Source organism: Mesorhizobium sp. B2-3-11 (assembly GCF_006442215.1).
Classification (GTDB): domain Bacteria; phylum Pseudomonadota; class Alphaproteobacteria; order Rhizobiales; family Rhizobiaceae; genus Mesorhizobium; species Mesorhizobium salmacidum.
On record NZ_VFVS01000003.1, the window covers coordinates 111,009 to 224,095 of the forward strand.

Below are 113,087 nucleotides of genomic sequence, written 5' to 3' on the forward strand. Positions count from 1 at the left end.
TGAGGTCAAGCGGAAAATCGAGAGATGGCACCAGCGTTGGAATTGACGGTCGGCCAGGTGGCTGCGCGCAGCGGTGTGGCGGTGTCGGCGCTGCATTTCTATGAAACCCGCGGGCTGATCCGCAGCCACCGCACGTCAGGCAACCAGCGCCGCTACGGCCGCGACGTGCTGCGCCGGGTGGCGATCATCAAGGTGGCGCAGGAGGTTGGCATCTCGCTGGCCGAGATCGGTGAGGCATTGGCATCCCTGCCCGAGGGCCGGACGCCGACACGCGACGACTGGAATCTTTTGTCGACAGCCTGGCGCGACGGGCTCGATCACAAGATCGCCCAGTTGAAGAAACTGCGCGACGGGCTGACCGACTGCATCGGCTGCGGCTGCATGTCGATCGACAAATGTCCGCTGCGCAATAAGGAGGATCGGCTGGCCCGGGAGGGAACTGGCGCGCGGCGGCTGGTTCTTCCTTCTTCCCGTGCACGGGGAGAAGGTGCCTGAAAGGCGGATGAGGGGCAGCGCCAGCACTCGAAGGTTCGCGCCGCCCCTCACCTGCCTACCGGCATCCTCTCCCCGCAAACGGGGCAAGGAAATCCTAATCCGCCGCCGGCAAGCGCCTGATCGTAAACTCGATCAAATCCCCCGGGCGCTCGAACCAGCTTTCGATCTCGGTCCAGTAGGCCTGCTTGGGGAAGCGTTCGAACCATTCCTTGGCCTTGAGGCGGGCATCCGAGCGCGGCAGGACGAAGGTCTCGCGCAGGAAACCGTCGCGCGGCATGCGCGCGCGCTCGGCCCGGCTTTGGTCGAGCCTTTTCTTCAGTCCATCCAGCGGCGGTCTTGCCGGGGTGCGCACGAAACAACTCCTTGCACCTGGCGCATGACCCCGAAATCGGAATCGAGGTTCGGAAAGGATCATGCGCGAAACCAAAGTGACTTGACCCTGTCCCTTAAGAGATTAGGGATCGCGCCCGGAAAAGACGAGTCTTTTGTCGACTCACCGCCCCGCAACCGGAGACGGCACTTGGAACGACCTGAAATACCGGCGGGGCTGCCCGCCGACATCGAAGAGAAGAAGATGAAGGCCCGGCTTTGGTTCGAGGCGCTACGCGAGCGCATCTGCGCCACCTTCGAGCAGATCGAGCAGGATCTCGGCGGGCCACTGGCTTCGTGGTCGCCGGGCCGTTTCGAAAAAACGCCGTGGGAGCGCGATCAAGGCACGGGCGGCGGCGGCACCATGTCGATGATGCATGGCCGTGTCTTCGAGAAGGTCGGCGTCCACACTTCGACCGTTTATGGCGAGTTCTCGCCCGAATTCAGGAAGCAGATGCCTGGCGCCGAGGAAGACCCGCGTTTCTGGGCATCGGGCATTTCGCTGATCGCGCACCCGTGGAACCCGAACGTTCCGGCCGTGCACATGAACACGCGCATGGTCGTCACATCCAGGCATTGGTTCGGCGGCGGCGCCGACCTGACGCCGGTGCTCGACCGCCGCCGCACGCAGGACGATCCCGACACGACAGCCTTCCACCGTGCCATGCAGTTCGCTTGCGAGAAAAACGCCGGCGTCGCCGACTATCCGAAATTCAAGGCCTGGTGCGACGAGTACTTCTTCCTGCCGCACCGCAACGAGCCGCGCGGCACTGGCGGCATCTTCTTCGACTGGCTGCATTCGGCGGAGGAGAAGGGCGGCTGGAACGCCGATTTCAATTTCGTCCAGGACGTCGGACGTTCGTTCCTCGTCGTCTACGGCCATTTGGTGCGCGCCAACTTCAACGAGAACTGGACCGATGGCGACCGCGACGAACAGCTCATCCGCCGCGGCCGCTATGTCGAATTCAACCTTCTTCACGATCGTGGCACCATCTTCGGGCTGAAGACCGGCGGCAATGTCGCCTCGATCCTGTCCAGCCTGCCGCCGGAGGTGCGCTGGCCGTAACAAGATGGTGAGCGCGACGTGAAGCCGCATTGATGTCCCATTTGTCGAAAATGGGCGCGGAATGTGACGCCAGGAATATCTTTTTCGTCTAATATCCAGCTGAAAAAATTGGGTTATTTGTCGCATTTGGGTCGGGAAGCGCCGGTGGTTTGCCTGAGGGCAATTCCAGGAAATGCAACCGCTTTCCCTTCGGAATTGCGTCGGAACGAGGCGGGCCGCGACTCGACGCGACCGGACGGCCCAAAGACGATGCGGATTATCCTCGTCAAAAAGGATGCCCGCTCTTCCAGGAGTATATCAGCATGAGAAAGATCATTGTTTCCGCTGCCGCCGCCGCTCTTCTTGCTTCCGGTTCGGTGGCGTTCGCCGCCGTCAAGCATACCACCGGAACGGTCAAGACCTTCGATACGGCGTCCAAGAGCCTGGTTCTCGACAATGGATCGTCTTTTACGCTTCCCGAGACTTTCAAGGATCCTGGCCTGAAGGTCGGCGAGAAGGTCAGAATTACGTGGGACATGAGCGGCAAGAACAAGGTTGCCGAGGCAGTCAAGATCGTGAAGTGATGGCCTGCCCGCAGGGCTAGCGTAAAGAGGGCGGAGCAGCGCTGCTCCGCCTTTTCACCGTTGACCGCAACCAATACCACCCCATCTGTGTTATGGTCTTCACCCTGCCCGTGGTCCGGTTCCGAGGCCGCACAGCGGGCCAAGAAGATGCGGAGCTCCGGCCTGTCCTGCAGGGCAGTCGATCCGGCTCCATGGAGGAAGAGGAGAAATCCCATGAAGCAGTTCCACTGCGGATCGCTGGTTCCCGGCTGCGACTGGCACACCCGTGCCGACGAGGAGGCCGAGATCATGCGCCGTGCCGTCGAGCATATGCGCGAAACGCATGGCGAGACGATCATCCGCGAGACGATGATCGAGGCTATCCGCTCCCGAATTGAGAAGGCCCGCGACGCGGCGTAGGGCGCGGCGGGGGCTGTCGGTATTAACAAAGGAACCGCGGTGGCGCTCGGGTAACGCGCGTCGCATCGGTTTCTTTCGACGTATCGCCTGCGCCTCCAAAAATCATATTTGCTCCAGCTAAAATAAACCGTGCGGTAACCGAACCCGTGCGATCGTTCAGACTGATGCCAGACTACAGGGGCTGCCAGAGGAGCCCGTCGCCGTCAGGCGCTGGTCCGGAATCGGTGGGGCGAGGTGTTTCGCGGATGCGCGAAAAGTTCGGCAATCGTGCGAGTTTGTGCGCAACGGCGCTCCTGCCGTGGGCGCTCCTCGGCGCGCCGCCGGCGGTTGCCCAGGAATGGGCGACATCGCTCATCGACATCCACCAGGGCTCGCCGCTCAGCGACAAGGCGAGAGGTCTGGGTGACGGCGGGTATGAGTTGCAGACCGGAAGCCGGATATCGTTCAATCAGTGGTACCAGACAAACTGGGTCGACATGCATGTGGACCTGATGACGCAGATCACGCAGGACACCGGTATTCTTTGGGGGTTTGGCACCGGGGAACAAGGCGAGAAATATCGGATCGAGCCCAGCCTCAAGCTTGGTTTCCTCACACAGCTGCATCCGAGTGCGAACAGCATACTGTCCCTGTCGTTCACCACGACCTTCGGCGGTAAGCTCACCGAAAAGCCCTGCCAGGCCGATTATGGGGATCTGGGCACCTACAGCGTCAATTGCCGGCTCGCCGCCGGCGAGATGGCGCCCGAGGAAACCTTGAAATATCTGGTTAACGCTAAACCGGAGAGCCAGCATCTCTGGCTGAATTACCGTGTTACTTTCTGATCGCGAGGGGCCGGGCACGAGATGTGGCGTAGCCGCCGGAGTTGCGGTCGTCCGTCCTAGCTTCCGTTTGAACCGAGGTAAGATCATGTCAAATGCGCGTTGGAAGTTCGGTGTCGCCACGGCCCTCGCCCTTCTGCCGGCTTCCATGGCGGCGGCTCAAGAAGCTGGCGGTCCGGATCCGCTATCCGCGCTCTGCCTGGGCGGTCGGACGAACGCTTCCATATGCCTGAGCGCAACCTTGCCGGCGGCCACATCGCAGACTTTGCAGGGCTGGATGAGCCCGGATGTCGGAGCCGCATGGAGTGCCGGTTACAAGGGCCAAGGCGTCACCATCACGATCGTCGACGATTTCTCCAGCACATCGAAGTTCAGCGGCAATTTCGGCATCGGCACGCAGACCCAGCGCCACGGCGAATGGACCCGCGAAGAAGTCAGCATGGTTGCGCCCTTGGCAACCATAAGGTCGAAAGACTTTTCCACCAGCTCATCGGTCGCGCTGTCGCCGGGCCTGAACGTGCTCAATCTGAGCTATGGCATGTACACCAATGCGGGTTACAGCCCCAGCCAGATCGGATGGAGCGCCGAGGAAGCCTCCATCATCTCCTATGCCACCAAGGGAACGGCCGTGGTTTCGAAGGCCGCGGGCAACGACGCGGTTGCCGTGGGCGGCGTCACCAGCGGCCAGCAGGATTATCTCGACCTCGCCCTGGTCGGAAAGGCATCCGCGATTTTCGTCGGCGCGCTCAACAGCAACGGCACGACGTCGAACAAGGCCAGCATGGCCTGGTACTCCAACATCGCCGGCTCCAACCAGGCTGTGCAGAGCCATTTCCTGGTCGTCGGTGTCACCGGGGACAAGACCGGCCTTTACGGCACATCTTTCGCCGCGCCGATCGTTGCCGGCTACGCTGCCATCGTGGGCAGCAAGTTCACCAAGGCAACGCCGACCCAGATCACCAACCAGTTGCTGAACACGGCCCGCACCGACACGCTGGCCAACTATAGCGCCTCCGTCTATGGCAAGGGCGAGGCAAGCCTTTCGCGTGCCCTCGCTCCGCTGTCGATCAGGTAGCGGCACGGAATCGCATGGTGGCACCGGCAGAGACCTTGCGGTTCTGGCCTACGTTTCAAGAGCCTGCGCGGCGCGTTCGAGCAGCGCGGCGCGATCAGGCGCAAATCCCGCTTCGATCCATTCCGCCTCGATGTTTTTCAGGATTTCGCCGAGCTTCGGCCCTGGCGTTGCGCCGAGCGCGGTCAGATCGGCCCCACGCAGCGGAAATTCGGGCCTTTCCCATTTGAGCGCAAAGGCAAGCAGGCGCGAAAAGCCGCCCGCTTGAAGCAATGCATTATTGTCCTCGACAGCGCGCACCCGCGCCGCGGCAAGCGCAAGCCGCAGGCGGTCGACAAACCCTTGCCGGTCGCCGCGATAGAGTTTTTTCGCCAGTTCGCCCTCGGTCGTCTTCGGCTCGATGGCCGTGGAGAGCGCCCAGTGGAGCATGCGGTCGGCTTCGGCGGTCGAGAACCTGAGCCTCTCGGCCAGCGTCTTCATGCGCGCCGCATCCGGCGGCACGATTGCCTCCAGCCGCAGCATCGGATCCACCGCCCAGCTCAGGTCCTTCTCGGCCTTGGTCAACCCGTGGATCGCGTCGATGCCCCATTTCTCGCTTTCCGACAGCGCGGCGGTCAGGACACCGGCCTGCCGCATCCAGAGCAGCGCCCGCGAAGGATCGGGGGCCGACAAGAGCTTCTTCAGTTCGGACCAGATGCGTTCCGCCGAGAGTTGGCCGAGGCCCTCCTTCAGCCGGGCGCAGGCCTTCAGTCCCTCGGCGTCCGGCCGGCCATCGCCATACCAGGCAAAGAAACGGAAGAAGCGCAGGATGCGCAGATAATCCTCGCGGATGCGGGCCTCCGGATCGCCGATGAAGCGCAGCCGGCGCGCCTCGATGTCGGCAATGCCGCCGACAAGGTCGACAACCCGTCCGTCGGCCCCCGCGTAGAGCGCGTTGATGGTGAAATCGCGCCGCTCGGCGTCGAGCTTCCAGTCGCGTCCGAACGACACCTTGGCGCGGCGGCCATCGGTCTCCACATCGGCGCGCAAGGTGGTGATTTCGTAGGGTTTGCCGCCGGCGACCACCGTGATGGTGCCGTGCTCGATACCGGTCGGCACCGCCTTGAAGCCTTCCGCCACGGCGCGACGAATGGTTTCCTGCGGCAGGCAAGAGGTGGCGATGTCGATGTCGGTGACAGGCTGGCCCATCAGCACGTTGCGCACGGCGCCGCCGGCGATGCGTGCCTCTTCACCGCCTTCGGTAAGCACACCCAGCAGGCGCTGCAAATGCTTGTCGGAGAGCCAGTCGGCCCTGCCCGCGATCGAAACACTCACGCATAGAGCCTTTCATAGAGCGTACGGATGATACCGGCGGTGACGCCCCAGATACGCCGGTCGCCATAGGGCATGTCATAGAAGAACCATTCGAGATCGTTCCACATGCGGCTGTCGCGCTTGTGATTGGCGGTGTCCATCAGGAAGCGCAGCGGCACTTCGAAGGCGGCATCGACCTCGTCGACGTTCAAAGCCAATTGGAAACCCGGCCGCACGATGCCGAGCACCGGCGCGATGCGATAGCCGCTGCCGGCGACGTAATCGGGCATGCGGCCGATGATCTCGATGCGATCCGGGGCAAGACCGATCTCCTCGAAGGTCTCGCGCAGCGCCGCCGCCTCCGGGCTCGCGTCGGTCGCATCGATCGTGCCGCCCGGGAAAGCCACTTGGCCGGAATGATTGCGCAGCTTCTCGGCCCGTTTGGTCAGGAGAACCGTCGCCTCGCCGTCATGGTCGACCACCGGGATCAGCACCGCCGCGTTGCGGAGCGGCTTGCCTGGGTTGAGGCGCGGGTGGCCGGGATTGAAGCGGTGATCGCCATAGTCGTCGCCGGCATGCGCGTCCGGCTGCGCGGCAAAGCGCGCGCGAAAATCCGCCGATGAGAACGGTGCCGGCGACACCTGGTCCATCATGCGCTCAACCGCTCCAACTGATCCGCCGGCATGATCGGAAACACGGCGTTCTTCGAGCGCACCGAAAACATCGCCCTGCCGTCGATCTCGATCTCCTCGCCGTGCCCGACCAGTTCGTACATGACCGGCCGCGCCACCAGCGCCTCCAGCCTGCCGCGCACCAGCAGATAGGGCTTCAAACCGCCGGTCTCGTTCTCGTCGACGAAGCGCAGCGGCCGCTCCGGTCCGGCCTCGACCACGTCGCCGACATTGGTGCGGAAGGTGATGACCTGATCCTCGCCTTCGCCCGAAACATCCATCTCGACGGCGATGAACGGTGCATCGGCGACGCGGATGCCGACCTTTTCCACCGGCGTCACCAGATAGGTCCTGCCGTCGGCGTCCTTGCGCAGCACGGAGGAGAAAAGCTGTACCAGCGGCATGCGGCCGATCGGCGTGCCCAGGTAGAACCAGGTCCCGTCGGCCCTGATCTCCATGTCGAGATCGCCGCAAAAGTCGGGATTCCAGCGCTCGACCGGCGCCGCGCCCTTGCCGGCACGGGCCGCGCGCGAGATCAGCGCCTCGAGGCCTCGAGCCTCGGTGGCCTGCGTAAGGCTTTGTTGGCGATGTTCGTGGTGTTCCGTCATCGTCACGAAATAGTCACTGTTGTTCCGCTTGTCAGCCTAAGTCTGTGATTTAAGTTCAACCATAGGCGCTCCGCGAGGCCGAATCGCGGCGGTCTATGGTATGGTGCGGACCAGTATTTCCAAACCATGACATTCCAACCAAAGGGATCGATGCGGCATGAGCGTGATGGTCAAGGAAAGCCCGATCAGCGAAACGGACATGATCGCCGAGGCCGAGAAGGCGCTTGCCGACATCTCCAGGATCCGCGACGGGGTTGGCCGGGTGATCTTCGGCCAGGAAAACGTCGTCGAGCGCACGCTGGTGGCGCTGCTGGCCGGCGGACATGCGCTGCTGGTCGGCGTGCCGGGCCTGGCCAAGACCAAGCTGGTCGAGACGCTGGGCGTCGTGCTCGGGCTTGATTCACGCCGCATCCAGTTCACGCCGGACCTGATGCCGTCCGACATTCTCGGCTCCGAGGTCATGGAGCAGGACGAAACCGGCAAGCGCTCCTTCCGCTTCATCTCCGGCCCGATCTTTGCCCAGCTGCTGATGGCCGACGAGATCAACCGAGCCTCGCCGCGTACGCAGTCGGCGCTGCTGCAGGCGATGCAGGAATATCATGTCACCATTGCCGGCGCGCGCTACGATCTGCCCTCGCCCTTCCATGTGCTGGCGACGCAGAACCCGCTGGAGCAGGAAGGCACCTACCCGCTGCCCGAAGCCCAGCTCGACCGCTTCCTGATGCAGGTCGACATCCTCTACCCCGAAATCGAGGCCGAGCGCCGCATCCTTCTGGAAACCACCGGCGTCGAGGACGCGAAAGCCCAGAACGTGCTGCAGCCGGCACGGCTGAAGGAGATCCAGACGCTGATCCGCCGCATGCCGGTGCCCGAAAGCGTCGTTGAGGCGATCCTCACCCTGGTGCGTTCGGCGCGTCCGGGCCAGGGCAATGCCGACACCGACAAGCATGTCGCCTGGGGCCCGGGTCCGCGCGCCAGCCAGGCGCTGATGCTGTGCACCAGGGCACGCGCGCTCTACGACGGACGGCTGGCGCCCTCGGTCGACGATGTCAGGGCACTGGCCGAGCCGGTGCTGCAGCATCGCATGGCGCTGACCTTCGCCGCCCGTGCCGAGGGCACCAGTGTGCGCGACGTCGTGGCGAAACTCGTGAAAGGCGTTTAGGGTCGGGACCCGCTAATATGATCGAAATGGCGCCTGAAATGGCAAAAAAATGCGAGGAGAACCGCGAAGGTCGGGGTCTTTCCCCCGGCCAAGCGGTTCGACGACGCAGCTTGCAGCCATTTCGGCGTCCGGAGGATGTGGTCCATCTGCCCGCCTACTTTGTCGCGAAGGACTTGAAAGCCGAATGGCTTCCTGCGCCTTCGCTCCGCGTATCCGAACAGATGACCTCACACCATTTAGATCATATTAGCGGGTCCAGACCCTAATGGCGCGTATCGGCGAAGTCCAGGCTCCGGCAGCGACGCGCGACGCGCTCGCCCGCGGCCGGTTGCGGGCTTCGCTTGTCCCCGACCTGCTGGTCGAGGCGCGCCGTATCGTCAACACCGTGATCGCCGGCTGGCATGGCCGTCGCAAGCGCGGCATCGGCGAGAATTTCTGGCAGTTCCGGCCCTATGTCGAAGGCGATTCCTCGCGCATCGACTGGCGCCGCTCGGCCCGCGACGATCACACCTATGTGCGGGATCGCGAGTGGGAAGCCGCTCATACAGTCTGGTTGTGGGCCGACCCCTCGCCGTCCATGCTCTACAAATCGACGGGTGCCGGCGTTTCCAAGCAATCGCGCGCGCTGGTGCTGACACTGGCCATGGCCGAGCTCCTGTCACGCAGCGGCGAGCGCATCGCCTGGCCGGGGCTGACCGATCCGTTCACTGCCCGCAACGGCGCCGAGCGCATCGCGGCCCAACTCATGCATGCCGGCGAGATGCCGGCAAAACCCGATCTGTCCGACATCAGGCGCTTCTGCGACATCGTCATCGCCAGCGATTTCCTCGATCCGGTCGAGGAAACCATGGCCTGGCTCGACGTGCTCGCCCGCCACGGTGTGCGCGCGCATCTGATCGAGGTCGCCGACCCGGCCGAGGAAACTTTCCCCTATGCCGGCCGCACCGAGTTCACCGATCCCGAGACCGGCGACAAGCTGACCGCCGGCCGCGCCGAGATGTTGGCCGACGAATACCGCCTGCTCTACACCGCCCGCCGCCAGGAACTGGCCAGTTGGTGCAAGCGGCTCGGCTGGAGCTTTACCGTCAACCACACCGACCGGCTGGCTTCCGACGCACTGGTGCGCCTGCACATGGCAATGACCGCCGATGGCGGTCATGCCGGGCTGACCTCCGGTCATGCCGGGCTGACCTCTGGTCATGCCGGGCTGACCGCTGGTCATGCCGGGCCGAGCGCCACTCCCGGCATGATTGCCGGTGACAATCAGCCTGACATTGCCGCCGGTGGCGGTAAGCCTGACATTACCGCCGGTGGCGGCAAGCCTGGGAAGACCGCCGCATGAGCTGGCTGCCGCTCTCCTTCGGCGCTCCCATGGTGCTGTGGGGCCTGCTGGCGCTGCCGGTGATCTGGTGGCTGCTGAGGTTGACGCCGCCCAAGCCGCGAACCGAGGTGTTCCCGCCACTGAAGATCCTGGCCCGTGTGCTGAGACGGGAGGAAACACCGCAGCGCAGCCCTTGGTGGCTGACGCTGCTCAGGCTGCTGATGGCGGCCCTCGTCGTCGCGGCATTGGCCGAACCTGTGTTCAACCCGCGCGAAAAGCTGCCGGCCGAGGGCGCCGCCCTTGCGCTGGTCATCGACAATGACTGGGCCAGCGCCGCCGACTGGAACAAGCGCATCGCCACCGCCGAGCGGCTGATCAACGACGCGGGCTCGAACGGCTTGCCTGTTATCATCGCCTTCACCGCCGAAAAGCCCAATGCGGAGATCGGCCCTTTTGACGCCGCCGCCGCGCTCGACCGGCTGCGCGCCGCCAAGCCGCGGCCGATCCCAACCGACCGGCCGGCCGTCTATGCCCGCGTCGCTGGTGTGCTGGAGAGCTTGCCCGGCGCCAGCGTCGCCGTGCTGGCGGATGGCCTGGCGGCCAAGGGCGACGAGGCCGCTTTCAACACGCTGTTGTCCAAAAATGCCGCCCGCGTTGTATGGGCGGTGGCCGACCGGCTTTCCCTGACCGGCCTGAGATCAGCTGAAAACCAGGTCGACGGCTTTGGTCTGACCGCCGTCCGCGCGCCCGGCGATCCCGCCCCGGCGCAGGTCACCGCCGGCGCCTTCGACGACAAGGGCCGCCGCATCGCCGATGCGACCCTGACCTTCGCGCCGGGCGAGGCCACGGCCACCGGCACCATGGCGGTGCCGTTCGAATTGCGCAACGACTTCGCCTCGATCGCGCTCGATGGCGAACGCCATGCGGGTGCGGTGCGCGTGCTCGACGAAAGCTCCAAACGCCGCCGCGTCGGGTTGCTGTCGCAAGCCGAGGCCGACCAGGCGCAGCCGCTTCTGTCGCCGCTCTACTACATCAGGCGCGCGTTACAGCCCTTCGCCGATCTGGTCGAGCCCTCCAGCGCCGATCTCGCCGACGCCATCCCGCAGATCCTCGACCAGAAGCCGGCGATGATCGTCATGGCCGATATCGGCACCATTCCCGCGCAGGTTCGGCAAAGGCTGGTCGACTGGGTCGACAATGGCGGCACGCTGGTGCGTTTCGCCGGCTCACGGCTGGCGGCCGCCGGCAATGACGACGATTTGCTGCCGGTCCGCCTGCGCACCGGCGAGCGCTCGCTCGGCGGCGCGCTGTCATGGACCTCGCCGCAGCCGGTCACCGAATTTCCCAAGGCCGGCCCCTTCGCTGACCTGGCGCCGCCGACCGAGGTCACGGTGACCAGGCAGGTGCTGGCCGAGCCGACACCCGACATCGTCGAGCGCACCTGGGCAGCCCTTGCCGACGGCACGCCGCTGGTCACCGGGCTGAAGAAGGGCAAGGGCACGCTGGTGCTGTTCCATGTCACGCCCGAGGCGACATGGTCGAACCTGCCGATCTCGGGCAGCTTCGTCGAGATGCTGCGCCGCATCGTGCAATTGTCCCGCAACCAGGGCGCGGCGATCGCCAATGCCGAAGCCGCCGCCACGTCGCTGGCACCCTATCGCATGATCGCGGCCGACGGCTCGCTGGTGCCGCCGACACCGGATGCGCGGCCGCTGGTGCCGGGCGCCGGGGCACTGCCGGTCACCTTCGAGAACCCGCCCGGCCTCTATGGCTCGGAGACCGGCGTCTACGCCCACAATCTGCTCGACGCCGCAAGCACGTTCGAGCCGCTGGCGCGCCCGCAAGTGTCGGTGCCGGTCAGCACGGTCCAGTATGCCTTTGATGAATCGCGCAACCTGAAGGGTGCGCTGGTGGCGGCGGCTCTGCTGCTGATGCTGCTCGACACGCTGGCGGTGTTGTGGATGGGCGGCCTGTTTTCGCGCCGGCCGCGCCGGGCCGGTGCCGCTGCAACCACCGCCGCTGTATTGATCGGGCTTGGCGCACTGTTCGGCCATGCCGATGTCGCGCGCGCCGACGATGCCAAGCCGGGTGACCAGGTCGCTATCGAGGCGATTTCAAAAACCCGCATCGCCTATGTGCTGACCGGCGTGCCGGGCGTCGATTCGATCAGCCGCGCCGGGCTCCAGGGCCTGACCCGTTTCCTGATCGAGAAGACGGCGCTCGAACCGGGCGCGCCGGCCGGCGTCGACATTTCGAAGGACGAGCTGTCCTTCTATCCGCTGATCTACTGGCCGATCGACCCATCGGCACCGATGCCGAGCCAGGCCGCGATCGCCCGCATCGACGCCTATATGCAGCAGGGCGGCACTGTGCTGTTCGACACGCGCGACCAGTTCGCCAACGGCATCGGCGCCGACTCCACCAGCCCGGCGACCGAGCGGCTGCGCGACATCCTCGGCAACCTCAACGTACCGCCGCTGGAGCCGGTGCCGTCGGACCATGTGCTGACCAAGTCCTTCTTCATCCTGCCCGAATTTCCCGGCCGTTTCGCCGGCAGCCCGCTCTGGGTCGAGGCATCCCTCGACGCCAGCAATGCCGACAACCGGCCGGTGCGCACCGGCGACGGCGTGTCGCCGATCATGATCACCGCCAATGATTTCGCCGGCGCCTGGGCGGTCGACGAGAATGGCGATCCGCTGCTGCCGACCGTGCCGGCCGACCCGATGCAGCGGGTCTACGCGCTGCGCGCCGGCGTCAACATCATGATGTACATGCTGACCGGCAACTACAAATCCGACCAGGTGCATGTTCCCATCCTGCTCGAACGGTTAGGGCAGTAGGATGATGCTCTTTCTTGCACCCACGCCGATCGACCCTGCCCTGATGCGGGAGGATAAGGCATGAACTGGTCGATCTCCTTCGAACCGCTTTTGTCCTGGCCGCTGTTGGCCCTTGTGCTGGTGCCCTTGGCGTTCCTCGCGCTTGTCGGCCTTGGGTTTCGCCAGCGCGGCGCGGTCCTGCGCTTCGTCGCCCTGCTGGCGCTCGCCGCCGCCCTCTTCAACCCGGTGTTCCTCAATGAGGAGCGCGAGCCACTAAAGAGCGTCGTCGCGCTGATCGTCGACCGTAGCCAGAGCCAGGACATTGGCGACCGCACCAAACAGACCGACGAGGCCGTGGCCGGGCTGCAGCAGCGTCTTGGCCGCTTCAAGCAGTTCGATGTCCGCGTCGTCGAGGCCGGCAAGTCCGACGCCGCCGAGGAGCGCACCGAAACGCGGCTGTTCGGCGCGCTGGAAGGCGCCTTCCGCGACGTGCCGCCCTCGCGTATCGGTGGCGCCATCATGATCACTGACGGCGAGGTGCATGACACGCCTTCGGGCACGCCCGATTTCAACGCCCCGCTGCATGCCCTCATCACCGGCAACGAGCATGAGAAGGACCGCCGCATACGTTTCGAGAACGCGCCGCGTTTCGGCCTTGTCGGCAAGCCGCTTGACATGACATACCGCGTTATCTCGACCGAAAACGAAACCGGGCCGGTCGATGTCCGCGTCTCCGTCAACGGCGAGCAGGTTTCGGTCGAGCATGCCACCGTCGGCCAGACCATGCCGCTGCAGGTGACCATCCCGAGTGCCGGCCGCAACATCATCGAACTCGCCATCGACCGCGAACCGGGCGAACTGACCGATGCCAACAACCGCGCCATCGCGCTGGTCGACGGCATCCGCGAAAACCTGCGCGTGCTGCTCGTATCGGGTGAACCGCATGCGGGCGAGCGCACGTGGCGCAATCTGCTGAAATCCGACGCCTCGGTCGATCTCGTCCATTTCACCATCCTGCGGCCGCCGGAGAAGCAGGACGGCACGCCGATCAATGAATTGTCGCTGATCGCCTTCCCCACCCGCGAGCTGTTCGTCGAGAAGATCAAGGATTTCGACCTCATCATCTTCGACCGCTACCAGCACCGCGACGTGCTGCCGATCCTCTATTACGATTACATCTCCGAGTATGTCGAAAAGGGCGGCGCGCTGCTGATCGCCGCCGGCCCCGAATATGCCGGCGAGGCTTCGATCGCGCGCACGCCGCTGATGTCGGCCCTGCCGGCCATGCCGACGGGCGAAGTGGTCGACAAGGCGTTCTACCCGCGCCTGACCGAACTCGGCCAGCGTCATCCGGTGACGCGCGGCCTCGAGGGTTCGGCCACCGAGCCACCGCACTGGAGCCGCTGGTTCCGCACCATCGGCGTGCAGAACCCGCAAGGCGAAGTGGTGATGAAAGGTGCCGACAACCGGCCGCTGCTGCTGCTCGACCGCAAGGGCGAAGGCCGCGTCGGCATGCTTCTGTCCGATCAGGGCTGGCTGTGGGCGCGCGGCTTCGAGGGCGGCGGTCCGCATGTCCAGCTCTACCGGCGCATTGCCCACTGGCTGATGAAGGAGCCCGAGCTCGAGGAAGAACGGCTGACCGCCGAGGGGCGCGGCATGGTGCTGGAGATCCGCCGCCAGACGATGGCCGACGATCCCGGCCCGGCGCAGATCATCACCCCGTCCGGCAAGACACTCGCCGTAAAGCTCGACAAATCCGAACCCGGCGTCTTCCTCGGCAGCGTCCAGACCAGCGAGATCGGCCTCTTCCAGGTTGCCAATGGCGATCTTACCGCGCTCGCCCATGTCGGACCGGTCAACGCGCCGGAATTCGCCGACGTCGTCTCCACGAAGGAGCGGCTGAAGGCGCCGGCGGAAGCCACCGGCGGCAGCGTGCGCCGGCTGGCCCCGTCCACGGCCAGCGACGTGACGCTGCCTTCCATCGTACCGGTGCGTTCGGCCGGCGAAGCGTCGGGCAGCGACTGGATCGGCCTGCGCACCACCGACGACAGCGTCCTGAAGGCCGTGTCGCGCGTACCGCTGTTCGGCGGCTTCCTCGGCCTCGGCCTGCTGCTTCTGGCAATGGGCTCGATGTGGTACCGCGAGGGACGGTAGCGGGGCGCTGTTCCCTTCCTTGTGGGAGAAGGAAAAAGCGCCCTGCTCCTGCCCTCCGCTATGGCTCCGGGCGTTCGTCGCTTTAGTCGACAAATCGTTGTCGACTAATCGCCCTCCGGGCGACCGCTCCTCACTCCTCCGGTTCCGTCGTGAACAACAGCGGATAGCCCTTGGCCTTGCCGGCGTCGGTGGCCCGTGTCGCCTTGGTCTCGGCGACATCCCTGGTGAAGACCGCGACCACGCAGACGCCGCGCTGGTGCGCGGTGATCATGACCCGGTGCGCCTGGTCCTCACTGAGCTTGAACTCGCCCTTCAGCACCGTCACCACGAATTCGCGCGGGGTGAAATCGTCATTGATGAGGATGACCTTGTAGAGCTTCGGCCGCTCTGTCTGCGGCTTCACCTTGACGCGCGGTTTTGTGGTGATTTCAGGCATTCGAACCGACTGTTTCGCGATCAAACTTGAGCCCGCATTTTGCCACGGGTGGCAGCGACCGTCCATTTGCGGACCGTCGGCGGGCACGCCCGGTCCTTCACGATCATGTGGGAAATGGTCTGTCGCGGTTCAACGGCCCTGACGGCCGAAGATCCGGCGACTTGCGTCGGCATCCGCCCGGCGTTCCAGCCATGCCGCGATCGGCCATCCGGCAACGCAGATCAGCGTCACGCCGGCGAGCACGATCAAAAGCCACGCCTGCACGGGCGTGATGTAATCCCAGTTGCTGGAAATCGCCGGCGCGAACAGCGAAGGCTCGGTGCGCCCGCTTGCAGGGTCCGGCACGGGGCTGGCGGTGAGCAGAATCAGCACTCTGGCGACGCCGGTGGCAACCAGGCCGCCGATCACCATGGAGCGAAAAATGGACGAAAGCCGCTTCTTCATGCGGATTGTCCTACAGGGCCGGCATTGCAAACGGGTTAAGCACGATCGAGATGCGTGGCTGGAAGCCGCCGGGTGTTCAGCTTATCGACCGTGCCCTTGGCAGAAGGCCGCCCCAGCCGGTTTGCGGCTGGGGCGGCCTTGGTTGAACTAACCTCGAAGCTGATCAGGGCTTCTTGGGAGCAGCCTTCGCAGGGGCCGCCTTCGCGGGAGCAGCCATCGCGGGAGCCTTCTTGACCGGGCACTTGTGCTTCTTGGTCACCTTGCAGACGGTCTTCTTGGCGACCTTCTTCGGAGCAGCCTTGGCCGGAGCGGTGGTCATCGCGGCAGCAGCCGGAGCGGTGGTCGTGGTGGCGGCAGCCGGGGCAGCGGTCGTGGTGGCGGCTGCGTTGCCCAGAACCGGCATCGAGAAGGCGAGAGCGACGGCGAGACCAAGGGCGGACAGGATGGACTTGTTCATGGCTTCATTTCCTTTTTTCTGCGGGTCGTTTTTGAGTGTCACTGGACCGGGTCGTTCGGTGTCACTCCAAGCAGCTTCAAAGCATTGGCGAGCATCCGGATGCCCTGCGCCTGTTTCTTGGCGGCGCAGTACCGGTTGCCCTTTCTCTGAAGTGCCTTTGCCGCGGTGACCTGCGTTGCCGTGGCATGGGTTTCGAGGGCTTCATCAAATTGGTGGCTGAGATTGGCGCACCGTTCGCTCCGGGTGAGCGGCGCCTTTGCATCCGATTGGTCGACAGCGGCAGTGAGCAGGCCAAGGCCCAGCAGAACTCCCAACAAACTGATCGACAATCTTGGCATTGGTTTATCCGTAAACCCGGAGACTAGCGTCGCAGCCGATGACCTGACCGCCACGGCACCGTTATGCCGGCCTACTTTTTCAGGAGTTTTTCCCGATTGTAGAATTTTGTTTCTGGATTGTGTCTGGCCAGGCCACGCCAAGCTGACCGTCGCTTTCCATGTGGGGAAGGCGGAATTAATTCTCCCTTGAAAAGCAAGGTACTGGCCAACATATGGCCCGAATTCTATCGTGTGGCTCACCAGCCAATCATGGCTTGGCCGGCAACCGGGACAGCGCACCTGTGAAATCCGAGACACACATACTGATCGTCGACGACGACAAGGGCATCCGCGACCTGCTTCAGGAGTTCTTCCAGAAGCGGGGCCTGCACACCTCGGTTGCCGCCGACGGCGCCGAGATGGAGGCCGTCCTGCGCCGTTGCCAGGTGGATCTCATCGTGCTCGACGTGATGCTGCCCGGCAGGAGCGGGCTGGAGCTGTGCCGCGACCTGCGCGCCCAGTATACGACGCCTATCATCATGCTGACCGCCGTCACCGAGACAACGGACCGTGTCGTCGGCCTCGAGATGGGCGCCGACGACTATGTGCCCAAGCCCTTCGACCCGCGCGAGTTGCTGGCGCGCATCCGCGCCGTGCTGCGGCGCAACGGCGCCGCCGAGCCGAAGCGCGCCACCACAAAGCAGATTTACCGTTTCGCCGGCTGGACCATGGATTGTTCGCGCCGCCGGCTGACCGCGCCCGACGACGTCAGGGTCGAACTGACCATGGCCGAGTTCAACCTCTTGCAGACCTTCGTCAAGAGCGCTCAGCGCGTGCTGACCCGCGACCAGCTCATCGAACTATCCGGCGGCGACAGCGACTATTCCTTCGACCGTAGCATCGACATCCTGGTCAGCCGGTTGCGGCGCAAGATGGAAGATGATCCCAAGACGCCCAAACTGATCCTCACCGTGCGCAGCGGCGGCTACCAGTTCCTGCCCGAGACGACCTCCGAATGAGACGTTTCCTGCCGCAGACCTTGCCTGTCTGGGTGCTGCTGATCGTCATTGCCGGCCTGCTGATCAGCCAGGTCGCGACGCTTTACATCGTGTCGCGCGACCGCGCCGCCGCCAATGACGTGGTCGACCTCTACCGTCTCAACGACCGCGCCTTCTCGCTCGTACAGTTGATGAGTGGCGCCTCGCCGGAGGAGCGCAAGGCGACCGCCGCAGGCCTGTTCAACTCGACATACGCGCTCACCGTCTCGGACACGCCCGCCGTCACCTCCTCGATCGCCGGCGACGATGAACTGGCCGAGCTCGAGGACATCCTCGTCGGCCGGCTGTCGAAGTTCGGCATCACCGACGCGCGCGTGCGCCGCGATCCGGCGACGCGCGAAGCCGACGATGCCAACGGCGCGGCGCCGGCGCCCGACATCGGCCAGGTCGAGCGGGACCTTCTGGTGCTGGCCGCCAATTTCGCCCAGAGCGACAAGCTGACGGCCTCGCTGCGCTTCGCCGACGGCCAATGGCTGAACTTCACCGAACCGATCACCCCCGTCGGCCCGATCCTGAGCGTCGACAGTCTGCCGCTCTATGCGCTGATCGCGGGGCTGGTGGTGATCATGTCGATCTGGTCGCTGCGCCGGCTGACCGCGCCCTACCGGATGATGGAAACCGCCGTCAACCGGATCGGCAAGGACCTGAAGAGCCCGCCGATCGCCGAAAGCGGCAGCCGTGAGGTGCGTGCTGCCGCCAGGGCGATCAACGCCATGCAGACCAGGCTGCGCGAATATGTCGAGGACCGTGAACATCTTGCCGCCGCACTCGCGCATGATCTGCGCACGCCGATGACGCGCATGCGGCTGCGCCTGGAACTGTTGCGCAAATCGGCGGTTCGCGAGGCGCTGGCGCATGATCTCGCCGATGTCGAGAGCATCGCCAGTTCGGTGATCGACTTCGCCACCTTCGAGGTGAACGAGGAAAAGAGCGAACGCATCGACTTCTGGTCGCTCGTGGAATCGATCGCCGATGCCTATCCGGACGTCTCGTTCGACAATGACGACACCCGCTCACGCGGCCTGATCTGCATGGCGCGACCGGTGGCGCTGAAGCGCTGCGTCACCAATCTGGTACAGAACGCCGTCACCTATGGCAAGAAGGCGCATCTCAGCCTGCGCCGCTCCGACGGCACGATCACGCTCGCCATCCGCGACGAAGGGCCGGGCATACCCCAGGCCCAGATCGACGCCGTGTTCGGCTCCTTCGTGCGCCTCGAACAGTCCCGCAACCGCCAGACCGGCGGCCTCGGGCTCGGGCTGACCATCGCCCGCAACATCGCGCGTGCCGCGGGCGGCGAAGTCCGCCTGTCCAACCATCCTGACGGCGGCCTGCTGACGGAGCTGCGCCTGCCGCTGGCGGTTTGAGACTGATCAGGCCGCATCGAACGTCAACTTGTCGCGATGATCTTCCAGGCCAACAGCGCGATGATGACCGCCGCCGCGAGCATTGTTGCCCAGCGATGCCGCCCGAACGCATGCAGAACGAGAACGGCCAGCGCCGCGATCGACGCGGCAAGTGCCCCTTCGACATAGAAGAGCTGTGCGCCGTCAATCGGCCCGCCGCTTGCGCTTCCGACACGGAAGAACTCCAGTATCGACCGGATCGCGATCACGATCAGCAAGCCGAGCGCCGCTTGCGCCGCGCGCGCCGTCGACAGCCAGTTCAATATCCGTTTCAAGGCGCCTCCCGACGCGACCCGAAAGCCTTTCGGTTGACGTTGCCGGCCTACCGCCGCAGCACCGCGCTCAGCACGTCGCGAATGCCGATGGCACCGACGAAGCGGGACTGATCGTCGAACAGCGCTACCGGTGCCGTCTGCGACCGGTGCATGGCCAGCATCACGGTCTTCAGCGACGTGCCGGGATTGGCCCAGAACACCTGCGCCAGCTCCTCGGGCTGGCCCTCGACATCGGCGCAGGACACCCATACTGCCGGCTTGCCGTCGCGCTCGGCCGCCGCCACCAGCCCGTGCTCGTCGATCTTGAAACGCGTCGTCTTGCGCCGGTCGAGCCACACCCAGCCATTGTCGCCATGCTCGAGGTCGCGACGGTCGCGCATGACGTTCCAGGCGGTGAGCACCGAGAGCGGGTTCACATTGGCGATGAAGTCGCGGACATAATCGTTGGCGGGGCGCAGCACGATGTCTTCCGGCGCGCCCGTCTGGACGATACGGCCGCCCTCCATGATGGTGATGTGGCTGCCGATCTTCAGTGCCTCCTCGAGGTCGTGGCTGACGAAGATGATGGTCTTCTTCAGCTCCGCCTGCAGCTGCAGAAGTTCATCCTGCAGCTTGGTGCGGATCAGCGGATCGAGGGCCGAGAACGGCTCGTCCATCAACAGGATAGGCGCCTCGGTGGCGAAGGCGCGCGCCAGGCCGACGCGCTGCTGCATGCCGCCCGAGAGCTCATGCGCGTATTTGTTCGACCATTGGTCGAGGTTGACCAGCTTGAGCTGCCTGTGCACCCGCTCCTTGCGCTCGGCATCCGGCACGCCAGCGAGTTCGAGGCCGAGGCCGACATTCTCCTCCACCGTGCGCCACGGCAACAGGCCGAACTGCTGGAAAACCATCGCCACCTGCTTCTGCCGCAGCCGCCGCAAGGTCGGCTCATCGCAAGTGACGACATCGACCGTGCGGTCGCCGTCCTTGACCAGCACCTGGCCGCGCGACACCACGTTGAGCCGGTTGACCGCCCGAAGCAGCGTCGACTTGCCCGAACCGGACAGGCCCATGAGGACGGAAATCTCGCCTTCATGCACGGTCAGGCTGGCTCCGGCGCAGCCGAGCACATTGCCGGTCTTCTCGAGTATCTCGGCCCGGGTAGCACCCTTGTCGATCATCGCCAGCGAACCGGCCTGGTCGGCGCCGAAGACGATATCGACATTCCTGAAATCGACGGCGACGGTCATTTCTTGCCTCCAACGCCAATGCGGGTCATCCGGTCGAGCACGATGGCGAGCACGACGATGGCAAGACCGGCCTCAAGGCCAAGGTCGATGCGGCGCGAACCGAGCGCCCGGTTGATCTCCGTGCCGAGACCGCCGGCGCCGATCAGGGCGGCGAACACCACCATCGACAGTGACAGCATGATCGACTGTGTCAGGCCCGCCATGATGGTGGGCAGCGCCGAGGGCAGCTCGACCTTCCACAACAGCTGGCTCTTGGTGGCGCCGAAGGCCTCGCCGGCCTCGATGATCGATTTCGGCACCGAGACGACGCCGAGATGGGTGAGCCTGACCGCGGTCGGGATGACGAAGATGATGGTGACGATAAGGCCGGGCGCGTTGCCGAGGCCGAACAGCGTCAGCACCGGGATCAGGTAGACGAAGGTCGGCAGCGTCTGCATCAAATCGAGCACCGGCAGCATGATGCGATAGACCTTCGGCTTGTGCGCCGCCCAGATGCCGAGCGGCACGCCGATGGCCATCGCCGCCGCAGCGGCCGCGACCACCAGCACCAGCGTCTGCACCGTCTGCTTCCAGAGGTTCTGGTTGATGATGAAGATCAGGCCGAGGAAAACCGCGATGGCGAGCGGCCGCGAGCGCTGCAGCAGCCAGGCAATGACGGCGATCACCAAAGCGAGCAGCACCGGCGGTACCATCAGCAGGATGTCGACCAGCCCGTCGAGCAGGAAATTGAGGCCGTTCGAGAAGGCCCTGAACACGGTGTCGAAATTGTCGGTGAGGAAGCCGAAGAACGCCTTTCCCCAGGCGCCGATCGGGATCTTGTGATCGACCATGAATTTGGAAATCGGATCCATCTCACCCCTCGTTTGCCAGAGCTCTGCCTTCGGCCCCGTATTGTCGCAACGTCATCTTGTCACAGGATACGAAAAAGGGCAGCCTTTCCACAATGGCTGCCCTCTGTTTCGGTCACGCCGAAATCAAAGTCGGCTCAGCTCCCGAGCGCGGTCTTGACCGCCGCCGCCGCGTCGCCGCCGTCGAAGGTGGTCACGCCGGCGATCCAGGGCTTGACCGCATCCGGATTTTTCTTCAGCCAGTCGGTTGCCACCGTGTTTGCATCGCTGCCCTTCAGGATCGCGTCCATCATCTGGCCTTCCATATCCAGATTGAATTTCAGGTTGGCGATGAACTTTCCGACATTCGGGCACTCGGTCATGTAGCCCTTGCGCACATTGGTCGAGACGGTGGCCGCGCCAAAACCGCTGTCGCCCATGCCATCGAGATAGGTGATCTTCATGGCGCCCATCACAGGATGCGGCGTCCAGCCGAGGAAGGCGATCCACTCATTGTTCTTCATCGACTGCTCGGCCTGCGTCAGCATGCCGGCCTCCGAGGATTCGACCAGTTCGAACCCGTCGAGATTGTCCTTCGGGTTCTTGATCATGTCGAGGATGATGCGATTGCCGTCATTGCCGGCCTCGATGCCGTAGATCTTGCCGTTGAACTTGTCCTTGAACTTGCCGAGATCGGTCAGCGACTTGACGCCGGCATCCGCGACATAGGTCGGCACGACGATGCCGTAACCGGCTCCGGCCAGGTTCTGGCTGACGGTCTCGACCGAACCGTCGGCCGTGTAATCCTTGATGTCGTTGGTCATCGACGGCATCCAGTTGCCGAGGAAGACATCGAGGTCCTTGTTCTTCAGCGACGCATAGGTCACCGGAACCGAGAGCTGGATCACCTGCGGCTCGTAGCCGAGCGCGGTAAGCAGCACGGAGGCCAGCCCGGTGGTAGCCTGGATGTCGGTCCAGCCGACGTCGGAGAGGCGAACCGCCTTGCAGCTTGCCGGATCGCCGGCGAAGGCAGCACCCGTGGACAGGAAAGCCGCCAAGCCTAGGCCGGCGACGAAGGAATTCATACGCGACATCTGTATTCTCCCATTTCGATTCTTTGGCGAAGCGAAGTTTCGGTCTTTGTGCCCGCCTTGTTTCGTCAGCCAAACACCATTCTGAAGTGGTTTCAAGCACTAAGACAATCACGATCAACGGCGCTGGCTGGCCAATCAGCGACACCGCTGACGCTTTCCGTGCCAGGCCCAAGCGCAATCTGCCTCGGCAGTGGCTGCTTTTTCAGGGGAATGCGGCCGCGGCCTCTCCCCGCGTGGCGGGAAGTCGGCTTAAAAGGGCGGCATGGCCAAGCTTTACTTCCACTACGCGACGATGAATGCCGGCAAGACGACCATGCTGTTGCAGGCATCGTACAATTACCGCGAACGCGGCATGACGACGATGCTGTTCGTCGCCGGTCACTACCGCATGGGCGACACCGGCCTGATTTCGTCGCGCATCGGGCTGGAGGCGGAAGCCGAGATGTTTCGCGATGGCGACGACCTGTTCGCCCGCGTCGCCGAGCATCACCAGCACACGGCGGTGCATTGCATCTTCGTCGATGAGGCGCAGTTCCTGGAGGAAGAACAGGTCTGGCAGCTTGCCCGCATCGCCGACCGGCTCAACATCCCCGTCATGTGCTACGGCCTGCGCACCGATTTCCAGGGCAAGCTGTTTCCCGGCTCGCGCGCGCTGCTGGCCATCGCCGACGATCTGCGCGAGGTGCGCACCATCTGCCGTTGCGGCCGCAAGGCCACGATGGTCGTGCGCCTCGGTCCCGACGGCAAGGTGGCCCGGCAGGGCGAACAGGTGGCGATCGGCAAGGATGTCTATGTCTCGCTCTGCCGCCGCCATTGGGAAGAGGAAATGGGCCGCGCGGCACCCGACGACTTCATCGGCTTTGTCAGCGGCTGAAACGAAGGCCCGCCGGACGCCGGCATCGGGCAGCCGGCTGCCATCTCTTGCAGCCGCGCCATTCAAATGGTGCCTTTGTTAAGGTCAGCGCCCTATTTCCCGTCTCAGCCAGAACTCCCCGGGGTCAGCCATGCTTCGAGCCGTCTTGTCCGCCAGCCTTCTTCTCCTGGCCATTTCCGTTGCCCCCGGCCGGGGGCGATCCTGTGCTGGGCAAACATGTTTTCAACCGGTGCGTGGCCTGCCATGAGGCGGCCACCGACCGCGGCAAGGTCGGCCCACATCTTATGGGCGTCGTCGGTCGCACGGCGGGAACCGCCGAAAGCTTCCTCGGCCATTATTCGGAGGCAATGAAGAGCGCGGGTGCTGCCGGTCTCGTCTGGGACGAGGCAAATCTTGCCGAATACCTCAAATCGCCCAAGCTGAAGGTGCCCGGCAACAGGATGGCCTTCAGCGGCCTGAGCAATGACGACGACATCGCCAACGTCATTGCCTATCTGAAGGCTGATCCCAAGCCCTGAACAGACGCCCTCGGGAGTGGGACGGACCGGCTTGCGCTGGCCTGTGGGGCTGCAAGGGTCAGTTGTTGTCAAGTTTCGGAGCCATCCGCTTCGGCGTGGACTGATTGCTTTGCCGACATGAAAGTTCAAAATCAGCTGAACCAGGCTTGGCCGACCAGTTGATCACGCCATGACCACGGCTCCATTGCCTTTCAAGGGTTCGGCCGAATATTTGTTTCGCGCAGCGCACTGTTTTCACGTCTTTCAATCCCCTGATACCCCACATATATTCGCCGCTGTTCGCAACCAGCGAGCGGAAGCCGAAGCGGGAGGCCCCTATGGCGACATTGCAGAATTTCGATGCCGAAATTGCCAAGACCAAGCAGGTCGTCCAGGATATGCGCACCAAGATCGAGCAATCCGGCACCGTGCTCGACACACTCGCAACCGCCGACAAGAAGATCGGCGACGCCAATTTCGACATCGAGAACGCCCGCATCGAGGATGTGCTGAAGCAGCAGAAGGTGATGGAAGGCAACATCGCCGACCTGATCATCGGCCTCGAGGACGCCACCAATGTCTTCGGCGCCGAGTTCGAGAGCATGAAAAACTATACCGGCTGGGAAAACTTCGTCGGCGTCTTTTCGGCGCAGCGCAAGCAGCGCATGCGCACCGACCGCGTGCGCAACATGTCGCTCGCCGGCAATCTGCAGGAACTGCTGGCCAAGTCCGACACCATCGTCGGCATATTGAAGGCGCAGAAGGAAGTTCTCGACCAGCGCTACAAGACCTCCGAAGCCAGCCTGTCGCAGGTTATCGAGCGCCGCAAGACCACGATGACGAACCTCGAAGCCGTGCAGAAGCGCATCGAGGAGCTCAATCCGATGCTGCTCGACATCGAAAACAAGATCGCCGCCTCGACCAGCCAGAAAGACCGCACGCAGCTCGAGGGCGAACGTTCCAAGCTCGCCACCGAATACAATGAAAAGCAGGCCAAGGAGCAGGAGCTGCTGGCCGAAAGCCAGACGCTGGAGCGCTACACCTCGATGTTCCAGACCTTCGTCGATTCGCTCAACAACCAGATCGCCGCGCAGTCGACGCTGATCAACAAACTGACCATCGATACCGAGCAGCGCATCGTGCTCTACAAGGCGCTGGAGGATTCACTGAAGACCGCCGCGCAGCAGGACGTCGCCCACAAGATCAACACGCTGGGCAGCCAGGTCGACAACACGGCCGAGGAAACCATGGCCGGCATTGGCGCAGCCTCGCAGAAGCACATCGGCGACCTCTTGGAGATGCACGAGAAGAACATGGTGGCCAGCGCCGACATCCAGCGCCGCAAGAAGCTGGCCGACGATGCCTTCGCCCGCCGCTTCGACGAGGTGCTGAAGAAGCACAATTCGGCCAACTACGTGCAGTCATAATTGCCGCGCGCACCGGTGCGACAATCGCAGGGCTGACAGCATGACACCCGAAAACGACGCGGCGGCGCGGTATTTCTCGGCAATCACGGCCGCGCTCGGCGGCCTTGAAGTGTTCATGCGCGACGACCGCTCGCCGCTTTACCGGCATGGCATTGTCGCCAGGATCGTTGCCGAATACATCGCCCGGCTCGACAAGTCCTTTTCCTGCTGGCGCAACCGGCTGGGCTTCATGGACACGTTCCGCATTTCGCGCGCCGAAAGCGGCTACCCGGTGTTCCAGAACCTGCTCGAACTGGAAAACGACCGCCGCCAGGCCGACGGCCGGCTCGCCAACATTCCCCAGGCCGGCGAGCTGCGCGAAGAGATGGCCGACTTCATCCTGCGCCACAAGCAGTTCCCCGACGCACTGCAGAAATCGATGGCCGAGCGGCTCTATCTCGAGGACGTCAAGAGCGAGCAGACCTTCGGTCCGTTCACGCTGGCGCAGACGGCCAAGGTGTCGGTCAATCCGAAGACGGCGCGGCCCTATTATCTCGTCCACTGGGCCACCTTCGACGGCAGCGCCAACCTGCCTTTGGTCTACATGGTGACGGTGGAGGATTCGTCGGACAGCATGGTCAGCCAGCTTGTCGACCGGAGCGGCAAGCTCAACGACAAGGTCGACATTCCGCTGCCGGTCGACGGCCTGCTCAACCCCGAACTTGCCCATCGTTTCGACGATTTCACCGAGAAGAATTCGGCCTATACGCTGTCGCCGGCGACCATCGCCGTCAACCTCGACAAGGACTTCGAGCCACTGCACCCCAAGCAGCTGAGGCGGGTGGTGCTCGGCCCCTTCTACTCAGCAGGCATCACCGACAACAATTCGACGGTGACGGAAGTGCTGGCCAAGGTGCGCAAGCCCGAAAACGCATGGCTTTTGACCTGGACCATCCAGGAAGTCTATTCCAAGGGCGAGAAGCCGGGCCGCAAGGGCCTGTTCTCAAGCGAGAAGACGACGCAGGAATTCTTCATCAACACCGATGACCTCGAGGCCGCTCGCCAGGGCGTGTCGAGCTACGAAAACCACGCGCTGATCCCGCACGAGGCCTACCAGGCGCTTTACGCCGCGGGCGAAGCACAAAAGATATTTGCCGGCTACAAGATTCACATCCTGTCGAATGGGCAGGTGATATCGGATGTCTGACCGTCACACCACGGAGCACCCTTCATGGACACCGGCCTGACCACCATCCCGGAAGCGGCTATCGAAAAGCACCGCGCCACCGCGCAAAACTTCATCACCCGCATCGTCGTGCTGGAGGATCCCTCGCGCGAATCCGGTACAGCGCTCGCCGGCACCAACCGGCGCTTCGTTTCCACCGTCTCGGTCGGTTCGGTGCGCCGCACGCGCGAGGTCGAGCTGTCGAAGACCGTCGGGGCCGTCCATCCCGACGACCAATTGCTCACCATCCCGCAGCACACGCTGCTCTTTCGCGCCCGGCGCGGCACGGCGATCGCGCTGGCGGTCTCGGACGTGTTCGCCGAAGGCTCCGATCTTGAAAGCCTGCAGGCCAGGAACACCCGCGCCCCGCTCGAAGGCGAGGAGGCGTCCACCTTCAAGAAACTGCTGTCGGCCTCGGCCTATATCTCGGCCTTCAGCCTTGCCTCCTACCTGTTCCAGCTCATCGACAGTGACGGCGAGGCGCCGAACGACATCCCCGAACCGGACTTCCTGTTCGACACACCGCAGGACGCGGTGAAATCGATCCTGGCCGGTCTCGACAAGGCTATATCGGGCTCGACAGACGATGCCGACCTGATGACCCGTGCCCGCGCCTTCGCCCGCGTCGCCATCGACGGGCTTCTGGCGCGCAAAGGCCGCTTCGACGGCATCGGTCCGTTCGAGAACGCCCATATCCGCATCGACGCCGACGACTTCACCCTCGACGGCTTCGATGTCGCGCCGGGCAAGCGCTCCAAGCCGCTGGTGATGACTTTCAAGACGCCGGAAGAGGTCGTCGGCAACCACATCGCCAAATACCAGTCGGTCAAACTGGCCAAGATGCTGATGGCTTACGACTTCGAGCGCGAGCTGAACCCGTTCGTCGAGCTTGGCGGCTTCCTGTTCACCTTCATCGGCGATGGCGCGCCCGGCACCGGCAAGACGACGCTGATCCAGATGATCGCCGGTCTCGTCAACGGCTATTGCCAGGTCGCCGGCTACCCCTTCGCCTACGAGAATTTCGGCGTCGACCAGATCTCGTCCTACCAGGGCAAATCAGGCCAGAACTGCCGCCAGTTCATCAACAATGTCTTGAACCCGCGCGTCATCGGCTTCGGCACCATCGACGACATCGACCAGGTGGCCGCTAGACGCTCCGACGACCGCGCCTCGGCCGGCCAGCAGGAGATCACCGGCGTGCTGATGGATGCCTTCGCCGGTGCCGCCACCGTGGTGCGCGGCAATTGCTCGTTCGGCATGTTTTCCAATTATCCGGAGAATGTCGACGATGCACTGCGCCAGCGCGCCGGCGCCCGCTGGCTGGTCGACGGGCCTCAGACCCGCGACGACTATATCGACATTTTCGTGCTGCTCGCCGGCAAGAACCACGAGATCCCCCTGGGCAAGCACGAGCTCTACGCCGCACAGGAAATCCAGCGCGCCGTGACCGAAGCTTATGAGGAGCATGAAAAGCCGCAGGAGGAGGGGCTGATGCGGGTCTATGAGCGCTACATGAAGGAAAACGGCGCGCCCAAGACCATGGCCGACATCGGCACCTACCTGCACCTGATCAAGGACGCCGAACCGCGCTTCACCGGCCGCGCCATCAAGAACGTCACCGACGCCATCAAGATGCGCGCCATGGACATCGAGCTTCCCGACGACTGGTTCGAAAAGCCGGAAGCCTTCATGCACAAGAGCTACGACGACAAGAAGGCGATGATCGAGGAACTGCGCGGCCCGTTCTCGATGGACATGGTCATGCAGGAGATCAACCGCTACGCCGATTCCGAATTCCGCTATTCCGACAAATCCGATGACGCCGCGGTCGAGAAGCTGCTGCGTGACGCAAGGCTGCGCGAACGCGCTGCGCGTGAGATGGAAGACATGAAGAAGAAGGGTCTGTGGAATGCGTGAGGCGCGCTCTTCTTCCTTCTCCCCGTTCACGGGGAGAAGGTGCCCGAAGGGCGGATGAGGGGCAGCGCCATGCGTGGTGGAAACGAGCCCAAGGTGCAAGAGCCCGCGAGCTTCGGAAGATCGAGAACGATGCCGAGGAAAAGCTCTGGCATGAACTGCGTGGGCGACGATTGAATGGCCACAAATTCATTCGCCAACTGCCGATCGGTCCCTATTTCGCCGACTTTGCCTGTCGTGAGGCTAATCTGGTCGTGGAGGTCGAAGGCAGCCAGCATGCAGGTCGATCCCGGGATCGCTACAGGGACGAAACGATGAACGCCAATGGTTGGTCGGTATTGAGGATTTGGCACGCTGATGTTTTGAGCGGCCGAAAGAGCGTATTGGAAACGATCGTTGCGGCCGTGGATGGTCGGCTGAACAAGAAGATGATATAATGAGCGTTTGCGCCGCCCCTCATCCGCCCTTCGGGCACCTTCTCCCCGTGAACGGGGAGAAGGAAGATTGACCCATGCCCGCAAACCCGACCTCCTTCGCGACAACGAGCTCATCTACGGCCGTTTGCTCACCGTCGACGAGGCGCATCTCATCCAGCGTTACAACAAGGCGCTGGCTGCTTTCGGCCTCAAGCCCACCAGGCTAAAGAGCTTCCAGATCGACCGCACCGGCTTTTCGCCCGAAGTGGCCGAGGAGTGTGGCGACTACGACTATCTCGATCCCAACGAGGTCAACCGCCGCTTCATCATCCTGACGCCGTCGCAGATCGACCTGCCGGTGGTGCACACCGCCTTCTCCAACACCTCGCAGCTGATGTTCGAGTTCATGTCCAGGAACCAGCGCGCCATCGACGCGCTCACCATCAAGGACGTCATCTACGGCGAGATCGAGGATTCCGTTCCCAAGGTCAACGACATCGAGGACCTGCTGTCGATCAGCCAGGTCGAATTCAAGGTGCTGTCGGCGGAAGACGTGCTGGGCAAGGCCGCCGAACTCGGCAAGCTCGTCGACCGGCTGAAGCAGGAGCCCGACGCCTGGCGCGACGATGCCATGCTGACCCGCATGGTCGAGCTCGCCAAGGTCTGCGGCGACATCCGCGAGAACGCGCTGGTGCCGGACCAGGTGATCTTCCGCCACAACGCCTACTGGACCAGCCATTTCGGCGGGCTCTATGTCTTTGTCGATCCCGACATGACGACGGTGATCAGCGATCCGGCCGCCCCCGGTTTTCGCCGCTCGCGGCCCTGGCAGGTGAGCTATCTCTCGATCAAGGACGCCGACAAGGTGTTCAAATTCCTGGCTGCCACCGGCCGCATCGAACTGCCGCGCGCTTCCTGGATCGAGGCCTCGGGCTATCTCGAGCACCGCGCCGAAATGGTGGTGCGCGCGCTGATCCGCGACGCCGAGCCGGACCGCAATTTGACCGATGTCGACAAGGTCTGGCTGCAGACATGGATCCAGAGCCATGCCGACCTGATCACCTCGGACGGCAATTTCCCCTTCCTCAACGCCGCCAAACGCGAGATCGCCCAGCTCGGGCATCTCAAGGTCGAGGATGTCTCCCCGCAGCAGCGCTTCCTGGTGGTCCGCGCCAAGCCCGACCATCCCGACGCCTGGCTGACCAACCGGCTGATCTCGGATTTCGTGCCGTCGGACTTCGTCTCGCGCTACATCTTCAACAAGGACGGCTTCTACAAGGACTATGACGGCTTCAGCGACGCCTGGCGATCGCATGTTGTGGACGTTCTGAAAACCACATATTTGAAGGACAAGGTGGCGTTTCGCACACGCCTCTACGGCCTGGCCGACTAGAACGAAATGAGCCGTCATTCCGTTCTAACTTGTTGTTTTGGTGCATGATGTCATCCAAAAGTCTGCAACTTTTTGGATGACATGTTTGAGGGGGTGATACAGCCATGCTCGATCCGATCGTGAATTTCTTCACCCGGATTTTCCAGTGGATCGGCCGCGGCATCGGTCTTCTGATCGGCGTGATCCTGTGGCCCTTCATGTGGGCCGGCCGCTGGTACACGCAGCGCGGCTGGATCCTCAAGGCGATAGTCGGCCTCGCTGTGCTGGTGCTGATCGGCCTTTACGCAAACTTCTTCTACGCCACCCAGTGGTGGAACAACTTCGACCCGAACTACCCGGACACCTATACTTTCGAGAAGCGCAACGTTTCCGCCGGTGAGCAGGTGGCTGCCGGCGCCGGCACCGACACGGCCAAGACCTGCGGCAACTCCGGCATCGCCCAGGTGGCGGCCGACCTGACCGACTTCAACGTCAACCAGAACGCCTGGATCTCGTCGATGATCCTCTACAAGCTCGGCCTGTTCGGCATCGACTGGGACAACACTCCCTGGATGGACAACAAGGCCTCTTTCCAGCGCGGCATTAACCAGGCGGTGCGACGTACGGCGACCGAGCTTGCCGACAATCTCGGCCGCGTACGTACGACCTCGCAGATCGATGCCGACCTGCAGGACGCGCGCGGCAATCTGCAGTTCGACGAGTATACCTGGTACTTCGGCGTGAGCCCGTTTGGACCGAAGACGCCGACGCCGAGCTACTATCGCGACGCGGTGCGCAAGCTGCGTTCGTTCAATGCCCGGCTTGCCACCTGCCAGGCCACTTTCGATGCCCGCGCCGACAATTTGAAGCAGTATATCGACCGCATCGCCAGTGACATCGGCTCAACATCCGCAATCCTCAAGGAGCGCGCCGAGAACCACAACAATGGCTGGTTCGACACCCGCGCCGACGACCGCTACTGGTTCGCCTATGGCCAGCTTTATGCCTATTACGGCCTGATGAAAGGCGCCCAGGCCGACTTCGAGAACGTCATCAAGGAAAAGCACCTGCAGAGCCTTTGGGATACGATGGACGCGCAGTTCGTGTCGGCCCTACGTATCCAGCCCTTCATCATCGCCAACGGTCGCGAGGATGGCTGGCTGCTGCCGACCCATCTGACGACGATGGGCTTCTACGTGCTTCGGGTGCGCTCCAACATGGTCGAAATCAGCAACGTGCTGACGCAGTAGCGCCGTCCCACCGCAACACCAGCGATGGCGAATTTGCGCCGTCGCGTCTGTCGCATTCCGTGCATTGTGCGGCTGTTTTGAGACGGCGGAAGCGCGCCTGCTCTGGCTTCTATACGGCGCGGCAAGCGGAGCCATAAAGAACCGGGAATAGGCCGGCCCGCCGCAGAGGAATTTTCTCTTTAGGAAACATAGTTGCATGAAAGTTGACGCCGCCGCAGCGACAGGGTTAGATGCCCCGCGCGTCCGGCTCCAGCCTTCTTGCGAGTAAGATCAACCCGTCCCCTCCACCGTCCAATCCAGAGGAACGCCGTCATGGCCGAAGTGAAGTCCGACATCGAGATCGCGCGTGGCGCCAGGAAAAAGCAGATCCAGGAGATCGGCAAGAAGATCGGCATCCCGACCGAACATCTGCTGCCCTACGGCCACGACAAGGCCAAGATCTCAGCAGAATTCATCAAGTCGGTGAAGGGCAACAAGGACGGCAAGCTGATCCTCGTCACCGCCATCAACCCGACGCCGGCCGGCGAAGGCAAGACCACCACCACCGTCGGCCTCGGCGACGGCCTGAACCGCATTGGCAAGAAGGCGATCGTCTGCATCCGCGAGGCTTCGCTTGGCCCGAATTTCGGCGTCAAGGGCGGTGCCGCCGGCGGCGGCTACGCGCAGGTCGTGCCGATGGAAGACATGAACCTCCACTTCACCGGCGACTTCCACGCCATCACCACGGCGCACAATCTTCTGTCGGCTCTGATCGACAACCACATCTACTGGGGCAATGAACTCGGCATCGACACCCGCCGCGTCGTGTGGCGCCGCGTCATGGACATGAACGACCGGGCGCTGCGCGAGATCATCTGCTCGCTCGGCGGTGTCGCCAACGGGTTTCCGCGCGAAGCCGGCTTCGACATCACCGTCGCCTCGGAAGTGATGGCTATCTTGTGCCTTGCCACCGACCTGAAGGACCTGGAAAAGCGCCTTGGCGACATCATCGTCGCCTACCGCCGCGACAAGTCGCCGGTCTATGCCCGCGACCTCAAGGCCGACGGCGCCATGGCTGTCCTGCTCAAGGACGCCATGCAGCCCAACCTCGTGCAGACGCTGGAGAACAATCCGGCCTTCGTGCATGGCGGCCCGTTCGCCAACATCGCGCATGGCTGCAACTCGGTCGTCGCCACCACGACGGCGCTGAAGCTCGCCGACTATGTCGTCACCGAAGCCGGCTTCGGCGCCGACCTGGGTGCCGAGAAATTCTTCGACATCAAGTGCCGCAAGGCGGGCCTGAAACCGGCGGCGGCCGTCATCGTCGCCACCGTGCGCGCCATGAAGATGAATGGCGGCGTCAAGAAGGAAGACCTCGGCAAGGAAAACGTCGAGGCGGTGAAAAAGGGCTGCGCCAATCTTGGCCGCCACATCGAGAACATCAGGCAGTTCGGCGTGCCGGCGGTGGTTGCCATCAATCACTTCTACTCCGACACCGATGCCGAGATCCAGGCGATGAAGGACTATGTCGCCTCGATGGGCGAAGAGGCGATCCTGTGCAAGCACTGGGCCAGGGGCTCCGCCGGCATCGAGGATCTCGCTAACAAGGTGGTGGCGCTGGCCGAATCCGGCGCCTCGCAGTTCGCGCCGCTCTATCCCGACGCCATGCCGCTGTTCGAGAAGATCAACACAATCGTCCAGCGCATCTATCGCGGCTCGGAAGCCATCGCCGACAAATCGGTGCGAGATCAGCTCAAGGTCTGGGAAGAGGCAGGCTATGGCAATTTGCCGGTCTGCATGGCCAAGACCCAGTATTCCTTTTCGACCGATCCGAACCTGCGCGGCGCGCCGACCGGCCACACCGTGCCGGTGCGTGAGGTCAGGCTTTCGGCGGGCGCGGGCTTCGTCGTCATCATCTGCGGCGAGGTCATGACCATGCCCGGCCTGCCAAAGGCGCCATCCTCGGAAAAGATCTTCCTCAACGAGGCCGGCCAGATCGAAGGCCTGTTCTGATATTGTCCCGATAATTAAGAAGGGCGCCGCATCGCTGCGGCGCCCTTTTTGTTTGCCGATCGTCCTACGCGGCGCTGCGCGCCAGCGCCCGCTGGTTGGACGCGTGGATCGTGTCGCGTTCCGGCAGCGCGCCGGTCTTGAGGCAGTCGATCCATTCGGCGGTCTTGAGCACCGCGGCGAAACGCGACTGCAGGATGATGCTCACCACGCGATGGATCTCCTCTGCAGAGGCATAGCCGGCGCTGTTGGCGTAAGGCACCGAGCCGGTCGCGTCGGACAGGAACTCGACCGCGAAGCCCATATGCACGGCGTGGATGATGGTCGACAGGTCGCAATTATGCGTCATGTAACCGATGACCGCGATCGTATCGACGGCATTGGCGCGCAGCCAGTCCTCGAGGTTGGTGCCGGTGAAGGCGCTCGGCAAATTCTTCTCGACATAATGGTCGCGGCCACGCTTGGCGATCTCCGGATGCAGTTCGCCGCCATGGCTGCCCTTGGCGAAGATCGGCGACGTCTCGGGCGCCATCTGCTTGACGACCACCACCTTGATGCCTGCGGACGCCGCGGCGTCCATCGCGCGCGCCACGTTGACGACGCTATCGCGGAACGGCGGATGCTGGATGGCCAGATTGCCGCCGTCATAGTCGTTCTGGACGTCGATGACGACGAGCGCGCGGCGCGGCGCGGCGTTGGCTGGGTCAGACATGATGTTTCCTTTCAGGCTTGAATGCGATGGGCCGAAAATAGCCTGCTGGCTTACGTGCCAACAGTGTCCCGATTGACATCATCCGAAAGAATTGGGACATCCAAGCTCTTACTGGAAACGCTCCCATGACCACTCCCATCATCGCCGTCCTCGCCTTCGACGGCATCAGCCCGTTCCATCTCTCCGTGCCTTGCCTGGTGTTCGGCGCGGACCGCACCAACCTCGGCCTGCCACGCTTCGACTTGCGTGTCTGCGGGGTCGAGGAAGGGCTGATCCGGACCGATGCCGGCCTGAGCATCCTGGTCCCGCACGGGCTTGCCGCGCTCGAAGACGCCGATATCGTCATCATCCCGAGCTGGAAGGATCTCGAAGCACCTCTGGTAAAACCGATCGAGGAAGCGCTCCGCCGCGCCCACCGGCGCGGCGCGCTGATCGTCGGCCTGTGTCTCGGCACCTTTGCCCTCGCCGCCGCCGGCCTGCTCTCGGGACGGAAGGCGACCACGCATTGGGCCTATACTGAGCAGTTGCAGGCCCTTCATCCCGACATTTCAGTCGATGCCGACGTGCTCTACGTCGACGATGGCGACATCGTCACCTCCGCCGGCGTGGCCGCCGGGCTGGACTGCTGCCTGCACATCGTGCGTGCCCGCTATGGCGCCGAGGCGGCACTGCGGCTCGCCCGGCACGTCGTGCTTTCGCCGCACCGGCAGGGCGGACAGGCGCAGTTCATCGAGCGCCCGGTGGCAAAAAGCGCCAATGCCGACCGTTTCACCGAGGCGCTCGACGCGGTTCGCGCGACATCGGGCGAAACGCACAGCCTCGACAGCGTCGCCGACGCCGCAGGCCTGACACGGCGCACTTTCACCCGCCGTTTTCAGAAATCGATCGGCACCAGTTTTGGCGATTGGCTGACCAGCCAGCGGATCGAACTGGCGCAACGGCTGCTGGAAACCACGGACAAATCGATCGACATCGTGGCTTTCGAGGCCGGCTTCGGCAGCGCCACATCGCTGCGCCAGCACTTTTCCGCACGGCTCCGGACCTCGCCGGCGCAATACCGGCGTGAATTTTCCAGGCGGGCCGATGTCGGCGAGCGCATGGCGCATCTCCCGGCTGCATTGATTGGGCACGTGAGCGCACTCAGCCCCGACTGACCACCCGCGCCGGATTGCCGACCACCGTCGTGTTCGCCGCCACGTCGCGTGTCACCACCGCCCCGGCGCCGACAATGGCGCCCTCGCCAATGCTGACACCGCCAAGGATGACCGCGCTGCCGCCGATCCAGGCATTGTCGCCGATCGTGACCGGCCTGGCGATCTCCAGTCCCGCCTGCCGCCCTGCCGGCTCCTTGTGGTGCTCGGCACAATAAATCTGCACATTGGGGCCAAGCAGCGTCCCCTTGCCGATGCGCACCGGCGCGGTGTCGAGAATAGTGCAGCCGGCATTGAGGAAAGCGCGGTCGCCGAGAAAAATGTTACATCCGTAGGCACAGTGAAACGGCGCCTCGATCCGGACCCTCTCGCCCACGCCGCCCAGCAGTGTCCGCAGGGCTGGCCCGAGGCTCCCGCGTTGACGGGGCGGGAGCGTATTGTGCTCGAACACGGCATCCGCGGCCAAGCCGCGCAAAACGCCAAGGTCGTCATCCAGGCACGTATACCACTCGCCGGCCGCCATTTTCGCATGTTCGCTCTGAACCATGGCAGTGCCTCCGTTTGACATCATTGCGAACAGCGCCGAGGCAAGGACCAGGACGTGAACTTATAAACCGGGATAGCGGCTTTACGGAACTGGTGACCGTGCCGTCACGACCTTCGATCGCAAGCGGACATTCGCGATCCGCGCCCGGCAATGAAATAGTTCAAAACCACTGTCGATTTCCGGGTAACTCGTTCGTCCTCGATAGGAAGCCGGAGAAATTCGCCCGAGCAAGGAAACGACTGCGATGACAATCACCATCACGGCATTTGAACGATCGCCCGATGGCGGCAAGGGGCTGGCGCGCGATACCCGTGTTCGCTGAGCGCTGGAAGAGGTGAGACAGCCTTACGAGGTTCGTTTTGTTTCCTTTGCAAGGATGAAGGCGCCTGACCATCTGGCTATCCATCCCTTCGGGCAGATCCCCACCTATGAGGAGGGTTCTCTCTCGCTGTTCGAGACCGGCTCGATCGTCTTTCATCTTGCCGAGCAGCATGCGGGCCTGTTGCCAAAGGATCGCAATGCCCGCGCCCGCGCGATAACGTGGATGTTTGCCGCACTGAACACCGTCGAGCCGCCGATCCTCGAATTGACCACGGCAAGGATATTCGAAGCTGACAAGCCCTGGAGCGAGGCGCGCTTGCCGCTGGTTAAGGACCGTGTTCGGTCCCGGCTGGACAGCCTCTCGGCTCACCTGGGCGTCGACGACTGGCTCGATGATGCGTTCAGCGCCGGCGACCTGCTGATGGTGTCCGTGCTGCTGCGACTGAGAATATCAGGCATTCTGGACGAATACCAAAACCTGGCCGCCTATGTGGCGCGCGGGGAAGCTCGGCCCGCTTATATCAGGGCCTTCGCCGCGCAATTTGCGGTCAACGCTCCATCAAGCAACTGACTCGCCTCGATCCGCTGTGGCTGCGCTCATGAGTGTGCGGCCTAGCCAAATATCCGACCTATGGTAGCTTGCCGTTTCAGGGCTCTTCCGGCCCGGCATCGAGGGGATCGGCATGCTCTACATTCTTGCACTTCTGATCGGCGTCGTTGCCGGCCTGCGCGCCATGACGGCACCTGCCGCCATCGCCTGGGGCGCCTATCTCGGCTGGCTCCCGGTTGCCGGCAGCTGGGCGAGCTTCATGAGCCATTGGGCGGCAGTCGGCATCTTCACAATCCTGGCCATTGTCGAACTGGTCACCGATCAGCTGCCGTCGACGCCAAGCCGCAAAGTGCCGCAGCAGTTCGGCGCCCGCATCCTGCTCGGCGCCTTTTCCGGCGCGGTGCTCGGCGCGGCCGGCGGCGCCACTATCGTCTGCCTGATCGCCGGCGCCATCGGCGCGGTCATGGGCACGCTGGGCGGTGCCGAAGCGCGAGGCCGGCTGGCGGCTGCTTTCGGCAAGGACCAGCCCGCGGCCTTCATCGAGGACGCGGTGGCGATTGTCGGCGGCCTGCTGATCGTGGCGGCGGTGGCATGACGGCGAAAACCTTCGACACCATCATCATCGGCGCTGGCCAGGCGGGGCCGCCCCTGGCCGGTCGCCTGACGGCCGCGGGCATGAGCGTGGCGCTGATCGAGCGCAAGCTGGTCGGCGGCACCTGCGTCAACACCGGCTGCATGCCGACCAAAACCATGGTCGCCAGCGCCTATGCCGCGCATCTGGCGCGGCGCGCCGCCGACTATGGCGTGACGCTTCCGGGTCCCGTCGGGGTCGATTATCACAGGATCAAGGCGCGCAAGGATAAGGTCACCAACGACGCCCGTGGCAATCTGGAGACCTGGATCGCCGGAATGGAGCGCTGCACGCTCTATCGCGGCCACGCACGCTTCGAATCCGCCAACACGGTGCGTGTTGGCGACGACCTTTTGACTGCCGAAATGATCTTCCTCAACACGGGCGGCCGCGCCTCGGTGCCGGACCTGCCTGGCATCCACGACATCGACTATCTGACCAACTCGTCGATGATGGATCTCGACGTTTTGCCGCGCCACCTCATCGTCGTCGGCGGCAGCTACGTCTCGCTCGAATTCGCGCAGATGTTCCGCCGCTTCGGCTCGGAAGTCACCGTCATCGAAAAGAGCCCGCGCCTGACCGGCCGCGAGGACGAGGACGTCTCGGCCGCCATCCTGTCGATCCTCGAAAACGAAGGCATCGCCGTCCATGTCGGCGCCGACAACATCGGCTTCGTCAAACATGGTGGGGATATTGCCGTGACCTTCTCCGCCGGCAAGCCGCCCGCGATCGGATCGCATGTGCTGCTGGCGCTGGGCCGAACGCTCAATACCGACGATCTCGGCCTCGACAAGGCGGGCGTCGAGGTCGACAGACGCGGCGCGGTTGTCGTCGACGACCAGCTGCGCACCAGCGTGCCAGGCATCTGGGCGATGGGCGACTGCAACGGCAAGGGCGCCTTCACCCACACCTCCTACAACGATTATGAAATCGTCGCCGCCAATCTGCTCGACAATGATCCGCGCAAGGTCAGTGATCGCATCGAGGCCTACGCACTCTACATCGACCCGCCGCTCGGCCGCTGCGGCATGACCGAGACCGCTGTGAGGAAATCGGGACGTCGCGCGCTGGTCGGCCAGCGGCCGATGACCCGCGTCGGCCGCGCCGTCGAAAAGGGCGAGACCCAAGGTTTCATGAAGATCCTCGTCGATGCCGACACCAGGGAAATCCTCGGCTGCTCGGTGCTTGGCCCCGGCGGCGACGAGGCGGTGCATTGCGTGCTCGACCTGATGTACGCCAAGGCGCCGGTCGACACGCTGGCGCGCGCGATGCACATCCACCCGACGGTTTCGGAACTGCTGCCGACGATAGCCCAGGAACTCAAGCCGCTGGCCTGAGACTGGAGCGGTTCAGCGTTGGCAAACTGCCGAGCCGCTCTACGGGCGCCTCGGCGCCCGTTTTCAATCAGCTCCACGCTTTCTGCATTGCTGCATTGCGGCAATGTCTGTTGCGCCCAGTCGGGATCGTCGCGCAGTCTTCAAATTGAACCGATTCAGTCTGGACCCCCATGCCTTTGCCAATCCTTGCGCTTGCCATTGCGTCCTTCTGCATCGGCACCACCGAATTCGTCATCATGGGCCTGCTGCCGGAAGTAGCCGCCGATCTGGGCGTGACGATCCCCGCCGCCGGCCTGCTGGTCACCGGCTATGCGCTGGGCGTCGTCTTCGGCGCGCCTGTCGTGGCCATGGCCACCGCGCATTTGCCGCGCAAACCGGTGCTGGTGGGGCTTGCAGCCCTGTTCGTCGTCGGCAATCTCTTCTGCGCCATCGCGCCCAATTACTGGCTGCTGATGGCCGCGCGCGTCTTCACCGCTTTCGGCCATGGCGCCTTCTTCGGCATCGGCTCGGTCGTCGCCGCCAGCCTGGTGCCGCGCAACAAGCGCGCCAGCGCCATCGCGCTGATGTTCGCCGGGCTGACGCTGGCCAATATCCTCGGCGTTCCCGCTGGAACGGCGCTTGGCGAAGCCTTTGGCTGGCGGGCCACCTTCCTGGCCGTGGTCGGCATCGGCCTGATCTCGGTCGCGGCCATCGCCTGGCTGGTGCCGTCCGACGTCACGGAACCGAGCGGCGGCGGCCTACGCGCCGAAGTCCGAGTGCTCGGCAAGCTGCAGGTCTGGCTGGCGATGCTGATCGCGGCGCTGACCTCTGCCAGCCTGTTCGCCGTCTTCACCTACATCAAACCCTACCTCACCGACGTGTCCGGCCTGTCGACCGCGGCGGTCACCTGGGTGCTTCTGCTGTTCGGCGCCGGCATGACCATCGGCAACATCATTGGCGGCAGGCTGGCCGACTGGAAACTGATGCCGACGGTGATCGCCACCTTGCTGTTGATGGCCCTGCTGTTCGTCGGCTTCATGCAGTTCGGCGCGATCGCCAGTGTTGCCGTCGGCATCGTCTTCCTGTGGGGCCTGCTCATCTTCGTCGTCGTGCCGCCGCTGCAGATCCGCGTCGTCGAGGCAGCGTCGGAAGGCCCGAACCTTGCCGCCACGTTGAACCAGGGCGCCTTCAACGTCGGCAATGCCGGCGGCGCGTGGATCGGCGGCGTGGCGCTGTCCGCGGGCGTTTCCTACGCCAATCTGCCACTGGTCGGCGCCGTGCTCGCCCTGCTGGCGGTCGCCGTCGCGGTGCTGTCGCAGACGCTTGACCGGCGCGCGCCGGTCGCCGCCCTTCAGCCTGCCGCGGAGTAACTGCCTGTCGCCCAAAAGTGCGAAGCGGTTTTGGGACAACGACATGCAGCAAGGCAAAAGACTCGCTTGCGCCCATGGCGCGGCGGGCTGGACCAATCGACATCGGCACCTTCACATGGGCATGTCTTTCTCGCGCTTGATGGAGGATGTCATGCAGAAATCGATCGAACGCATCGCCGGGGACAGCGAAGGCGTTTCCTACGAATTCCCGGTGTTCCGCTTCGCCGGTGCCGACAAGGCAGCACCTTCGGGCTATCTGCAGGCGGCGCTCCATGCCGGCGAATTGCCTGGCGTCGTCGCCATCGATGCATTGATGCCGATGCTGAACAAAGCCGAGGCCGAAGGTCGCATCAAGGGCAACATCACCATCGTGCCCTGGGCCAACCCGATCGGCCGCGCGCAATATCATTTCGGCGAGCACCAGGGCCGCTTTCATCTGGGCACCCGCACCAATTTCAACCGCGGCTTTCCGCTGCTTGCCGCGCCCGACACCAGGCTTTTGCCGGACGCCTCTTTTGGCGGCGCCGACCAGCGGCTGAAGTCGCGGCTGGTGCAGCTTTCGCTGGGCCACGACATCGTACTCGACCTGCATTGCGACGATGAGGGCCTTGCCTATCTCTACGTCCACACCAGCCTGTGGCCTGAAATGGCCGATTGCGCCGCCGCCATGAGCGTCGATGCGGTGGTGCTGTGGAGCGAGGACGCCGACGGCACCTTCGAGGGCGCTTCGATCATGCCCTACCAGAACGCTGCCGCCGATGTGGCGAAGTTCGACAGGCGCGTCGCCACCACCGTCGAATATCGCGGCATCCTCGATGTCGACGGCGTGCTTGCCTCGGCCGACGCGGCAGGCCTCTACCGGCTGCTGGCGGCGCGCGGCGTGATATCCGACAGCGCCCTGCCCGCGCCCGGCCCGTTCAAGGGTGTCGCGGCACCGCTGGAAAACATCGACATGATGCCGGCACCCCGGGGCGGCGCCGTCCTCTACGACGTGAAGCCTGGCGACCGCGTCACCAGGGGCGCGCGCCTCGCCACCATCGTCCACGCGCCGGGCGAAGCCGACGGCCGCACCGAAGTGTTCGCGCCGCAGGACGGCATCATCCTGACCCGCCGCTCGCGCCGCATCATCCGCGCCGGCGAAGACCTGTTGAAACTGGTCGGCGACAGGAAGAGCGCCGATGCCCGGTCGGGTACGCTGGAGGATTAGCCTCCGTCGAATCCAGTTGCGCGGCCGCCCAATCGCCGCTAAGGGAATCGCCATGAACACGCGTTCGATCAAGACCATTTGGTGGTGGGCCTGCTGACAGCGGCCTGTTCGAACGCGTGCGCGTGAAAATAGAGGTGGCCGCAACGGAATGTCCGGGCGGCCATTTGTTTTTCAAAGCCATTCCCGGGTCCGTTGCCCAAGTAGCTGATGGAGACGGCAATGACGTTGAAGGTTCTGGAAACCGGCGCTGAAAGCTTCGTGACGGCGGGTGGCATCACCATCACCCGCGAGCGCCATGGCCGGCCCTATGAAGGTGCGATCGACGCTTATGTCGACGGGCTGAATTCGCGCCGGGGCGCGGTATTTTCCTCGAACTACGAATATCCCGGCCGCTATACGCGCTGGGATACGGCCATCATCGATCCGCCGCTGGTTATCTCCGCACGCGGTCGCGCCATGCGCATCGAGGCGCTGAACGGCCGCGGCGAGGCGCTGCTGCCGGTCATCGGCAGGACACTGGGCGATCTCGCCGAAGTCACGATCGCCGAGATCACCAAAAAGCTGATCCGCCTCGACATCGCCAAGCCCGGCCGTGTCTTCACCGAGGAGGAACGCAGCCGCGTTCCCTCCGTCTTCACCGTGCTGCGCGCCATCACCACTCTGTTCAGGACTGCCGAAGACGCCAATCTCGGCCTCTACGGCGCCTTCGGCTACGACCTTGCCTTCCAGTTCGACCCGGTCGAGCACACGCTCGTTCGCAAGGAAAGCCAGCGCGATCTCGTGCTGTTCCTGCCCGATGAGATCCTGGTCGTCGACCATTATTCGGCCAAGGCCTGGACCGACCGCTACGACTATGCGGGCGAGGGTTTTTCGATCGAAGGCCTGCCGCGCGATCAAATCGCCGAGCCGTTCAAGACCGCCGACCGCATCCCGCCGCGCGGCGACCATGAGCCGGGCGAATACGCCAATCTGGTGCGCCGGGCGATGGACAGCTTCAAGCGCGGCGACCTGTTCGAGGTCGTCCCCGGCCAGATGTTCTACGAACGCTGCGAGACGCAGCCATCCGAGATTTCACGCAAGCTGAAGTCGATCAACCCGTCGCCCTATTCCTTCTTCATCAATCTGGGCGAGAACGAATACCTGATCGGCGCGTCGCCCGAAATGTTCGTGCGCGTCAATGGCCGCCGCGTCGAGACCTGCCCGATCTCCGGCACCATCAAGCGCGGCGACGATGCCATTTCGGACTCTGAGCAGATCATCAAGCTGCTCAACTCCAAGAAGGATGAATCCGAGCTCACAATGTGCTCGGACGTGGACCGCAACGACAAGTCGCGGGTCTGCGATCCAGGTTCGGTGCGCGTCATCGGCCGCCGCCAGATCGAGATGTATTCGCGCCTGATCCATACGGTCGATCACATAGAGGGCCGGCTGCGCGAAGGCATGGACGCTTTCGACGCGTTCCTGTCGCATGCCTGGGCGGTCACGGTCACCGGCGCGCCGAAACTATGGGCGATGCGCTTCATCGAGCAGAACGAGAAGAGCCCGCGCGCCTGGTATGGCGGCGCCATCGGCATGGTCAACTTCAACGGCGACATGAACACCGGGCTCACCTTGCGCACCATCCGCATCAAGGACGGCATCGCCGAGGTGCGCGCCGGCGCTACATTACTCTTCGACAGCGTTCCCGAGGAAGAAGAAGCTGAAACCGAACTGAAGGCATCCGCCATGCTCTCCGCCATCCGCGACGCCAAGATGGGCAATTCGACCAGCACCGAGCGCACCACGGCGCGCGTCGGCGACGGCGTCAACATCCTGCTGGTCGACCATGAGGACAGCTTCGTCCACACGCTGGCCAACTACTTCCGCCAGACCGGCGCCAATGTCTCGACCGTGCGCACGCCGGTGCCGGAGGAAGTCTTCGAGCGGCTGAAGCCCGACCTCGTCGTGCTGTCGCCCGGACCCGGCACGCCCAAGGATTTCGACTGCGCGGCGACCATCAGACGAGCGCGCGCCCGCGACCTGCCGATCTTCGGCGTCTGCCTTGGCCTGCAGGCATTGGCCGAAGCCTATGGCGGCGAACTCAGGCAATTGCACATTCCCATGCACGGCAAGCCGTCGCGTATCCGCGTCTCGAAGCCGGGCATCATTTTCTCCGGCCTGCCCAAGGAAGTCACCGTCGGCCGCTACCACTCGATCTTCGCCGATCCGGTGCGCCTGCCTGACGATTTCGTGGTCACGGCCGAGACCGAGGACGGCGTCATCATGGCCTTCGAGCACCGCAAGGAGCCGATTGCCGCGGTGCAGTTCCACCCGGAATCGATCATGACGCTCGGCCACAATGCCGGCATGCGCATCATCGAGAACATCGTCGCCCACCTGCCGCGCAAGGCCAAGGAAAAGGCAGCCTGACGGTAATGGCCGAAGCCGAGAACACCATGGCGATCGCGGCGAAAGCCGCCGCGAAGCGCAAGGTCGCCAACCTCGCCTTCTGGTCGATCGTGGTCGCCTTTGTCGTGCTCGCGCTCAAGGCCGCCGCCTGGTACGTGACCGGATCCGTCGCGCTCTATTCGGACGCGCTGGAATCGATCGTCAATGTCATTGCCTCGATGGCCGCCTTCTGGGCGATCCAGGTCAGCTACAAGCCGGCCGACCAGGATCACCCTTTCGGCCATCACAAGGCCGAGTATTTCTCGGCCGTGCTCGAAGGCGTGCTGATCGTGGTCGCCGCGCTTTTGATCCTGAGCGAGGTCTGGCGCTCCTGGCAGACCCCGGCCCCACTCGAACAGCCTTGGGAAGGCCTTGCCGTCAACGGCGTCGCCACCGCCATCAATGCTTTCTGGGGCTGGACGCTGATCCGCGCGGGCCGAGCCGAAAAGTCACCGGCGCTGGTCGCCGATGGCAACCACATCATGACCGATGTGGTGACCTCGGTTGGCGTCTTCGGCGGCCTGGTCGGAGCGATCCTGACCGGCTGGCAGATTCTCGACCCGGCATTGGCCGTCATCGTCGCGCTCAACATCCTGTGGCAGGGCTGGCATGTCATCGGCTCGTCGATGAATGGCCTGATGGATCGGGCCGTCGATACGACGGAGCACATGCGCATCCGCGACATCATCTCGGCCAATTGCAAGGGCGCTCTGGAGGTGCATGATCTCAAGACCCGCATCGCCGGCCGCGCTACCTTCATCGAGTTCCATCTTGTCGTCGATGCAGACATGTCGGTTGGCGCCAGCCATATCATCTGCGACCGCATCGAGGACGCGCTGAAGGCCGACATTCCCTCGGTGCGGGTGACCATCCATGTCGAGCCCGACGACGAGGCCAAGCTGCCCAAGGGCACGACCGCAGTGCCGTTTGCTTGATGCGGTTAGAACGGCTGGAAGATTGGCCGAAGCCCTTCCTCCTTCGTCGTCCTGGGGCGAAGCAGGAGCGAAGCTCCGTCGTGGAGACCCTGGGATGACGAAGCGCCAGGTCTCAAGGCGCGCAGGCCGATTGCGGCATTGACTCCAGCCGATAGACCTTGTCGTCGGACGCGGTCTTGCCGACGGCCGCCTTCGAGCAGAGGTCGACAACCGCCAGGCTGCTATTGGGATTGGCCAGCATGATGGTGCCGTTGGCGCCGCGCTTGAGGAAGATTTCCTTTTGCGCGATGTCGCAGGAAAAATTGCTCGTCTTCGAACTCGCGGCACAACGCCACTGGTCGGCTTCGCCCTGGCACGAATAGGTCTGCGTGACCTTGGCCACCTTCTGCCGCGTGGTGACGGAGACGACAATGTCAGCGCCGTCGGGCCAGTTCGCGACATCGTCCCCGGAGGCGAAGGAGGCCAGTTCCACCGGCCCGCGGAACACCCGGATCGACTGGGTCAGTTGGTCGGGATGCGAACTCATATGCGCCGCGTCATAGTCGCGCCCGTAGCAGAAGGCCTGGTCGGGTTTGAACCGCTCGCGCAGCGGCGGCCCGAGCGCCGGATTGATCGGATCGATCCGCGCGAACTCCGCCTTGCAGGTTTCGGGGGGCATCGGGTCGAGGCGGAAATTGTCGTCTTCCTTGCCCAGCGCCTGCCTGTCGTATTCAGCCGTGCCGAGTTCTTCTTCCGAACCGGCGTCGAGATAGATATCGGACGACAGGTTCGACAGGATCAGCCTGCCCTTGTCGTCGACCTTCAGCGACGCCAGCGTGCGGTCGCATTCCATGCCGCAACGGATCAGGCCCGATTTGCCGTCCTCGGACTCGTGATTGCACCAGCCGCCGGCCCATTCCGGCGCCTTGGCGCCGCGCACCGTGGTGATGAGGAAACCATTGTAGGATGTATCGGAATTCGCGCTCGGTTCCTCATTGGGACGGCTGACCGGATCATGGCCATAATAGAAGAAGATCCGCGCCACCTTCTGCGTCGGATGCGCCTCGAGGTGCGCCGCGTCATAGACCCGGCCGAAACAGGCGTCCGCCCCGTTAGGGCTGAGTTCGGTGAGCTTGAGCGCATCGCCAGCAAAAGCAGAACCCGTAAGTCCGCCAAGCAGTGCGGCGCCGAACCCGGCGCCGGCGAGCGTTTTCCATTCCCTGAACGCCATGTGACCCCCCTCCTCCGCATCGACAGGACGTGACGTCAATTTATGCTAGTATAGCGGCTTGAGCCACGCAAAATCGCGGTGAAATCTGAGGGATGCCATGCGCCGACGTGACATGTTCCAGGCGGTTCTCGCCGGAGCCGGAACGCTTCTCGGCCTGCGCGCGGTACAGGCAGCGACCACCGAGCCTGTCAGGTTGAAGGTCGCCTATCATCTCAGCGATCTCGACAAGGTCAATTTCGTGCTCGGCAACGTCAAGAACCACTATGAGGGCACCGGCGGCAATGTCGAGATCGCGCTGGTCGTGCATGGTCCGGCGCTTGCCGCCTTCAAGTCGAAGGGCATATCGGCGGCGATTTCGGGGCGCTTTACCGGTCTTGTCCAGCAAGGGCTCGACCCGCATGCTTGCGGCAATACCATGCACGGCATGGACATCACGCTCGCCGACCTGCTCCACGGATTCCATACCGCCGACAAGGGCGGCGTCGTCAAGCTCGCTGAATTGCAAAGCCAGGGCTATGTCTATCTCAGGCCTTGAAGCGGCACTGACTTGAATGCAAGGGTTGGCAAGACCCACCAAGATGTCGGAAAATCCCCGGAGGAACAGCAGTGCCAGAGACAGCCCTTGGTCTTGTCATCCCCGATCTCGCCGGCAAGGCGGTGCTGGTCACCGGTGCCTCGACCGGCATCGGCGCGGCGCTCGCGCTCGCCTATGCCGAGCAGAAATGCAAGGTGGCGCTGCACTATAATTCCAGCCGCGATGCCGCCGAGAAACTCGGCCGGACCATTCGTGACGGCGGCGGCGAGGTCTTCCTTGTCCAGGGCGACTTTTCTCTCCCCGCCGATGTCGAACGCGTCGTCGAGGACAGCGCGCGACATTTCGGCCGCCTCGACGGGCTGGTCAACAATGCCGGCGGCATGCTTGGCCGCATCCCCTATGCCGAGCAGACCGAGGCGCATTACGACGCGGTGATGGACCTCAACGCCCGCTCGGTGCTGACCGCCTCGCGCAAGGCGATGCCATGGCTGAAGAAACAGGGCGGCTTCATCGTCAACACCTCATCGATCGCGGCGCGAAACGGTGCAGGTGGCGGCGCGGGTCTTTATGGCTCGGCCAAGGCCTTCGTCTCCAACGTCACGCGCGGTATGGCCAAGGAACTGATCGGCTTCGGCATTCGCGTCAACGCCGTGGCGCCGGGCACGATCCTCACTCCCTTCCACGAACGCTATTCGACCGATGAGCAGGTGAAGGGCATGGTCTCAACCATTCCGCAGGGCCGCGCCGGCACGGCGCAAGATTGCGTCGGAGCCTATCTGTTCCTCTCATCGGACCTGTTGAGCGGCTACATCACCGGCCAGGTGATCGAGGTCAATGGCGGCCAGTTGATGCCTTGACCGGCGACCGGCATACTGGACACACTCCTTTCGCGCCAACCCAGGGGGAAGACGAGGATATGTATGGACTGATCGGCAAGATGCGGGCGGCGCGCGGCCAACGCGACGCGGTCATGACTGTGCTGCGCGAGAGCACCGGCGCCCTGCCCGGCTGCCTGAGCTATATCGTCGCCACCGACCCTGCCGACGCCGACGCGATCTGGGTGACCGAAGTGTGGACCGATCAGGCAAGCCACAAGGCATCCCTGCAGCTTCCCGAGGTGCAGGCGGCGATCGCCAAGGCACGGCCCTTCATCGCCGGCTTCGAGTTCCAGGTGGAAACCCATCCCGTCGGAGGCTTCGGCCTAACAGAGAGCAAAACTGGCTAAGGCGCGCGCGCTGCAAGGCGCTCGGGCAGGAAATCGACGAAGACGCGCACCTTTGGCGACAGGTGGCGATTGGAGGGCCATAACATCCGGAACTGGCCACGACCGTCGACATGATCGTCCAGCACGGTGCGCAGCCTGTCCTCGCGCAGCGCCTCCCGCACCAGGAAATCGGGCATGCAGGCGATGCCGAGTCCGGCAATCGTGGCGCCTTTCAACGCTTCCATGTTGTTGCAGGTCAGCATCGAACGGATCAGCGGCTGGGCGCTGCCGGTAATGAATGGCCAGTCCAGCAGCCTGCCGCTGTTGAGATAGCGGAAGTTTATGCCGAAATGCCCGATGAGATCCGCCGGCACGCCGGGTATGCCATGGCGATCGAGGTAGGAGGGTGCCGCGCACAGCAGCATGCGGAAGGGCGCAATGGGTTTCGACACCAATCGTGAATCGGGCAGCTCGCCGCTGCGGATCGCGACGTCGATGCCTTCTTCGATGACGTCGACGATCCGGTCGTTGAAATCGATATCGAGCTCGATCTCTGGATAGCGCGCCATGAACTCCGACAGCACCGGCAGCAAAAGATGGTAGGTGACGATCGGGGTCGAGACGCGCAGCCGCCCACGCGGCGTCTCCCGTGTCCGCGACAGCATCGCCTCGGCATCGTCGATGTCGTCGAGAATGCGTCGCACGCGCTCGTTGAACAGCTTGCCCTCCTCCGTCAGGCCGATCCGCCGCGTGGAGCGCTGCAGCAGCCGCACGCCGAGCTCCTGTTCGAGCCGCGCCACACTTTTGCCGACCGCGGAAGCGGAGATGCCGAGCGCCCGCCCGGCGGCGACGAAGCTGCCGAACTCGGCGGTGCGGGCGAAGGCCAGAAGGCCGCTTAGGCGATCCATCATACTGCTCCATTCGAGCGTTTCAGTCCGTTATGTCGAGATATTTGATACCATTTCTCCGGAGCCGTCGCAGACCTATCTTGGTCCGCATGACCGGGCGCCGCGATTGAGCGGCATGCCGGCGCAGACTACTCAGATAGGAAAATCCATGACCTTGAAGATCACCGCCGGCCCGGCCGAGAGATGGCTCGTGCTCTTGTCCGTATGCCTTGCTGCCATGACGATGCCCCTGACCTTCACCGGCCCGGCCGTCGCGCTCTCCCGCATCGCGGCCGATCTCGGCGGCAGCCCGATCGCGCTCAATTGGGTGACCAACGCCTTCATGCTGACCTTCGCCGCCAGCCTGATGGCGGCGGGCGCTCTGGCCGATAATCATGGCCGCAAGCGGATCTTCCTCGTCGGCCTCGCCCTCTACATCCTCGCTTCGCTCGGCGCGATGCTGGCGCCCGACATCGCCTGGTTCGATATCTTCCGGGCCGCGCAAGGGCTCGGCAGTGCCCTGGCCTTCGCCGGCGGCGCCTCGGCACTTGCCCAGGAATTCGAGGGACCATCGCGGCTGCGCGCCTTCTCCTTTCTCGGCACCAGTTTCGGCATCGGGCTGGCCTTCGGCCCGATTGCCTCGGGCCTGCTCATCTCCGCATTCGGCTGGCGGTCGATCTTTGTTCTGGTCGTGGCACTCGCGGTTGCCTCGGCAATCCTTGGCCTGCGCACCATCAGGGAATCGCGTGACCCGGATGCGACCGGCCTCGACTGGGCGGGCGCCGGCACGTTCACCGTCGCGCTGGCCTCTCTGACCTATGGCGTGTTGCAGGCGCCGCAGAGCGGCTGGGCCGATCCTCTTGTGGTAACGCTTCTCGGCGTGGCCGTCCTTTGCTTTGGGCTGTTCGTCATCGTCGAGCGGCACGTGCGCCGGCCGATGCTCGATCTCACCCTGTTTCGCTATCCGCGCTTCGTCGGCGTGCAGTTCCTGGCGGCGGCGCCCGCCTACGGCTTCGTCGTCCTGCTCGTGCTTTTGCCGATCCGCTTCATCGGCATCGAGGGCATGAGCGAAATCAAGGCCGGCCAATTGATGATCTGCCTCTCCGGACCGTTGCTGGTCCTGCCCTTGCTCGCCGGCCAACTGGCGCGCTGGATCGCTCCAGCCACGATCTGCGGCGTCGGCCTGCTCGTCGTGGCGGCCGGTTTGGTCTGGCTGAGCCTGACGCCATCGATCGACGTCGCGCTGGTCGCGCCGCTGATCCTGATCGGCGTCGGCATCGCCTTGCCCTGGGGATTGATGGACGGGCTCGCCGTCAGCGTCGTGCCGACCGAGCGGGCCGGCATGGCGGTCGGCATCTTCAACACCACCCGTGTCGCTTGCGAGGGTGTGGCACTGGCCATCGTCATGGCGACGCTGTCAGGCTTCACCGCCGCGCAACTCGCCGCTCGAGGCGCTGTGTCTTCCAGCGATGCGGGCTCCGCGGCGCAATTGCTGGTGACCGGCAATGTCGGCGAGACCGCGCAACATTTGCCGATGGCCGGCGCCACCGTTCTGGTCGAGGCCTATGAAACGGCGTTCGACAGGCTGCTGATCGTGCTGGCGGCAATCACCATCGTCACCGCCCTCGTCGTCTTTCTCGGCCTGCGTCGCGGATCGGCGGCGGAACACGAGGTCGTGCCGCTGCCGGCCTGCCAGGAAGGGTAGGCATCAGCCATTTGCAGGACAGCTGGATATCAATGCACCTAGTCCAGTCTGTGCATCAGATCGTCATCAAGCCAGCGGCCGAAGAAGTAGGCCAGCTGCTTGTGCCACCACGGCCAGTCGTGGCTGACGTCGCCACCCCAATAATCGACCCAGGCGGAAATGGATTTGTCGCGCAGGATCTGTTCCAGCTGGCGCGTATCGACCAGCATGCGCTCCTCCCAGGCGCCCTGCCCGCAGCAGAAGATCAGCCTGAGCGCCTTCAGCCGCGCCAGCAGTTTCGGGTCGACGATCCCTGGCAGATAATCGAGCGGCGAGTTGTAGAAGATGTCCCCGTCGAGCGTCTTGCCGAAGAAATCACGCGCCGAATAGACCCCCGACAGCGAGATGACGCCGCTGGCGAGTTCGGGAAAACGGAAGACGAAGTTCGAGGAATGGTAGCCGCCCATCGAACAACCTGAGAACAGCGGCTTCAGCCGCCGTCCGCCATTGGCCTGCGCGGCGGTTTCCAGAAATACCGGCAGCGCCTCCTCGCGTAGGTAGCGGAAATAGGCCTCGTGGCGGGCGATACGGTGCGCGGCATCGACATGCCTGGCGAAGAAGGATTCCGAATCGATGCCGTCGACGGTGAACAGCTGGATGCGGCCGGTGTCGATGAATTCGGCGAGCGCCCCCACCCCACCGGAATCCTCGAACTGGTAGAACCGGCCCTGCGAGGTCGGGAACACCACGACAGGCCGGCCGGCATGGCCGTAGCGCTTGTACTCCATGTCGCGGCCGAGATTGGGGGCGAAAGCCTTGTGATAGGATATGTCCATGGGCCTCAAGCCTTTTCCGCGTGGATATAGGCCACCGCCTCGCGCAGCTCCGCCTGATCCTTCGAGCGCATCTGGTAGGCGTAATTCCCCATGGCGCGGCTGAAAACCTCTTCTATTGGCTGATGATGGACGATCTTGTCGCGGTGCGCGGCTAGCACGTCCGCATGGCTGTGCAAATAGTCGAGGTGGCGCTTGCGGCTGGCATAGGCGGTGAAATACTTGCCCTCATAAGGGCCGCCGGCGGCATCCTTGACCACCATGTCCGCCCACGCCGCGTAGACATCGATGTCGAACGTGTAGTTGATAGCGTCGGTCATCCATGCGCCGGGCGGGCGCATGTTGACCTCCAGCGCGATGATACGGTCATCCCTGGTCTCGAACAGCTCGATGTGGAAAAAGCGTTCGCGCACGCCGAATGCTTTCAGGATCTTGCGGCCGGCCTCCTCGACAACAGGCCTGATCCGGGGAAAGCAGGTGTAACTCATGTGGCGGTCCTTGTTGACCACATCCATGACGCTCTGGTCGTAGCGGTGGCTGGCCGCCAGCACCACCTCGCCGTCGCGGTTGACCAGCCCGTCATAGGTCACCACCAGCCCCTCGATGAACTGCTCCATGACGAAGGTCACATCCTCCGGCTTGTCCCGGAAGAAGTGGTCGAGCTCTTTCGCATTGGAGATCTTGAACGTGTTCGAAGCGCCGGAGCCTGAGTCCGGTTTGACCACCACGGGATAGCCGACGCGGAGGTCATGGCGCCGGCCCGGTCGGAACATTTGCGCTGTGCGATCGTCTCGACGCCGCTCTTGCGGAAAAAGGCGCGCATACGGCTCTTGCGCTTCAGATTCTTCACGAAATCGAGCTTGGTGCCGTAGATGTTGAAGTCTGTGCGGATGTTGGCTTCCAGTTCCAGCCAGTGCTCGTTGAGCGATTCGAACCGGTCGATGCGACCCCATTTGTGGATGAAATGCCCTATCGCCCGGAACACCGGCTCATAGTCCTCCATGTCGGCTACGCGGTAATATTCCGAAAGCGCTGCCTTCAGCTTGCTGTCCAGAGCGTCAAAGGGTGCGTCGCCAATGCCGAGCACCGTCGCGCCGGCCTTCTTCAGCCGGTCGCAGAAATCGGCGCCATTGGCGGGAAAATGCGGCGAGAAGAACACGAAATTCATGGACAACCCCCCTGCCGGCGGCACCCCGCCACCGGTCAAGTCTGGCGCATTTGCAGCGCGCGGGGAAGAGCACCCACGCTAGGGATTAAATTCGGCCCCGCTTGCCTCCAACAGGTCGCTCCTGTATGAGAGCGGCCATGAACACGCGCGCCACCACCGCTTCCCGTCGGACCGGCTTTGCCGGCGAGACCGTGCGCGCGCTTGCCTCGACCCTGCTTCTTCTCGGCCTTATCGGCGATCGCCGGGTTCGCTGAAGGAGCGCCCGGCGGTCGAACCGCCGCGCAAGCGCATGCTCCTTGGCAAATCATATCAAGCGAACGAAATTCTGGTAAAGGCGCCGCTTGGCACCACATCCGCCTGAAAGGTGGACCCGCCAGCCGCCGGGAGAAACGACGATGAACGCACGAGAAGACATCCGCGCCAGCGAGGCCGCTACCGGCAAGCAAGGTGGCCGGGGCATGCCGGACGCAGCCCGAAAATATCAGCCCTACCCTACCGTCGGCCTCACCGACCGGACCTGGCCCTCGAAGGTCATCGACAAGGCGCCTATCTGGTGCTCGGTCGACCTGCGCGACGGCAACCAGGCGCTGATCGATCCGATGGGCCACGAGCGCAAGGCGCGCATGTTCGGCCTGCTGCTCGACATGGGCTTCAAGGAGATCGAGATCGGCTTCCCGTCGGCTTCGCAGACCGATTTCGATTTCGCCCGCTGGTGCATCGAGGAAGGCAATGTGCCGGCCGATGTGTCGTTGCAGGTGCTGGTACAGTGCCGGCCCGAACTGATCAGCCGCACCTTCGAGGCGCTGAAGGGCGCCACCAACCCGATCGTGCATTTCTACAACTCGACCAGCGAGTTGCAGCGCCGTGTCGTCTTCGAGAAAGATGTCGGCGGCATCAAGCGCATCGCCACCGACGCCGCCAAGATGATCACCGAGATGGCGGCCAAGGCCGGCGGCGGCTATCGCTTCGAATATTCGCCGGAGAGCTTCACCGGCACCGAGCTCGAGGTCGCGCTGGAGATTTGCAACGCCGTCACTGAGATCGTCAGGCCGACGCCTGACAACAAGCTGATCATCAATCTGCCGTCGACGGTCGAGATGTCGACGCCCAATATCTATGCCGACCGCATCGAGTGGATGTGTCGCAATCTCGACAACCGCGAAAACCTGATCATCTCGCTACATCCGCACAATGACCGCGGCACCGGCATCGCCACGACCGAACTCGGCCTGATGGCCGGCGCCGATCGCGTCGAAGGCACGCTGTTCGGCAATGGCGAGCGCACCGGCAATGTCGACATCGTCACGCTGGCGCTCAACATGTACACGCAAGGCGTCGATCCCGGCATCGACTGCTCCGACATCAACCGGATGAAGGACGTCTACGAATATTCGAACCAGCTGAAGATTCCCGAGCGCCATCCCTATGTCGGCGAGCTCGTCTACACCGCCTTTTCCGGCTCGCACCAGGACGCCATCAACAAGGGCATGAAGGCGCTGAAGAAGGCCAACACGCCGCATTGGGAAGTGCCGTACCTGCCGATCGATCCGGCCGATGTCGGCCGCAGCTATGAGGCCATCATCCGCATCAACTCGCAGTCGGGCAAGGGCGGCATCGCCTATGTGCTGCAGGCCGATTACGGCCTTAATTTGCCGCGCAACCTGCAGATCGAGTTCAGCCAGGCGATCCAGGCGATCACCGACGCCGAAGGCAAGGAAGTGCCGGCAAAGCGTATTCATGACCGCTTCCTCGAAACCTATGTCGACCAGCCGGGCGCCCGGCTGAAATTCCTCGACCACCACACCTATCCGGATACCGAGGTGAAGGGCCGGCGCGTGGTCGAGGCGGTCATCCTCGACAATGGCAAGGAAATGACGATATCGGGCACCGGCACCGGCCCGATCGACGGCTTCGTCGATGCGCTGTCGCGCCATGTCGGCGTCGAGATGTCGGTGCTCGATTATTCCGAGCATTCGATGCAGCGCGGCTCGAATGCGTCGGCAATCTCCTATGTCGAGATGGAATATCCCGGCGGCAAGCTGTTCGGCGCCGGCATCAACACCAACATCGTCGCCGCTTCGCTGGAAGCGGTGACGTCGGCGGCCAACCGTATCGTCGGCCGCAAGGCGCGATAGCATCGGCGGTCGGCGGCGCGGGAGGCAGGAGCAGCTCCCCTCGCGCCGCCATTTTTTCAAGCCCGCACAAGGCTTTGGCCTCGACTGGCCTCCCACGACCATCCCGTGACCGACACCGGCCCGGACGTTAACCACCGGAAAAATATCCGGTGAGGTACGCGATCGCATAATGCGTGTATACTTGTATGGCGGTGCGGGCCTTATATGATCCGTGCCTTAACCTGTGCCGACTTCGAGAGGATCGACACTTGCAGCATGCCACGCCTGCCGCCCCCGCAGTGCGCGAAACATTGGAGCGACTGCTTGCCAGCGAAACGTTCGGAAGATCCGAACGGGCACGCAAGCTGCTGCGCTATCTTGTCGAGCGCGAACAGGCAGGCGAAGCCGATAGGCTCAAGGGCTTTTCCATCGCCATGGATGTCTTTGGCAAGGATGGCGATTTCGATCCTTCGACCGACGCGGTGGTGCGGGTTCAGGCCGGCCGGCTGCGCGACTTGCTGCAGCAATATTTTGCCAATGAAGGTGTTGCCGAGCCTGTCCGCATAGCCATTCCGCGCGGCGGCTATGTCCCGGCCTATGAGCTCAATGCAATCCGCTTGCCGGAGACGTCCCAATCCGCCATCCAGAACGGAGCGGCGGCGGCGGCTCCATCGGCGCAACGCGACACTGCCGAAAGTGCCATTCCGGCCGCTGCCTTGCCGGCACCGATGGTCGCGCCGGCGCCGGCGGTGGCACGTCACCTTAGATTTTTCTGGATGGCGATCGCCGTTGTCATCGCCATGCTTGGCGTTTTGATCCTGCGTCAGGGCAGCGGTGCGCTGCTGGCAGGCGGCGACCTTGCGGCCACGCTCGAGACCGCAGGCCTGACCGGCAGCGTCGCGTCGTCCAGCGAGGACTTGCCGCTCGTCTACATCGCCGTCAAGGCCAGCGGCACGGATGCCAGCCGTGTCGCCGCAACGCTGCGCGCCGGCCTGAGCGGCTTCGATACGATCGACTTCATCGGTCGCGACACGGTCGACACGACCGATCCGGTCACCAATGCCACGAGCTTCATCTTCGACATTCTGCCTGGACCGGATACGGGTGACATCACGATCGAACTGCAGAGCGTGGCGACCGGACGGGTGCTTTTGTCGCGCAACCTGACCGCCGCCGACAGCGCACCGACCGCCGTCGAGAGCCGTATAGCCGGCATCTTGACGTCCGCTCTTCCCGAATCCGGCACGATCTACAGCTATCTCGAACAGAGCGGCATACAAGCCGGCCTGACGCAGTGCCTGTTGTTCAACGGCAAATACTATCTCGACCAGAACGCCAGGACCCACGAGGCCGCCTATCGCTGCCTCGAAAACCTCGCCGAAAACGGCGCCAAATCGTCGCTGGTTTATTCCGAGCTCGCTTCGTTGCAGCTCGAGGCCGTGAACGACCACTACGCCTACCCGCCGGATGCGACGATCGACAAGGCGCTTACATTTGCCCACCGCGCCGTGCAGATGGGACCGACCAGCCCCAACGCGCATCGCGCCTATGGCTACATCTATTCGCGACTTGGCAATGCCGACGAGGCGCTGCGCTGGATGCGCAAGGCCTACGATCTTAACCACTATGATATAGCCATGGCTGCCGCCTACGGCTACGGACTGATTTTCGCCGGCCGGTATGCCGAGGGGACGCCGATCCTGGCCCGGGCCGTGGACGCCTCCAGCGGTCATCCGACATGGTGGGATTTTGGACTTTTCGCCGGCGAACTCATGCTGGGCGACACGAACAAGGCGGCGATCGCCAGTTCCTCTTTGAGAACAACCGCAACGAAATCGCACTATCTTGCCGCCCGGCTGATCGGCGCCAAGATCGCCGGTCAGGACAATCTGGCGCGCAAGCTGCTCGACGAGCTGAACGCCAAATTTCCGAAATTCGCCGCCAATCCGCGCGCGACCTTCGTTGACCGAAAATATCCGGCCGATCTGACCGAGCGCTTGGTCGGCGCGTTACGCGCCGCCGGACTCGGCAGCGCTGGCTAACGCCAAGCGATATCCACGGCTTGTCCCGCTGACATTGTCGATTTCGTACGCACCGATCACCGAATATCGGTCAGCTGGCGAGTTCTGTCATCAACCGTACAAATCGCGAAAATTTTACTGGCCATGGCGCAGGACGAGGCGCAATCCAGCCACAGTTGACCGTGGTCTCGCGTTTCTCATAGCCCTGCAACAAGTCCCCAGCTTCATGATTTCATCGCTTCATGCCACCGAACAAGGTGCCGGTTCGAAGACCATCGTTCTACTGCATGGTTTCGGCGGCTGCCACGATATTTGGCACGAAGTGGTCCCGTCGCTGTCGCCTGCCGCTCGCACACTCGCTTATGACTTGCCGGGGCACGGGCAGTCGCTCGATTTCCCCGGCGCCGGTCCGGCCAAGGTGGCGGCAAGGGCCGTCCTGGCCGATCTCACCGCGCGATCTCTGAAGCGCGTTCATCTGGTGGGCCACTCGATGGGCGGCGCGGTGGCGGCGTTGATGGCGCTGGCCGAGCCCCAGAAGGTGGCGTCGCTGACGCTTCTGGCGCCTGGCGGCTTCGGCGCGGAGATCAACGGTCCGCTGTTGCGCCGCTTTGCCGCCGCAAAGCGCCCACCCGACATCCGGGCGTGCCTCGTCGCGATGTCGGGACCACTGACGCGGCCCATCGATCACACCGTGGACGCCCTTGGGGACATGCGCGAGCGACCCGGCCAAGTGGAGAAACTCATCGAGATTGCTGCCGCCATGACCAGCGACGACCGGCAGGGCGTCATCCCGCGCGACCGGTTGGAAACGCTGGCCATGCCGGTGATGGTGGTATGGGGCAGCGACGACTCTGTGCTGCCCTTTACCCACACGGATAATCTGCCCGCGCAATTTCACGTGCACCACGTGCTGGGAGCTGGCCATATGCTGATCGAGGAGGCGCCCGATCTGGTCGCCACGATCATCCAGCGCAACATGAACCGCCGCGCCAGGCCCTTGCGACCGAAACTCGCCGCGACCGGTTGACACGTGCCGCGCGACCCCGCCCGGACGCCTCCCCCGCCTTGATCTCGCCAGTGCATTTTGCCGGCGGTTGTGTTAACTGCATGTTAACCAAACCCGCGAGGCCGACGCCGATGAAGGACGCAGGCGAGAAGATCGATCCATCAAGCAAACTGTCCGACGCCATCCGTGACGTGAAGAACGCCTTCGCTGACCGCGACGATGTCGTCGTCGACATGCGCGAGGCGCACCGCATGCGCCTCGACCTCCTGGCCGCGGACCTCGCACCCGTCTTTGCCGACGTTCCGGCCGACATGGACAATTTCGACTTTGTCGTCTCCTCCGGGCTACAGCCGCGCCTGTGGATCGACGCCGTCAGCCATGTCGCGATGGGGCGCGACCGCCGCACCTACCGCTTCCTCAAGGACACACGCGTTGGCCGGGTCGTGCTTGCCGAATCGACCGAGATGAAACCTGTCGCCGATTCCGTGACGCGTTATGTCGCCGAGCGCATCGTCGAACGCCAGAGGATGATGGAGGGTGGCGTCGAGCCGGCGGTCGCCGGCATGAGACGCGCCAAGGTCGCGGAAGCCGAGCCGCCGTTGCGAGCGTCGACGCAAGGCAAGGGCTGGTCGGCCTTCCTGTCCGGCCTTGGGCTGATCGCCGCCGGCGGACTGGTTGGTCTCGCGGTGTCGGCTGCGCTGTTCTGGGACCGCCTCGCGGCCATGGTTCTCAACTGGCGGCCATAGCCGCGTCGGCCTCGACACCGAGCTCCAGGGTCTGCAGATCGGCAGGCGGTAGGGACGGCCCGGTCAAGCCGCGCCGCGTCAGGTGGATACGCCAGTTTCCCTTTTCGCCGTGGATCTCGAACAGATTGTACTGCGCGGCGGGATGTTTGCCGCCTGGCGCCTGGCCGGCGGCGGCGACGCCGACGAACGGGACCTTCGCACCGCGGAGTCCGATCTGGAACAGCGACGGCAGATGTGAATGGCCGTGCAGAACAAGCTCCGCGCCGTGACGGCGGATGATCTTGTGAAAGCGGGCTATGCCGAACAGCCGCTTGTGCTGGGAGACGGCGCCCCGCACCGGGGGGTGATGGATCATGATGGCGCGGAACAGCCCCTGCTTTGCCGTGCTCTCGAGGATCTTGCCGAGCCGAGCCGCCTGCTCCTCCATGAAGAAACCATTGGCCATGAAAGGCGCCGTGGCGCGCGCCGTCGAGACGCCGATCAGCGCGACGTTGCCGCGCACGCGCAGATAGGGGAAGGCATTGCGGTCGACCGGCGTGTTAACACCGTCGCCGCTCATCCACGCCGCCCATGACCGGCAGATCTTGTCGAAGGCACCGGGCACATAGGCATCATGGTTTCCCGGCACGACCGAAACATCATGCGGCGGCCCCAGCGTCTCGAGCCAGTGTTTGGCCATCTCGATCTCGCCGTCGAGCGCCAGGTTGACGAGGTCGCCGGTGACGGCGAGATGGTCCGGGTTTTGCGCCTTGATGTCGGTGACGATGGCGTCGATGACGGCATCGTGCATGTGGCGACGGCGATTGCGCTGCCAGTTGACGTAGCCGAGCACGCGCTTGGACGCGAGATCGCGATAGGATACATCGGGGAGCGGCCCCAGATGGACATCGGAAATATGCGCGAGCCTGAACATTCCTCCTTCATAGGCGACGTGCACGCGGCTTTCCACCCACGGTTTCGCTACTGATGGCGACCGATGAGGAGGCTCCTTTCCGCCAGACCGGCTGGGCGGGTTTGAGAGCCCGGCTGTTCCATCTCTATTTCGTGCTGCGACGGCCGATGACGCTCGGTGTGCGCGGCCTGATCCACGATGCCTCCAACAATTCCGTCTTCCTCATTCGCCACACCTATGTGCCGGGCTGGCAGCTTCCCGGCGGCGGCGTCGAGATCGGCGAGACGATGACCGAGGCGCTGGCCCGCGAACTCGCCGAGGAAGGCAACATCGCGCTGGCCGCGCCACCGGTTTTCAGATCGATGCATTTCAACCGCCGTGCCAGCCCCCGCGACCATGTCGGCTTCTACCTGGTCGAGCATTTCAGCCAAACCGCGCCGAAACTGCCCGACCATGAAATCGCCGAGGCCGGCTTTTTCCCGCTCGATCGCTTGCCGGAAAGCACGACGCCGGCAACGCTGCGGCGGATCGCTGAGGTTTTTAGGGGCGAGCCGGCATCGGCTTACTGGTAGGTCAGGCTGCAGCCTTCCTGAACCGCCCCCGATCATGCCGCGCACCATAGTCGAGCGCCGGCCCGACCGGTATGATCCGGGTCGGATTGATGATCGCGTGGCTGCCGTAATAATGCGCCTTGATGTGGTGCAGGTTCACCGTCTCGGCGACACGAGGCACCTGATAGAGGTCGCGCAGATAGTTCGACAGGTTCGGATAGTCGGCGATGCGGCGCAGGTTGCACTTGAAATGGCCGACATAGACCGGGTCGAAGCGCACCAGAGTGGTGAACAGCCGCCAGTCGGCCTCGGTAATGCGGTCACCAACCAGATAACGTTGTCTGGAAAGGCGATCTTCCAGCGCATCGAGCGTCGAAAACAGCTCGCCGAACGCCTCCTCATAGGCCGTTTGCGTGGTGGCGAAACCGGCGCGATAGACGCCATTGTTGATGGCGGGATAAACCAGCGCGTTGATTGCGTCGATCTCGCCACGCAAGGCTTCCGGGTAAAAATCGAGGCTGGCATCACCCCATTCGTCGAAGGCCGAATTGAGCATCCGAATGATCTCGGAGGATTCGTTGGAGACGATAGTCTGTTCCTTTTTGTCCCATAGCACCGGCACCGTCACCCGGCCCGAATAGGCCGGATCGGCGCTGGTGTAGATCTGGTGCAGGAAGTCGAGGCCGTAGAGCGTGTCCCCTGTCGCGCCGTCCTCGGCCAGGAACGTCCAACCGTCAGCACCCATGAAATGGTGCACCACCGATACCGAAATAATGGCGTTCAGCTTCTTCAGCGCGCGAAAGATCAGCGTCCGGTGCGCCCAGGGACAGGCGAGCGAGACATAGAGGTGATAGCGGCCGGGCTCCGCCCTGAAGCCGCGGCTGCGGCCTTCGACCGGTATGCCGTCGCGCGTGATCCAGTCGCGCCACTGCGACTGCGCCCGCACGAACTTGCCGCCACTGTTTTTCGTGTCGTACCAGCGGTCCTGCCATTTGCCATCGACGAGCAATCCCATGAATTGTCCTTTCGCGTTTCCCGTCATGTAAGGCGCGATGCGGCAAGGCGGAAATCATCCAGGGCTGAACAGACCGTCAATCGGTAGGGCCAGCGAAGCCGTCGATTGCGGCGGGCGAAAATTGATGCTAGCGGACACTCCGCATGTTCGACTTTGCCTTGATCCGGTTTGACCGACGACGAAAGGGCGCCCGCGCTTGATGAAGCGCTGACTGGCGAACGCTGCCGTTTGCAGCAACCTTTCCTCCTCTACCGGAACGCAACGACCATGAGCCTTGCCGACGTGAAGTACCTGCCGGAAACTCCGGCGCACGATCCTGAAATCGAAGCCATCAACGACGAGGCCTTCGGCCCCGGCCGTTTCGTGCTGGCCGCCTACAAGATCCGCGAGGCCGGCGGCCACGAGCGCGCGCTGTCCTTTGTCGCGGTCGACGGCGACCTCGTCGTCGCCTCGGTGCGTATGACGCGCATTGCGGCCGGTGCCGGCCGGGCGCTGATGCTCGGGCCGCTCGCGGTGCGGCCCGCCTTCAAGAATCTCGGCATCGGCCGCCGGCTGGTGGCAATCGCGCTGGAAGCGGCCGCCAAGGCCGGTGCGCCCGCCGTGATGCTGGTCGGCGACGAGCCCTATTACGGGCCGCTCGGCTTCAAGCGCATTCCACGCGGCCAGATCTCGATGCCGAGGCCTGTCGACCTCGACCGCCTTTTGTCGCACGAGATCACGCCGGGCGCGGTTGCCAGGCTCATGGGCGAGGTCGGTCACGCCAGCCAGGCCAGGGTCGCCGAGCACGCCTAGGACAGCTCCAGGAAGGTATGAACGGGTTCCGCAGTTCGCCGTTTCTGCAAGACGGCGAACTGCTCCATCTTGACCTTGTCGGTCGATCCGGGCCTGATCCGTCCCTGTTTTCATAGAAAAGCCCATACTCACAGGAAGGATGACGCATGACCCCCAACGGCCAGATCGCGATCGTGACCGGCGGCGGCTCCGGCCTCGGCGAGGCGACCGCTCGCGCGCTTGCCGCCAAAGGGGCCCGCGTCGCCATCCTCGATGTCGGCATCGAGCGCGCGGCCAAGGTTGCTGCCGAGGTCGGCGGCATCGCCGTCCAATGCGATGTTGCAAGTGCCGACAATGGCGCCGCCGCCCTCGCCGATGTCGCCGCCAGGCTGGGCGAGCCGCGCATTCTGGTCAATTGCGCCGGCATCGCCATCGGGGTGAAGACGATCGGCAAGGATGGACCCCATCCGCTCGACCAGTACCGCAAGGTTATCGAGGTCAATCTGATCGGCACCTTCAATATGATCCGCCTGGTTGCCGACCGCGCCGCGAAACTCGAGCCGCTGCAGGGCGGCGAGCGCGGCGTCATCGTCAACACCGCCTCGGTCGCCGCCTATGACGGGCAGATCGGCCAGGCGGCCTATTCCGCCTCCAAGGGCGGCGTGGTCGGCATGACGCTGCCGGTGGCGCGTGATCTCGCCCGTTCCGGCATCCGGGTCTGCACCATCGCGCCTGGCATCTTCAAGACGCCGATGATGGCCGGCATGCCGCAGGACGTGCAAGATTCGCTGGGCGCCGCCGTGCCCTTCCCGTCCCGCCTTGGCGAACCATCCGAATATGCCGCGCTTGCCCTGCACATTGTCGAAAACCAGATGCTGAACGGCGAGACCATCCGTCTCGACGGCGCCATCCGCATGGCGCCGAAATAGAGCGTGCGCCCAAAGGTGCGAAATGCGGCGGGTGCCTCCCCTTGCCAAGTTCGGCACGTCGGCCGATAAGTGGAATAGGAAAATCAACTTAGCAGGACGAGAACCTTGGGCGACCGGAAGAAGGATGTGATCCGCGAGACCGACGCCGAGGCGATCCGGTTGGCGAAAACGCTTCTGCGCAGCGCCCGCTTCGGCGCCCTGGCGGTGCTGGAACCAAGGACCGGATCGCCACTGGCGAGCCGGGTCGGCATCGCCACCGACATCGACGGCGCACCGCTTGTCCTGGTGTCGATGCTCGCGGCGCACACGTCAGCGCTGCTTGCCGATCCGCGCTGTTCCCTGCTGCTCGGCGAGCCCGGCAAAGGCGATCCGCTGGCGCATCCGCGGCTGACGCTGGCCTGCCAGGCATCGCGGCTGGAGCGCGGCGAGCAGGCGCATGCCCGTGCCGAGCGCCGCTATCTCAACCGCAATCCCAAGGCGAGCCTCTATGTCGGGCTCGGCGACTTTTCGATCTTTCGCCTTGAGCCGCAACACGCCAGCCTCAACGGCGGCTTCGGCAAGGCCTATCAGCTCGAACGGCTCGACCTTCTCACCATTGGGCCCATCATCGAGGAACTCGCCGGAAGCGAACAATCGGCCGTCGAGCACATGAATGCGGACCATCTCGACGCTATCGCCGTCTATGCCCGTCATTTCGCCAAGGCACCCGGCGACGGCTGGACCATTGCCGGTTTGGACGCCGAAGGCATCGATCTGGTGTCGGGGGACAATACTTGCCGGGTATTTTTTCCACAACCGTTGATGATGGCGTCGGAACTGCGTCCCGTTCTGGTTGCCATGGCCAGGGCCGGCAGGGCCGCATCGGAGGTATAAGACGCGACTAAATTGCATTTGATCAAAAGCAACGCTTGAGATTTGAAAGAAATGTTCTAGGCTTGGATGTGGTGCTGACTCGTCGGCACCTTCACAAGTGAATTTATGGATTCAGGCACCATTGCCCCCATGGCGCCTCGATGAGCAAACAGCATGGGGCATCAATGGTCTCGACAAAGCTAATCGCCAACGCCGAATCGGCTGCCGAATTTCTGATGCTGATGGGCAACGAAAAACGGCTGTTGATCATGAGCTATCTGATCGACGGTGAAATGTCGGTCGGCGCCATCGCCGAAAAGGTGATGCTCAGCCAATCCGCTCTCTCGCAGCACCTGGCCAAGTTGCGGGCGCTCGACATCGTGGACACCCGGCGCGATCGTCAGATGATCTACTATTCCTGCAAATCCGATGCGGTGCGCGAACTGCTCACCATGCTGGATGGCATTTTCGGCAGCGGCAAGGAAGATCTGTCCCAGATGGCGCAGAGGTTGCGCCGCGCCGGGACTTGACCGCACGCTGCCGCGGCCGCTTACCTCGCTGACGATCTCCGGAGCGTGGCTCGTGTGTCTTTCCCGGCACACGAGCCACGCTCTTTATTGTTGAGCGGGACATGATTGTTGAGCGGGACATGGACCCAATACGCATCGACGATCCACGCGACCCGCGCGTCGCTGCCTATCTCGATATCCGCGAGCGCGATCTGGCGGGCCGGCAAGGCCGTTTCGTCGCCGAAGGCAAGGTGGTGCTCGACCTGCTTTTGTCGTCGCGCCGCTTCAGCGCCGAATCCATCCTGATCCTGGAAAACAGGCTTGGCGGCCTGGAGGACATGCTGCGCAAGGCACAAGCGGACCTGCCGGTCTACGTCGTCGCCGGTGCGGTGATGGACGCGATTGCCGGATTCCATATGCATCGCGGCATCCTGGCCATCGGCCGCAAGGAAGCACCGCACCCGGCCGCCTCATTGCTGGATGCCTTGCCCGCCCAAGCTCTGGTCGTCGTGCTTGTCGGCATCGCCAACCATGACAATATGGGTTCGATCTTCCGCAATGCCGCCGCTTTCGGCGCCGACGCGGTGCTGATGGACACGACATGCTGCGACCCGCTGTACCGCAAGGCGATCCGGGTTTCGGTCGGCGCCGCGCTCAAGATCCCTTTCGCGTCCTTCACCGACACGGCGGAATTCACGGCGGGTCTCGATCGGCGGGGCTATGACCAGTTCGCACTGTCACCGCGCGGCCGGATCGACATTCGCGATGCACCGCGCGGCGAGCGGCTGGCGCTCTATCTCGGCACCGAGGGTGAAGGCCTGCCCGAAAGCCTGCTTTCCCGCTTGCAAACGGTACGGATCACCATGTCGAAAGGCTTCGACAGTTTGAACGTCGCTGCCGCCTCGGCCATTGCCCTGCATCATTTCTCGCACTGACGATGATTTGAGTGCGACGAAGGCGGCTAGCCCGCACCGCGTCAGTCGGCTTCTGCTTTCTGCAAGGCGCGCACGCGGTCGGCGAGGCTGCGGTCATGGCCGGCGGAGCGGTTTTCCTGCGGTGCCGCCAGCGCCTTGGCGATCTGCGAATCAGGGCCCTCGAGCTTGGCAGTCAGATGGACGACCTCCGCAGCCAGTTCGTTCATCTGCTCACGCAGCGCGGCGCCATTGCCATTCGTCAAGCCCAACGATGCCGCGGCGCCGAGGTCCGCCTTCAGGCGCTTGTTCTCACGCGCCAGCGCCATAAGCCTGGCCTCCAGCCGCTCGCGGTCGCCGTCGAGCCTGGCAATCGCCCGGTCCACGTCGTCGCGCTTGCCGGCCTCGTCGTGCCGACCCGCTTCATCGGGCTTGCCGACCAGCCGCAAGGCCGATGCGCCGTCCTCGGCTTTCGCTTTTTCCCGCAACCGCGCCAACTCCTTTTCGCGCCGATCAAGCTTGTCCTCACGGTCGGCGAGCGTTGCGAGCAGCCGCTCGACCTTCTTGTCGAGTTCGGCGGCCCTTCTCTTCTCGGCCTTCAGGGCATCGCGTGCGGCCTTGCTTTCGGCCGCGATCTCCTGGCTGCGCCGGTCCGCTTCCTTGCGCTGGCCGCGCAGCAGCGAGATGTCGCTGGCAAGCTTCTGCAATTCGGATTCGCGGGCCACGAGCTCGATCTGGCGGCTGCTGGAGGCAAAACTGGCATCGTCATACATGTGCTCCAGCTTCTCGAGATCGAGCGCCCGCCTTTCCAGTTTTCGTTCGGTTTCCTTGAGCCGCTCCGAAAGCTGATGCAGTTCTTCTTCGCGCTGCCGCAACGCTTCGCTCTTGGCGCCGAGTTCGGCGAGCGCATGGTTCTTCTCCGTGCGCTCGACCGCCAGCCCCTTCAGCGCCTCGTGGCCGCGATTGATCTCGACGAGTTGTTCGGCCACTTTCTCGCGCAACGTCTTGACGTTGATTTCAAGTCGGCGCGTCGACATGGCGTACTCGGCCCGGATCCGGTCCTTGTCGGCTTGGATTTCAGCTCGCGTCAGCGGGATAGAGGCTTCGATGCGCCTGCGGGTCAGGGCGACGGCACGCCGCCAGACGGCCGGAGCCACCATCAGCGCCAGAAAGCCGGCACAGAGAAAGCCAAGGGCAAAGAACAGGACCGACTGAACCAAAGGACTACCCGTTATCGACGACAACTTGGAAGGCTGGACTGTGCCATCTTGGCATGGCGGAAATCCGGCACCGCGGCAAGGGCTTGCCGCGGCTCATTCGGGTCGTGGCTCGGGAATCCGGTCGAACGGTCCACGTCTTCATCATCGGACAGATCAGAACGGGTTCCAGGTCGCCCGCTCGGTCAGTTTCAAGTAGCCGAGATTGACGCCGAGCCGGGCGCCGACGCCGGTACGGATCGGCACCAGCAGCACATTGTTGTTCTTCAGCACGTTGAAGCCGACACCCGCCACCACATAGGCCGAACCGGCGACGCCGCCATAGCGATTGTAGAGATTGCCGACATCGTCGAGATTGTAGACCAGCATCATCACGCGTGACCCCTCGCCGCCGAAATCCCAGCCCAGCGACGGGCCTTGCCAGAACACTTTGTGATCGCCGGCATTCTTGGTGTAGAGCGTGCCTTCGCCATAGGTCAGGCCGCCGATCAGCGCACCGGATCCCTCCTCGCCGAGCAGATAGCCGTTAGGCAAACCGTAGGAGGCGAAAATCTTCTCCACGACCGTGGCCAACCCGCCCGACGTCGCGCCGAAGAACTTGTGGCCGGAATCGACAATCTCCTGAGCGGTGTACTCCTGGGCCCGCAAGGGCGATGTCGTGAAGACGAGAACGCCCATGAGCGTGAACGCCATTGAGAGGGCACGGAGAAAACTCCGGTCATACAATCGGGAAAACATGCTTCCAATCTCCGTCATGAAGCACTTTCGCCGACGCCTCGCATCCGTACGGCTCTTTAGGCGGCCGTTAAGGATGACTGTTAGGGGCAAACTATGCCGTAATCCTTTTTCAACCATTAAACTCCCACAGGAAGATGGCGGTTCGAAGGCTGTTTGGCCGCTCAAGGGGACACGCAGCCTGCGTGAATGCGCCATATGCCATGACGACAATTTGGATTTGTTGCTGCATGCGCGGGCGCTGTGTATTCAGAAAGCCTTGGGTTGAAGCGTGATTCGTGTGGGCAGGCGCGAAGATCGATCGCTCGGCCACGAACTGGAAGATTTTGCAGGGATTTCGCCGATGGCCGAACTGTTCACCCTTTCCGCTCCCGATCTGGCGGCGCTTTTGTGCAGCCGCGTCTGCCACGACATCATCTCGCCGGTCGGCGCGATCAATAACGGGCTTGAACTGCTCGACGAGGGCGGCGCCGACGAAGACGCCATGCGGCTCATCCGCCAGAGTGCGAAGAACGCCTCGGCTCGCTTGCAGTTCGCCCGGATCGCCTTCGGCGCCGCCGGTTCGGCGGGCATGATGATCGATACCGGAGATGCCGAGGCCGTCGCCATTGCCTTCCTCAAAAACGAAAAGCCCGAATTGGTCTGGAACGGAATCCGCGCGCTGCTGCCCAAGAACAAGGTCAAGCTGCTGCTCAACCTGCTCCTGGTCGCCAATGCCGCCATTCCGCGCGGCGGCAAGCTGGTGGTGACGCTCGAAAATCTCGAAACCGAGCCGCGTTTTTCGCTTTCGGCAAGCGGGCCGATGCTGCGTGTGCCGCCGAAATTCCTCGAACTGCATTCCGGTCACAAGCCGGAGGAGCCGATCGACGCTCATTCGGTGCAGCCCTATTACACGCTGCTGCTGGCCCGCGAGGCCAACATGACGATTTCGATCCATGCAACGGCTGAAGAAATAGTCCTTTCAGTGGTCTGAAATCGGCGCGGCAGCGCGACCGAACAAAGTATTTCAATCTGAAATATTTTATTGACACGGCAATCGGGCGCGATGATCTTTGACACGCCGGCAACGTCGAAGCATCCGCAAGGAAAAATTAGCCTAACGGCATCTTTGCAAAAATTTTACCTAACGGCTTTTCAGCTTCTTTACCAGATAGGTCTAGGCTACGCCGCAGATGCCCCGCACGACCGGATTGTCCAAGGGCAAAGAGGACCCGGAAATGAAACGCTGCATGTTCGTCGACGATTCAAGCGTCATCAGGAAGGTTGCAAAACGCATCCTGGGCGGTTCCGACATGATGGTCATCGAGGCAGCCAGCGGGCTTGACGCACTGGAGATGTGCGCCGCCGACATGCCCGACATCATAGTCATCGATGGCGCCCTGCCGGACGTGCAGGCGATCGACCTCATCCGGCGCCTGCGCGCGATGGAAAGCCCGATCAAGCCGCAGATCCTGATCTCACTGGTCGAGCTCGATATCGCGTCGATCATGCGGGCCAAGCGCGCCGGCGCCCAGGGCTATCTGTTGAAGCCCTTTAATCGCCCGCAACTGCTCGAACGCTTTCGTGCTTTGAAGATCGCGGCCTGAACGGAAGCTACGCCAGGCAAATCGCGTGGCGGTCCGCCGCCTCGCAGTGCAAAAACAAATAATTATCAGTCCACAATGCAAAACCCCCGAAGGTTGCGTCCAACTTTCGGGGGTCAGTTCACATGGCCAGGTTTTTTAAGAAAAGCTCTGCCGGTCGCGCTCAGGCGCTGACGCGGATGTCTTCCGGTTCGCGCAGCACATAGCCGCGGCCCCAGACGGTCTCGATGTAGTTCTGGCCACCGGACGCGGCGTCGAGCTTCTTGCGCAGCTTGCAGATGAAGACGTCGATGATCTTCAGTTCCGGCTCGTCCATGCCGCCATAGAGGTGGTTGAGGAACATTTCCTTGGTGAGGGTGGTGCCCTTGCGCAGCGAGAGCAGCTCCAGCATCTGGTATTCCTTGCCGGTGAGGTGCACGCGCTGGCCACCGACCTCGACGGTCTTGGCGTCGAGGTTGACGACCAGATCGCCCGTGGTGATGACCGACTGGGCGTGACCCTTGGAGCGGCGCACGATGGCGTGAATGCGCGCCACCAGCTCGTCCTTGTGGAACGGCTTGGTCATGTAGTCGTCAGCGCCGAAACCGAGGCCGCGTACCTTGTCCTCGATGCCGGCCATGCCGGAGAGGATCAGGATGGGCGTCTTTACCTTGGAGAGGCGAAGCGTTCTCAAGACCTCGTAGCCAGACATGTCTGGCAGGTTGAGGTCGAGCAGGATGATGTCGTAGTCGTAGAGCTTGCCCAGATCGACACCCTCTTCGCCGAGGTCTGTCGTATAGACGTTGAAACTTTCCGATTTCAGCATCAACTCGATGCTTTGTGCGGTTGCACTGTCATCTTCTATCAGCAGAACACGCATTTCATTCCCCTTTTCTGCCGCCGGACCATTTCACGACCCGTCCTGCCCCGGAGCAGTGGTTGCCTGGTATAGAGGCTGCCATCGAATGGTTAACAAAACCTAATTTCCCGTCCAATACGGTATCAGATTTTTTAACCCCTTTCTACACCCTCTTGAATCTAATAACGAATCACAGACCAAAATTCCTAATGCGACACATTAATAACCTGGACTAAGTGACTCCAGGGACTCATCGACGCGGCTTCGCTTCGGCGGCCGGAATTTTTACCCGGCCTTAAGCCCTGACACGTATGATTAACAATGCCCGTAAACGAATGGTTACCGTCGGCAAAAAACTTTAGGGTTTTGTTTCCTATAGTGCGGGGAAAGCCGGTGGATACGGGCAGCGCTTGGGCCTTTTCAAGTGGTTTGGACGATATGTGCGGGTGTGCGTTTCCGGGAGTACCGAATCATGAAGTCACGTGAAAACCTCGTTCGGCTGAAACAGTTTCAGGTGAATGAGAAGCGTCGCCAGATGCTGCAACTCGACATGATGATCGCCGAGTTCGAGCGCATGGCCGTCGAACTGGAGCTTCAGATCACCGCCGAGGAAAAGAAAGCCGGCATCACAGATATCAATCATTTCGCCTATCCGACCTTCGCCAAGGCCGCGCGCCTGCGCCGCGACAATCTCAGGAACTCGCAAGGCGACCTCGCCCAGCAGCGAAGCGCCGCCGAATCATTACTCGGCGAAGCTGAAGCGGAGCTTTCCAAGGCTGAGATGCTGGAATCGCGCGATACCAAGATTCGCGAAGCCGAAACCGGTGGCCGCAGCGCCATGATCGGCTGAACCAGCCGACATCGGCGCTATTTGGCGCGCGCACAAGCGCACACCCTGTCGGGCGACAGCCTGAATTCCGGGGCCGGCGGCCGCCACGAAAGCGCAGGTGGCACGCAAGACCTAGGCAGCCCAGTCCACCTCGTTTCCGGCGATCGCCCTTGCGCGGGCATCCTTGATATCGGGCGCATGCTGCTCCGCCCATGATCTGATCTAGGTAAGCAGTCCCGCCAGTTGAGGCCGAGCTCGGTCAGTTCATATTCGACGCGCGGCGGAATGACCGGATACGGGGACGGTCGAGGCACTGGCGCCGGCGTCACCAGCTTCAAGGTCGGCGACGAAGTGTTCGGCATGCCGCGCTTCCCCAAGCAGGCCGCAGCCTACGCCGAACTGGCGGCCGTGCCGGCCGATGAGATCGCGCTGAAGCCGACGCGGGCGGACCACATCCAGGCCGGCGCATTGCCGCTGGCCGGTCTCACCGCCTGGCAAGGTCTTGTCCGCCATGGCCGACTGAAATCAGGCCAGCGCGTGCTGGTGCACGCCGGAGCTGGCGGCGTTGGCCATCTGGCCGTGCAGATCGCCAAGGCGCGTGGTGCTTACGTCGTCGCCACGGCCAGCCCGGGCAAGCTCGACTTCGTACACAAGCTCGGCGCCGGTGAGGTGATCGACTACACCAAGGGTGATTTCACCAGCCAGATCAGGGACATCGACCTGGTGCTGGAGCCGTTGGGCGGCGACCATGCCGATCGCTCGCTGAAGGTGCTGAAGCCCGGCGGCGTGCTGGTATCATTGCTCGACGTCAGTGACGCCACCCGCCCCGACGCCAGTTCGCGCGATATCAGGGTCGAGCGCATGTCGGTCGTGCCCGACCGCGAGGGCCTGCTTGAGCTCGCCGGGTTGGTCGACGCGCAAAAGCTTGCGGTCCACGTGGCCAGGACTTTTCCGCTCGGCCAGGCGGGAGCCGCCCACGCCTTTCTCGCCACCAAGCCGATCGGCAAGGTAGCGCTGACGGTCTGAGCGGCGACGCCGAAAGCAAAAGGGCGCGGCATGCCGCGCCCTTCTATCGTGCTGAGACCGGCCTAGTGCCGGTATTGCTGGATGCGCGTGGTGCGCAGCCCGGCAAGGCCGTATTCGTCGATCGACGCTTGCCAGGACAGGAATTCCTCCGTGGTCAGCTTGTAGCGCTGGCATGCCTCTTCAAGGCTCAAAAGTCCGCCGCGCACCGCTGCAACCACTTCCGCCTTGCGCCGGATAACCCAGCGACGCGTGTTCGTCGGCGGCAGATCGGCAATCGTAAGAGGGCTGCCGTCAGGCCCGATAACGTATTTGACTCTAGGTCTAACCAGATCGGTCATCGTACTCTCTACAAAAAACTCAAGACCCAATCCCCGCCACGTTACCGCCACAGCTTTAAAAATTGCCTAAGCAGACCCTAATGACTAGGTAAGGATCGTGAACGCCGCGTTAGTCTTTTAGCGGGCATTTGAAATATCCGGCTGGAAACCCTGTTTTAGCCGGAAGGAATGTACCCACTCACAGCGTTCGCCATACGCCGCGGTCGTCCTGCAAGCTGGCGCCGCATGAAAGCTTGACCTATATTCTCGACATTGGCATTTGAGCTGCCGCAGAATGAAAGCACCATGAACAGTCTCGACCTTCCCAGACGTCCCGAAGAGACCCGCATTGTCGTCGCCATGTCGGGCGGCGTCGATTCATCCGTGGTCGCCGGCCTGTTGAAGCGCGAGGGCTATGATGTCGTCGGCGTCACCTTGCAGCTCTATGATCATGGCGCGGCAACGCATCGGGCCGGATCGTGCTGCGCCGGCCAGGACATCGACGATGCCCGCCGCGTCTCCGAGACGCTGGGTATTCCGCATTATGTGCTCGATTATGAGGAGCGGTTCCGCAAGGCGGTCATCGACCCCTTCGCCGAGAGCTATGTCGCCGGCGAAACACCCATTCCTTGCGTTTCCTGCAACCAGACGGTCAAATTCGCCGATCTTCTGGCCACGGCCAAGGATCTCGGCGCCGACGCGCTGGCCACCGGCCACTACATCCGCTCCGGGGCCAATGGCGCCCACCGCGCCCTCTACCGGCCGGTCGACGCCGACCGCGACCAGAGCTATTTCCTGTTCGCCACCACGCAGGCGCAGATCGATTATCTGCGCTTTCCGCTCGGCGGCCTGTCGAAGCCGCAGGTTCGCGACATCGCCGAGGAGATGGGGCTGACGGTCGCCGCCAAACAGGACAGCCAGGACATCTGCTTCGTGCCGCAGGGCAAATATTCCGACATCATAGCCAAGCTGAAGCCGGCTGCCGCCAACCCGGGCGACATCGTCCATATCGACGGCCGCGTGCTCGGCCGCCACGAGGGCATTCTGCGCTACACGATCGGCCAGCGCCGTGGCATCGGCATCGCGTCCGGCGAGCCGCTCTATGTCGTCCATCTGGACGCCGAGCGCGCCCGTGTCGTGGTCGGCCCGCGCGAAGCGCTGGAGACGCACAAGATCTATCTGCGCAACATGAACTGGTTGGGAGACGCCGCGCTCGCCGATGTGCCCGCCGGCGGCATCGAGCTGTTCGCCAAGGTGCGCTCGACCAGGCCGCCACGACCGGCCGTGCTGCGCCACGAGGCAGGCGTGACCTCGGTCGAGCTGGCCGATGGCGAATCGGGCATCGCGCCCGGACAGGCCTGCGTGCTCTATTCCGACGACGGCAATGAGGCCCGCGTCTTCGGCGGCGGCTTCATCGTGCGCTCAGAGCGCGGCGCCGAAGCCGAAGCGATGCTGAGCCGGCTCGCCGAAAAGCCGGCGCAAATTCCCGCCGAGTAGCTCTCCCTGCCCGTCGCATCAGAGGTACGACGCGGCCCTCCCTCAGGATGTGGATTTGGTGTGGGTGACGGTGCCGGCCGTCAGGATGCGCAGCACCCTGATCGCCTCCTCGCCGCTGGTGCGTGGTTCGGCGCGCGTCTCGATGCACTGGATGAAATGCTCCAGTTCGCGCGTCAGCGGCATGCCCTGGGCAACCGCGACATAGGATGGCTCGTTGGTGGTGAACGCCCACTGGCCACTGTCCTGCCACACCGCGTGGCGGTAGACGGCGAGCTTGCGCTCCCATGGCTCGACATCGTCGAACACCGCCATCGCCTTGGTGCCGACCACGGTCAGCCGCCGCTCGCGATAGGGGTTGAGCCGCGACGTGAAAAGATGGCTGCGCAGGCCGTTGGGAAAGCGCATATGCAGATGCGCGAAATCGCTGAGATTGTCGAGGAGTGCCGCCCCCTCGCCGCGCACCTCGATCGGCTCGGTGCCGGTGATGGCCAGGATCATCGACAGATCGTGCGGCGCGAGGTCCCATAGCGCATCGTTCTCGGTATGGAACTTGCCGAGCCCCAGCCGGTGCGAATGGATGTAGCGGACCTCGCCGAGCTCGCCCTTGTCGATCAGGGCTTTGAGCGTCTCGAAGGCGGGATGGAAGCGCAGGACATGGCCAACCATGTAGACGCGGCCATTGTCCTTGGCCGCCCGCACCGCGCGCTCGGCATCCGGCACCGTCAGCGCGATCGGCTTTTCCACCAGCACGTCCTTGCCGTTCTCGACGGCGCGCACGGCAAGATCGGCATGGAACTGCGGCGGCAAGGCCATGATGATGGCGTCGATGTCATCGCGGACGAACAGCTGGTCCGGCGCGATCGCCAGGCAGTCCTGTTCGCTGGCGAAACCTTCGGCGCGGGCACGATTGGTGTCGGAAACCGCGTGCAACGCGCCGAGCGCCTTGAGGGTGCGGATGTGGTTGGAGCCCCAGTATCCGCAACCGAGGACTGCAATGCGCGGCTTCATCTGTTTCAAACTCTAAAAACTCGTGGCCGAGACATAGCGACGTGCCCCGTCGAACTCAACCCCGGCGGCTGCAAGCAGGTGTTCGCGCGGCAAAGCTTTTCTCCATGGAGAATATGCGCCGATATCGAATGCATCGAAGCTTGACAGGCTCGCCCTCCCAACCTTATATCCGCGCGACCTTGGCGAACGCCTCGAAATGCCTTTCGATTTAAGGCGGATTTCGGGCTTGTCGCCGCCCTGGCGGGGTAGCTCAGTTGGTTAGAGCACGGGAATCATAATCCTGGGGTCGGGGGTTCAAGTCCCTCTCCCGCTACCAACCTACTTATAAGCTATTGAAATCACAATAAAAACATGAGCATTTGGTAGCGCCCTGTCCGAAAAATCTTCAATGATTTCAGGGCCGAGCCTTGCTACCTTGTGGTGCCAACGAACGTCGCAAATGCGCCCGAAGCGGTCTTTGCAGAGCAGATGTTCTGATGTCGCCTTTGGGGCCGAAGGCGGAACGTCGACTCTCGGGATAATTGGGCAAAAAGCGGACCTTGCATTCGGCGGCCGGAAGCCGGGTGTTGATTGAGACACTCGGCCTAATTTAAGCCCAAGAGGATCTCGGCAAACCGGCTCATCATGAACCGGTCAGTGATATCACTTCAGCAGTGTCACCGTTCTGTCGACGGCGCTGGGGAAGCCGTTCAGCGAGAGCGCAAGGTTGGTCTCCTTGCCGCCGTCCGCGACCACCTTGACCTTGAGGCTTTTGCCCTCGCGCAGGGTTGCCAACGTCTCGGCATCAAAAGCCAAATCCACGATGCAGCCGCCCGGAAGGCAGGTGCGGAAGCGGAGCGGCGGCAGCACGAGACCGTCATCGATCTGCAGCGTCACGCCCTTTTCCAGCGCCAGGCCGAACGGCAGCACCAGCGTTCCCTGAACCGTCTCGCCTGCCGGGCGCAGTTCCATCGCCAGAACGCGTTGGCGCGACTGACTATCCGTCTGCTCCTGCGACAGAGCGCAGACCTTGACGCCGGCGTTGTTCTGGGTGGCGAGATTGCAGGAGACGGTCCAGTCCCCATGCCCTTCCCGCAGCGAGGTCGCCCCGCCGGGGAGACCGGAGGCGTCTTGCGCGAATGCGGCAGCAAAGGAAAGCAGGCTTGCGGCGATCAGCGTGGCATATCCAACTCGTCTGTTTCGTTTCATCTTGTTTCCATCTTTCAAAAATTCGGTCCGCCCAGGATGCGAACGGCAGAGAATGCGCACATCTGGGCGCATTCTGACCAGGCTGTGCCCGATGCCTCGTCGGCGCTGCTACCAGTGCACGCTGAAGCCAAGCTTGCCGCTTATGACATTGCTGTCGCCGAAGTTCGCCAGGCTCGTCTTGGCCAGCGCTTCGCCATAGACCGAGTACTTGCCGTCGCCAAAGTCGAGCGAGCCGCCGAGGCCGACGCCACCCCAGAACTTCTGGTTCTGGTTGACCAGCTTAACGCCCGAGACATCGACATCGGTCCCGTCGAGGAAGTCGTAGTAGAGATTGGCGATGCCGTAGACATGCGCCCGGCTCACCTGGCCGGCGCTGTCGGCCCACTGGTCCTCATAGTCGGCCGAGACTCCGAGGCGGCCGATCAGGCTGTCGCCGCTGCCGGGCGACACGACGGTGCCGAACGGATCGGTGAACTTGTCGAAGTCGACGGCCGAGTAGGAAAGCTGCGCCTGCGGGGTCAGCGACCAGTTGCCGCGCAGCGCGATCTTCTGACCGCTCTCGATGCTGAGCGCATAGCCGAAGCCCTTATTGCCATCGGCAAGCTTGCCCAGCACGGCCGAGTTGATGTCGCTGTCATACCAGGTCGCCTGGGCCTGGGTGTCGACGTAGAAGCCGCTGTTGCCGAACCAGGTCAGCGTGCCGCCAACACCATAGCCGGTGGCCGAGATCGAGCCGGTGCCGAAGAGCGACGAGACATCCGACGACACTGTGCCGTAGTGGACCGTGATGCCGCCCAACAGGATGCCGGCCTCGCTTTCATGCAGCAGGCCGTCGACGCCGGCGTTGAGCTTCCACGTCGTCACGTCGTAATCGGTGCCGGTGGTCGAAGTCTTGGGCTCGAACTTGCCGTGCGCGGCATCGATGCGGGCCCAGATGGCGTTGCCGTCGTCCGGACCCTGGCCCGGCACGTCCGCGCCCTGCGGGGTTGCGCCCTCGCCCCATGTCCGGTTGCCGGTGCGCTGCTGCAGCGTACCCAGTTCGTTGAAGCTCTGCAGCACGCCGGCATAGGCCTCGTAGAGCGGCGTGCTTGGCGCATAGAGCGGTCCGGTCTGGTTGATCAAGGTCGAGCGCAGATACCAGTCGCCGTCGGTCGGAGTGTTCACGCCGTTCTTGTAGAGCCGGTAGGCATAGGCGCCGCCGACGACAGCCTGGTTGCCCTGGAAGACATAGTTGCCGGCAAGCGTGAAGGTGCCGACCGAGCTGCTGGCGACGTCGACGATCTTGATGCCTTCGCTGGTCTGCGCGCCCGCGCCGCCAACATTGGTGACCGCAAGGATGCCGGAGCCGGAGGTGTTGCCATGCACGACCAGCTTGTCGGTCGCAGACGCATCGCCGCCGAGCGCGGCATTGATGAGGACCTTGCCGCCATTGCCGACATAGTCCCCGCTCACCGTGAGCACCGTACCGGGTGCCGCAGCACCAAGCCGAACCGCGCCGCTATTGCTGAGCGAGGCGACAGTCTGGTCAAAGCCGGCAAGGTCAAGCGTGCCGCCCGACTGCACCGTGAATGCTGACGTCGCGTTGAAGGCGCCGGCCTTGCCCGCCGCCAGGGTTCCGTCCTGCACGGTCGTCGCCCCGACATAGGTGCTGTTGCCGGCAAGGATCAGAGTGCCGTAGTCGACCTTGGTCAGCCCGGAGTTGCCAACAAGGTCGGACGCGATGGTCGCCTTGTAGCTGGCGCTGCCGCTGGTGCCGTCGCCGACATTGATGATCGCCGGTCCGCCGGTCAGGGTGATGGCGTCGCCCTGGATGCGGTAGCGGTCGGCGGCGAACTGCATGCCGTTGACGGTGACCGGCCCGTTGCCGTTGTCGACGGCCACGGTTCCGGGCGTGCCCTGGAATACGGCGAACTGGCCGTTGCTCCACGGCGCGTTGACCTCGCCGCCGGGGGTCGTCCAGTTGTCGCCTGTGCCGGCGACCTGCCAGGTGCCGTTGCCGCCGTTGACCACGCTGTTGTTCTTGGGGCCGGCATCGCCGTCCCAGAAGGTCAGCAGCTGCCCGGCCGTGTTGATGAGGTTGACCTGGTTGGCGATCGATGTCTGGACCGAGTAGTCGGGCGACGTCAGGGCGAGCCCATTGTCTGTCAGCGAGCCGTTGTAGTTGAACACGCGATAGACGCCTGGGCCGAAGCTGCCGCCGGCAGTCGGCGTGATGTTGAGGGTGCCGTCGAGCGTCAGATTGCCGCCGACATTGACGACGTCGTTCAGCGCGCCGCCGGGCGCGTTCGCCTGCCCGAAATTATACGCAAGACTGGTGCCGCCGCTGAGTATAAGGTTGCCGTTGATCGTCAGCGCGCCGGCGGCGTTGCCGCTGCCGCCGGGGCTGAGCGTGCTGCCATCCGCCATGGTGACATCGCCGCCAATGATGCCGGTGCCGCCGAGCGTCGCCCCGCCTGCCACCGAGGTCAGGCCAGTGGCGCCGGACTGGTTGCCGTTGACGAGCAAGGTGCCGCTGTTGACGTTGGTCGGCCCGCCATAGGTGTTGGCGGCGGTCAGGATCGTGGTGCCCGCGCCGATCTGGTTCAGGCCGCCCGCACCGGAGATGACGCCGCCGAAGGTGATGGCGTTCGAACGATCGAAGGCCAGCGTGCCATTGTCGACGACATTGCCGGCGAGGCTGCCGAGAGCGCCGCCATTGCCGACCTGCAGAATGCCTGCCGCAATGGTCGTGCCGCCCGTGTGCGTGGCATCGCTTGCCAGCACCAGCGTGCCGGTGCCGTCCTTGGTCAGCGCGCCGGCGCCGGCGATGCCGCCGGTCAATGTCGTCGTCGTGGCTGCATCGGTCAGGAAGGTGCCGGCGCCGGCGAGCGTGACCGCGCGGCCGGTCGTGATGTCGGCGGTGGTGTTGAGCGTGCCGCCGTTGAAGGACAAGCCGCCCGCCGCGTCGCCGAGATTGGCGTCCGACGCGATCTGCAGCGTGCCGCCGTTGATCGCGGTGCCGCCGGTGTAGCTGTTGGTGCCGGACAGCACCAGCGTGCCGAGGTCATCCTTGACCAGCTGGGTGTTGCCGGTGAGGTTGGAGGCAATGGTCGCCACATACGTGGCGCTGGCCGCGGTGCCATCGCCCACGCGGATGGTCGACTGCGGTCCGACCAAGGTGATGTCGCCGCCCTGGACCAGATAGCCGTCGGTGGCGAACTGCATGCCTGCAGCGCTGACCTGTCCCGGCAAATTGTCGACGGTGACGGTGCCGGCCGTGCCGGCGAAGATGGCGAAGGCGCCATCGGCATAAGGCGCGTTGATCGCACCTGTGCCTTCCGTCCAGTTGTCGTTGCCGTTCGAGTTCTGCCAGATGCCATTGCCGCCGTTGATGGCGCTGTTGTTCTTCGGACCGGCGTCGCCGTCCCAGAAGTTGAGCAGCAGGCCGGCGGTGTTGACCAGATTGACCTGGCTGGCGATCGAAGTTTGGACAAAGAAGTCCGGCGACGGGATCGTGCCGACGTCGAGGCCGTTGTCGGTCAGCGTGCCGCCATAGCTGATCACCCGGTAGATGCCGGGGCTGAAGGTGCCGCCGGGCGCGACGGCAACATTGATCGTGCCGTCGAGCGTCAGGTTGCCTGCGACCGCCGTCAGGTCGTTGAACGCGCCACCGGCGACATTGGCTTGGCCGAAATCGTAATTGAGGCTCGATCCGCCACTCAGCCCAAGCGCGCCGTTGATGGTGAGCGTGCCGGTCGCACCGGCAACGCCGGGGTTCATCGACCCACCATCGGCCACGCTGACGTCGCCGCCGATCGTGCCGGTGCCGCCGAGCGTGCCGCCGACACTGACCGAGGTCGGGCCGACGGCCGCCGACTGGTCGCCGTTGACGAAGAGCGTGCCGCCATCGACGACCGTCGGGCCCGCATAGCTGTTGTTGGCGGTGAGCGTCGTCGAGCCGCTGCCGAACTGCCGGATGCCGCCGCTGCCGCTGATGGTGCCGCCGAAAGTGATATCGTCCGATCGGTCGAAGGCCAGGGTGGCGTTATCGACGACGTCGCCAAGGATCGAGCCCGAGGCGGCGCCATTGCCGAGCTGCAGCGTGCCGGCGGAGATCGTCGTGCCACCGCTGTAGGTGCTGGCGGCGGTCAGGATCGTGGTGCCGGTGCCGATCTGGTTCAGGTTACCCGTGCCGGAGATCACGCCGCCGAACAACAAGCTATCGGAGCGGTCGAAGGCCAGCGTGCCGTTGTTGGTGATATTGCCGGCGAGGCTGCCGGAGGTGCCGCCATTGCCGACCTGCAGCGTGCCCGCGGCAATGGTCGTGCCGCCGCTATGGGTGGCATCGCTCGCCAGCACCAGTGTGCCGACGCCCTCCTTGGTCAGCGCACCCGCGCCGGTAACGCCGCCGGTCAATGTGGTGGTGGTGCCGCCATCGGTCAGGAAGGTGCCGGCGCCGGCGAGCGCGACCGCACGCGCGCTGGTGATATCGGCGGTGGTGTGGAGCGTGCCGCCGCCGAAGGTCAGGCCGCCCGCCGCATTGCCGAGATTGGCGTCCGACGCGATCTGCAGCGTGCCGCTGTTGATCGCCGTGCCGCCGCTGTAGCTGTTGGTGCCGGACAGCACCAGCGTGCCGAGATCGGTCTTCACCAACTGGCTGGCGCCGATGAGGTTGGCGGCGATGGTGGTTGTAAAGCCGGCGCTGGCCGCACTGCCGTCGCCGACGCGGATGATGCTCGAGCCGCTCACCAGCTCGATATCTGCGCCCTGGACCAGATAGCCATCGCTGGCGAACTGCATGCCCGTCGCCTGCACCTGGCCGTTGGTGTTGTCGACAGTGACGGTTCCCGCCGCACCCTGGAAAATGGCGAAGCTGGCGTTGGCGAAGGGCGCGGCGAAGGTGCCGCTGGCATCGGTCCAGTTCTGGTCGCCGGCGGCCTGCCAGGTGCCGTTGCCGCCGTTGACGATGCTGTTGGAGTGCGGACCGGCGTCGCCGTCCCAGTAGCTGAGCTGCAGCCCCGCCGAATTGACGAGGTTGACTTGGTTGGCGACCGAGGTCTGCACGAAATAGTCGGGCGACGTGACATCGAGCCCGTTGTCGGTTAGCGAGCCGCCATAGTTGAAGACGCGATAGACGCCGGGGCCGAAGATCCCGCCCGTCGTCTGCGTGACATTGAGCGTGCCGTCGAGCGTCAGGTTGCCGCCGATGTTGACGAGATCGTTCAGCGGCCCGCCCGGCACGTTCGCCTGGCCGAAATTGAAATTGGCGGCCGAGGTGTTGTTGAGGGTCAGCCCGCCATTGATGGTGAGCGTGCCTGGTGCGTTGCCGGCCTCGCCGGGGCTGAGCGTGCCGCCGTTCGCAATCGTGACGTTGCCGCCGACGGTGCCGGTGCCGCCGAGTGTCGCGTTCGAGCCGACGGTGGTGGTTCCGGTCGCACCGGACTGATCGCCGTCGACAAGCAGCGTGCCGGCAGTGACGAGGGTGCTTCCGGTGTAGCTGTTGCTGCCGGTCAGGACCCACGTGCCGAGACCCGACTTGACTAGGGTTGTCGGACCGCCGGTGTCGCCAAGAACGGAAGACAGCGCATTTGCGCCTGTGTTGCTACCGGTCAGGGTCAGGGTACGTGCGCCCGCGCCGCTGAGAGCGACTGAACCGGTGTCGCTGAAGGTCAAGGCTCCGCTGCCGGACGCGTCGATGGCGCCGCCATTCGTCGTCAGGGTGAATTGACGGTTCGTGCTCACGCCGCTTCCCGTATATTGCAGCATGCCGCCGTCCAGAATCAGATTGGTGGCGGCGCTGGCGGAGGCTCCGATGCCGCTGGCGGCGCCGCCGTTGGCAAGCAGCGGGGTGCTCAGAACACCGCGGGAGATTCTGGTCGCGCCGACATAAGTGCTGGCGCCGGACAGGATTTGGGTGCCGGTGCCCACCTTGGTGACACCGACCACGTTGGTCTTGCCGCTGCCGCGGATGATGCGGCCGCTGAACAGTCCGTCGGCGTTGGTATTTCCCAGTATGATGGTCGAGCCAAAATTGCCGCTGGGCTGGCGATTAGCGACAATGATGCCGCTTCCGGACAGCGCGCCCAAATTGAAGGCGCTCGTGAGAAATCCCGAACCTATGCCCTGATCGGCCAATTCGATGGTGCCATTGAGCACGACATTCGTATTGATCAGGGCATTGCTTGTGGCTGGTCCCCCAAGGGCCAGACCGCTGCCGGCGCCGGCGGCGCCATTCGCGATGCCGTTGATGACCAGCGTGCCGCTGAAGGTGCTGTTGTTGTTGCGCAGTGCCACGGAGTTGCCCGCATTGGCCGCGTTGATGGTGACCGTCCCGCTGCCCTTCAAGCCGCCGTCCAGGTAAAGCCCCCGGCCCGTGCCGGGAGTACTGACGTTGATCGACGTGTTGCCGGTGGTGGTCACGGCTCCGCTCAACACGACGGTGCCCGATGGATTGATGTTTTCCAACATCGCGCCATCGTTGAGGGTGACGGGGGCGACGGCTGTTACGGATGTGGTGCCGGTGAAAGTCAGTGTAGCAGCGGAATTGACCGTGGTCGCGGAAACAAAGCCGGTTACGTTGCTCAGAACTAACTTTCCGGCATCAACGATGGTCGCCCCCGTGTAAGTCTGGGTGCCGGAAAAAGTGAGCGTCCCCACCCCCGATTTCACCAAGGTGGCGGAGCCGGAGATCGCCGAACTGATCGCCGCCGACACCCCGGCATCCGTCGTGATCGTGGGCGTGGCCCCGCTTAGGGCCAGCGTACCGCCGGTGACCGTATAGCCGGTGGTGTTGAAGGTCGCGCCTGCCGTCGAAACCGTACCACTCACGGTCACGGTGCCTGCGGTCCCGCCAAATATGGCGGTGTCTCCACCCGCCCACGGCACCGCAGTCGAGCCATCGAACCAATTGCTGGTGCTGGTGTCCCAAGTGCCAGAGCCGCCGGCGCCGGTCGGGCCGAAACTCAGGGTCTGCGCGCCTGCCGATGTAAGTGCCGTGGCCGATAGAAGCAACGTCAGGGCCGACGCTTTTGTCGTGGCGGTCGCCAATTGGGCCAAATGTGGCGCAAAGCTTGCCACGTGACCCTTCCGTTTGGTCATCCGGCCCCCGCGCATCGGCCATGAGCCAAAGGCCCGAGACCCGGCTTCAGCCAAGCGCGTCCCGCGCTCTAGGGTTTCAGCTGAATTGTCCTGGGTTCCGCTCATTCTTTCCCCTTGGCGCCAGCCTGACGGGTCTCCCGACCACCGGTCGCGATCTGGCGCGCGCATGCAATTTCAATTCGGAAATGGACGGGTGTGCTAGACAGCGGCGCCTTGTCCGCGCGGCTGCCGTTCGGCGATCCTCGGTATGAGGCAAGGTCCCCCATTCTCCGCGGCACCTTCGGCTCAAGCACAAGTGCGATGATCGCGCCCACCAATGCGCTGGTAGCATGAAACCCCTCAAGCTTTCAATCGCCTCAAGAAGCCATGATTCCCACATTTAGTATTTCAGGAAAATGCGGCGCCGTTACAAAAACAACGAGGAAGACCTAAGCGGTAGTTAATCCCTTCATTGCATTAGCGACAACTTGTATAATAGGCACGAAAGCAGCCTCGGAATGCGCTCGGTGACTTCACGCTGTCAGGCACGCACATTGAGTGGCTTTGGCTCGAGAAGCCGCACTGATGAGCAACCCCGCGATCGTCAAGGCGATGTCGGCGAGCAACGTCTCGGCTAAGTTCAGCCGATCGCCGGTGTCGCCTCCACCCATCGATGGGAGAACATCCGCGTTTTGTCCGTCGGCACGGAGACCAAGGTCTTGGACTCGATCAAGGCGCCCGAAAATGCAGGGCTCCTGCGCTGGGTCTGCAGGGGACTGCGCAAGGCGCCGATGATTTTTCATGCAGCGGCGAAGGCACAGCCTCACAACGCCCTTGGATAGGCCTACAAGCAGGACGTCGTCCGGATCGATCCTCCGGAATCGGAGAACCCCACCGGCTCGAGGAAGTCGAGCGCGCGGTGACGGATCTGCTCCGGCTGGCGCGTTCGCATGCCGAGGCGACCGGGCACTACATCAATCAGATATTCCTTGGAGACACGGCGGACTGCTTCGTGAGTTGCCCTGTCATTGTGTCCGAATCAACCGCTGCATTGACGGCTGCTTTTTGGGATAACCAACTGCTCGTTGGAACGGCTGACATGAGGCGCGAAGCCGCCGTTCGCGTCGTGGACAACGTACGTCGACTTCGGGTCAGACTTTCCGCTCCCCGCCCAATCTTTGCCGCACCGCCACACGTCCATCACGCTCAACACCGTAGAAAATATCGCAGGGTTTCAGAGTGGGGGGAAAGGCGTTAGCGCTCTCCCGCTACCAAAATCCATTCAACTATTGCCACGTGCGATAAAGCGGCGCCAGCCGCCGAATGAGGAGATGTCGGAGGCACCGTCCAAGCCCGCGCCTTCGACCAGAAAACCCTTGGCGGGGGTGCCGTCGTCGAGTTCGACCGTGCCGATGCCGAGCGGAGCCGGAATAGCGGCGACGAAACGGCCGAAAGCCTCAGGCCCAAGCCGCCAGACCTCGACGTCGATCCGCATGCCGCCATCGGCAACGCGGATCAGACCGGGCTTGGGCACGGACTGGCCGACCAATGCATAGAGCTTGTAAGCGGCGGCGGTCCTGGTCGCGCGCAGGAAGTGCGCGCCGAGCTGGTTGAGCTGGCCGTTGAGCGGCATGCCCGACAGATGCGCGCCGACCACCACCAGGTCGATCATGCCGTCGCATGGCGGCACGGCGGCCGGCCGCGGGCCGGGCTCCGGCCAACCCGTTGCGCCGAGCGGCAGGCCGCTCTGCGCATGCAGGTCGCGGGCGAGCATCGCCGTCAGCGCATCGCGGCCGGCCGGCGCCAAGAACGTGACGCTCATCGGCAGGCCGTCGCCGCGTTTGCCTGTCGGCACGGCGACGCCGCACATATCGAGCAAGTTGACGAAGTTGGTGTAGGTGCCAAGCCGGCTGTTGGTGGCAACCGGATCGGCAAGCACCGCGGCTGTGGTGTAATGCGTAGGCGCGGTCGGCACGCAGAACAGGTCGACCGAGGCGACGACCGGGGCGAGCTTCGCCTTGTAGGCTTGCAAGGCATAGACGCCGCGAAAGGCGTCGGCCGCCGAAAGGCTTCTGGCGCCGCCGATGATCTTGCGCGTCACCGGATGCATGGCGGCCTCGTTGGCGTCCATGAAGTCGCTGATCGCCGCGTAGCGCTCGGCGACCCAGGCGCCCTCGTAGAGAAGATTGGCGGTGGCGTAGAAATCGCTGAACGGAATTTCGACCAGCCGGCAGCCAAGCGTTTCCAGAAGGCCAAGTGCTGCCTCGAAGCCGGCCTGCATCGGGGCGTCGCCGAAGAACTTCAGGAGCACCTCGCCTCGATGTTCGAGAGCATGGCCGAGCTGGAGGGCATATGCGCGCGCTTCTGCGCCGAGCGCATGGCCGGCAGCGAGCGCCGCGCGCTCGAGACCGAGCATCAGGCCTCGGCGCGGCTGGTACGGCTGGGTGCCGAGGAAGACTATGAGTACTTCAACACCGAGTTCCACAGCCGGCTCTATCGCGGTGCCCACAGCACGTACATCTACGAGTTGACCGCGATGACGCGCAGCCGGCTGGCCCCCTTTCGCCGGGCCCAGTTCAGGCTGGCCGGACGCCTGGCGAAATCCTGGCAGGAGCACGACGCCAACGTCACCGCGATCCTGCGTGGCGATGGCCCAGCTGCGGGCAAGGCCGCCATGGAACACGTGTCCATCGTCAGTGAAGCGAGCGCCGTGTTTGTGGTTGACGACCAGGCGCGAGCCGCGCCGCTACACCCTTAGAGGCATATCGAGAAGAAATGGTTCCACCCGGCCGCACTGCGCCCATTGGCCTGGTCGTAGCCAGGGCCGGGATCCGCTTTCAGGGTCGATTGATTGCGCGGCCGCCGTCGCGATCGACGTCCTTGGGTGCGTATTCGCCTGCATTGACGTCGAAGCCGGTCCAGCCATCCGCCTCGTACATCCTACGGCGTTCAGCCAGGTCGACCGATCGAGACTGACCCAAAATCTCCTCGGCATTCGGCACGAGTTCGTCGTCCACCTTGGCCGTCACCAAGGTGCCGCCGCGGCGTACACCTTCCGCATAGATGTGCGCATCGCGCTCGGGCACGCCCGACTCTGTCAGACCACCGATAATGCCGCCGGCCGCTCCACCAGCCACGGCGCCGGCAACCGCCCCCGCGGCGGTCGCGGCGAGCCATCCGGCCGCGACCACCGGGCCGACACCCGGGATGGCCATGACGCCCAGCCCCGTGAGCAGGCCCCCGGCACCGCCGATCACAGCTCCGATTCCCGCGCCGCTGCCAGCGTCTTCGACGGCCTCGGAACGGTTTGCCTCATACCATTCATCCGAGTTGTTGGCGACGATGCTGATATTGGAATGTGGGACGCCCGTCGCCTCGAGCTCGCCGACCGCATCGGCCGCGTCGTCATAATTGTCGAACAGTCCGGTTACCGTCTTCATGTGATTTCTCCTGATCCATGCTCACTTGCTCGAGGCAACGACGTTGCCCTGGTAGTCGACCCCTACGTTGAGGTTTTCGCCTCCTTTGGCCGCCTGGCCGCGCCAGATGCCCTGGTCGTCCTTGGTAAGCTTCGATACGTTCGAATATCCCGCATTCTCGATCCGGCTCTTGGCCTGGGCTTCGGTGAAGCTGTTTGCGCCGGGGACGAGAGCGGCGGCGTTGGGAATATTGTCGGTCTTCACCGCCGGCGTTGTCGCTCCCGTGATGGCGTCTTGCCTGGCGGCGATCTTCTCGATCGTCTGCTGGTGCATCTTCAACGTACCGACCGTTTGCTGGGCAAAAGTCTTGAGTGCGGCGTTGTCACCGCCGCTGGCATAATTTTCAAACAGCTTGACGGCGTCGTCATGCGCGTTGCGCTGCAGGTCGACGTAAGCCGGATCCATCGGCCCCTGCGCATTCTTGAGCTTGTCCAGATCGCCCTGGTGCTGGGCATCGAGCGCCGGCGGTACTTTCAGTTTCTGTTCGCCCGCGATCGTTTCCAGCTTGGCGTTGGCGGCGCCATGGTCCCGGATCATCATCTGGGCAAAATCCTTGATGCGTTGGTCCTGAACCTTGTCCAGGGCAATCTGGCTCGAGTCGACCTCGAACTTGCCGCCGACGGCAGCCTTGTCGACGAAATCCTGGGCGCTGTCGGCAGCAAAGGCGGGCATTGCGAGAACAGTGCAAGCAACTGCGAAGGAGGCGAGAAGATGTCGTGTTTTCATCGGCTTTGTCCTTGTCGGTGAGCGAATTTGCGTTGCGACCTAACAAGCCGGGATGCGCTTTGTTCCCCCATCGAGACGGCATGCCAGCGGACCATTCAGCGGCAAAATCCGTGAACGAGCCGTCGGGCGTGGCTGCAAAAAAACGCCGTGAAAACCGAGTGATTCCAGGCATCGCTATTCCAACGCCAAGTACGCTGGAACAAATCGGCGGTCGCGGAGTTAGCGTGCGGTCTGCGCGGCTCGTCCTTGGGCAGGCATTGTAAAGCAACGGGGCAGGTCTTGGAGGGGCAGGTGCGTGCGGGCCATTTCAGAAAGCCGATCATCATTCAACCTGGCCGCATTGACCGAGACAGGGTCGTGGTCTCTGTGTCCGATGCCGCTGAAGTGCTGCTGCGGGACTGGCCAGAGCCGAAATCCGAAATGCGTCTTGCCGCGCTCAGGGCGTGCCTTGCCGTGATGCGTGGCGAAAAGCCTCCAAAGGTCGCAAGACAGGCGTTCATCGTTGCGGCCAAGGACGCCAGGATTCTGCTCGAGCAAATATAGCCGTCTCAAAACCACCGCTGCCGATTTGGCAGAGTTTGGTTCGAAAGAGAGAGGTCATGGCCAAGATGTCAGATCCTACCCCTGCCTCTGCCAGAGGCGAGATTGAGGCGGGAGCGACGCAGGACAAAACGCCAGGCTTCGATCCCGCCATTGTCCCGCTGGAGACCGACGCCGAGGCGGCCGACACACAAAATCCGATCGCTGGAGCAGAGCCGCCACGTTCCCGGCCAAAATTCGAGAACGACGCCAGCTTCGCCAATGCGATGCGGCCGATCGAAAGCGAACCGGAACTGCGGCCTCGCGGCAACTGGCCGCTGTTTGTCATTGCAGCTGTCGTTTTGATAGCCGCCGCGGTCTTTCTGGCCGCGAGCATGCTGCGCTGAAGATATTCACGACGATGCGCGGCGGCGACCTATTCGCGACGATCGGGTGCGCTCTTCATGCCGGAGAGTTCGGTCATCGGGCACAGCAGCCGCGGGCGCGCCGGGTCGGAGATGTCGAGCTTGTCCCAAGGGATGCGGTACAGACCATCGCGGCGGCGCAGCCGAAACAGATCGAGCACCGCCACGCCTATGGCCGACGCAGAAAGACGCTCGAAAGCAGCGTGGATGCCGACGTGGAATTCGGTAACGACGAAATCGTCGCCATCCCGTTCAGCGCGGATTTCCTCGATGTAGCCGATGCTTTTGCCTCGCTGCGACAGCACGCGTCGCCCAGCCAGACGTTCGAGATTGACGATGGTCATCATCAAGCTCCCGGAATGCGCCCGATGATATGATCGCGCAACCAGTCCTGCCAGGCGAAGATCGACGTCTGACGCACATCCACATCGAACTCGATGTCGGTGCCGATATCCCTCACCTTGTGCCAGGCGATCCGATGCGGCTCGCCATGGCGCTTGCCACCCAGCTTTGCCGCGAGTCGCGCCACCCATCGTCCGGGTCCTGCGCCGAGGCGGCGCGCCAAAGTGATAGAGCCGAGTTCGATCGCAATGATCCTTGGCGGCTTGCCCTGCCGCAACTCCGCCATCAGCCCATCGATCTTGCCGATCTTGACTTGTTCGCGGTCAACCACCTGCTTGTCCAGGAGATCACGCAGCAATTTCATCATGTGCCTCCGAATATCTGCAGCGGGATCGTCACCACGGCCAGCACAAAGCCGAGCGCGATGATGAAGATGACCGCGGCGTTGGAGAGAATGCCGTTGCGATGCTCGCCGACGTAGCGTTTGTCGTTCAGCAGAAACAGGAATGGAACCACGGTTAGCGGCAGGCTGGCCGCCGTCAGCGCCATGGAAAAGATGGTGAGCCTCAGCGGATCGAGACCAAGCATGATGGGGATGGCGGCAAGAAACAACGATACCGTGTACACCGCGCTGAACCCTGGGTTGTCGCGCGGCTTGCGGTCCTCGCCCCACGTCCAGCCGAAGCCTTGAGCCACGAGGTAAGCTTGCTGCAGCCCGACTTCGAGCGTAGCGCCGAAGCAGGCAATGGCGAGAGAGGCTACGAACAGGACGAAACCCCAGAAGCCGAATACCGGGATCAGCATCAACGGCAATTGGTGATAATCGTCCACCTGGTCGATGCCGTGCGTCGCCAGCACGAGGGCCGCCACGATCAGCACGCCGACCGAAATGGTGCCGCCGAAAGACATCCCCAGTCCCGCTATGGCCCGATTGGCACCGAGATAGCTCTTGTCCCACTGGTCCTCGATGGCCCCGGAGGAATAGAACATGAACAGGTACGGCGATATCGAAGCGCCGAGAATGCTGACCGCCATGAACCAGTAACTGGCGGTGTCGTGGGCTGGCAGCGAAGGCACGGCGCCAGCAGCGACCGCTGTCCAGTCGGGTTTCAGCATCACGGCCGCGACGACGAAACACAAGGTCACCAGGCCGAGCATCGACACGCCTTTCTCGATGAGGCCGAACGTGCCTTTCCAGAGCAGCAGCCACGCCAGAAAAGCCACCGGCAGCGCCCACCACTGGAAGCCTATGCCGGTGGCAAGTTCGAGTGCGATGGCAACGCCGCCGATCTCGGCGGAGAGCACCATGAGACTGAGCAAGAAGGTGGCAAGCAACGGCCACACAAAGACGTTGAAGCCAAATCTCTCGCGAATGCCATCGCAGATCGTGTGATGGCTCACCGCCGCGAACCTGCCGGCCATTTCCACCAGAAAGATGATGCAGATGGTGCCGAGCACCACGGCCCAGATCAGTTGGAAACCGAAAGTCGCGCCTGCCTGCGCCGCCGTCGCCATCGATCCGACTTCGAGGAAGCCGCCAACGCTGGTAACGACGCCGAGCGATATTTCCACGAGCTTCTTCATGGCTTCGGCGCGAAATATTTTGCATAGGCGGTGGCAAGCGAGCGCGAGGCAAGTTGAAGATCCTGTTTTGCTTTCTGGACCCCCGCTCGGTTGCCTGCCTGCAATCCCGCCCCGGCGTGAGCCACCGCGACCGACAGATCCTTGACCGCTGTCGCCAATGCAGCCTGCTCGGCGGGTTCGGCCGTTTCGGCCGATCGGATTTGCGCCTCGGCATCGGCCAGTGTCTTGCCGACCGATTGCAGCGTGCCAGCGGTGTATGCGAACGGCGCCGCACCGCTTGTCCAGGCATCGAGCACCCTCGATGCGGTCTGTGCGGCGGATGCCGCAGTTTGTGATTGCTGCTCGATCCGATCGGAAGACGAGCATCCCGCCGAAATGCCCAGAAGCAACAGGACGCACAGATAATCCAGCCTGAGATGACGGCCACTGAAGGTCAAAGCCGGCGTTTGGTGCGCCACAGCAACAGTCTCCCCGCAACCGAAGCGAATCGTGATCGGCATGAATTGATCTAGAGTGCCCCGTGTGCCCGTCAATCAATGATCGCACGCGTGCCATCGCAAGACATGGACCATGACAGGGAACCGCCGGCCACGATTGAAACCAACTCAAGCGGAACAAACGATCGCTTGCGGTATTTGGAATACGAGGCGAACCGACCTCAACCCGTCCTGATCACCACATCGACGTGGATGAACTGCTGGCACGGAGGATTCCGCAATGCCTCGTCTCATAGCCTGGATAGTGATCGTGGCGGTCGTGATCATCGCGGCCTGGTTGTGGTTCAGCGACCACAAAGCGAGCAACGGGAGCCAACCCGCGCCCCACGCGATAGACCAGAACGGCTAGTTCAATCCTGCTCGGCCGCGCCTGGAGGGTTCTCGACCCTGTATTCGTGGACCAGGCCGAGAACCTGACTTCTCACTGTCTCGCGCGCTTCGGGCTGAATGAAAGGCATCAGCCGCTCGACGGTTTCGACGACCGCACGCGGCAGATCCGCAACGGCATCGGTAAGCGCGCTGCCATGTTCATACATGTTGTCCGTCAGCTTCTTGTCCAGATCGGAAAGTATGCCCATCACCACACTCCATGTCCGTGTCACCCTCTGATAATGGGCAGTCCGGCAGAGATGTTCCGCACAGGGCGCCAGCACCCAGACGGCTGGGACATCGTTTCCGCTGAGCGCTTCACCGCAAGGTCGTCTGGCCCGGGTCGCGTCGTCTGGCTTTCGGTGGAATGAGCCTGCCGGCATTGGCACGTAACCCCCTGACGAATTCTTCCAGATAAGGGAGCAGTTCGAAAAGCAGGATCACGGCCATCACGCAGACGATATAAGTCACCGGCAGCGGCTGCGATTTCCAGGCAAAATCAAAGCGCGCGGTTTCCCGTCCTGCCCCGAACAATGCGAGAAACTGTCCCCAATGAAGGGACACGACGCTGACCAGCCCCATCAGCGGGATCATCTCCAGAAAGCTGTGCACATGCTGTTCGATCGGCGTTACCGTGCGCGCCGATGTGGCGTAGCGAACGTCCCACATCGCGGTGGCCTCATGAATGAAGAAGGTGACGATCATGATGGCCATGACCAGGGCGTTCACGTCGAGGAACATGGCGGCAAGCAGCGGTATGCCGACCTCGATGAACATCAGGAGATGGATCAACGATTCCTTGGCGCCGGTCGTCGATTCGATATGCGAAGCGCGATGGCAGAGCCAGTCTGCAAAACCAGCGACCAACCAGACCGGGAGAAGAAAATACATCAGGATCAGAACGGTGGGATCTGACAGCACAACGTCCTCTCGTCCGAGTTCATTTGAAGGATAGCGACACTGGTGAGCCAAGCTGCGTTTGTCGGGTAGCGGTCAATCACTGCTGCCCCGGCATTTCGGTATTTTCCTTGGGATTTTTCTGGACGCCCGCGGCCGGAGAGGTATCCGCGGGAGCGTTGCCGCCCTGGTTCTGCTCAGGCGCCCGTTTCAGGGGCGAGGTGCGCCAGCCCATGTCAACGTAGTGAAAACCGATCAGGAAACCGATGATAATGACCGCGGCTATCGCCAGCGAGATTACCGCGTTGCGTCGCTCCATCGTGCTGCTCCCTTCCGTTGCCGAACAGCCAATGACCAAAATAGTTCCACACGCAGGCGCGAACCGATGCCGAGGCACCGGTTATCGTTCGCCTGGCAAGCGCGGCCGAATTGCACCAGCGACGTTCGCCTCACGAACTCGGGAACAATCAAGCAGGGGCGAGGTTTGGTATTTGGCATTCGCAAGGACGACCGTCATGGAACCCTCCGTTACCGATCATGTCGAAATCAAGAAATACGACCACCCGACGGGCGGATGGGGGTCCCTGTCCTCCTTGATCCGCAAGGCATATGGCGAAGGCCTGCTGATGTCGGGAATATGGAGCACGCTGCTCAAGCAGAACAAGGCAGACGGCTACATGTGCGTTTCCTGCTCATGGGCCAAGCCAGCGGAGCCGCGGCCCTTCGAGTTTTGCGAAAATGGCGCCAAGGCCACCATGTGGGATCAGACGAAGCTGCGTTGCGGTCCGGACTTCTTCGCACGGCATTCGGTCACCGACCTGCTCGATTGGCCGGATCGCGACCTGGAAAAGCAAGGCAGGCTCACGGATCCGCTGCGCTACAACGCTGTCACCGATCGCTATGAGCCGATTTCCTGGGATGAAGCCTTTGCCGAGATCGGCATGGAACTTCGGCGGCTCGATCCGAAGTCGGTCGTCTTCTACACATCCGGCCGCGCCTCGCTGGAAGCTTCATTCATGTATCAGCTCTTCGCCCGCATCTACGGTTCGTCGAACCTGCCCGATTCTTCCAACATGTGTCACGAATCGACCTCGGTCGGACTTCCCGAGTCGATCGGCTCGCCGGTTGGGACCGTGCAGCTCGAAGACTTTTCCAAATGCGACATGATGTTCTTCTTCGGCCACAACACCGGCGTGACGGCGCCGCGGCTATTGCACCCGCTGCAGGAGGCTCGTCAACGCGACGTGCCGGTCTTCACCTTCAATCCCTTGCCGGAGCGAGGGCTCAAGCGCTTCAAGAATCCGCAGGATCCCGTCGAGATGTTGTCGCCAGGCCCCGGCACCAAGATGTCCAGCGACTTCTTCCAGATCCGCAGCGGCGGCGACATTGCCGCAATGACCGGGATTGCCAAGGCGGTGCTGGCACTCGACGACGCGGCTCGGGAGAATGGAAATTCGCGTGTCCTCGATGTCGAGTTCCTTGCCGAACACACGCATGGTTTTGCTGAGTTCGAAGCCTATTTACGCGCTGCCGAGTGGAAAGACATCGTCACACGGTCGGGCATCGCGCGAGCGGATCTGGAGCATGTGGCTGAAGTCTACGGCCGCTCCAATGCGGTGATCGGCAATTACGGGATGGGCCTGACGCAGCACAGGCATGGCACCGAGAACGTTCAGATGCTTTGCAATCTGCTGCTGATGCGTGGCAACATCGGAAAGCCCGGTGCCGGCATTTCGCCGCTGCGTGGTCACTCCAACGTCCAGGGCCAGCGCACCGTCGGCATATCTGAAAAACCTGAGCTCGTTCCACTCGACAAATTCGCGGAATTCTATGCTTTCGAGCCCCCGCGCGAAAAAGGCCTCGATACGGTCGAGACCTGCGAAGGCGTCATTGCCGGCTCCGTGAAGGGCTTTATCGGCCTGGGGGGTAATTTCGTGCGCGCCGTGCCTGAAACCGGCCTGGTCGAGAAAGCCTGGCGGGGACTTGGCCTGCATGTCGAGATCGCGACCAAGCTCAACCGCAGTCATCTCATCCCCGGGGCGGTAACTTATCTGTTGCCTTGCCTGTCGCGGCTGGAGAGAGACCGCCAGGAAAGCGGCGATCAGACGGTTTCCGTGGAGGATTCCACCGCCTGCATCCATGGCTCCTTCGGATCGCGCCCGCCAGCTTCGCCAAATCTGCTTTCAGAGCCGAAGATCGTTGCCGAGCTGGCCAAAGCTACCGTACCGGGCACGAGCTCGATTCCTTGGGACGAGTGGGTTGCCGACTATTCCCGCATTCGCGATGAGATCGAACGCTGCATCCCTCAGCATTTTCGCCAGTTCAACAAACGGTTCCTGACGCCGGGAGGCTTTCATCGCGACATCAAGGCGTCGAAGCGAGTTTGGGAGACGCCGAACAAGAAGGCCAATTTCAAGCTGCCGACGACGCTCGAGACGAATCCCGACATCGATGTATCCGGGTACAAGGTCCTGACGCTGATAACGGTGCGTTCCAATGACCAGTTCAACACAACTGTCTACGGTTATGATGACAGGCTGCGCGGCATCCATGGCACACGCATGGTCTTGCTGATGAACGAGGCCGACATCCAACGGTTCGGATTGACCGCGGGGCAGCAGATCGATCTCGAAACCCATGCGGATGACGGTGTCGAGCGGCGCGTCCGGGGCTTGCGCGTGACATCCTATTCGGTGCCTGAAGGCAACTGCGCCGGCTATTATCCAGAACTCAACCCTCTGGTGCCCCTCTGGCACCGCGCCAAGAAAGCCCACGTTCCCGCCGTTAAATCCGTTCCAGTCAGAATTATTGGCTGAAACCAGACTGGCGTCGCTTCGTATTTTCCCGGCGGCGTCACAAACCCGGACAAGCAGCGGCCCACCTGGACCGGATGGCTCTTAACCGCCAGGCGGCTTGGGCGATGCCGGCTGCGTTGGCTGCGTGCCTTGCTGGTCCCCGCCAGTACTGGTCTGTGGTGTCGGATTGGTATCCGTCGCCGGATTCTTGTCGACAGGCTGGCTGTTCGTCGTATCCGTCTTGGATTTGACGGGGTCGGCATTGTTGTTGCACGCCGCCAAGGCGAGCAACGCCGATGCCGCACACAGTGACCATAAGGCTCTCATACTGACTTTTCCCCAATGAGTTCGGGTAAAGCAGCCGACAAGTGACCTATTCGATCGAACCGCACGGAAAGTCCCTGTTTGACCGCACTTCGGGCCAGCAAATGATCGAGTTCGGTATCTTCGATCGGGCTGCGAACCACCTGACGGATGGCCCGGCACGCCAGCTCGGTCGAGACAAAATCATACCTCCTGCTTCTGGCGAGAACATATTGTTCGACCAGCATCTTCACGCGCCTGAGCGCGATTTCATCGGCATAGTGCATTTCGGTTCTCCTGCGCGCCGAACTGCCGAACGAGTGGGTTGTTCCGCCCGAATTCAAAACACGATCGCTCGGCTGACGGAAAAGCCCGCGCCTCCCAGCAAGGGAGCGCGCGGGCTGATCAGGCTGAGGGGAACCCGATCGTGCAGCGTCAAACAAGGGGAGCGACGACGCCGCACGACACCGAACCTGCATCGACGTCAGTTGTTCCGCTTCGCCTTATTCGAGTTGTTCGCGCCTGAACGGAAGATCCGCTTTTGGCCAAGGTCCAGAACGGCGCGATCGACGCGTCCTTCGTGATCACGCATGGGGCCAACCTCGAAGCCGTATCCGATCTCTGCAAGACGTTTGCAGCCGCATGGCTGGGACATCCACACGGGCACAAGAACTGCTCCGTCCTTACTCGTGCCGCCCTCGGCAGCGTGGCGTCGTTGCGGTCGCGGAACTTTCGATCGCGCCGACGATTGACCTGCCTACATGAGATGTTTTCCCTTGCAAGGAAGGAGCCACAATGACCAAGGAAGGTTCAACCTCGAAACCCGCCGTCCGATCGCCGAATGCCGGTGGCCTGCCGCACCCAAGGCGGGATGCCAAAGCAACGGATGCCGGCGCAAAGCCGCCAAAGACCGCCGGCGCATCCCGGCCGTCGAGCGTTCCGCTGGATAGTCCGGTCACCAATCGAAATGCCGGCCGGCCACGCCAGGCGAGTACACGCCCCGGCCTACCGACAAGCCGCTGGATTGATCGCGACCGGCTGGCTTGAAATCACGACCGTTTCTTGGCTGCGCGAAGCGACGCAAGGTCAGCCACGGCAGTGAGGATGGCCGCCTCGCTTGCTGGTTTTGCAACGAATTTGCAGTTTCGAAACGGGACAGGAACATCACGCTCCCCGAAGCCCGTTACGAACGCGAACGGAGTGCCGCGAGCCAGCAAGACTTCCGCGACCGGCAGGCTCGTTTCACCGTTGAGCTGAATATCCAGCAACGCCAGGTCGACCTTGTCCGCCTCGACAAATTGAAGCGCGGCGGCAACGGACGAAACAGGGCCGACCACGGGATAGCCCGCTGCAAGCAAGTCAGACGCGACGTCCTCTGCGATCAGCCACTCGTCCTCGACCACCAGAACGTGCGGTCTGTCGCTCATGGCGCGTCCTTATGGTTTGCCGAAAAAGCGATCTGAACCTCGAGACCGTCCTTGCGGAAGGAGGTCTCGACATCGCCGCCGAGCCTGTAGCCGATTTCCCCCTTCAACAGGTTCAGGCCAAAGCCATTGTTCAACGGCTCCCTGACGGGAGGGCCGTCCTTTTCGCGCCAGCCAAGCGTGAAATTGTCGCCATCCATCGCCCATTTGACGCCGATCCTGCCTCGGGGCTTGGACAAGGCGCCATACTTGGCCGCATTGGTGGCCAGTTCATGAATGGCCATGCTGAGGGAAAGCCCTTGTTGCGGGCCGAGTTTAACGTCGTCGCCATCGAGTTCGATCCGTTCGATGCCGAACGGTTCGAGTTCCTGGTGGAGCAATTCCTTGACCGAAGCCTCTTTCCACTTCTCGCGGGTCAGCAGTCCGTAGGCCCGGGACATGGCGTGCAGCCGACCGATCAACGCGTCCGCGAACTCTTCCTTCGTATCGGAACTGTCCCGCATGCGGTTGGCGATGCTGGCGATCACCGCCAGCATATTCTTGACGCGATGGTTCAGCTCCGAGATGAGCACCTGCTGATGCTCTTCCGCCCGCGCCAGGGTGGTAACGTCGACCAGTGTCACCACGACGCCCTGTATCCTGTTGCCCTTGTCCCGATAGGGGTTGATGCGGACCATATGAAACAGGCCCCTGGAATCGCGCGCAAGATGGTGGTTCAGGGTCTCGCCTGTCTCGAACACCTTGTCGATGTGCTGCTTCAACTCGGGGTAATCGAGTTGGCTCGACAGATCCGTCAACGGCCGGCCGACGTCGGAGGGGCGCAGGCTGAAGAAGGATGAGGCCGCCGGCGTGAAGGTCCGCACCACAAGACTGCGGTCGAGAAAAATGGTCGCGATATCGGTGCTTTCGAACAGGTTCCGCAGATCGCTGTTGGCGTGATCGAGCTCTTCTATCTTGCTGGTCAACTCCGCGTTGATCGTGTTGAGCTCTTCGTTGAGCGACTGCATCTCCTCCTTGGACGCTTCGAGTTCCTCATTGGTGGATTGCGCCTCTTCATTGACGGAGACGAGTTCCTCGTTCGAGGATTTCACCTCTTCGAGCGCCGTCTCGTATTCCTCGATGGTGGATTGAAGGCGCTCTCTTGTGTCGCGCAGCTCCCGCTCGAGATCGGCGGTGCTGTCGCTGTCACGACTGCCGCCGTCCTCATCGGATCGGGCCTGCGTCGGTCCCGACGGCTCGAAGAGCACAAGGTAAAGCGGCTCACCATTGCCCCTCTCGGCGAGCGGCTCGATCGTCAGCCTGATCGGTTGTACGCGTTCGTCGTCTTCCTCGACAGCGAGGTTATCCCGCACGACCGTGCGGCGTGTCGTCGTCGCCTCCCTCAATGCGGCGCGCAGATCCAGCCGAAGCCCGCGGCGCGCCATCGTCAGCAACTGCCGGCTGGGAATACCTTGCGGCGCTTCGAGGAATCTGCCGGTCCTCGCCGAATAGTAGACGACGTCGCCTTCGGCATTGACGAGGACATGCGGCGGCGCGAACCGCTCCAGCACCTGCGCCTCGACAGCCTGGCGCAGCGGATAGCCGACAGTTCCCTTCTTCAAGCCAGCGGTTTCGGCGGGAAAAACGCCGGAAGGAACATCTCCGATCAGGGCCGGCAGCCTGATGTGCGGCGAAACATGCTCCCGTGCCTGGAAGAGGCGATGTTTCTTGTCGACGGTGGCAAACAGATTTTCGTGCTGCCCGACGCTCTCAGAGGTGCCGAGGAAAAGATAACCACCGGGCTTCAGCGAATAGTGGAAGACAGGAAGAACGCGGCTTTGAATGGCTGGGCCGAAATAGATCAACAGGTTACGGCACGAAACCAGATCCATGCGCGAGAAGGGCGGATCGCGAATGACGCTATGTGGCGAGAAGATGCACAGTTCCCGGATCTCGTTGCTGAGGACGTACGTTTCGCCATCGCCGGTGAAAAACCGCTGTTTGCGTTCCGGGGAAAGTCCTTGCATCAACGCTTCGGGATAGCGTGCCGCGCGCGCCACCGCCAGCGCCGGCTCGTCTATGTCGGTCGCGAAAATCTGGACGCGAGGCACGGCCGAAAGCGTTTCCATGTGTTCGCGCAGCAGGATGCCGATGGAGAACACCTCTTCGCCTGTGGCGCAGCCTGGAATCCAGACCCTGACGGTATCGCTCGCCGTCTTGCCGTCGAACAGCCGCGGGACGATCTTTTGTTCGAGCAATTCGAAGGCGTCGGGATCGCGGAAGAAGTTGGTAACATTGATCAGCAGATCGCGAAACAGGTTCATCACCTCGCGAGGGTCCTTCTTCAGCCAATCGATATAGGCTCCGATGGACTGAATCTGGGCGATCTGCATGCGCCGCTTGATCCGGCGCAGGAAGGTCTTGGTTTTATAACCTGAAAAGTCATGACCGGAGTGGCTGCGCAAGATCCCGTATATCTGTTCGCGGACCTGATCTATGTCGGCCGTATGAACGTCCTCTTCGTTCGTCAGCCCGTCCAGCGCGTCGAAGCCGCGGGCGTAAGCCTCCAGCTTCGCCCCAATCTCCTCGGCAGGCACGGCGACGTCGATGAGCCCGCTGGCAATGGCGCTCTGCGGCATGTCGGGATTGCGCGGACCGTAGCCGTCAGCCGCTTGCGCCACGGTGAGCCCGCCCCGCTCCTTGATGGCCTTGACGCCCAAGGTTCCATCGGAATCGCCGCCCGACAGAATGACGCCGACCGCATATTCGCCCTGGTCCTCGGCCAGTGCGCTGAAGAAGATATCGACGGGTTTACGCTCTTGGGTAAGCCCATTGGGCCGCCTAAGGTGCAGCACGCCCTTCTCGATGACGACAGTGACGTTTTCCGGCATCACATAGACGTGGTCGGGTTCGACAGCCATGCCGTCCTCGACCACCATGACAGGCATCTCGGTATAGCGGTCGATAACCTCATGCAGCAGGCTGTTGCGCTTGGGACTGAGGTGCGTGATGATCACGAACGCCATTCTTGGCTGACCGGCGATGCCCTTGAACAGCCCTTCCATCGCGGGAATGCCACCCGCGGACGCGCCGACGCCGACGATGGGGAACTTGATTGATTGCGCTGTCACGGCATATCCCTCTTCCCCCGACCCGACATGAACTCCCTCAAGGTCGGTTCGGACAGGACATAACCATATAGCGCGCAGGCAGAATGGAACAAGACAGCACGGATGACGTTGAACACCCATGGTGGTTCAATGACAAAACGCTCAGCTGGCATGAAGCTCCTGGCACCAATGGCGCCGCCTCAATCAATCAAATATCTCGATGCAGGGCCCGTCCCGGATCGCATGCTGGTGCTTGCGAAACGATTGCAGGCGGCGCTGGATCACAGAAAATGGGAAACGGCTTCTCTGCATCCTAAACTCCGTTCGAAGAAAGGATGACGACGTGCGCGATCTGCGGGGATTGCACATTCTGATTGTCGAAGACGAATGGGCGGTGGCGGGAGATCTCGCACGGTTTTTCAGCAATATGGGCGCCATCATCCTCGGACCCGCAGCCACCGTCGAGCAGGCTTCCGAACACACCGATCAGGCCGAAGCTGCAATCCTGGACGTCAATCTCAACGGCCGACGCGTGTTTCCCATCGCGGACAAGTTGATGCGTCGGGGCATCCCTTTCGTGTTCTTCAGCGGCGATAACGACATCGCCATTCCCGAACATCTTCGCTACGCCAGCAATTTGCGAAAATCCTCGGGCAGCAAGGCAGTGTTCAATGCCCTTTTTCCGGCGCAGGCGTCGGAACGAGCTGGCATCGCCGTGCCCCCTCCGCCAGACGACGTCTTCGCGCTTTTGCCCAAACTGCGGCTGGCGGCGCGTCTTTTGCTGGGAGATGTCAACGCATCCGACCGGCTGGTTGAGAGGACACTCGAGCAAGCGATCCGGAACATCGACCACAGGCGGCTTGGCCAGTCGACCGAAAACTGGCTCAACGACATCATGCGAGAGGTGGTGAAGGACCACGGCGCGAAGCTGATGCATTGAATTTTGTCCTCCGAGCCCGAGGCTAAGTCGCTTCCCTTGGGGGTTGCGATCGTCTGTCATCCGCAACTGTGTTCAGGGGCCTGATTTTGCCGGATCGCCTTTCTGGCTCAGCGCCCGAAGCAATGGAGCCGTCGATTGTTCCATCGAGTTTCGAGATTTTCTGGATCGGCCAGGATCAGCTGCCAGGCCAGCCTTCTCAACCCTTGCGATCGCGCTCGACGAATTTGTTGAAGCGGCTGGCTTTTCCGTCGCTGGTCTTGGCCTGATACAGGAAGGCCAGATCATTCTCGTCGAATATTCGGAAGAACTCGTCCCAATCGATGGGCTCGAATGCTTCCTCGGGCTCGCCGAAGTCGATCCGCAGGATGCCGCCCTCGCCCTTGGTGCGAACCACCGCTGGCCGGCCCTGACGCTCCTCGGCCCATTTGCGAATTTCGTCGTGATTGGTGGTCGTCTGGGACTGCGACATTGAAATCTCCTTGATCATCGGGCCTCGCGCTGTCGGCGTCACAGCGGCTGTCGAGCGTCCTAACAGCACACCGGCGGCAATGTTCCAGCATCACGGGGCTGACGGCGATGTCTTGCTTCGCACGAAGGTCTCAAAGGGAACTTTGTTGAAGCACAGGGAACAAACCTTTTGCCGAAAAGTTCGGGGCGCCGAGGTCACTTGTCCGAGGAGTCGTCGTGAAACGCATATTGGTTACAGGAGGCTGCGGCTTCATAGGCCGCCACGTCACACAAGAACTCATCGCTCAGGATTATTCGGTTCGCATTCTCGACGCCTTGCTCGAGCAGGTGCATGCGGGCGAAGCGATCGCGCTTCCCGCCGGAGCCGAACTGATCAAGGGCGACGTCCGCGACCGCGAGGCCGTTACCGAGGCGCTGGAAGGCGTCGACGCTGTCATTCACCTCGCGTCGGAAGTGGGCGTCGGACAATCGATGTACGAGATCGCGCGCTATGTCGGCACCAACGACCTCGGCACGGCGACGCTGCTCGAGGCGTTGATCAAACACCCGGTCGAGCGGATCGTCGTAGCCTCGTCGATGAGCGTCTATGGCGAGGGTCTTTATGCCACGCCCGACGGCCGGCGCATCGACAATGCCCGGCGCAAGCCGAGCGACATCAAAAGCGGACAGTGGAATCCGCTGTCGCCGGAAGGCGAACCCCTTTCGCCGGTGCCGACAGACGAAGAAAAACCGGTCGATCTCGCCTCGATCTACGCGCTGACGAAATACGCCCAGGAGCGCGCCGTGCTGATCTTCGGCGACGCGTACGGCATCGATGCGGTCGCGCTGCGCCTGTTCAATGTCTTCGGTGCCGGCCAGGCACTATCAAATCCCTATACCGGCGTGCTGGCCAACTTCGCTTCACGTCTCGCCAATGGCCAACGGCCGATGATCTTCGAGGATGGCGAACAGAAGCGCGATTTCGTTCATGTGCAGGACGTCGCCCGCGCCTTTCGCCTTGCGCTGCAACAACGTCAGGCAAAGGGCCACGTCATCAACATCGGCAGCGGCCGGGCCTATGCGATCAGCGAAGTCGCGCGATTGCTGGCAGAGGCCATGGGAACCCCGAACCGCTCGCCTGAGCTGCTCGGCAAGGCGCGCTCCGGCGATATACGCAACTGCTTCGCCGATATTTCCAAGGCACGTGAGCTGCTCGGCTTCGAACCGGGCCGCCGATTGGAGAACTCTCTCGGCGATTTCGTTTCCTGGGTGCGCAACACGGCGGCCATCGACCGCGGCGCCGAAATGAAGCGCGAGCTCGAAGAGCGTGGGTTGGTGTCATGAGCCCGGGCGCACGCAACCGTCGCGAAGCGCCGGTCGCCATCGTCGGCGGCAGCGGCTTCATAGGATCGAACCTGGCCGACAGCCTGTTGTCGGATGGCGAACCGGTGCTGGTGGTCGACAATTTCAGCCGTCCCGGCGTCGAACAGAACCTTGAATGGCTGGCCCAGAAACATGGCGGCCGCCTTACCGTCGAGACCATCGATGTGCGGGACGCCAATGCCCTGGCGCCGGTTCTGATGAGGTCCAAGGCGATCTTCCATCTGGCCGCGCAAACGGCCGTCACCACGAGCCTGGTCCGGCCGGACGAGGATTTCGACATCAACCTTCGGGGAACGTTCAACGTGCTGGAAGCGGCGCGACTGAGCGGCGAGCGCATCCCGGTGGTTTTCGCCAGCACCAACAAGGTCTATGGCAGCCTTCCCGATGTCGCGGTTCGCGAGGACGGCGACCGCTACACACCTTGCGACAGCGCCATCCAGGCCGGCGGCATCGATGAGGCCCGCGGCCTGGATTTCTGCACACCTTATGGCTGCTCCAAGGGTGCGGCGGACCAGTATGTGCTCGACTATGCCAAATCCTACGGCATGCCGACGGCGGTGCTGCGGATGAGTTGCATCTACGGACCGCGCCAGTTTGGAACCGAGGACCAGGGCTGGGTGGCGCACTTCCTGCTCAGCGCCCTGACGGGACGGCAAATCACCATCTACGGCGACGGCAGGCAGGTGCGCGACATCCTGCACGTCTCGGATGCGGTCGCCGCCTACAGGGCCGTGCTGGACCAGATCGAGACCGCCAGGGGCCAGGCATTCAATCTTGGCGGCGGACCAGAAAATGCGCTCAGTCTGCGTATGCTGTTGAGCGAGATCGGCGGCCTGACCGGCCGTGAGCTTTCGATCCGCCACGATGGGGAACGGACCGGCGACCAGCCCTTCTTCGTCGCCGATACCCGCAAGATCGAGGCCGCGCTTGGCTGGAAGGCGCAGGTCGCGTGGCGCCAGGGCATTCGCGATCTTGCCGACTGGCTGCAGCGCCACCGGCTCGAGCCTCGCCCTGAAGCCGTGAGGTACGTCGCATGAGAATAGCCCTGGTCAATCCCTTCTGGACGTATGACGACAGCATCTATTTCGGCTGCCGCCAACCCCATTTGCCGCTGGAACTCGGCTATTCGAAAGCCATGCTCGAAGCGGCGGGCCATGAGGTGCTGCTGCTGGACGGGCAGTTACAGAAGCTCGACAATTCCGGGCTCTGCGAACGCGTGACTGAGTTCGCGCCGGCGATGACGGTCGTCAGCACCGCGCCGACTTATCTGTTCTGGCGCTGCGCACCGCCGGAGCTACGCGTGCCGGCCGATTTCCTCAATCGTCTGGCCGGGCGTGGCGGACGCACCGTCGCGGTCGGGCCGCATGGTTCGGCGACGCCGGCGCCGACGCTGCGCAAGCTTGGCGTCGACATTGTCGTGCGCGGCGAATGCGAGGAAATCGTCGCGGAACTTGCCCTGCGCGACGATTGGAGCGCGGTGCACTCGACCGCTTATCTGCGGGACGCCAGTCTGGTTTCGAACGGCGGCGTTCATGTCAGTTCCTTTGTCGATCATCCCCCGCTTGAATGGCCATCCGACTGGATCGCCGCCCATTCGCATCACCATCATAGGTTCGATGACCAACAGCATGGGTTCGGCGCCGAGGTCGAGGCGTCACGCGGCTGTCCCTACAATTGCAGCTTCTGCGCCAAGATCGATTTCCGCGATGCCTATCGCCGCCGGAACCACGAAACGGTGGTGACCGAAATCGATCGGCTGATTGCCCAAGGCGTCGGCTATATCTACTTCATCGACGAGATTTTCCTGCCGCAAAAAGCGTTGCTGGAGGCGTTGGTCGAGCGCGATGTGAAATTCGGCGTACAGACCCGCATCGATCTATGGAAACCCGAGCTGCTGGAATTGCTGGGCGCGGCAGGCTGCGTCTCCATCGAAGCCGGCCTCGAAAGCCTGACGGTGGAAGGGCGGGCGATGCTCGCGAAGCGCTGCCGGCTGGGCACCGAGGAACTGGCCGCGCTGCTGGTCAAGGCCAGACGCCACGTTCCCTTCGTCCAGGCCAATCTGATCGGTGTCGTCGAGGACGATCCTGCCCTTGTCGATTACTGGCGAGCCCATCTGATCGACAAGGGCGTGTGGGCCAATGAACCCGTACCGCTTTATCCTTATCCGAGTTCGCCCAGCTATCGCGAGCTTTGGGGCGAACCCGACGATCTCGCCTGGGAGCGCGCCCATGACCATTACCTCGCCTCGTTCCAGAAGTTCAGCGACATCCAGGAAAAGCGCCCGCGTCCGCTGGCGGAGCTGGAGGCGGCATGTTGCGGACACTAAGGCCGCGCAAGCGCCGCATCCTGATGACCGTCGACGCCATGGGCGGGGTGTGGCGCTATGCGCTTGATCTCGGCCGGGAACTGGTCAACGGCGGCGACAGCATCGTGTTCGCCGGGCTAGGACCGCAACCATCCGGGCGACAGGCCGAAGAGGCGCGGTCCTTCGCGACGCTGATCTGGCTGAACACGCCGCTGGATTGGATGACCCACGACGCCGGCGATCTCGACGGTTTGCCGGGGGAATTGCGTGCGCTGATGCGTGACCACGCCATCGACGTCGTCCATCTCAACGCGCCGACGCAGGCAGTGGGATTGGATGCGCCCTGCCCTGTCATAGCGGTCTCGCATTCATGCGTAACGACATGGTTCCACTCCGTCAGGGGGCAGGCGTTGGACAGCGCATGGACCTGGCAGAAAGAGCGCAACAAGCGCGGGTTCGACAGGGCCGACGCCGTCATCGCGCCGAGCCGCAGCCATGCCGAGCTGCTCGAGACCTGCTATGGCCCGGTCGCACGCCTGCACATCGTCGGAAATGGCGCCCGTCCCGTCCCGAACGTCGAAAACCGCCAGCCGCTGGTCTTCGCCGCCGCCCGTTGGTGGGACGAGGGAAAGAACGTGATGGCGGTCGACCAGGCCGCCTCGTTGACGCAATGGCCCATCTTTACAGCCGGTTCGATTCACGGCCCGAACGGCGAGCGTGCCACCGTCAATCACGCCGTTTCTCTCGGGGCGCTACCGTACAGCGAGGTGCGCTCCTTGATGGCCCGCGCCGGCATTTTTGTATCGCCGTCGCTTTACGAACCGTTCGGTCTGGCGGCGCTGGAAGCGGCTATGTCGGCAACGCCCCTGGTGCTCTCGGATATCTCGACCTATCGCGAGATATGGGATGGGGCCGCGATGTTCTTCGACGCGCGCGTCCCGCACGATCTCGCTGCCTGCGTCAATCGTCTTTCCAGCGATGCCGGGCATAGGCGAGAGCTCGGCCAGGCCGCCCTTCGCCGAAGCCGCAGGTACACGCTGGCGAGGCAGGCCGCGGCCATGCGCGATGTCTACGAAAAGGCGGCGCTAGCCGTGGCGGAGCGCTGATCATGCGCTTCTTGTTCTACACCCACTCGCTCGTCTCCGACTGGAACCACGGCAATGCCCATTTCCTTCGCGGCGTCATGCGCGAACTGGTGGCGCGCCGGCATCAGGCCATCGCTCTGGAGCCCGCGGACGGCTGGAGCCGGTCAAACCTGCTGGCCGAGAAGGGATCCTTCGCGATCGAACGCTTCCGCAAGGATTTCCCCGAATTGATGCCCGTGACCTATGATGCCGAGTTCGACCACGAAGCCTGGATCGCCGAGGCCGACGTGGTGATCGTCCACGAATGGACCGACCCGGAGCTTGTCGCTCGAATCGGCCGTGCCCGGGCCGATGGCGGCAACTTCATCCTTCTGTTTCACGATACCCATCACCGGGCCGTGTCGGCCACCGAGGCTATCTCGGCGCTCCATCTGGAGTATTATGATGGCGTTCTCGCCTTTGGCGAAGCGTTGCGCGAGAGCTATCTGCGCGCCGGCTGGGGCAAGCGTGTCTTCACCTGGCATGAAGCGGCGGACGATCGCCTGTTCAAGCCGCACCCGGAAATCCACGCTACGTCCAATCTGGTCTGGATCGGAAACTGGGGCGACGACGAGCGGACCGCCGAACTCAGGGAGTTCCTGATCGAACCGGTGCGCGATCTCGGCCTTCGGGCCACTGTTCACGGTGTCCGCTATCCCAAGCCGGCACTTGCCGATCTGGCCGTCGCCGGTCTGCGCTACGAGGGGTGGATCGCCAATGCCGACGTGCCGAAGGCCTTTGCCACGCATCGTGTCACGGTGCACATCCCGCGGCGCCCCTATCGTGAAAGATTGCCTGGAATTCCGACGATCCGCATGTTCGAGGCACTCGCCTGCGGCATCCCGCTGATTTCAGCACCATGGTCGGATGTCGAGCGGCTTTTCAGGCCCGGCGTCGACTTCCTGTTTGCCGAGAATGGCTCGCAAATGCGGCAACACCTAAAGGCGGTGCTGGCCGATGCCGATTTCGCGGCCTCCCTGGTGGCCTCGGGTCTTGAGACCATCCTCTCGCGACACACCTGTCGTCACCGCGTCGACGAGTTGTTCGACGTGCTCTGGCAATGCACCAACCTGCACACCGTCGACCCGACCGCAGCAAAGGAAGCCGCCGAATGAAGATCGCATTCTATGGATCGAGCCTTTTGTCGTCCTACTGGAACGGTGCCGCGACCTATTACCGTGGATTGCTGAAGGCGCTTTCGCAACTGGGCTATGAAATCACCTTCTATGAGCCTGACGTCTATGACCGGCAGAAAAACCGCGACATCGAGGCGCCGGACTGGTGCTCCGTCGTCGTCTATGAGGCGACCCGGCATGCGCTGATGCAGGCGGCGGCGCGGGCCGCCGAGGCCGATATCGTCGTCAAGGCGAGTGGCGTCGGCTTCGAGGATGAGGCGCTGCTGCGCGCCGTGCTCGACCACGCCCGCGGCGACGCGCTCACCGTATTCTGGGACGTCGACGCGCCGGCCACGCTCGCCCGGTTGCGCGACGAGCCGGACCACCCGCTCCATCGTGCGCTGCAAGAAATAGACCTTGTGTTGACCTATGGCGGCGGCGACCCCGTCGTCTGGGCCTATCGTGCCATGGGCGCGAACGAGTGCGTGCCCATCTACAATGCGCTTGATCCCGAAACGCACCACCCGGTCGCCGGCAATGCGCGGTTTGCCTGCGATCTGGCGTTCCTCGGAAACAGGCTGCCGGATCGTGAAGCCCGTGTCGGATCGTTCTTCCTCGATCCTGCGAGCCAACTGCCGGAACAACGTTTTCTGCTTGGCGGATCGGGCTGGGGCGACAAGCCGCTCCCCGCCAATGTCGGCTGGCTCGGCCATGTCGGCACCCGCGATCACAACGCCTTCAATGTCACGCCAAAGGCCGTCTTGAACATCAGCCGCGACAGCATGGCCGCGAACGGTTTTTCACCGGCCACGCGTGTCTTCGAGGCGGCCGGCGCCGGCGCCTGCCTGATCACCGATGCCTGGTTGGGCGTCGAGCTGTTCCTGAAACCCGGCGAGGAGATCCTTGTGGCGCGCGACGGCGACGATGTCGCCGAAATCATGCAGGCGCTTACCCCCCGTCGGGCAAAGGCAATCGGCCAAGCCGCGCTTCGCCGTGTTCTCGCCGACCATACCTACGCACTGCGCGCGGCCGTGACCGATGCAGTCTTCAAACGCCATTTGACGCAGGGGACCGTGGAGGCGGCCGAATGACCAAGCAGTTGAACATCGTCTTTCTCGGCCTGTCGCTATCCTCGTCCTGGGGAAACGGCCACGCCACCACTTTTCGAGGTCTGCTGAAAGGTCTTCACGAACTCGGCCATCGCGTGACTTTCCTGGAGCGCGATGTGCCGTGGTACGCCAATCACCGCGATTTGCGCGATCCGGACTTCTGCGCCTTGCGCTACTACGAAACCGTACCGGAACTTCAGCGCGACCATGCACGGTGCCTGGAACAGGCCGATATCGTGGTCATCGGCTCCTTCGTGCCGGAAGGGCGGGCGGTTATCGACATCGTCGCTTCACTTTGCAAAGGACAACTCTGCTTTTACGACATCGACACGCCGGTGACCCTGGCAAAGCTGTCGGCGGACGATTGCGACTATCTGAGCTGGCGCCAGATCCCCTACTTCGACATCTATTTCTCTTTCGCCGGCGGCCCGGTGCTTAACGATCTGGCGCAGACCTTCGGCGCACGCCGCGCCGAGCCGCTCTACTGTTCGGTCGATCCGGAACGGCATCACCGCACCGCCGACCCGGTCCGCTGGGATCTCGGCTATCTCGGCACCTATAGCGGGGACCGGCAAGCCACGCTCAACGCGCTCCTGCTCGAACCTGCACGGCGCATGCCGGACCGCCGTTTCGTCGTCGCCGGCTCGCAATATCCCTCCGACATCGATTGGCCCGACAATGTCGAGCGCATCGAACATCTGCCGCCGGCCGGGCACGCCGCGTTCTACAGCCGCCAACGCTACACGCTGAACGTCACCCGCCGTTCAATGATTGCAGCGGGATGGTCGCCCAGCGTGCGCCTTTTCGAAGCAGCCGCTTGCGGCACGCCGATCATCAGCGACCGCTGGCCAGGCCTCGACAGTTTCTTTCCCGCATCGACGATCCACACGGCCAAGAAGCCGGACGATGTCGTCGTCATTCTTTCCCGGGAATCGGCTCGTACACGTCTCGCCATGGCCGACCGGGCACGCGAACTCGTCCTTGCGTCCCACACCGGTGTGGCCAGGGCTCGCGAATTCATCACGGCGCTTACGCAAAAGGAGGCGGAGGTCCTCGACCTTGACATCGGCAGTGCAGCATGACTGGCAGACAGGAGAAAATCGCGATGCGACGAACAAAAAAGGCGCAAAGGGCAAAGACGGTGCTTGTCGCCGGTGGCGCGGGCTTCCTCGGTTCGCATCTTTCCGAAGCATTGTTACGCGATGGCTGGCGCGTGATCTGCGCCGATAACTTTCTCACCGGTCGCATGGAGAACATCAACGCGATCATGGACAAGCCGGGGTTCCGGTTGATCGAGCAGGATATCTGCCGTCCATTGGAGCTTGGTGAGCCGGTGGATCGCATCTTCAACCTGGCATGCGCCGCCTCGCCGCCGCGTTACCAGGCCGATCCGATCCACACCACGCGAACCTGTGTCATCGGAACGTTGAATCTGCTCGAACTCGCCGCCCGCAACGATGCCCGATTGCTGCAGGCCTCCACGAGTGAAGTGTATGGCGATCCGGAGCAACATCCGCAGAGGGAAGATTACGTCGGCCATGTGAACTGCATCGGCCCACGCGCCTGCTACGACGAGGGCAAGCGCACCGCCGAAACACTTTGCTTCGACTATCTGAGAGCCGCCAAGGCCGACGTTCGTGTCGCACGTATCTTCAACACCTACGGGCCGAGAATGGATCCGGCGGACGGCCGCATCGTCTCGAACCTGATCATGCAGGCGCTCGAGAAGCGGCCGCTGACGATCTTCGGCGACGGCTTGCAGACACGATCTTTCTGCTACGTCTCCGATCTGATCGACGGGTTGATGCGTCTGATGGACTTCGATCCCAATCCGGGCAAGCCGATCAATCTGGGCAATCCCGGAGAGTTCACCATCATGCGGCTGGCCGCATTGGTGAAGGCGATGACCGGCACCAAGTCGGAGATGACGTTTCTGCCGCTGCCGCAGGACGATCCTCGACGCAGGCAGCCCGACATCTCGCGCGCGAAAGCGCTGCTCGGCTGGATGCCAAGAGTGCCTCTCAATGAGGGGCTCGCCCGGACTATCGGCTATTTCGCGAGCCTCGAAGGCGTTCCGATCGGCAACCAAATAGCAGGTCGCACCACGAGGGCGAGGTCCACATCAGGTGGGCTGCAGAACCTCCCTGTCTGATGCCGGACCGCAGCCACCCCTTCGCGGTCGATTCCGGCGGAACATCCGCTCAAGCTTGTGGTTTGGCGAGAGGACCAGGTATGGAGGACATCCTCATGCGACCCAAGCGATCCGCACCGGATATCGACAAGATGGCGGAACAGGAGACGGCCGCCTATTTGCGGCGAGCCTCGATCACCTATCTGGAGTGCTGCGTCAGCCTGATGATGACCCACCTGCAGCGGGAAGAAGTGGCCAGTATTCTCGAGCAGGAAGCCGACATGCTGCGAAGCCTGGATTGAGGGGAACTGTCACGCCCTGGCCTTGTCCAGGAACCGTGTCAGTCCTGCCTCATATCGGTTGGCTGTCCCTGCCAGCCTTGCTCGTTCCCGTCCGTCCTCGGATTGAGCGGCCATGCTCCACAGCCCCAGCTGAAACGCCAGGTAGCAAGGTTGGAAATACTCGACGAGCCCGACATCAATGCGGTCACCCATGCCGCCGATCAGCGACGCCGCCTCGTCTTCGGACAAACCATGTTCGACGCAAGCGCCGGCAATGTCCCATTCTATCGGCTGGCAGCCGATCAGATCGTGTCCCCGGCAATGGTCGACGGCATCCGTCTTGACCAGCGTGCCGTCTGCACCGATCAGAAACTCCCAGGGGTGAAGCCTGCCGTCGATTTCGACGCGTTCCAGTACCTGCGGGAGAGTCTGTTTCGAGAACCAGTTCCATAGTTTCGCCGCCTGGTTTTTGCCCGAAGCCTCGGAAGCGTTGTGAACGGCCATCTCCGCGAGGGCGGGCAATGAAGCACCCGGTTCGCGGGCTCGCAGATTGATCGCTCGCCAGGCCAGATAGCGCGTGAACTCCGCGACAAGTCTTTGTCTGGGCAGCGGCAGCTGATCCATCGTGGTGCCGTCGGCCCACCGTTCAACCAGGAAGCCGTGGCAGAGTCCGACGACTTGCGATCCGAATCCGGCCTGATGCAACATCGTCGCGGCCCGCATCTTGCGCTGCCCGGTTTCGCCGAGGCCAACAAACTTGACGAGCCAGCAATCTGGACCCGCGGACGCCAGGAACTTTCGCCGTTCGGTGCCGCGAGTGCTCGGTGGCCAGCGCTTTTCGTCGGCATAGTGAAGGGTTCGCCACGCGCCGCCGGATATTTCGGTCAAACGCAATTCCGGACTGCCGACCGCCTCGGCTACCCAATCGCGCAGCGTTGGAATCTGCGAGCTTTCGGGAAAGGTGCGTTCAAACGTCATCGCCACATGTTTGCGGCAGCGCATCCATGTCTCCCGGACGTCCTGCGACGCTTCTGCGCCCGGATCGCCCGAATGGCTGGGGAACAGGTGAATGCGGCTCCTATCGATACCCAGGTCCCGCAGCCACGTGACGACGGCGTGGATAGAACTTCCCGACAGGCCGGGACCTTCGTCGACGACAGCGAACCGAGCCGACGGCTCGTTCCTCCAGGCAGCGACCAACCGCGGATCGGCATTGACCCGCCGATCGAAAGGATGGCCGATCGGACGCAGACTGATCGGCGGCGGCGCACCGATGGCGGCGGCCACCATGGCCGCAAGCCCCAAGCCGATACTGCGGATGCCGATCACACATGTGTTCGCGTCAAGACCTGATTCCTGCGCCGCGCCCAGATAGCTCTCGGGATAAAGCGCATAATGCGCGTAACCCTCGGCCGAACCGGTCAAAACCTCTGCCTTGCAATCGAGCGCCGCCAGCAATTGGAGAAGTCGCGGATCGATGCCACCGCCTAAGGCGAAACCGCTTCGCCACGACTTCGCCACCTCTGCCGCAAGCCCGACCAGCAACTCGGCGCCTTGCCGTTGCAAAGGCGAATTGGTGTCGACGCCCAGGACCTTGAAGTCGACATCGGCGAGCCCCTGAACCAGCTGTGACGCGCTGATGAATAGCCCGACCAATGCAGCATGGCGCCGGATGCCGCGAGACATCCGATCGAGGCTTTGGGCCAGTTCGATCGCTGCCTCCTGAAGTTGTCGTGCGTTCTCGGTCCGCTTGTGGTCGCCGTAGACGATCATCGATCGATTTCCAATGCTTGCCATGCGGGCAACGCGGCGGGTGCAGCTTCGATCCATGCCGTCTCGCGCAATTTTTCGAGCGACCAAGGAACATTCCGGCACGGTGGTGGTTCGGCGCAAGGAACTTACCTTTGAACAGCATAGGGCGGCAGTTTCGTGGGATCGAAAAAGGTTCGTGTTGGCATCGTTGGAGTCGGCAATTGCGCATCCTCCCTGGTGCAGGGCCTCTCCTATTATCGTCATGCAAAAAGCAACGAACCGATCCCGGGGCTGATGCATGCCGATCTCGGTGGCTATCATGTCGACGACATCGAAATTGTCTGCGCATTCGATGTCGCCAAAAGCAAGGTTGGCCGCGATGTCGCGGATGCGATCTACGCTGCCCCGAACAACACGTTCCGCTTTGCCGACGCGCCGGCGACCGGTGTTCGCGTCGAGCGCGGACCGACGCTCGACGGCATCGGCAAATATCTGCGCGACGAGATCGAAGAGGCGCCCGAACCGGTTGCCAATGTCAGCGATATCCTGCGCGACAGCGGAGCCGACGTGCTGGTCTCCTACTTGCCGGTGGGTTCGGAAGAGGCGACACGCTTCTATGCTGAATGCGCGCTCGAGGCCGGCTGCGCCTTCGTCAATTGCATCCCGGTTTTCATCGCGTCGCGTCCGGAATGGCGCCGGCGCTTCGAGCAACGCGGGCTGCCGCTGGTCGGCGACGACATCAAGAGCCAGGTCGGCGCGACCATCGTGCACCGGCTGCTGGCCAACCTCTTTCGCGAGCGCGGCGTGCGCATAGATCGCACCTATCAGCTGAATTTCGGCGGCAACACCGATTTTCTCAACATGCTGGAACGTGAGCGGCTGGAATCGAAGAAGATCTCCAAGACACAATCGGTGACCAGCCAGCTTGATGTTCCCCTGGAGCCGGGCAACATCCATGTCGGACCGAGCGACCATGTGCCTTGGCTCACCGACCGCAAATGGGCCTACATTCGTGTCGAAGGCACCACTTTCGGCGGCGTGCCGCTGAATGCCGAGCTCAAGCTGGAGGTGTGGGATTCGCCCAATTCAGCCGGCGTGGTGATCGATGCGGTGCGCTGCGCCAAGCTGGCGCTCGACCGCGGCATCGCCGGGGCGCTGACGGGTCCTTGCAGCTATTTCATGAAGTCGCCTCCCGAACAGTTCACCGACGCCGAAGCCCGGCAGCGCACGCTCGCTTTCATCGCCGGCAAGGATGAGCCTTTGCTGGATGCCGCGGAATGACCACCACGTTCTTCCTGATCCGCCATGCGGCGCACGACAATGTCGGCTCCTATCTTGCCGGGCGCATGGCCGGCGTTTGCCTCGGCGAGGCCGGCAAGGCTCAGGCCGAGCAGCTTGGCCGCCGCATGGCCCAAGAGACGATTGCAGCCATCCTGTGCAGCCCGCGCGAGCGCACGCAGGAGACGGCGCTGCCAATCGCTTTCGCTTGCGGCGTCGGCGAAATCGCGATCTGCGCCGAACTCGACGAGATCGACTTCGGCGACTGGTCGGGAAAGACTTTCGACGAATTGAACGGCGATGCCGGTTGGCGCGCCTGGAACGACCAGCGCCAGGAGGCCAGGACCCCGAGCGGCGAGACCATGCTGGATGTCCAGCAGCGCATGGTCTCGCTGATGAACGGCGTCCGCGAATTGCATCAGAACCAGTGCGTCGCCCTGGTCAGCCACGCCGACGTGATCAAGGCCGCCGTCTGCAATGTGCTTGGCTTGCCGGTCGGCGACTGCTTCCGCTTCGACATCGATCCCGCCTCGATCACGACCATCGTGTCGGGCGACTGGGGCTCCAAGCTCCTGCGAATGAATGAAGCGGCCTGACGAGGAAATTCCGGATGCGGATGGTCATTTTCGGTCTCACCGTCACGTCTTCATGGGGAAACGGCCACGCCACGCTGTGGCGCGGGCTGATCCGCGCTCTCGCCCGGTTGGGCTGGTCCATCACCTTTTTCGAACGCGACACTCCCTATTATGCCGGGGCCCGCGATCTGGATCAGCTCGACGGCGGCAACGTCGTCATCTATCCGGACTGGGAGGACATCCGCCGCGTTGCGGAGCGGGCGATGAAGCAAGCGGATGTCGTTGTCGTCACCTCCTACTGCCCCGACGCCGTTGAGGCTTCGCGCCTGGCCCAGCAGGCAAGTCGCGGGCTGCGTGTCTTCTACGATCTCGATACTCCGGTCACGCTTGCCCGCGTCGAGCACGGTGAGCGTCCGCCCTATTTCGGACCAGAGGGCCTTGCCGATTACCACCTCGTCCTGAGCTACACCGGCGGCTCGGCGCTCGAGGCGCTCAAGACGGTTCTGGGTGCGCGCCAGGTGATGCCGCTCTACGGGCATGTCGATCCGGACCGGCATCGGCCGGCCGAGAAGCGGGCCGAATTCGCCGGCGATCTGTCCT

104 protein-coding genes, 1 tRNA gene and 5 pseudogenes (1 of these 110 only partly in view) are annotated in these 113,087 nt (G+C 63.2%); 67 read left to right on the forward strand and 43 right to left on the reverse strand.

All coding sequences use genetic code 11. The annotated features are described in order from the left end of the window. Positions 1–24 precede the first annotated feature (24 nt). Positions 25–495 carry a redox-sensitive transcriptional activator SoxR gene (soxR, locus tag FJ960_RS05945; RefSeq protein WP_140504901.1) on the forward strand — a complete coding sequence of 157 codons (471 nt, stop codon included), beginning with the start codon at positions 25–27 and terminating at the stop codon, positions 493–495. A 94-nt stretch (positions 496–589) separates the two neighbouring features. Here soxR and FJ960_RS05950 read toward each other — a convergent pair whose 3' ends face one another. After that, positions 590–847: a hypothetical protein gene (locus tag FJ960_RS05950; protein ID WP_023770299.1), complete on the reverse strand. Its 258-nt coding sequence runs from the start codon at positions 845–847 to the stop codon at positions 590–592. Between the two features lie 168 nt (positions 848–1,015). On the opposite strand from FJ960_RS05950, the gene hemF reads away from it, so the two are divergent. From hemF to FJ960_RS05975, 5 genes are all read left to right on the forward strand, one after another. Continuing rightward, positions 1,016–1,930 (forward strand): oxygen-dependent coproporphyrinogen oxidase, encoded by a 915-nt coding sequence (hemF, locus tag FJ960_RS05955; RefSeq protein ID WP_140712492.1) that lies wholly within the window; start codon positions 1,016–1,018, stop codon positions 1,928–1,930. Positions 1,931–2,232: 302 nt separating this feature from the next. Continuing rightward, positions 2,233–2,493 carry a DUF1344 domain-containing protein gene (locus FJ960_RS05960; protein WP_140504897.1) on the forward strand — a complete coding sequence of 87 codons (261 nt, stop codon included), beginning with the start codon at positions 2,233–2,235 and terminating at the stop codon, positions 2,491–2,493. 213 nt (positions 2,494–2,706) lie between these two features. Continuing rightward, positions 2,707–2,892, forward strand: a complete 186-nt coding sequence (locus FJ960_RS05965) for a DUF1059 domain-containing protein (RefSeq protein ID WP_140504895.1) — start codon at positions 2,707–2,709, stop codon at positions 2,890–2,892. A gap of 245 nt (positions 2,893–3,137) precedes the next feature. Beyond that, the gene (locus FJ960_RS05970; RefSeq protein WP_140712494.1) at positions 3,138–3,716 is read left to right on the forward strand and encodes a hypothetical protein; all 579 of its coding nucleotides are present in this window, start codon (positions 3,138–3,140) and stop codon (positions 3,714–3,716) included. A gap of 274 nt (positions 3,717–3,990) precedes the next feature. After that, positions 3,991–4,788, forward strand: a complete 798-nt coding sequence (locus FJ960_RS05975) for a S8 family serine peptidase (RefSeq protein ID WP_246672632.1) — start codon at positions 3,991–3,993, stop codon at positions 4,786–4,788. Between the two features lie 48 nt (positions 4,789–4,836). Here FJ960_RS05975 and FJ960_RS05980 read toward each other — a convergent pair whose 3' ends face one another. From FJ960_RS05980 to FJ960_RS05990, 3 genes are read right to left on the reverse strand one after another with little or no spacing between them, the layout of a single operon-like run. Continuing rightward, entirely contained in the window at positions 4,837–6,099 is a 1,263-nt protein-coding gene (locus FJ960_RS05980; RefSeq protein WP_140712498.1) for a CCA tRNA nucleotidyltransferase, read from the reverse strand. Beyond that, positions 6,096–6,728 (reverse strand): CoA pyrophosphatase, encoded by a 633-nt coding sequence (locus FJ960_RS05985; protein ID WP_140505187.1) that lies wholly within the window; start codon positions 6,726–6,728, stop codon positions 6,096–6,098. Before FJ960_RS05985 ends, FJ960_RS05980 begins: the two co-directional genes overlap by 4 nt. Next, positions 6,728–7,357 (reverse strand): DUF1285 domain-containing protein, encoded by a 630-nt coding sequence (locus FJ960_RS05990; RefSeq protein ID WP_140505185.1) that lies wholly within the window; start codon positions 7,355–7,357, stop codon positions 6,728–6,730. Before FJ960_RS05990 ends, FJ960_RS05985 begins: the two co-directional genes overlap by 1 nt. A 157-nt stretch (positions 7,358–7,514) precedes the next feature. Here FJ960_RS05990 and FJ960_RS05995 point away from each other — a divergent pair, with 157 nt between their 5' ends. From FJ960_RS05995 to FJ960_RS06010, 4 genes are all read left to right on the forward strand, one after another. Further along, complete coding sequence (locus FJ960_RS05995; RefSeq protein ID WP_027143386.1) at positions 7,515–8,519, forward strand: MoxR family ATPase; 1,005 nt, start codon at positions 7,515–7,517, stop codon at positions 8,517–8,519. A gap of 265 nt (positions 8,520–8,784) precedes the next feature. Continuing rightward, entirely contained in the window at positions 8,785–9,861 is a 1,077-nt protein-coding gene (locus tag FJ960_RS06000) for a DUF58 domain-containing protein (protein WP_246672634.1), read from the forward strand. Next, the gene (locus FJ960_RS06005; RefSeq protein WP_140712500.1) at positions 9,858–12,680 is read left to right on the forward strand and encodes a DUF4159 domain-containing protein; all 2,823 of its coding nucleotides are present in this window, start codon (positions 9,858–9,860) and stop codon (positions 12,678–12,680) included. Before FJ960_RS06000 ends, FJ960_RS06005 begins: the two co-directional genes overlap by 4 nt. A 60-nt stretch (positions 12,681–12,740) precedes the next feature. Beyond that, on the forward strand, positions 12,741–14,813 hold the full coding sequence (locus FJ960_RS06010) for a hypothetical protein (protein WP_140712502.1): 2,073 nt from the start codon (positions 12,741–12,743) through the stop codon (positions 14,811–14,813). 130 nt (positions 14,814–14,943) lie between these two features. Here the strand turns inward: FJ960_RS06010 and clpS are convergent, their stop codons facing one another. From clpS to FJ960_RS06030, 4 genes are all read right to left on the reverse strand, one after another. Next, entirely contained in the window at positions 14,944–15,249 is a 306-nt protein-coding gene (gene clpS / locus FJ960_RS06015; protein WP_027143390.1) for an ATP-dependent Clp protease adapter ClpS, read from the reverse strand. 129 nt (positions 15,250–15,378) lie between these two features. Next, positions 15,379–15,693, reverse strand: a complete 315-nt coding sequence (locus FJ960_RS06020) for a hypothetical protein (protein ID WP_027143391.1) — start codon at positions 15,691–15,693, stop codon at positions 15,379–15,381. A gap of 163 nt (positions 15,694–15,856) precedes the next feature. Next, the gene (locus tag FJ960_RS06025; RefSeq protein WP_140712504.1) at positions 15,857–16,150 is read right to left on the reverse strand and encodes a hypothetical protein; all 294 of its coding nucleotides are present in this window, start codon (positions 16,148–16,150) and stop codon (positions 15,857–15,859) included. A 38-nt stretch (positions 16,151–16,188) separates the two neighbouring features. After that, a complete protein-coding gene (locus FJ960_RS06030) occupies positions 16,189–16,488 on the reverse strand; it encodes a hypothetical protein (protein ID WP_015316050.1) in 300 nt (99 codons plus the stop codon). A gap of 281 nt (positions 16,489–16,769) precedes the next feature. Between FJ960_RS06030 and FJ960_RS06035 the strand changes: the two genes are divergently transcribed. Next, positions 16,770–17,486 carry a response regulator transcription factor gene (locus tag FJ960_RS06035; protein ID WP_140712506.1) on the forward strand — a complete coding sequence of 239 codons (717 nt, stop codon included), beginning with the start codon at positions 16,770–16,772 and terminating at the stop codon, positions 17,484–17,486. After that, the gene (locus FJ960_RS06040) at positions 17,483–18,892 is read left to right on the forward strand and encodes an ATP-binding protein (protein WP_140504878.1); all 1,410 of its coding nucleotides are present in this window, start codon (positions 17,483–17,485) and stop codon (positions 18,890–18,892) included. The genes FJ960_RS06035 and FJ960_RS06040 overlap by 4 nt, the downstream gene beginning before the upstream one ends. A gap of 23 nt (positions 18,893–18,915) precedes the next feature. Here the strand turns inward: FJ960_RS06040 and FJ960_RS06045 are convergent, their stop codons facing one another. From FJ960_RS06045 to FJ960_RS06060, 4 genes are all read right to left on the reverse strand, one after another. Continuing rightward, positions 18,916–19,194, reverse strand: coding sequence for a hypothetical protein (locus tag FJ960_RS06045; protein WP_140712508.1), 279 nt, complete (start codon positions 19,192–19,194; stop codon positions 18,916–18,918). Between the two features lie 59 nt (positions 19,195–19,253). Then, complete coding sequence (choV, locus tag FJ960_RS06050) at positions 19,254–20,435, reverse strand: choline ABC transporter ATP-binding protein (RefSeq protein WP_027143396.1); 1,182 nt, start codon at positions 20,433–20,435, stop codon at positions 19,254–19,256. Then, positions 20,432–21,286 carry a choline ABC transporter permease subunit gene (gene choW, locus FJ960_RS06055; RefSeq protein WP_027143397.1) on the reverse strand — a complete coding sequence of 285 codons (855 nt, stop codon included), beginning with the start codon at positions 21,284–21,286 and terminating at the stop codon, positions 20,432–20,434. Before choW ends, choV begins: the two co-directional genes overlap by 4 nt. 134 nt (positions 21,287–21,420) lie before the next feature. Further along, positions 21,421–22,356 (reverse strand): choline ABC transporter substrate-binding protein, encoded by a 936-nt coding sequence (locus FJ960_RS06060; RefSeq protein ID WP_140504874.1) that lies wholly within the window; start codon positions 22,354–22,356, stop codon positions 21,421–21,423. Between the two features lie 262 nt (positions 22,357–22,618). Between FJ960_RS06060 and FJ960_RS06065 the strand changes: the two genes are divergently transcribed. The 9 genes and pseudogenes from FJ960_RS06065 to FJ960_RS06105 all read left to right on the forward strand — a co-directional run bounded on the left by FJ960_RS06065 (position 22,619) and on the right by FJ960_RS06105 (position 33,302). Next, positions 22,619–23,230 (forward strand): thymidine kinase, encoded by a 612-nt coding sequence (locus FJ960_RS06065; RefSeq protein ID WP_140712510.1) that lies wholly within the window; start codon positions 22,619–22,621, stop codon positions 23,228–23,230. A gap of 130 nt (positions 23,231–23,360) precedes the next feature. Continuing rightward, positions 23,361–23,748, forward strand: a pseudogene (locus tag FJ960_RS06070) (cytochrome c family protein). 317 nt (positions 23,749–24,065) lie between these two features. After that, on the forward strand, positions 24,066–25,154 hold the full coding sequence (locus tag FJ960_RS06075) for a hypothetical protein (protein WP_027143401.1): 1,089 nt from the start codon (positions 24,066–24,068) through the stop codon (positions 25,152–25,154). 40 nt (positions 25,155–25,194) lie between these two features. Next, positions 25,195–26,340 (forward strand): hypothetical protein, encoded by a 1,146-nt coding sequence (locus tag FJ960_RS06080; protein ID WP_140712511.1) that lies wholly within the window; start codon positions 25,195–25,197, stop codon positions 26,338–26,340. Between the two features lie 24 nt (positions 26,341–26,364). Then, the gene (locus FJ960_RS06085) at positions 26,365–28,275 is read left to right on the forward strand and encodes an ATP-binding protein (protein ID WP_140712512.1); all 1,911 of its coding nucleotides are present in this window, start codon (positions 26,365–26,367) and stop codon (positions 28,273–28,275) included. Between the two features lie 69 nt (positions 28,276–28,344). After that, positions 28,345–28,709, forward strand: a pseudogene (locus tag FJ960_RS06090) (DUF559 domain-containing protein). Between the two features lie 67 nt (positions 28,710–28,776). Continuing rightward, positions 28,777–30,081, forward strand: coding sequence for a DUF6638 family protein (locus tag FJ960_RS06095; RefSeq protein WP_140712514.1), 1,305 nt, complete (start codon positions 28,777–28,779; stop codon positions 30,079–30,081). A 104-nt stretch (positions 30,082–30,185) separates the two neighbouring features. Continuing rightward, on the forward strand, positions 30,186–31,310 hold the full coding sequence (locus FJ960_RS06100; protein WP_140712516.1) for a DUF2333 family protein: 1,125 nt from the start codon (positions 30,186–30,188) through the stop codon (positions 31,308–31,310). Positions 31,311–31,622: 312 nt separating this feature from the next. Next, positions 31,623–33,302, forward strand: coding sequence for a formate--tetrahydrofolate ligase (locus FJ960_RS06105; RefSeq protein ID WP_140712518.1), 1,680 nt, complete (start codon positions 31,623–31,625; stop codon positions 33,300–33,302). A 64-nt stretch (positions 33,303–33,366) separates the two neighbouring features. Here the strand turns inward: FJ960_RS06105 and FJ960_RS06110 are convergent, their stop codons facing one another. After that, on the reverse strand, positions 33,367–34,011 hold the full coding sequence (locus FJ960_RS06110; protein ID WP_140712520.1) for a cysteine hydrolase family protein: 645 nt from the start codon (positions 34,009–34,011) through the stop codon (positions 33,367–33,369). A 125-nt stretch (positions 34,012–34,136) separates the two neighbouring features. Between FJ960_RS06110 and FJ960_RS06115 the strand changes: the two genes are divergently transcribed. Further along, on the forward strand, positions 34,137–35,165 hold the full coding sequence (locus FJ960_RS06115) for a helix-turn-helix domain-containing protein (protein ID WP_140712522.1): 1,029 nt from the start codon (positions 34,137–34,139) through the stop codon (positions 35,163–35,165). On the opposite strand, the gene FJ960_RS06120 is transcribed toward FJ960_RS06115, so the two are convergent. Continuing rightward, a complete protein-coding gene (locus FJ960_RS06120) occupies positions 35,152–35,709 on the reverse strand; it encodes a sugar O-acetyltransferase (RefSeq protein ID WP_140712524.1) in 558 nt (185 codons plus the stop codon). The two genes, FJ960_RS06115 and FJ960_RS06120, sit on opposite strands and share 14 nt — an antisense overlap. Before the next feature lie 244 nt (positions 35,710–35,953). Here FJ960_RS06120 and FJ960_RS06125 point away from each other — a divergent pair. The 7 genes and pseudogenes from FJ960_RS06125 to FJ960_RS06155 all read left to right on the forward strand — a co-directional run bounded on the left by FJ960_RS06125 (position 35,954) and on the right by FJ960_RS06155 (position 44,466). Beyond that, a pseudogene (locus FJ960_RS06125) lies at positions 35,954–36,601 on the forward strand (glutathione S-transferase family protein). A gap of 112 nt (positions 36,602–36,713) precedes the next feature. After that, the gene (locus FJ960_RS06130) at positions 36,714–37,175 is read left to right on the forward strand and encodes a DUF4126 domain-containing protein (RefSeq protein WP_140712526.1); all 462 of its coding nucleotides are present in this window, start codon (positions 36,714–36,716) and stop codon (positions 37,173–37,175) included. Continuing rightward, the gene (locus tag FJ960_RS06135) at positions 37,172–38,548 is read left to right on the forward strand and encodes an FAD-containing oxidoreductase (protein WP_140712528.1); all 1,377 of its coding nucleotides are present in this window, start codon (positions 37,172–37,174) and stop codon (positions 38,546–38,548) included. The genes FJ960_RS06130 and FJ960_RS06135 overlap by 4 nt, the downstream gene beginning before the upstream one ends. Before the next feature lie 170 nt (positions 38,549–38,718). Then, positions 38,719–39,897, forward strand: a complete 1,179-nt coding sequence (locus FJ960_RS06140) for an MFS transporter (RefSeq protein WP_140712530.1) — start codon at positions 38,719–38,721, stop codon at positions 39,895–39,897. A 151-nt stretch (positions 39,898–40,048) separates the two neighbouring features. After that, positions 40,049–41,104, forward strand: a complete 1,056-nt coding sequence (locus FJ960_RS06145; RefSeq protein ID WP_140712532.1) for a succinylglutamate desuccinylase/aspartoacylase family protein — start codon at positions 40,049–40,051, stop codon at positions 41,102–41,104. 219 nt (positions 41,105–41,323) lie between these two features. Continuing rightward, positions 41,324–43,513 (forward strand): anthranilate synthase, encoded by a 2,190-nt coding sequence (locus FJ960_RS06150; protein WP_140712534.1) that lies wholly within the window; start codon positions 41,324–41,326, stop codon positions 43,511–43,513. Between the two features lie 5 nt (positions 43,514–43,518). Beyond that, a complete protein-coding gene (locus FJ960_RS06155) occupies positions 43,519–44,466 on the forward strand; it encodes a cation diffusion facilitator family transporter (RefSeq protein WP_140712536.1) in 948 nt (315 codons plus the stop codon). A 112-nt stretch (positions 44,467–44,578) separates the two neighbouring features. Here the strand turns inward: FJ960_RS06155 and FJ960_RS06160 are convergent, their stop codons facing one another. Beyond that, positions 44,579–45,676 carry a hypothetical protein gene (locus tag FJ960_RS06160; RefSeq protein WP_140712538.1) on the reverse strand — a complete coding sequence of 366 codons (1,098 nt, stop codon included), beginning with the start codon at positions 45,674–45,676 and terminating at the stop codon, positions 44,579–44,581. Positions 45,677–45,773: 97 nt separating this feature from the next. Between FJ960_RS06160 and FJ960_RS06165 the strand changes: the two genes are divergently transcribed. The 3 genes from FJ960_RS06165 to FJ960_RS06175 all read left to right on the forward strand — a co-directional run bounded on the left by FJ960_RS06165 (position 45,774) and on the right by FJ960_RS06175 (position 47,436). Continuing rightward, positions 45,774–46,211 (forward strand): DsrE family protein, encoded by a 438-nt coding sequence (locus FJ960_RS06165; protein ID WP_140712540.1) that lies wholly within the window; start codon positions 45,774–45,776, stop codon positions 46,209–46,211. Positions 46,212–46,282: 71 nt separating this feature from the next. Further along, positions 46,283–47,068: an SDR family oxidoreductase gene (locus tag FJ960_RS06170; protein WP_140712542.1), complete on the forward strand. Its 786-nt coding sequence runs from the start codon at positions 46,283–46,285 to the stop codon at positions 47,066–47,068. Positions 47,069–47,127: 59 nt separating this feature from the next. Further along, entirely contained in the window at positions 47,128–47,436 is a 309-nt protein-coding gene (locus FJ960_RS06175) for a putative quinol monooxygenase (RefSeq protein WP_140712544.1), read from the forward strand. On the opposite strand, the gene FJ960_RS06180 is transcribed toward FJ960_RS06175, so the two are convergent. Beyond that, positions 47,433–48,323 carry a LysR family transcriptional regulator gene (locus FJ960_RS06180; protein ID WP_027146405.1) on the reverse strand — a complete coding sequence of 297 codons (891 nt, stop codon included), beginning with the start codon at positions 48,321–48,323 and terminating at the stop codon, positions 47,433–47,435. The two genes, FJ960_RS06175 and FJ960_RS06180, sit on opposite strands and share 4 nt — an antisense overlap. A gap of 148 nt (positions 48,324–48,471) precedes the next feature. On the opposite strand from FJ960_RS06180, the gene FJ960_RS06185 reads away from it, so the two are divergent. Continuing rightward, entirely contained in the window at positions 48,472–50,007 is a 1,536-nt protein-coding gene (locus FJ960_RS06185; RefSeq protein ID WP_140712546.1) for an MFS transporter, read from the forward strand. A gap of 38 nt (positions 50,008–50,045) precedes the next feature. Here FJ960_RS06185 and FJ960_RS06190 read toward each other — a convergent pair whose 3' ends face one another. The 3 genes from FJ960_RS06190 to FJ960_RS29760 are packed head-to-tail and all read right to left on the reverse strand — an operon-like array spanning position 50,046 to position 51,987. Continuing rightward, a complete protein-coding gene (locus FJ960_RS06190) occupies positions 50,046–50,822 on the reverse strand; it encodes an alpha/beta hydrolase-fold protein (protein ID WP_140712548.1) in 777 nt (258 codons plus the stop codon). A gap of 5 nt (positions 50,823–50,827) precedes the next feature. Further along, positions 50,828–51,544: an ATP-grasp domain-containing protein gene (locus FJ960_RS29755; protein ID WP_246672635.1), complete on the reverse strand. Its 717-nt coding sequence runs from the start codon at positions 51,542–51,544 to the stop codon at positions 50,828–50,830. Beyond that, entirely contained in the window at positions 51,445–51,987 is a 543-nt protein-coding gene (locus tag FJ960_RS29760; protein WP_246672636.1) for an SDR family oxidoreductase, read from the reverse strand. The genes FJ960_RS29755 and FJ960_RS29760 overlap by 100 nt, the downstream gene beginning before the upstream one ends. Positions 51,988–52,382: 395 nt before the next feature. Here FJ960_RS29760 and leuA point away from each other — a divergent pair, with 395 nt between their 5' ends. The 4 genes from leuA to FJ960_RS06220 all read left to right on the forward strand — a co-directional run bounded on the left by leuA (position 52,383) and on the right by FJ960_RS06220 (position 57,874). Next, positions 52,383–54,122, forward strand: coding sequence for a 2-isopropylmalate synthase (gene leuA / locus FJ960_RS06205; protein ID WP_140712550.1), 1,740 nt, complete (start codon positions 52,383–52,385; stop codon positions 54,120–54,122). A gap of 248 nt (positions 54,123–54,370) precedes the next feature. Continuing rightward, a complete protein-coding gene (locus tag FJ960_RS06210) occupies positions 54,371–56,143 on the forward strand; it encodes a tetratricopeptide repeat protein (RefSeq protein ID WP_140712552.1) in 1,773 nt (590 codons plus the stop codon). A 205-nt stretch (positions 56,144–56,348) separates the two neighbouring features. Beyond that, positions 56,349–57,149, forward strand: a complete 801-nt coding sequence (locus FJ960_RS06215; RefSeq protein ID WP_140712554.1) for an alpha/beta fold hydrolase — start codon at positions 56,349–56,351, stop codon at positions 57,147–57,149. Between the two features lie 110 nt (positions 57,150–57,259). Then, positions 57,260–57,874, forward strand: coding sequence for a hypothetical protein (locus FJ960_RS06220; protein ID WP_140712556.1), 615 nt, complete (start codon positions 57,260–57,262; stop codon positions 57,872–57,874). Here the strand turns inward: FJ960_RS06220 and FJ960_RS06225 are convergent. Continuing rightward, entirely contained in the window at positions 57,858–58,787 is a 930-nt protein-coding gene (locus tag FJ960_RS06225) for a metallophosphoesterase (RefSeq protein WP_140712558.1), read from the reverse strand. The two genes, FJ960_RS06220 and FJ960_RS06225, sit on opposite strands and share 17 nt — an antisense overlap. Before the next feature lie 53 nt (positions 58,788–58,840). Here FJ960_RS06225 and FJ960_RS06230 point away from each other — a divergent pair, with 53 nt between their 5' ends. Further along, positions 58,841–59,338, forward strand: coding sequence for an NUDIX domain-containing protein (locus tag FJ960_RS06230; RefSeq protein ID WP_140712560.1), 498 nt, complete (start codon positions 58,841–58,843; stop codon positions 59,336–59,338). Position 59,339: 1 nt separating this feature from the next. On the opposite strand, the gene FJ960_RS06235 is transcribed toward FJ960_RS06230, so the two are convergent. Continuing rightward, positions 59,340–60,332: a glutathione S-transferase family protein gene (locus FJ960_RS06235; protein ID WP_140712562.1), complete on the reverse strand. Its 993-nt coding sequence runs from the start codon at positions 60,330–60,332 to the stop codon at positions 59,340–59,342. A gap of 267 nt (positions 60,333–60,599) precedes the next feature. Here FJ960_RS06235 and FJ960_RS06240 point away from each other — a divergent pair, with 267 nt between their 5' ends. The 5 genes from FJ960_RS06240 to FJ960_RS06260 all read left to right on the forward strand — a co-directional run bounded on the left by FJ960_RS06240 (position 60,600) and on the right by FJ960_RS06260 (position 64,328). Next, positions 60,600–61,124 carry an N-acetyltransferase gene (locus FJ960_RS06240; protein ID WP_027146394.1) on the forward strand — a complete coding sequence of 175 codons (525 nt, stop codon included), beginning with the start codon at positions 60,600–60,602 and terminating at the stop codon, positions 61,122–61,124. A 146-nt stretch (positions 61,125–61,270) separates the two neighbouring features. Then, a complete protein-coding gene (locus FJ960_RS06245; RefSeq protein WP_140712564.1) occupies positions 61,271–62,032 on the forward strand; it encodes a 3-hydroxyacyl-CoA dehydrogenase in 762 nt (253 codons plus the stop codon). A 105-nt stretch (positions 62,033–62,137) separates the two neighbouring features. After that, positions 62,138–62,905 (forward strand): HugZ family protein, encoded by a 768-nt coding sequence (locus FJ960_RS06250; RefSeq protein WP_140712566.1) that lies wholly within the window; start codon positions 62,138–62,140, stop codon positions 62,903–62,905. Positions 62,906–63,069: 164 nt separating this feature from the next. Continuing rightward, entirely contained in the window at positions 63,070–63,414 is a 345-nt protein-coding gene (locus tag FJ960_RS06255; protein ID WP_027146391.1) for a metalloregulator ArsR/SmtB family transcription factor, read from the forward strand. 119 nt (positions 63,415–63,533) lie between these two features. Continuing rightward, on the forward strand, positions 63,534–64,328 hold the full coding sequence (locus FJ960_RS06260) for an RNA methyltransferase (protein ID WP_140712568.1): 795 nt from the start codon (positions 63,534–63,536) through the stop codon (positions 64,326–64,328). 41 nt (positions 64,329–64,369) lie between these two features. Here the strand turns inward: FJ960_RS06260 and FJ960_RS06265 are convergent, their stop codons facing one another. Next, positions 64,370–65,524, reverse strand: a complete 1,155-nt coding sequence (locus FJ960_RS06265; RefSeq protein WP_140712570.1) for a hypothetical protein — start codon at positions 65,522–65,524, stop codon at positions 64,370–64,372. A 153-nt stretch (positions 65,525–65,677) separates the two neighbouring features. Continuing rightward, entirely contained in the window at positions 65,678–66,214 is a 537-nt protein-coding gene (locus FJ960_RS06270) for an EipA family protein (protein ID WP_245262388.1), read from the reverse strand. A gap of 385 nt (positions 66,215–66,599) precedes the next feature. Here FJ960_RS06270 and FJ960_RS06275 point away from each other — a divergent pair, with 385 nt between their 5' ends. Further along, positions 66,600–67,229: a histidine phosphotransferase family protein gene (locus FJ960_RS06275; protein ID WP_027146387.1), complete on the forward strand. Its 630-nt coding sequence runs from the start codon at positions 66,600–66,602 to the stop codon at positions 67,227–67,229. 244 nt (positions 67,230–67,473) lie between these two features. Continuing rightward, positions 67,474–67,842, forward strand: coding sequence for a response regulator (locus tag FJ960_RS06280; protein ID WP_140504796.1), 369 nt, complete (start codon positions 67,474–67,476; stop codon positions 67,840–67,842). Between the two features lie 160 nt (positions 67,843–68,002). Here FJ960_RS06280 and ctrA read toward each other — a convergent pair whose 3' ends face one another. Then, a complete protein-coding gene (gene ctrA, locus FJ960_RS06285; protein ID WP_006203583.1) occupies positions 68,003–68,698 on the reverse strand; it encodes a cell cycle two-component system response regulator CtrA in 696 nt (231 codons plus the stop codon). Positions 68,699–69,149: 451 nt separating this feature from the next. Between ctrA and FJ960_RS06290 the strand changes: the two genes are divergently transcribed. Both FJ960_RS06290 and FJ960_RS06300 read left to right on the forward strand, forming a co-directional pair. Next, on the forward strand, positions 69,150–69,527 hold the full coding sequence (locus FJ960_RS06290; protein WP_027146385.1) for a flagellar export protein FliJ: 378 nt from the start codon (positions 69,150–69,152) through the stop codon (positions 69,525–69,527). Between the two features lie 264 nt (positions 69,528–69,791). After that, positions 69,792–70,532 carry an NADP-dependent oxidoreductase gene (locus FJ960_RS06300; protein ID WP_246672638.1) on the forward strand — a complete coding sequence of 247 codons (741 nt, stop codon included), beginning with the start codon at positions 69,792–69,794 and terminating at the stop codon, positions 70,530–70,532. Between the two features lie 62 nt (positions 70,533–70,594). Here the strand turns inward: FJ960_RS06300 and FJ960_RS06305 are convergent, their stop codons facing one another. After that, positions 70,595–70,870 (reverse strand): DUF1153 domain-containing protein, encoded by a 276-nt coding sequence (locus tag FJ960_RS06305; protein WP_006203587.1) that lies wholly within the window; start codon positions 70,868–70,870, stop codon positions 70,595–70,597. Between the two features lie 285 nt (positions 70,871–71,155). On the opposite strand from FJ960_RS06305, the gene mnmA reads away from it, so the two are divergent. Then, positions 71,156–72,346, forward strand: coding sequence for a tRNA 2-thiouridine(34) synthase MnmA (gene mnmA / locus FJ960_RS06310; protein ID WP_140712572.1), 1,191 nt, complete (start codon positions 71,156–71,158; stop codon positions 72,344–72,346). 42 nt (positions 72,347–72,388) lie between these two features. On the opposite strand, the gene FJ960_RS06315 is transcribed toward mnmA, so the two are convergent. Beyond that, entirely contained in the window at positions 72,389–73,354 is a 966-nt protein-coding gene (locus FJ960_RS06315; protein WP_140712574.1) for a Gfo/Idh/MocA family oxidoreductase, read from the reverse strand. Between the two features lie 239 nt (positions 73,355–73,593). On the opposite strand from FJ960_RS06315, the gene FJ960_RS06320 reads away from it, so the two are divergent. Then, positions 73,594–73,670: transfer RNA gene (locus FJ960_RS06320), tRNA-Met, on the forward strand. A 326-nt stretch (positions 73,671–73,996) separates the two neighbouring features. Here FJ960_RS06320 and FJ960_RS06325 read toward each other — a convergent pair. The 3 genes and pseudogenes from FJ960_RS06325 to FJ960_RS06340 all read right to left on the reverse strand — a co-directional run. Then, positions 73,997–74,602, reverse strand: coding sequence for an invasion associated locus B family protein (locus tag FJ960_RS06325; protein WP_246672640.1), 606 nt, complete (start codon positions 74,600–74,602; stop codon positions 73,997–73,999). A gap of 48 nt (positions 74,603–74,650) precedes the next feature. Next, positions 74,651–81,598: an autotransporter outer membrane beta-barrel domain-containing protein gene (locus FJ960_RS06330; protein ID WP_181174158.1), complete on the reverse strand. Its 6,948-nt coding sequence runs from the start codon at positions 81,596–81,598 to the stop codon at positions 74,651–74,653. A 1,282-nt stretch (positions 81,599–82,880) separates the two neighbouring features. After that, positions 82,881–83,903: pseudogene (locus FJ960_RS06340) on the reverse strand (amidase family protein); the annotation flags it as partial. On the opposite strand from FJ960_RS06340, the pseudogene FJ960_RS06345 reads away from it, so the two are divergent. Beyond that, positions 83,877–84,356: pseudogene (locus FJ960_RS06345) on the forward strand (FCD domain-containing protein); the annotation flags it as partial. The pseudogenes FJ960_RS06340 and FJ960_RS06345 overlap by 27 nt on opposite strands. Before the next feature lie 79 nt (positions 84,357–84,435). Here FJ960_RS06345 and FJ960_RS06350 read toward each other — a convergent pair. Together FJ960_RS06350 and FJ960_RS06355 are read right to left on the reverse strand one after the other, a co-directional pair. Further along, on the reverse strand, positions 84,436–85,038 hold the full coding sequence (locus FJ960_RS06350) for a general stress protein (RefSeq protein ID WP_140712578.1): 603 nt from the start codon (positions 85,036–85,038) through the stop codon (positions 84,436–84,438). Positions 85,039–85,059: 21 nt separating this feature from the next. Then, positions 85,060–85,803: a DUF4142 domain-containing protein gene (locus tag FJ960_RS06355; RefSeq protein WP_140712580.1), complete on the reverse strand. Its 744-nt coding sequence runs from the start codon at positions 85,801–85,803 to the stop codon at positions 85,060–85,062. Positions 85,804–86,094: 291 nt separating this feature from the next. Here FJ960_RS06355 and FJ960_RS06360 point away from each other — a divergent pair, with 291 nt between their 5' ends. Together FJ960_RS06360 and FJ960_RS06365 are read left to right on the forward strand one after the other, a co-directional pair. Beyond that, positions 86,095–86,346: a DUF982 domain-containing protein gene (locus FJ960_RS06360; RefSeq protein ID WP_140712582.1), complete on the forward strand. Its 252-nt coding sequence runs from the start codon at positions 86,095–86,097 to the stop codon at positions 86,344–86,346. 56 nt (positions 86,347–86,402) lie between these two features. Then, positions 86,403–86,729, forward strand: a complete 327-nt coding sequence (locus FJ960_RS06365) for a hypothetical protein (RefSeq protein ID WP_140712584.1) — start codon at positions 86,403–86,405, stop codon at positions 86,727–86,729. A 29-nt stretch (positions 86,730–86,758) separates the two neighbouring features. Here FJ960_RS06365 and FJ960_RS06370 read toward each other — a convergent pair whose 3' ends face one another. The 7 genes from FJ960_RS06370 to FJ960_RS06400 form a co-directional block, all read right to left on the reverse strand. Then, complete coding sequence (locus tag FJ960_RS06370; RefSeq protein WP_027144357.1) at positions 86,759–87,091, reverse strand: hypothetical protein; 333 nt, start codon at positions 87,089–87,091, stop codon at positions 86,759–86,761. Between the two features lie 2 nt (positions 87,092–87,093). Continuing rightward, positions 87,094–87,453: a hypothetical protein gene (locus FJ960_RS06375; RefSeq protein WP_140712586.1), complete on the reverse strand. Its 360-nt coding sequence runs from the start codon at positions 87,451–87,453 to the stop codon at positions 87,094–87,096. Further along, positions 87,453–88,673 carry a divalent metal cation transporter gene (locus FJ960_RS06380; RefSeq protein ID WP_140712588.1) on the reverse strand — a complete coding sequence of 407 codons (1,221 nt, stop codon included), beginning with the start codon at positions 88,671–88,673 and terminating at the stop codon, positions 87,453–87,455. The genes FJ960_RS06375 and FJ960_RS06380 overlap by 1 nt, the downstream gene beginning before the upstream one ends. After that, positions 88,670–89,131: a hypothetical protein gene (locus FJ960_RS06385; protein ID WP_140712590.1), complete on the reverse strand. Its 462-nt coding sequence runs from the start codon at positions 89,129–89,131 to the stop codon at positions 88,670–88,672. The genes FJ960_RS06380 and FJ960_RS06385 overlap by 4 nt, the downstream gene beginning before the upstream one ends. 389 nt (positions 89,132–89,520) lie before the next feature. Beyond that, the gene (locus FJ960_RS06390; RefSeq protein ID WP_181165822.1) at positions 89,521–89,748 is read right to left on the reverse strand and encodes a hypothetical protein; all 228 of its coding nucleotides are present in this window, start codon (positions 89,746–89,748) and stop codon (positions 89,521–89,523) included. 109 nt (positions 89,749–89,857) lie between these two features. Then, complete coding sequence (locus FJ960_RS06395) at positions 89,858–90,460, reverse strand: diguanylate cyclase (RefSeq protein WP_140712594.1); 603 nt, start codon at positions 90,458–90,460, stop codon at positions 89,858–89,860. 76 nt (positions 90,461–90,536) lie between these two features. Then, the gene (locus FJ960_RS06400; RefSeq protein WP_027144351.1) at positions 90,537–90,755 is read right to left on the reverse strand and encodes a hypothetical protein; all 219 of its coding nucleotides are present in this window, start codon (positions 90,753–90,755) and stop codon (positions 90,537–90,539) included. Positions 90,756–90,951: 196 nt separating this feature from the next. Between FJ960_RS06400 and FJ960_RS06405 the strand changes: the two genes are divergently transcribed. Beyond that, entirely contained in the window at positions 90,952–93,252 is a 2,301-nt protein-coding gene (locus tag FJ960_RS06405; protein WP_140712596.1) for an FdhF/YdeP family oxidoreductase, read from the forward strand. 302 nt (positions 93,253–93,554) lie between these two features. Here the strand turns inward: FJ960_RS06405 and FJ960_RS06415 are convergent, their stop codons facing one another. The 3 genes from FJ960_RS06415 to FJ960_RS06430 form a co-directional block, all read right to left on the reverse strand. Further along, positions 93,555–93,821 (reverse strand): hypothetical protein, encoded by a 267-nt coding sequence (locus FJ960_RS06415; protein ID WP_140712598.1) that lies wholly within the window; start codon positions 93,819–93,821, stop codon positions 93,555–93,557. A gap of 762 nt (positions 93,822–94,583) precedes the next feature. Next, on the reverse strand, positions 94,584–94,961 hold the full coding sequence (locus tag FJ960_RS06425; protein ID WP_140712600.1) for a response regulator: 378 nt from the start codon (positions 94,959–94,961) through the stop codon (positions 94,584–94,586). Further along, positions 94,958–98,068 (reverse strand): CheR family methyltransferase, encoded by a 3,111-nt coding sequence (locus tag FJ960_RS06430; protein WP_140712602.1) that lies wholly within the window; start codon positions 98,066–98,068, stop codon positions 94,958–94,960. Before FJ960_RS06430 ends, FJ960_RS06425 begins: the two co-directional genes overlap by 4 nt. 102 nt (positions 98,069–98,170) lie before the next feature. On the opposite strand from FJ960_RS06430, the gene FJ960_RS29400 reads away from it, so the two are divergent. Then, entirely contained in the window at positions 98,171–98,386 is a 216-nt protein-coding gene (locus FJ960_RS29400; RefSeq protein WP_181169730.1) for a hypothetical protein, read from the forward strand. A gap of 4 nt (positions 98,387–98,390) precedes the next feature. Continuing rightward, entirely contained in the window at positions 98,391–98,987 is a 597-nt protein-coding gene (locus tag FJ960_RS06435; RefSeq protein ID WP_181174159.1) for a response regulator, read from the forward strand. Positions 98,988–99,183: 196 nt separating this feature from the next. On the opposite strand, the gene FJ960_RS06440 is transcribed toward FJ960_RS06435, so the two are convergent. Next, positions 99,184–99,456, reverse strand: coding sequence for a hypothetical protein (locus FJ960_RS06440; protein ID WP_027144343.1), 273 nt, complete (start codon positions 99,454–99,456; stop codon positions 99,184–99,186). A 215-nt stretch (positions 99,457–99,671) separates the two neighbouring features. Between FJ960_RS06440 and FJ960_RS06445 the strand changes: the two genes are divergently transcribed. From FJ960_RS06445 to FJ960_RS06485, 9 genes are all read left to right on the forward strand, one after another. Next, entirely contained in the window at positions 99,672–100,778 is a 1,107-nt protein-coding gene (locus tag FJ960_RS06445) for an NAD-dependent epimerase/dehydratase family protein (RefSeq protein WP_140712604.1), read from the forward strand. Continuing rightward, on the forward strand, positions 100,775–101,854 hold the full coding sequence (locus tag FJ960_RS06450; RefSeq protein ID WP_140712606.1) for a GDP-mannose 4,6-dehydratase: 1,080 nt from the start codon (positions 100,775–100,777) through the stop codon (positions 101,852–101,854). Before FJ960_RS06445 ends, FJ960_RS06450 begins: the two co-directional genes overlap by 4 nt. Then, positions 101,851–103,143, forward strand: a complete 1,293-nt coding sequence (locus FJ960_RS06455) for a TIGR04295 family B12-binding domain-containing radical SAM protein (protein WP_140504018.1) — start codon at positions 101,851–101,853, stop codon at positions 103,141–103,143. The genes FJ960_RS06450 and FJ960_RS06455 overlap by 4 nt, the downstream gene beginning before the upstream one ends. Beyond that, the gene (locus FJ960_RS06460; RefSeq protein ID WP_140712608.1) at positions 103,128–104,228 is read left to right on the forward strand and encodes a glycosyltransferase family 4 protein; all 1,101 of its coding nucleotides are present in this window, start codon (positions 103,128–103,130) and stop codon (positions 104,226–104,228) included. Before FJ960_RS06455 ends, FJ960_RS06460 begins: the two co-directional genes overlap by 16 nt. 2 nt (positions 104,229–104,230) lie before the next feature. Then, positions 104,231–105,361, forward strand: a complete 1,131-nt coding sequence (locus tag FJ960_RS06465) for a glycosyltransferase (RefSeq protein WP_140712610.1) — start codon at positions 104,231–104,233, stop codon at positions 105,359–105,361. Continuing rightward, positions 105,358–106,452 (forward strand): glycosyltransferase, encoded by a 1,095-nt coding sequence (locus FJ960_RS06470; RefSeq protein WP_140712612.1) that lies wholly within the window; start codon positions 105,358–105,360, stop codon positions 106,450–106,452. The genes FJ960_RS06465 and FJ960_RS06470 overlap by 4 nt, the downstream gene beginning before the upstream one ends. Further along, positions 106,449–107,552: a glycosyltransferase gene (locus tag FJ960_RS06475; protein WP_140504025.1), complete on the forward strand. Its 1,104-nt coding sequence runs from the start codon at positions 106,449–106,451 to the stop codon at positions 107,550–107,552. Before FJ960_RS06470 ends, FJ960_RS06475 begins: the two co-directional genes overlap by 4 nt. A gap of 23 nt (positions 107,553–107,575) precedes the next feature. Continuing rightward, complete coding sequence (locus tag FJ960_RS06480; protein ID WP_140712614.1) at positions 107,576–108,622, forward strand: UDP-glucuronic acid decarboxylase family protein; 1,047 nt, start codon at positions 107,576–107,578, stop codon at positions 108,620–108,622. A gap of 95 nt (positions 108,623–108,717) precedes the next feature. Then, positions 108,718–108,903, forward strand: a complete 186-nt coding sequence (locus tag FJ960_RS06485; protein WP_084636728.1) for a hypothetical protein — start codon at positions 108,718–108,720, stop codon at positions 108,901–108,903. A 9-nt stretch (positions 108,904–108,912) separates the two neighbouring features. Here FJ960_RS06485 and FJ960_RS06490 read toward each other — a convergent pair whose 3' ends face one another. Beyond that, complete coding sequence (locus FJ960_RS06490; RefSeq protein ID WP_140712616.1) at positions 108,913–110,655, reverse strand: hypothetical protein; 1,743 nt, start codon at positions 110,653–110,655, stop codon at positions 108,913–108,915. Positions 110,656–110,811: 156 nt separating this feature from the next. Here FJ960_RS06490 and FJ960_RS06495 point away from each other — a divergent pair, with 156 nt between their 5' ends. The 3 genes in view from FJ960_RS06495 to FJ960_RS06505 are tightly spaced (at most 14 nt apart) and all read left to right on the forward strand, a layout consistent with a single transcriptional unit that may run on beyond the window. Continuing rightward, positions 110,812–111,915 (forward strand): inositol-3-phosphate synthase, encoded by a 1,104-nt coding sequence (locus FJ960_RS06495; RefSeq protein ID WP_140504030.1) that lies wholly within the window; start codon positions 110,812–110,814, stop codon positions 111,913–111,915. After that, positions 111,912–112,508 (forward strand): histidine phosphatase family protein, encoded by a 597-nt coding sequence (locus tag FJ960_RS06500; protein ID WP_027144333.1) that lies wholly within the window; start codon positions 111,912–111,914, stop codon positions 112,506–112,508. The genes FJ960_RS06495 and FJ960_RS06500 overlap by 4 nt, the downstream gene beginning before the upstream one ends. A 14-nt stretch (positions 112,509–112,522) precedes the next feature. After that, positions 112,523–113,087, forward strand: partial view of a glycosyltransferase gene (locus FJ960_RS06505; RefSeq protein WP_140504031.1) — the 5' portion only. 536 nt of this gene lie beyond the right edge of the window; the window shows 565 of its 1,101 coding nt (coding positions 1–565); it begins with the start codon at positions 112,523–112,525; its stop codon lies beyond the right edge, outside the window.

Excerpts from the sequence above, each read along its gene's own strand:
- mnmA (WP_140712572.1), top strand. The coding sequence starts at position 71,156 with ATGAACAGTCTCGACCTTCCCAGACGTCCCGAAGAGACCCGCATTGTC.
- FJ960_RS06080 (WP_140712511.1), top strand. The coding sequence starts at position 25,195 with ATGACACCCGAAAACGACGCGGCGGCGCGGTATTTCTCGGCAATCACG.
- FJ960_RS06175 (WP_140712544.1), top strand. The coding sequence starts at position 47,128 with ATGTATGGACTGATCGGCAAGATGCGGGCGGCGCGCGGCCAACGCGAC.
- FJ960_RS05970 (WP_140712494.1), top strand. The coding sequence starts at position 3,138 with ATGCGCGAAAAGTTCGGCAATCGTGCGAGTTTGTGCGCAACGGCGCTC.
- FJ960_RS06180 (WP_027146405.1), bottom strand. The coding sequence starts at position 48,323 with ATGGATCGCCTAAGCGGCCTTCTGGCCTTCGCCCGCACCGCCGAGTTC.
- FJ960_RS06060 (WP_140504874.1), bottom strand. The coding sequence starts at position 22,356 with ATGTCGCGTATGAATTCCTTCGTCGCCGGCCTAGGCTTGGCGGCTTTC.
- FJ960_RS06260 (WP_140712568.1), top strand. The coding sequence starts at position 63,534 with ATGGACCCAATACGCATCGACGATCCACGCGACCCGCGCGTCGCTGCC.
- FJ960_RS06355 (WP_140712580.1), bottom strand. The coding sequence starts at position 85,803 with ATGAAAACACGACATCTTCTCGCCTCCTTCGCAGTTGCTTGCACTGTT.
- FJ960_RS06120 (WP_140712524.1), bottom strand. The coding sequence starts at position 35,709 with ATGGTTCAGAGCGAACATGCGAAAATGGCGGCCGGCGAGTGGTATACG.
- FJ960_RS06290 (WP_027146385.1), top strand. The coding sequence starts at position 69,150 with ATGAAGTCACGTGAAAACCTCGTTCGGCTGAAACAGTTTCAGGTGAAT.
- FJ960_RS06165 (WP_140712540.1), top strand. The coding sequence starts at position 45,774 with ATGCGCCGACGTGACATGTTCCAGGCGGTTCTCGCCGGAGCCGGAACG.
- FJ960_RS06390 (WP_181165822.1), bottom strand. The coding sequence starts at position 89,748 with ATGGGCATACTTTCCGATCTGGACAAGAAGCTGACGGACAACATGTAT.
- FJ960_RS06380 (WP_140712588.1), bottom strand. The coding sequence starts at position 88,673 with ATGAAGAAGCTCGTGGAAATATCGCTCGGCGTCGTTACCAGCGTTGGC.
- FJ960_RS06460 (WP_140712608.1), top strand. The coding sequence starts at position 103,128 with ATGTTGCGGACACTAAGGCCGCGCAAGCGCCGCATCCTGATGACCGTC.
- FJ960_RS06220 (WP_140712556.1), top strand. The coding sequence starts at position 57,260 with ATGAAGGACGCAGGCGAGAAGATCGATCCATCAAGCAAACTGTCCGAC.
- FJ960_RS06185 (WP_140712546.1), top strand. The coding sequence starts at position 48,472 with ATGACCTTGAAGATCACCGCCGGCCCGGCCGAGAGATGGCTCGTGCTC.
- FJ960_RS06485 (WP_084636728.1), top strand. The coding sequence starts at position 108,718 with ATGCGACCCAAGCGATCCGCACCGGATATCGACAAGATGGCGGAACAG.
- FJ960_RS06020 (WP_027143391.1), bottom strand. The coding sequence starts at position 15,693 with ATGAAGAAGCGGCTTTCGTCCATTTTTCGCTCCATGGTGATCGGCGGC.
- FJ960_RS06270 (WP_245262388.1), bottom strand. The coding sequence starts at position 66,214 with ATGGCGTTCACGCTCATGGGCGTTCTCGTCTTCACGACATCGCCCTTG.
- FJ960_RS06480 (WP_140712614.1), top strand. The coding sequence starts at position 107,576 with ATGCGACGAACAAAAAAGGCGCAAAGGGCAAAGACGGTGCTTGTCGCC.
- FJ960_RS06305 (WP_006203587.1), bottom strand. The coding sequence starts at position 70,870 with ATGACCGATCTGGTTAGACCTAGAGTCAAATACGTTATCGGGCCTGAC.
- FJ960_RS06440 (WP_027144343.1), bottom strand. The coding sequence starts at position 99,456 with ATGTCGCAGTCCCAGACGACCACCAATCACGACGAAATTCGCAAATGG.
- FJ960_RS05965 (WP_140504895.1), top strand. The coding sequence starts at position 2,707 with ATGAAGCAGTTCCACTGCGGATCGCTGGTTCCCGGCTGCGACTGGCAC.
- FJ960_RS05985 (WP_140505187.1), bottom strand. The coding sequence starts at position 6,728 with ATGGACCAGGTGTCGCCGGCACCGTTCTCATCGGCGGATTTTCGCGCG.
- FJ960_RS06365 (WP_140712584.1), top strand. The coding sequence starts at position 86,403 with ATGGCCAAGATGTCAGATCCTACCCCTGCCTCTGCCAGAGGCGAGATT.
- choW (WP_027143397.1), bottom strand. The coding sequence starts at position 21,286 with ATGGATCCGATTTCCAAATTCATGGTCGATCACAAGATCCCGATCGGC.
- FJ960_RS06110 (WP_140712520.1), bottom strand. The coding sequence starts at position 34,011 with ATGTCTGACCCAGCCAACGCCGCGCCGCGCCGCGCGCTCGTCGTCATC.
- FJ960_RS06190 (WP_140712548.1), bottom strand. The coding sequence starts at position 50,822 with ATGGACATATCCTATCACAAGGCTTTCGCCCCCAATCTCGGCCGCGAC.
- FJ960_RS06450 (WP_140712606.1), top strand. The coding sequence starts at position 100,775 with ATGAGCCCGGGCGCACGCAACCGTCGCGAAGCGCCGGTCGCCATCGTC.
- ctrA (WP_006203583.1), bottom strand. The coding sequence starts at position 68,698 with ATGCGTGTTCTGCTGATAGAAGATGACAGTGCAACCGCACAAAGCATC.
- FJ960_RS05975 (WP_246672632.1), top strand. The coding sequence starts at position 3,991 with ATGAGCCCGGATGTCGGAGCCGCATGGAGTGCCGGTTACAAGGGCCAA.
- FJ960_RS06275 (WP_027146387.1), top strand. The coding sequence starts at position 66,600 with ATGGCCGAACTGTTCACCCTTTCCGCTCCCGATCTGGCGGCGCTTTTG.
- FJ960_RS29400 (WP_181169730.1), top strand. The coding sequence starts at position 98,171 with ATGACGTTGAACACCCATGGTGGTTCAATGACAAAACGCTCAGCTGGC.
- FJ960_RS06040 (WP_140504878.1), top strand. The coding sequence starts at position 17,483 with ATGAGACGTTTCCTGCCGCAGACCTTGCCTGTCTGGGTGCTGCTGATC.
- FJ960_RS06245 (WP_140712564.1), top strand. The coding sequence starts at position 61,271 with ATGACCCCCAACGGCCAGATCGCGATCGTGACCGGCGGCGGCTCCGGC.
- FJ960_RS06140 (WP_140712530.1), top strand. The coding sequence starts at position 38,719 with ATGCCTTTGCCAATCCTTGCGCTTGCCATTGCGTCCTTCTGCATCGGC.
- FJ960_RS06010 (WP_140712502.1), top strand. The coding sequence starts at position 12,741 with ATGAACTGGTCGATCTCCTTCGAACCGCTTTTGTCCTGGCCGCTGTTG.
- FJ960_RS06300 (WP_246672638.1), top strand. The coding sequence starts at position 69,792 with ATGACCGGATACGGGGACGGTCGAGGCACTGGCGCCGGCGTCACCAGC.
- FJ960_RS06240 (WP_027146394.1), top strand. The coding sequence starts at position 60,600 with ATGAGCCTTGCCGACGTGAAGTACCTGCCGGAAACTCCGGCGCACGAT.
- FJ960_RS06115 (WP_140712522.1), top strand. The coding sequence starts at position 34,137 with ATGACCACTCCCATCATCGCCGTCCTCGCCTTCGACGGCATCAGCCCG.
- FJ960_RS06315 (WP_140712574.1), bottom strand. The coding sequence starts at position 73,354 with ATGAAGCCGCGCATTGCAGTCCTCGGTTGCGGATACTGGGGCTCCAAC.
- FJ960_RS06255 (WP_027146391.1), top strand. The coding sequence starts at position 63,070 with ATGGTCTCGACAAAGCTAATCGCCAACGCCGAATCGGCTGCCGAATTT.
- FJ960_RS06350 (WP_140712578.1), bottom strand. The coding sequence starts at position 85,038 with ATGAAGACGGTAACCGGACTGTTCGACAATTATGACGACGCGGCCGAT.
- FJ960_RS06130 (WP_140712526.1), top strand. The coding sequence starts at position 36,714 with ATGCTCTACATTCTTGCACTTCTGATCGGCGTCGTTGCCGGCCTGCGC.
- FJ960_RS06235 (WP_140712562.1), bottom strand. The coding sequence starts at position 60,332 with ATGGGATTGCTCGTCGATGGCAAATGGCAGGACCGCTGGTACGACACG.
- FJ960_RS06470 (WP_140712612.1), top strand. The coding sequence starts at position 105,358 with ATGAAGATCGCATTCTATGGATCGAGCCTTTTGTCGTCCTACTGGAAC.
- FJ960_RS06490 (WP_140712616.1), bottom strand. The coding sequence starts at position 110,655 with ATGATCGTCTACGGCGACCACAAGCGGACCGAGAACGCACGACAACTT.
- FJ960_RS06135 (WP_140712528.1), top strand. The coding sequence starts at position 37,172 with ATGACGGCGAAAACCTTCGACACCATCATCATCGGCGCTGGCCAGGCG.
- FJ960_RS06370 (WP_027144357.1), bottom strand. The coding sequence starts at position 87,091 with ATGACCATCGTCAATCTCGAACGTCTGGCTGGGCGACGCGTGCTGTCG.
- FJ960_RS06465 (WP_140712610.1), top strand. The coding sequence starts at position 104,231 with ATGCGCTTCTTGTTCTACACCCACTCGCTCGTCTCCGACTGGAACCAC.
- FJ960_RS06000 (WP_246672634.1), top strand. The coding sequence starts at position 8,785 with ATGGCGCGTATCGGCGAAGTCCAGGCTCCGGCAGCGACGCGCGACGCG.
- FJ960_RS06160 (WP_140712538.1), bottom strand. The coding sequence starts at position 45,676 with ATGGCGTTCAGGGAATGGAAAACGCTCGCCGGCGCCGGGTTCGGCGCC.
- FJ960_RS06030 (WP_015316050.1), bottom strand. The coding sequence starts at position 16,488 with ATGCCAAGATTGTCGATCAGTTTGTTGGGAGTTCTGCTGGGCCTTGGC.
- FJ960_RS06065 (WP_140712510.1), top strand. The coding sequence starts at position 22,619 with ATGGCCAAGCTTTACTTCCACTACGCGACGATGAATGCCGGCAAGACG.
- FJ960_RS06145 (WP_140712532.1), top strand. The coding sequence starts at position 40,049 with ATGCAGAAATCGATCGAACGCATCGCCGGGGACAGCGAAGGCGTTTCC.
- FJ960_RS06100 (WP_140712516.1), top strand. The coding sequence starts at position 30,186 with ATGCTCGATCCGATCGTGAATTTCTTCACCCGGATTTTCCAGTGGATC.
- FJ960_RS06400 (WP_027144351.1), bottom strand. The coding sequence starts at position 90,755 with ATGGAGCGACGCAACGCGGTAATCTCGCTGGCGATAGCCGCGGTCATT.
- FJ960_RS06105 (WP_140712518.1), top strand. The coding sequence starts at position 31,623 with ATGGCCGAAGTGAAGTCCGACATCGAGATCGCGCGTGGCGCCAGGAAA.
- FJ960_RS06150 (WP_140712534.1), top strand. The coding sequence starts at position 41,324 with ATGACGTTGAAGGTTCTGGAAACCGGCGCTGAAAGCTTCGTGACGGCG.
- soxR (WP_140504901.1), top strand. The coding sequence starts at position 25 with ATGGCACCAGCGTTGGAATTGACGGTCGGCCAGGTGGCTGCGCGCAGC.
- FJ960_RS05960 (WP_140504897.1), top strand. The coding sequence starts at position 2,233 with ATGAGAAAGATCATTGTTTCCGCTGCCGCCGCCGCTCTTCTTGCTTCC.
- FJ960_RS06405 (WP_140712596.1), top strand. The coding sequence starts at position 90,952 with ATGGAACCCTCCGTTACCGATCATGTCGAAATCAAGAAATACGACCAC.
- FJ960_RS06225 (WP_140712558.1), bottom strand. The coding sequence starts at position 58,787 with ATGTTCAGGCTCGCGCATATTTCCGATGTCCATCTGGGGCCGCTCCCC.
- FJ960_RS06425 (WP_140712600.1), bottom strand. The coding sequence starts at position 94,961 with ATGAGCGACAGACCGCACGTTCTGGTGGTCGAGGACGAGTGGCTGATC.
- FJ960_RS06415 (WP_140712598.1), bottom strand. The coding sequence starts at position 93,821 with ATGCACTATGCCGATGAAATCGCGCTCAGGCGCGTGAAGATGCTGGTC.
- FJ960_RS06230 (WP_140712560.1), top strand. The coding sequence starts at position 58,841 with ATGGCGACCGATGAGGAGGCTCCTTTCCGCCAGACCGGCTGGGCGGGT.
- FJ960_RS06085 (WP_140712512.1), top strand. The coding sequence starts at position 26,365 with ATGGACACCGGCCTGACCACCATCCCGGAAGCGGCTATCGAAAAGCAC.
- FJ960_RS29760 (WP_246672636.1), bottom strand. The coding sequence starts at position 51,987 with ATGAATTTCGTGTTCTTCTCGCCGCATTTTCCCGCCAATGGCGCCGAT.
- FJ960_RS06375 (WP_140712586.1), bottom strand. The coding sequence starts at position 87,453 with ATGAAATTGCTGCGTGATCTCCTGGACAAGCAGGTGGTTGACCGCGAA.
- FJ960_RS06215 (WP_140712554.1), top strand. The coding sequence starts at position 56,349 with ATGATTTCATCGCTTCATGCCACCGAACAAGGTGCCGGTTCGAAGACC.
- FJ960_RS06280 (WP_140504796.1), top strand. The coding sequence starts at position 67,474 with ATGAAACGCTGCATGTTCGTCGACGATTCAAGCGTCATCAGGAAGGTT.
- FJ960_RS06025 (WP_140712504.1), bottom strand. The coding sequence starts at position 16,150 with ATGAACAAGTCCATCCTGTCCGCCCTTGGTCTCGCCGTCGCTCTCGCC.
- leuA (WP_140712550.1), top strand. The coding sequence starts at position 52,383 with ATGAACGCACGAGAAGACATCCGCGCCAGCGAGGCCGCTACCGGCAAG.
- FJ960_RS06475 (WP_140504025.1), top strand. The coding sequence starts at position 106,449 with ATGACCAAGCAGTTGAACATCGTCTTTCTCGGCCTGTCGCTATCCTCG.
- clpS (WP_027143390.1), bottom strand. The coding sequence starts at position 15,249 with ATGCCTGAAATCACCACAAAACCGCGCGTCAAGGTGAAGCCGCAGACA.
- FJ960_RS06500 (WP_027144333.1), top strand. The coding sequence starts at position 111,912 with ATGACCACCACGTTCTTCCTGATCCGCCATGCGGCGCACGACAATGTC.
- FJ960_RS06005 (WP_140712500.1), top strand. The coding sequence starts at position 9,858 with ATGAGCTGGCTGCCGCTCTCCTTCGGCGCTCCCATGGTGCTGTGGGGC.
- FJ960_RS06455 (WP_140504018.1), top strand. The coding sequence starts at position 101,851 with ATGAGAATAGCCCTGGTCAATCCCTTCTGGACGTATGACGACAGCATC.
- FJ960_RS06155 (WP_140712536.1), top strand. The coding sequence starts at position 43,519 with ATGGCCGAAGCCGAGAACACCATGGCGATCGCGGCGAAAGCCGCCGCG.
- FJ960_RS05990 (WP_140505185.1), bottom strand. The coding sequence starts at position 7,357 with ATGACGGAACACCACGAACATCGCCAACAAAGCCTTACGCAGGCCACC.
- choV (WP_027143396.1), bottom strand. The coding sequence starts at position 20,435 with ATGACCGTCGCCGTCGATTTCAGGAATGTCGATATCGTCTTCGGCGCC.
- FJ960_RS05995 (WP_027143386.1), top strand. The coding sequence starts at position 7,515 with ATGAGCGTGATGGTCAAGGAAAGCCCGATCAGCGAAACGGACATGATC.
- FJ960_RS06075 (WP_027143401.1), top strand. The coding sequence starts at position 24,066 with ATGGCGACATTGCAGAATTTCGATGCCGAAATTGCCAAGACCAAGCAG.